A 115,343-nucleotide genomic window follows, 5' to 3' on the forward strand; every position below is an offset into this window, starting at 1 on the left:
TGGACATAGTCAGCCCTTGGCTTTCCTCCTGACGAAAGGAGAGGAGCTCATCGTTCCAGTCCTTGAGCGTGGAGAATTCAGCGGACACAGTGACGTTCCACTCCTGCAGCAATTCGCCGGCGATCCTGCGGGCAGCGTTGTGTCCAGCTTTGTCATTGTCCAGGCACAGGGTGACGTCCTGCAGCTGGGGTTGCGTTTCCAGCAGTCGGTGGATGGGGGCTGCGCTCACCCCGCACAGGGCCACATAGGTGTGGTTTAGCCACCCTTCCGGGTGCAGGGAGATGTAGGACAGCATATCTACCGGGGCCTCAAAGGCGTAGAGCTTTCCGCTGGTACCTGGCCAGTGGAAGCTGTACTCCTTCTCGCTGCCGGGGAGCGTCTGCCGAAAATGGGAGCCGGTGAGGGTTCCTCTGGCGTGTAGATGGCGCACCTTGCCCTGTTCATCCCGGCCCACAAACATGGCGTTGTGATGGTTGGCATCTTCAAAAATATGCCCTTTCCGGGCGAAGGCGGACACCACCTCCGGGGCGATGCCCCTGGTCTGGCACAGGTAAGCGAACAACCGCCGCATATCTTTATGGGCGGGTGGAATCTCTAAGTGTTTCGGTTCTTCTTGCTTGGAACGAGACAAACTGGGCGGAGAGCGGGCGGGCAGCTTCTCCAGGTCCGAGAGGGAGCAGTTCAGCAGCATGGCTGCCGCCTGTTCTTCCGATTCCCCGTAGAAGTAGTGGAAGAAGCCCACAGCGTCCCCACCTTTCTGGGTGTACTGGTCGAACCATAGATGGCCCCGGATGGTGACCCGTTCCTCGTGGAATTTCCATTCCCACTCGCTGCCCAAACGCTTGAGTGTTTCCCCACGGGAGCGGAGCAGGGCTACCAAATCGGTGCGGCCTGCCAGATAGCGTTGCTTTTTGGTGATAGGTATCCCTCCAATCACATCTCTAATTTCTGCCCGTGGGCCTGCTTTTTCTCGGCGATCTTCTGCCGCAGCTTTTTGTCCACCAGCCGGGCCACGGGCGGGTCGATCTGGAATTGCTGTCTAAAAATCTGCCCCACCTGCCGCAAGAGCCGGGTAGCCATGGGCAGGAGGGGCGGGGTGTCGTTCTGGTTTTGCGTCTGTCGCTGCTCCACGTCCAGCTCCACCGCCGCCCGTACCACTGCGTTGCGGATGGGCTTGAAGTCCGGGTTTTCCGAGAGGGGAACCCGCTGTAGGGGCCTCTCATCGTAGACATTCCGGGCGGCCTGCTTGTCTTGATACCACAGATCATACAGGGCAGTGATGCGCTCATCCCTGGCCAGCTCGTCTACGATTTTGTTCACCAGGTCCTTGAGCCCTGGCCGCAGGTAGCCGTACACCTTCTTGCCCCTGACGTGGGAAAGCCTCTTGGCAAGCTCCCGCAGGAGCTGCTCCACCTGGGAATTCTCACAGCCGCCCCGGTTGATCTGCTCCACCAGGCCGGCAACTTTCTCCCGGCTGGCCCGCCGCAGCTCATCCCGGTGGGCGGTCTGCCGCTGGTACACGCTGACCAAGTCCTGACGGAAAACCTCTTGGGCCAGCGCCGAGCGGATGATGTCCATGCCCTGTTTGGTGAGGAAACCCTCGCCGGGCTTGGTGGAGTAGGAGATCAAGTGGACGTGAGGGTGGTGCCCCTCGTTGTGGAATGCTGCGTACCATTTCAGATGGCTGGGAGCTATCTTCAGTCCTTCGGCCAGCTTCCCTGCCTGGGCACGGAGCAAATCCCGCCAACGGGCGGCGGTGTCGAAGCCCAATCGCTGGGCGTCCTCCCGGCGCAGAGAGAGGATGAGCGTCCACACCGGCCCCCCGTGAGTGTCCAACTCCTTGGCCACCTGGGAGAGGATGACCGGCTCCCCGGCGCTGGTGAACAGGCCATGGTTCCCCTGTTTTTCCACCCTAGGGCGGGTGGCCATGTACGCCATGTAGCCCTCTACTCCAGGGCATTCCGCCCCCTCCCGTGTGGCGATGTACTTGGCGTAGCCGCCACGGGAGCGGGTTTTGTTGTCTTTGAGGTAGCCGAATTTCGTGATAAGCAGGGCCATGCTTGTTTACTCTTTCTGCCACTGTAAGGCCTGCTCAAAGGAGATCATGCCGTTGGTCCTTTTGATTTCCTCTACGCACTGCCCCCGCAATCGTTTCAGCTCCTGCCGGTCCACCTCGCACACAGCGGCAAGGATGTTCTCGATCACCGCCAGCTCCACTGCCATCTTGAACAGCAGCCGTCCCATGCGGTTGGAGCTCTCGTCCACAATACCCTTCACCGTGGCGGGGATGACACGGGCGAGATAATCCTGGTTCTGTTGGCTGGAGACGTAGCCTGCGTAAAACTGGATTGCCTTCTCGATGAATTCACTTCTGCTGGCGCAGTTGTCGCTGCGGTAATATTGGTCAGCCAACTCCAATGTGGAGGGCATGACCCAAAGTTGGAAGCGGCGTTTGACCTCTTGATTCTCTTTTTCTGGTACTTCCATGTAAAAATGCTCCTTTCGTTCATGGCGCCTGGAACAGCACCGTGAAAACCTTGGTGTTTTCTAGGCGAAATTGAATCTACAGCACCGTAACCAGGCGCCCAGGCCCCAAAACCGGCACCGTTCCGATTTTGAGAGGAAATCTCTCAAAAAGCCCGAAGCGCCCGGCTCTGCCGGACGCTGTGAAAAGGGGACGGGCCGTTCCACGGCACCGTCCCTTTGTCCTGCTTCTTTTTCACACCCCTCCCGGTGCTCTTATCCGGGGATTTTTCAACCTTGCCTTTGTGGGGCCGAATTCGGCTTTTTGGGGCTTGGTGCGGGTCGCTTCCCCACCCTGGGGAGAAAACCGCCTCACCGGGCCACACGGGGGCCAACAGCGGCTCTCCCGGTCCCTGCTGCTGGGTACAAAAAAGCCGCTGTCCGGTTTTGTGGGACAGCAGCGCTGTGTTTCATGATTCGGTCTGCCGAAAATCTTCTGCTTCCTCCTCATCCTCCGGCTCGAAGAGATACTTGGCCCGCAGATAGTCCGCCTGCTCTTTGGAAATCTCCCAGCCCCACTGGCTGGCATTGATGGAACCATACAGCTCATCCCACAGGCAGTCCAAGTAGGTCACTTGGCTGCGGATGCCCTCCAGGTAGGCGTCTATGTCCTTTTGGATGGCGGCCGGCAAGTTGGTTTCCCACTCGGGGTGGCTGCCGGGTTTTGCCAGCTCGGCAGTTTCTTCCTCGGGGGTTAGTTCTCAATTTTTCCCGTCCATAGCGTTGCACATCCTTGTGTGTGGTTTTAGAAATTCTGAGGTGAATCGCCGTCCGTTCCTGTGTCCTCCAGGAATTCCCGGACGGTGGGCGGCACGGTCTTTTCGTAAAGCCGGGCCAGGGCGTAGCCCAGCTCGGTCTCGGTGGTGGTGTCTTTCTTCTTGAGAAAGTGAGAGAGGGCTTCCAGCTTCTTCTCCGGAAACTCCAGGGTGATGGTCTTGTTCATGGGGGACTCCTTTCCAAAAATAGGAAAGCCCCTGCCGTGAGAGTGGGCAAGGGCTTTCCTTACATATTCATCTGTGGGGCCTGTGTTTGTTCCTGCGCTAGAGTGATCCACTCGTCCAAGCGCTGTTCCTCCAGGTCGGCAATCATCTCAGCGAAGGGGTGAAGGTCGCCCTGCACAGCGTAAGCCTCCAGGTTTTCATAGTAGGAGAGACGTTCCTCTTTCTTGATGTCCACCGCCTGAAAACCGGAGAGCAGCAGTTGGTAGTTCATGATCATCCGGGAGGTTCTGCCGTTGCCGTCCTCAAAGGGATGGATACGAACAAACTCGGCGTGGGTCCAGGCAGCCAGCTCTATGGGATTCAAGTCCGTCTTGCAGGGCAGGTCCGCAAAGAAGTTCTTTACCTGAACATACATCTCCCTGGGGATGGGAGGTTTGAAGCCCGCGCCGGTGATCCGCACCTCCACATTGCGGTACACACCGCCGGTGAGGATGTTTTCCATGAGCAGCGCGTGGATGTCCTTGACCGTGGGTTCGTCCAGGGGGCGGCCTTCCGCGATACACTGCTTCACATAGTCGAACGCCTTGTTGTGGTTTGCCACCTCATAGATCTCCCGCAGGGTCTTGCCGCCTACCGAAAGACCGTCCTCCAGGATGGCCTTGGTCTGAATGAGAGTCAGGGTGTTCCCCTCGATGGCGGTTGAGTTGTGGGCATATTCAATATCGAAACTGCGCTCCAGCTTCTCCTTGGCCACTTGGGGGATGGTATCCCACATTTTCGCAAGCTGTTCTCTTTTCTGAAGAAGACGGTCAAAATCCATGGGTGTCACCTCGGTTCCTTTCTAAAAATATACCATGCGGGCGAACGGATGGCAAGAGGAATCACCACATAGTTTGCCCCTTCATCTCTGCTTTCTGTTCCATCTCTTGCCTGGTTTCCACCAGCGCCTGGTCCAGAATGGCCTGGTCAAACCCGGCGGCCTGGTACCCATCTCGAACAGTGTGCAGGTAGACCGAAGAAGGGTTGTTGCACGCAAATCCCGGCTGCATGACGTAGGCCATGGCGGAGACGGTCTTGCCGTCCAGCTCCACCGGAATTTGCACCTTGTCGTAGTAGTACGGGTACCCCTCGTACCGATCCAACAGTGCTTCGTCCCGAACACTCACCTTCCACAACAGGGCGGGAACAGTGTGCCCCTCGCTTTTCTCAATGGTGGCGTGGGCGTTGTGCTGTCCGCCCCGGAACAGCAGGCGGTAGCCAGGCAACTCTGCCTTGCCAGCCACCTTGGAGTCCGGGCAGCGGTGGGCCATCTGGCCCAGGTTCAAGTTGCTGCCGTAGGCTAAGTAGAGTTTTGTTTTCAAATTCATTCCTCCGTTTCACTTTACATTTGCATGGTAAAACCTTGATCTTCGTCCTGGTCATTTTCTTGAACATTCTCTGGCTCATCGCTCGGTTGATCCTCGAATTGGTCATGTTCATCGTGTGGATAACTATCAGGCTGGGGCAGGCGCTCCAGGGCAGCTTGGCGCATCCTCTCTCTTTGGCGCTCTGCCTGGGCCGGGTCACGCCAGGCCAGGTTGCCCTCCAAGTTTTCCAGGAGGTGCTTCCGGGCAGTGGCGAACTCATCCCCGATCATACCCAAGCGCAGCAGCCAGGTGCGAAAGGTGTAAGCCGGGTTGGTGGTCTGGGTCTTGGTGTGGCTGGCTGCTCGCTGATTTAAGGCCTGGGCGCAGATGGCAAGGCACAGCTGGATGTCCGCCTTGATCTTCCCAGCGTGCTCCACGGTGGAGTTGAAAAGGCGAAACTCCACGGTGCCGTGAGAGAACACGCTGTGGAGGTTTAGAGCGTGGTACCTGGAATCGTGATAGTGGGTATTACTGCCGTCCTCGCCGCCGTACCAGATCTTCTGGAAAGCCCGCATAGTCTGGGGCCGTTTGCGGTTGAGCTCTTGGAGGAAGCGCTCGTCCATGAGCTTGCAGTAACCCCAGCGTGACTCCCGCACCTGCAGGGCGGAGAACAGCAGATCTTCCTTGCTGTAAAAGATGTTTACCAAGTTGCGCAGGGTCCTGGCATTGAAAGCCGCCGCCTCCACATGGATATGGATGCCGCAGCTGTTGTTAGAAAAGGCCCCCTTGTGACGGAGCTGCCGCACCAATTCCTGAATGGTGGGGATGTCCTCGTAAGTGCAGATAGGGCTGACCATTTCGGTTTTGTAGGTCGCGTCGGCGTCTACTTTCTCGCCGTGCTCTCGCTTCTGCGGGTCAATGCTCCCGTCAAAGGTGAATTTCCACTCCCGGCCTTGGGCATCTGTGGCGGCGTAGGTTTTGTAGTAGGTACCAAGGTACCGGCTCTCCCCGCCCAGAAAATCCGCCGCCACTTGGGAGGCTCTTTCCCGGGTGATCCCGGTCATCTCCACCTCGATGCCGAAGCGCAGCTGGCGCAGGTCCGTGCTATCACCACCCTACATTGTCATCCCTTGGATGGGTTCTTCTTCCGGGAAAGGGAAAACGTCCTGAGCGGCCAGGGCGAACAGATTCAGCTCCTGGCTTTCCAGCACATCCCGTACTTTCACAGCGCAGGAACGGAAAGAATCCAGGTAACGGTCTGCCCGTTCATGGCGGCGCATGGTAACCAGGTCGTCCTCCTGGATGGCTGTTTCCAGGGCCTGTGCGTAGTTCAGCACAGGACGGATGAAGGTTTTCTTGAGGCCGGCGTCATCCAGTTTTTCCCGGTGGTGGAGCAGGTACTGGTAGTAAGGATCGGCCTTGTAGGATGCGAGAGCGTCTTTGGCATGGGCGCGGATTTCCTCTGCTCGGGCCATGTAGCTGTCCTCTACCTGGGGAGGCAGCTCCCGCTGGTACACTTCACTATTCTTGTACAGGGGCTGGGTTTCCTCGATTTGCCGTTTGAAGTAAAGGATGTGGTTCCGCACCAGGTTGAGGTTGACACCGTCCGGATAGAAAGGGTCGCTGCCGCCCTGCTTGTATAAGCTCTCCCACTGGGCGTAGGCTTTTTCCAGTTCTTCCAGTGGGTTTTCTTTTCTGGTCATGGGGACATCCCCATCTGTGGCGATTCGTCCTGGCTCTGCTTCTGCCCCAGCAGAAAGGGGAGGAACTCCGGGTCAGGCTCCACATACCCCTGGGACACGAACACGCCTTTTGTCTCCCGCTGCCACTGGTGCGCGCAGACGGTGAGAAGCTCGTTCTGATACTCGGAACCTGCCTTGGTCACATCCAGCAGCCGGGCGGCGCTCTCGGGCATGAGTTCTGTTTCATAGAGAAGATGTCCCAGGGCCAGGTGGTCCCAAATGTGGGTAGCCACCATGCACCGGTCGGTGTTGTCCGCCATGTGGAGGATATCCGAAACGGGGATCTCCTGGACGCCTGTTGCTTCCTGGCGGATCTTCAGCATCCCCTCCAGGGCGAACTCCTGGGTGTTATCCAGTTGGGAGAGGACAGCAGCCAGGGTGTTGAGTTCGGAAAAGGGAGTGCCGTCCACCATGTCAGTGGTAACCGGTCCTTGGTAGACCTGCAGCACCTCAGTTTCCATTTTTTCAGAGTTAGCGACCTTGGCTTGGATTTGGGCCTGGATGTACTCATTTTCGCTGGCCGGTAGGTCCAGAAAGGTGGCAGAAAGGTATCCGTTCGGCTCACCGTTGGTTATCTCCACTTTAAAGACTTTGTCCAAACCTCATCTCTCCTTTCTCTCTCTGCTCCGGCTCCGTGGTAGTCATTTCCCAATCCTGCCCGTCCCACAGGTGGACATAGAGCAGGCCCTGGCCCACGGGGATCTCCTGCTGCTCGAAGCCCTCGCCCCAGCCATCACTGGCTTGTCCCGCCAGATAGGTGGTGAGGCGGTTAAGTTCATCCCCCTCCAGGGATTCCAAGAGCTGGCAATCCGCCACGCCCCAAAGCTGTCCATCCTGTATCTCTACATCGAAGAAGGCGGACTTCACTTTCCAGGACAGGGTATCGGATTCTCTGTACCAGTGCATCAGCCCGCGCTCCTGCTCCTCTGGGAGCTGGTTCTCCTGGAGGGCCTCCCGAATGTCCCCAAGGTAAGGGGCAAGCTCGCTGCCCGCCAATTCTTCTGGGTCGTCTGCCAGGTCGCCCCACTCATTGCGGGTGTAAAGTTCCCCGTGGAGGGGGAAGTACAGCTTCAGCTCCATTGGGTCGGATTGGAAAATACGGAAGTGGTCGTCCTCCAGGTTGAGGGCTGTGCGCTTGCCGGTGTCCCAGTTCACCAGGAACCGGCCTGCCGAATCGATTTCCGTCAGTGTTCCCATGGTGCCGTCCGGCACAGGTTTGGGTTGGTCGTTGGATAATAAAAGAACGCGGCTCCCAGGTGGGAACTGCGTCCGCATGAAATACACGTATTTTTGAAAGGTCAGCATGGCTCGTCCCTTCTTTCTTTTCTGCCTGTCCGCAGCAGGGGCTGGTCGCCGGGCTGCTCATCCAGCACCTCCTGCTCCAGCAGGGTGTCAAAGGACAGAGGTCTGCCCGTCACTGAACGCACGGCCCCGTGCTTGCGAAGCTGGGTTTTGATTTCCTGTTTTGTCAGTGTGTAATAGCCAAATTCCGTGAGCAGCTCCACGCCCTGGTTGGGGTGGAGCCGCAAATAGTCCCGCAGTTTTATAGTCATCATCCTCTCTAATCTGTAATGGGTACCCCGTACCCTTTGATCTCCCCGTAGCCGATGGGGTAGCTGTTTTGCCACACTTGGTCATTGGAATTGCCCTCTATGGTGTAGACCCGGCCATTTTCCACCCGTTCCACAATTCCCACATGGTCGGCGATGAGAGAATCGCTGCCGTACCACTGGAAGAAAATGACCATTCCCGGCTCGGGGGTAGCGCTGCCGGGGAGCCACTGGCCCCGGTTTTGAAACCATTGCACGCCCACGCCGCAGCCGGCGAACTTGGGGACGATTCCCGCGTCGATGTAACCGCACTGGTTTGCGCACCAAGATACAAAAATGGCGCACCATTCAACTCGGCTGGAGAATCCATACCAGCTCCAATAGGGTTGCCCTCCAGTCTGCCCGATTTGGCTCTGTGCCACAGCTACCATGTCGCTGGCGGTGGTGGCCAGGATTTTCTCGAATTCCTCCGGGTCAATGTCCGTGCCAAAGGCGGCGTTGACATTGGCAACCAGTTCTTCATTGGTCTGGTCTGTGGCGAAGCAGCCCACCAGCTTCTCGATGAAACCTGCTTCCTCTGCGTAAGGCGACAGCGCCAACCAGTATAGCGCCTGGGCTTTGCGGAATTCGTCGAAACCAAAGCCCGCCTCTTTCAACGCGGTTTGCAGCTGGGTGAGAATGTCGTTGGAGCTCTCCAAGAAGCCCAGGCTGCCCACATCCAATTCCTCCAGCACAGCAGACACCAGTTCCGGGCTGTCCCAGTCTATGTCCGCCTGGAAGATGGCCTCCACGGAGAGGATAGGCAGCAGAAAGAGAAGAAGCACCGCGAACAGCGCCACAGCGAGCTTCTCCCAGTTGCGCCGGTCGGTGAGGAGGGCCACGGCAATCTTTTTCAGGGCCGCGCCTAGAGTCGCAGACATGGGCCATCCTCCTGTGTTTCATCCTCTGTTTGGCTCTGATGGAACACTTCAAACAAAGGGCTGTTTTCATAAAGCTGGCGGCAGGAACCTTTTTGGGGAAGTTCTTCTCCAGGCTCCGCCGTCCTCTGGACGAGAGAGGTTTCATGAAGGTGAAGACGGGCGCCATGCTCTCCGTAAGAAACAGAGTAGCGCACATCGAATTCCTTGCCGGTCACCTGGCTGTATTGCGCCGCCACCATTCCCACATAGGAGAGGGCAGCCCGCATCCCAGTGGCGTCGCCACCCTCGGAGACCTCTGCCACCGTCTTGGCGTAAGCCAGCGCCAAGCGAAAGATCGCTTCATAGCGGTTTTGGTGTTCCATCACCGTCCACCTGCCTTTCCAAACATTTTTTCTTTGAATTCGGGGAAGTGGACCTGCAGCAGATACCGCTCATTGCCGCACCTATAAAGGCAAGTGCCCCGTTCCGGGTAGCGGATGAGCTCGAACTCGGCCTGTTCCAGCTGGAGGGTGTCGCAGAACGCTTTTGGCTCCAACTGGCCCGGGTTGAACAGAAATTGGTGGGTAGGAATACTGAAAAGGGGCTTGGTCAGCTCCCGCACGCCGGGCTGCAGAAAATCCTCCAGATTCTGGCTGGCCAGTACCAACAGGGAGTCTTTCTTCCGGTCACGCTTCATGAGATTTCTTATATATTCTATGGCTGTCAGATTGGTGAGGAATAGGTACAACTCGTCCAGCGCGCCCACATAGTTGCCGGCGCCCAGCAGGGCGTTGGTCATGTAGGAGAGAATGGAGAAGAGCAGAGCATCCCGCAGGCTGCGGTTGAGCTCCATGATACCTTTCACGCCAAACACTAAGAACTTATCGTCCCTTATATTGGTATGCCCGTTGAAATACTTGCTCTCCGCCCCCTTGCACATAGAGTGGAGCCCCAGGCACACCTCCTGGATAGTTTCCTCGGAAAAGAGGTTTTTCTTCTTCGCATCGTACAAATCGTATTCTTCTTCCAGCAGGTCATAGAAGTCGGACATGGTGGGAAACTTCTCAGGGGCCACCTGGGAGAAGTCCGTGTAGTCGTCCATGTCGAAGCGCCGGTACAGCTTTTGGAGCATCAGCTCAATGGTGTCCAGCTGGGCAGTGGTGAAGTCCTTATAGGAGCGGAAAAAGTCTTTTAAGTAAGAGATGTGGCGGGAGAGCATGGTGGTTTTTTGAAAAGGGCCGGGGACGGGTACAACGGAAGTTTCCGGCGCGGGGGCGAGCTTCCCCGATTCGCTTATTGGGAAACGCGATATGGGTGCAGCGTCACGCTGCTCGGGGGTGCGCTCATCGTCCTCGTTGACCGGGTCTTCGTCCCAATTCTGGGGTTGAAGCGGATTGATAACGTACTCCCCGGACAGGTAATCCAAGTAGCACCCGCCCAGATTTTCGCAAAGCTCTTGGTACTCCTGCTCCGGGTCCAGGACGATGAGGGATTTCCCGGACTCGCGCAAATTGGCGAGGATGCCTTTGAGCAGATGGGACTTGCCCTGGCCGGAGTTGCCCAGAATCAGCACGTTGGCGTTGGTTTTGTCATCGGAGCGGCGGTCAAAGTCCGTGAGAATGTTGGTGCCAAACTTATCCCTCCCCAGGTAGAACCCATGGGGGTCGGTCTTGCCGGAATAGTTGAAAGGATAGAGGTTGGCCACCGAGCTGGCGGGGAGCACCCTCTCGTATTGGGAGCCAAAGTGGTTGTAACCGAAGGGCAGCACCGAGAGGAACCCATCCAGCTGGCGGAGGGTCAGCCTGTCCACGCTGATTTTGCACCGGGTCAGCTCCATCATGACGTCGGATTGCAGCTCCCGCAGTTTATCCATGTCCGCGGCTTTTAGCTCGATGAACACGGCAGTGTGCAGGAGAGTCTCACCGTTGGTCCGCAGATTGGTCAACAGCTGCTTCACGTCCTTTAAATTATGCTCTGCGTCCACCATCTCTTGGATGTCATCCCCGCCGAAGCGAAGCCGGTTGCGCCGGTTGGCGTTTTGAATGATCCGGTGCTGTTCCGCATGGTCCACCAGCCGGTTGTAGATCCGTAGGGTGACATGGGTGCGGTCTGCCAGCTGTCTGAGAATTGCCTGTTCCTCGGTTGAGGGCGGGTACTCCTTGATGGCCCACACACAGCGGTAAGAATCCCCGCAGATGTAGTGGTCAGAATAGAACTTGAGGACGCCGGGCAGGATGCGGTCGAAAAAGTCCTTGATAGCCATCTGCTCTCGTTTTTCTTCTTTCTTTTTCTTTCTGCTCACTGAGACACCTCCCCGGCAAGGGCCGCGATGACCAGCACCCGGCTGCTCCCGCCTCCATTGTTGCAGGTGGAGAGGGTGAGATAACCCTCAGTGTGGTGGATAACTTCCAGGTCGGCGGCGCCAAACAAGGCGGAGCGGAAGGCGGATTCCTTCTCCGGATCGCCCAACCCCGTATAGCGGTAGATGGAAGAATCCACGGAAGTTTCCACCACGGCCAACACCTTGTAGCGGTACTGTTTGCCGTTCAGCTCCAGGAAGATGTCCTTATGCGTCTCCCGGAAGTTAGGCTCCAGGTAGCTAATGAGCGGCTTAAACATACTGCCGTCCATCATGTTGTGGCCATACAAAATCAAATTCTGGCCCTCTGCCTGGGCAGCGTTGCGACCATCCAGGAAGGGTGTCCCTCCGCTGGCGGATTCACCGTAGAAATCCCGGCGCAGATAATGCTCCGGGGTATCCGGCGTGTGCATGACAGGGTAGTCGATTCCTGTGTCTGGGATGGTGAGCCAACCCACGCAATCGGGGTTTTCTGCTGCTAGGGCAGCCAGGTCGTGCCGGGGCGGGGCGTCCAGGTCGGCCACAGGGGAACCCACATCGCTCTCTCCGGTGTCAACAGAGGAAACCAGGGAGGAACTGCTGTCGGGCCGAACACTTGGGGCGCTTTCCAGCACAAATTCCTCCGCTAGAGTTTCATACGTCTGGCGCTGCTCCCGGCTGTCGATGAAGTAATGCACCAGCCAGAAGCCGCTGCCTGCCACGGCGATGACCAGGGTAAAAGTGATTAAAACTAACACGGTTTTCTTCATAAGGTAGCACCTCAGTTTTGTGAGGTCGAAGTTTTCTGCGCCCTCCACATCGGGGATCTGGTCGCCGGTCATAGAGGCTTCGAAGTACAGGGCCAGCATCCGTTTGACCTCCGATGGGCCCATGCGCCGCGCCTCGAAGCCCTCGTCATGCAAGGCTTTTCGCGCGTCGTTGATTCTGGAGAATATTTGGCTGTCTTTTTCATTCTTAAAGCGCAGGGCCAGCACAAACTGCCGGGCGGTGGACATCTCCAGCTGGATGGAGTCCAGAAACTCCCGGTCCTGCGCTAAGGCATAGCGCACCTTGGGGTTATCCTCCTGGCGGATGCGGCTCTCCATGAATTGCTGGTTGTCGTCGAAGCGCTGGGCGGAGTCCAGACAGGCCACCTCCAGGTGGGGCAGGGCTGTGAGCACCATGAGCAGGTGCTGGATTTTGATTTCAATGTTGACGTGGGACAGCACGGAAATATTGGTGGGCTGGATGGAGAAATACACCAGCTCCCCGCCGGTGGTCTTGAGGCCATAAGTGGTGAAGCCCTGGAGCCCCAGCAGGTTCTGCACCGATTTCTTCCCACGCTTTTTTCGTTTCTGCTTGTTCAAGATTGCCTCCTTTCAGTGCTCCGCCCAGCGGTACTCCTGCTGGGTGGAGATGGTAAATTTTGCCGCGAAACGGATATAGTCTAAGACCGTCAGATCCTCCATGCGGATGGAGAGGAAAGCAAAGGCACCCGTGAGCGCCAGGGGTAACAGCAGGCCCATCTGGGTCAGGGCCACCAGGGAAAGGAGCAGCCCTACGCAGATGAGGGCAAAATCCCGCAGGCTCCACAGCCACAGGTTGGCGGTGGCTTTCAGGTTTTGGGGGTAAATGTAGAGTTTCATAGTCAAACACCTCAAAGAGATTTTGCGATATTCTTTGTCATGTTGACGGCAGTGGATGTGGCGTGGACTACGCTCATCATGTTGACCTTGACAGAACTGTCCAAGCCAAACTGCTGGGCGATTCTGGGCACCTCCCCAGCCGCCAGCATGATGCCCAGTCCCAGCAAGAGATTGTCTTGGAACGTGAGCAGCCCTAGAAACAGCAGTGCCGTTTGGAGGAAGGCCGTCAGGCATAGAGCGAAGATCTGCTTGCACCACTGGGAAAAGCCGTCTGTGTAGCCCCGGGGGACGCTAAACAAATAGAGCGACCCCACCGCCATCTGGATGAGCAAAATCCCGCCCCTCTTGATATTGGCGAAGAACACTTTTAGAACGCAGTAGGCAAGAGCGATGAGGGTCAGTAAATTCAGCAGCCCCAGGGCTGGCCCCACGGTGGGCGGGCCGAACTTTGCCGCCAGCACCTTGAGAGCTACTTCCCCCAGGTTGAAACTTTGCGCGCCTACATAGTCCGCTGCCAAATCTTTGAGAAACACGTTTTGCAGGCTGATGCAGAAGGTATAAAGGTTTACCGGCACCACCGTCACCAGGTTAGCGGCGAAAAATCCTTTCAGCACATTGAGCATGGTGGACTTGATATTTGCCCGGCCATTCTGGTACTCCACCGCCAGGTCAAAGGCGGCCACAATGACGCCCACGCCAAACAACACCCAGCCGAAGAGGAAAAAAAGGTGGACGGCGGACTCGATCCAGCTTAAATCGAAAATCTCCGCGCCCATGTCGCCCATCTGGGAGAACACATCGGCGATGGAATCATAGAAGGCGTTGAAGAGCCACTTCACCAGGTTGTCCCAAATGGCGTTGACGATGGTGTCGCCGATGCCCTCGAACACCCCGCCTATGGAGGAGGCGATACTGCTGACTAAGCCCTCCAGCCAGCTGAACATAGGGGTTCACCCCTTTCCTTTTTTAGTTTTTTTACATAGTCATGGTAGGCCCCTGGGAATGTTTCTGAGATTGCGACAATTCCAGGATTCCCTGGAGGGTGTCTAGTGCCTGCTCTGCGTCCTCCTGCGTGGCCCGCTCAAAGGAGGGAAAACCGGAGGGCGTGGCAAACTGGGTGAGAAAATCACAGTCATCCTCCAGTTCCAGGTAACCGGCTTGAAAGCTAGCGCACAGTTGGCAAAGCTCTCTCAGGTCGTGAGTGTCCGGGACGGGACGCAGATGGTTTTGAAGCAAAAAGCCTTTCATGGAGCATTCCGCTGACAGAAAACTCAAGTAGCAGACGGTGTTATGCACAGGCGGAGTTTTCTCCATGAGAAAGCTGGCTGCCCTAGCATACATTTTTGCATAGCGGAACCACTCCGCCTTATTGTTTCTTGGGTTCATCGTTCACCAACCTTTCTAAGTGTCTCGCGATGTTTTGTGGTTTCGCGGAGCGAAATGGAGGTTTTTCAAACCTCCAAACAAAACTCGCTTGTGATGAAACCTGCGGTTTCCTCACATTCCCACCACGCCCCAGATATACAGGGGAGCGGTCAAAGTGAACAGCAAACAGGCGAACAAGATGGCTGGGCCGGCGAATTCGACCTGGGCATGCTTCCGATATTCAAAGTAGCTTGAGCCTACTTTAACGAAGAAAAGCACGGCCAGAATCACGTCCAAAACTGGAAAAACTACGTTATTTACCACCGTCTTAATTTGGCCTTGTGCGCTGGTCCAGGTTTGCTCCACGGCGCCCGCCACATCCCCGGAGGTAGCGAAAGCTGGGATGCTCAAGGTAAGCAGCAGGGCGGCGGTGAGCGCGCTCGCGAGAATTTTTCTTTTTCTGTTCAAAGCATTTCCTCCAATCAAAATGTTGGAGGGCCGCGTTTCCACGGCCCTCCACAATTTATTGTTTATTGATGTGCCGCAGCAGGGGAATGGTGATACACAATCCCAGCAGAGCGAGAATCAGCAGGCCGGATACCCATATCACGGCTCTACTGCCGCCGGTCTGCGGAACAGAGGGTGTAGGTTCGTCTGGCTCATCGGGGGTTTCAGGTTCTTCTGGCTCCTCCGGCTGGTCGGGCGTTTTCTCATCCTCCATGGTGATGGTCTGGATTTCGGTGGTGTCCTCCACGTTGAAGGTCACATTCTCGGCAACTTCGAATCCCTCCGGAGCGGTTACCTCTCGCAGAATATACCCCTCGCCCACAGGCAGTCCGGGGATGACATGGGGAATGTCGGTGGTTTCCCAGGTGTCCAGGAGGGAACCGTCCGGGGCGTACAGCTCCAGCACAGCGCCGGGCAGTTCCTCGCCGGTATCCTTGTCCACTTTGGAGAAATGCACCACGGTCTGGGAGTTTGCGATGTCCTCCAGGTCCACGTCGGTCTTGTCCAATTCCACAGCGATGGACTCTTTCATAGTGACGTAGCCAGGTGCGGTTTCCAGCTCCTTTATCTGATAGCCGCCGTAGGGAGCTTCAAAGAAAAACTCTCCGTTTTCGTCCGTCTCCGTTGTGGCAATAGCATTCTCCTCTGAAAATTCGGTTGTGTCAGCAGAGAACAGTCCAAAGGTGACGCCCTCCAAGGGAGCCTGCTCTGCTCCGGTCTTGTGGCCAGTGATCTTCCCCCGCAGTAGCCGATTGTAGAACTCCACGGTGGTAGCATCATCCGCCGTCACCGTGACGGTCTGGCCTGCGGGAATTTCGTACCGGGCGGTCAACTCAGACTCCTGCTCGGTGATGGTGTACTCGCCAGGGGCCAGGTCCTCGATGTAGATTTTCCCCGCGCCATCGGTAGTATAGGTCTGGCTGTAATTCTCACCCTCCACCAGGAAAGTGAACCCTTCCAGCACGCCATCTTCGGACGATTTCTTAATCAAGAGCCCGCCCTTGGGGTTGATGGTGATGGTCTGAGCCTCATCGTTGATATCGGCATGGGCGGCAATCTCCACCCCATCGGAATAGAGGGTTTCGAACACCACAATGGTGGTTCCCGCCAGGGTGCTAGCGTCCAGGGTATAGGTCAACTCCACGGTTCCGCTAGGTTCTTCGGGGGTGAACTCCACCTCAGCGGTAACTTCCGCACCATCCACCAGGAGAGGTTCCCCAGTGGCTTTATCCATAAGGATACCGGAAATGGTGTACGTTTCACCAGGAATTAGACCGGTGAACTCCACTACATCCACAATGGTGATTTCTCCGGTGGGATTAGCGGTGTGTTGGCCGTCTACTGTGGCGGTAGTACCCAAGGTGGGTTTTTCCGGCTCGGTGATCTCCACGGTCTGTGCTTCATCGTTAATATCCGCGTGTGCGGCAATTTCCACCCCATCAGAATATAGTGTTTCAAACACCACAATGGTGGTTCCCGCCAGGGTGCTGGCGTCCAGGGTATAGGTCAGCTCCACAGTGCCATCTGCGGATTCGGGGGTGAACTCCACCTCGGCAGTGACTTCCGCCCCGTCCACCAGGAGAGGCTCGCCGGTGGCCTTGTCCATAAGGACACCCGAAACGGTGTAGGTTTTGCCGGGGGTCAGGGAGGAGTAAGCAACCACGTCCACAATAGTGATTTCACCTACGGGGTCGGCAGTATGCTGGCCGTCCACGGTGGCGGTAGTGCCCAGGGTGGGTTTCTCCGGTTCCGTGATTTCCACAGTCTGGTTTTCATCGTTAATATCCGTATGGGCGGCGATTTCCACACCGTCAGAGTAGAGTGTTTCAAAGACCACAATGGAAGTGCCAGCCAAAGAGCTGGCATCCAAGGTGTAGGTAAGCTCCACGGTGCCATCGGCGGATTCGGGGGTGAACTCCACCTCAGCGGTGACTTCCGCGCCATCCACCAAGAGGGTGTTTCCAGTAGCTTTATCCATAAGGACGCCGGAAACGGTGTACGTTTCACCAGGGGTCAGGCCGGTGTACTCCACCACGTCCACGATGGTGATTTTGCCGTTGGGTTTAGCGGTGTGCTGGCCATCCACGGTAGCCGTGGTGCCAATGCTGGGTTGCTCGGTGAAAATGATGGTTTGTCCCTTGTCCTCGATGTCCTCATGGCTGGCGATTTCCGTTTCTCCCTGGAAGAGAGTTTCAAAAACTACTACCGATTTGCCCTCCAGGCCGGTGGCGTCAAAGGTGAACAGCACATCGATGGTGCCGTTCGGCTCGGCAGGGATGAACGTGGCCTCGGACGTCACTTGTTCCTCACCAACCAGCAGGGGTTCGCCGGTTTCCTTGTCCATCAGAACGCCAACCAGCTTGTACTCCTGGCCTGCCGTCAGCCCGCTGTACTCCACAGTGTCGGTAATGGTAATCTGCTCGGCAGGTTTGGCGGTCTTTTCTCCATCAATAGTTGCTGTTGTGCGAATCTCAGGCTGGCCGAAGGTGACAGTCTGGCCCTCATCATTGATATCGGCATGAGATGCCACCGCATTTTCGTCCTGGTACAAGTCCTCGAACACCACCACGGACCTGCCCGCCAGGGCGGAGGCATCGAAAGTATAGGTCAGTTCCACCGACCCTTCCGAACTGGTGGGGGTGAACTCCAACTCAGTGGTAACCGGTTGCTCGTTGACCAGCAAGGGCTCACCGGTAGACTTGTCCATCAGTACACCAGAGATTTTATAGGTTTCTCCAACCTTCAAATTCTTATAGGAAATAGTGTCGATGAGGGTAACTTCCCCGGCAGGCTCAGCAACGTGTTCTCCATCCACCGTAGCCGTGGTGCCAATCTCGGGGATGCCCTCAAACTGGTCGTCGATGGTGCCCAGGTAGATGGTGGTGTTATTCCGGGAGATGGTAATGTTGGGAACCTTCACCAGCTCGTACCCCTGATTTCCCTCGCAGGGCAGTTCCTCTAAGGTGTAGGTATCGAAAGGCAGAGCGCACAGCTCGTCCTGGACATCTACCGTCCAGCCCTCGGTGGTCAATCCGAACCAGGTGCCGTTGTGGTCATCCCACAAAGTTTCATCGGTGATTTCGTCGTTACCGTTAGTGTTCTGCGAATGCGGATTCCAGCTAGATTCCGTCCGCACTTCGCCATTCTCGTCAGTAATGAGAATGTGGCTTTCCCCAGTGGTCTGGCTAGTGAGCTTAAAGGCCACGTTGGCAAACCGGTGCATATTGGATTCTCCGCCCTCGCCCACCTTGACAAACTGCAAGTCGCCACGGATGACCTGGTTATAGGCTGCATCGCCATCCCGGAACTCGATGACTTCTCCATCCTTGCGGATTTGGAAAGAGCGCACGGTCTGATCGGTATGGAGGTAACCCTCCCCAGGCTTGCTCTCCACCATTTGGTAGGTGCCATAAGGCAAGGCCCGGGCATCGGTCTGAGCAATTCCATCCACCACCTCGATGGTGGCGCATACCTCGCCGGGGGCGTAGAGAGCGCCGTCCACATACACGGAATTCACGCTCTTATTCGTAATCTCGAACAGGGTGCCGTCCAAGCTGGCCCCGCCCAAGGGAGTGAGCAGCCCGGATTCCAGGTCGCGCTTTTCAATCAAGACGCCGCCCCTGACAACCTCATTGGCCATAGTGAACTCGTACATGACGCCGTCATCGGTGACGTTTACGGTCTGGTCGGGAGCCGTCAGCAGCGTGGACTCGTTGGTGGAGCTTTCATGGAGAATATATTCACCGTAGGGCAGTAAATCATCGGCAGTAGAAGCCTTGCCCTCGCTGTCCGTCACCAAAATCTTGACCACCTCGCCGGGTTGGTACTTCTGTCCCTCTACCATGACGGGATTCCTGGAATTGTTGATGATTTGGAAATTGATCCCCTCGAAGTTGGCATCGCCCTGGGGTGTGGAGCCGGTGATGCTATCCTGCTTCTCCACGCTGAGGCCGCCCCGTTCCACCTCATCCACGGCGGTGACCGCCACAGAATGTCCATTCTGCCGCACAGTGACCGTTTCCCCGGTCCAGGTAGGCAACATGGATTCATTAGTCTGGGACTCCCGAACCTCGTAGGTGCCGTAGGGAAGGGCATCGTTGCCAGTGCTTGCAGTACCGGATTCGTCGGTCGTGATGGTTATTACCACCTCGCCCACAGCGTAAGTCTGGCCGCCCACCACCACGGGGTTGGTGCTGCGGTTGATGATTTCAAAATCAATGCCCGCAAAAGAAGAGTTACCCTGGGGCGTTGCCCCCATCTCGCTGTCCTGCTTTTCCAGGTCGATGCCGCCCCGGACTACCTCATTCTCCGCCTCGTACTCTAGCATCTCTCCATCAGAGTCAATGGTGACGGAAATTTCTTCCGTAAAGGTCTGGAGCATAGAATCGTTGGTGGAAACCTCTCGAACGGTGTACTCACCATAGGGCAAAGCGTTCTCCCCAGTGGTTGCCACGCCCGCCGCGTTGGTGGTGATGGTCATGGCAACCTGGCCGGGGGCGGCAGTATTGCCGTTCACCACCACGGCGTTCTGGGAGTTGTTGACAATCTCAAAAACGATTCCCTCCAGGCTGGCATCGCCCTGGGGTGTCGTCCCTGTCTGAGAATCCAGCTTCTGGATGCTCAGCCCACCCCGCATTACATCCTCGGTAAGATCGTCTACCTCAAATGTGTAGGTGTCACCCACCAGTTGGGAACCGTCCACCGTGTAGGTATGCACCTCGGTGTCCAGGCGGTACCCCTCTGGGGCGGTAAGCTCCTTTACAGTAACGGTACCAAAGGGGATGCCCTCCAGAGTTCCCAAATTGCCGGAGGCATCGGAGGTCAGTTCTTCCGTCACGGTCTGGCCGCCTTTTTGATAACTCACCTGGTACACGGCTCCAGCCAAGGTCGCGTTGCCCTGGGGAGTGCTGCCGGTCTGGGAGTCCTTTTTCTTCAGCTTGAGGGTCAAAGTCCCAGGCTCGTCTTCCACCGACAAGCTGGTATCCGCCCCATTGATAGTGAATGTGTACACCTTGGTGTCCAGCTTGTAGCCCTTGGGCGGAGTCACTTCCTTGACGGAGTAAGTCCCATCCTCCAAAGGAGTGGACAGAGTGGCGTGGCCTGCCTCGTCCGTGGTGAACGTGGCCACCACGCTGCCAGTACCGCTGGTACCTTTGTAAACGTTGTAGGTGGCCCCTGCCAGGGAGTAAGCGCTGTTGCCCTGGGTGATGGATACGTCAGCGGAGGTCTTGGTCAAGGTCACTTGGTAGTCTTTGGGCTGCAAAGGCTCGATCTTGATGAGGATATAGAAGCTGCCCGGCGTCTTGGGGGTGATTTCGGAAATCTGGTTGCCGGAGCTGGGTTCTGTCCCGCTGTGCCACATGACGTCATCGTCACTGGCCTCGCCCCAGAAGAAACCGATGTGATTGTCGGCCCCGTCCGCGCCAGGGGAGTTGCTCCACCACATCAAGATGATGTCACCTTTCTCGGCCAAGCCACTGGAAAGCAGCTCCTGCTTGGTGCGGAAGGCGTAAGCGCTGATATTGCCGTTTTCAATGAGGTTTTTGTAGTTGGACGCCCCTGCCAGCCAGTCGTAAGGCAGGCCGGAGCCGAACTGACTCACGGGTGTTTGGTGCATGATCTCCATGGTGGTTTCGGCATCCAAGCCAGCTTTGCGAAGGACATAGGACACAAACCCGGCACAGTTTAGCCCAGCGTGGCCGTTGTAACTGGTGTCCCCGTTGGGGGACTGAGCGTCGCCGCCCTCGTAGGGGGTCCCCAGGTAGTAGTTGTCGTCCTCATGAGCTTCCAGCTCCCGGACGATGCTTTCCCGGGTGACGCCCACGGAAGTCATGTAGTTGGTGCCGCCCTCCACTTCGGATTTCACCGTGTTGAAGGGGTCCTGCGCGTAAAGCACGGGAACGTCCCCGGAGCTGTCCGAGATGATAATAGAGTTTTCTGTTTGAGAAGATTCTTCTTTCTCTGCCTGTGATTCCTTCGGCTGGCTTTCCACGGTGCTTTCCGTAGGAAGTTCACTGGATACCTCATCGGCGGAAACAGAAAAAGGCAGGGAACTGAACATCAGCACCACTGCCAATAGCATTGCGAGTATTGTCTTTTTGGTGTGTGTCATGGTATTTCCTTTCTGCTCGTAAGAGAGCGGCTCACATACTCATAACGGGGGCGTCCTCGTCCATAGGGGGAGGCGGCGCGTCATAGGATTCCTCAAAAGGGAGGTCGCCGTCCAGCAATTCTTCCAGCTCATCCTTCTGGTTGGGATGCTGGCGCTCCTGCTGCTCCATTACCATCTCGTAGGAGTTGAGAATTTGGCTGTACAGCGCGTCCCGGGCTTCCTTGGTGACGGGGAAGAATACGGAGGAGGTCATCTCCGTGCCGTTTTTGATGTAGCTGCGCTGAGGCTCCTTGACGAACAGGCCATTCTTGGAGTCATAGATCCGGAACCCCTGGACAGCGAAGCTCTTGGCAATATTGACGTTGGCGGTGGCCAGCAGCTTGGTCCTGGGCTTGGAGATGGGATAGATCCGCACGGTCATGGGCGGCACCCAGTCCGCGGGGTCTTGCGATTCGTAGGGGCCGTTTGACTCCGCTGTGCCCAGCGTGGCCTCCCGCTGGGGTTCATCGTACTCGATGTCGATATTCTCTTTTCTGGTTGCCATAGTGTCTCCTTTCTCACTGTAAGTGGAAGTCGGCCAGCAGGGCCGCCAAAAGCCGGTACTGCTGGCTCAGAGGTAGACGGCGGAACGCCTCGGTGAAGATGTCACCGGTGAGGTCAGGTTCCTCCGCTTCCTCCGGTTCGTACACCTCCATCCGGGTGATGACCACCCGGTCAGGCGGGTCGGCCTCAAACAGCAGCACGTCCCCGGCGCCGAAGTCCAGCTCCTTCCGGATGGGCCAGGGGATGGTGGTGCGCCCTCTCTTTCCCAAAATTCTCAATACAGTCCGTTCCATAGTATTTTCCTTTCCTCCGCCGCAGGCTCAAAAAGGTAGAGCTGGGCCTGGGCAGATTGCCTTGTGTCGTAGTTGGAGATGAGCACTTCCTGGTAAACGGCGCCGCCCTCGTACCGCTGGGCCATGTTGTTGATCCGGTCCACCTGCTCAATGAAGATGCCGGGCTGCTGGTACAGCTCCAACACCTCCGGGCACAGGTTGTAGGACAGCAGCCACAGCCCCTGGGCGCCCAGCAGGATGGCCGCCAGCCGGGCGTGGTCTTTCCGAAGAAAGATATTGCCTGGGTAGTAATCCTCTGTAAAAACGTAGGGCGGGTCAAGGTAGAAATAGGTATTGGGCGAATCGTACCTTTGGAAGATGACACCGAAATCTTCTTTTTCCAAGGTGACGCCCTGGAGCCTGCCAGCGACCCGGTCAATGGCTGGGAAGCCCGCCCACATACTCCGGGCCACAGGGCTGAACTGTTTTCCATTGCCGGCGTAGCTTTGGCGGACGACTTGGTAGAAATCCGCCGCCCGCAGGATATCATCTTTATAGGAGAATTGGGCCAGCCGCCGCTGGGCAATTTTGAAATCCTCCCGGCTGTGCATGACGTACAGGAGCCGGTCTTTCAGTTCGTCTGGGTGCTCCCGAACAACGCGATAGAGGTTAATCAGGTTGCCGTTGGCGTCGTTGAGTACCTCACGGACGGAGCGCTCCTTGTTGAGAAGAACGGACCCGCCGCCCCCGAACACTTCCACGTAAATCATATTTCGGAATCCAGGGGGAAATCTTTGAAGGATAGTTGGGTAAAGGGCTTGCTTGCCGCCCACCCAGGGAATAATGGATTGAATAGTTCATCACCACCTTTGTCAGTTGATTGCTAAGTAGGGTTAGTTCATCGTCATGCCCGGGGATTCCTCCTGCTGGGGCACCACCCGGAAGTGGTCTTTTCCGATTAAGAGGGAAAGGCTGCTGCCGTTGTCCCAGTTCACCAGGAGTGCGGGCTGGTCGTCCACACCCACCACCGTGCCTTTCATGCCGGGCTTCAAGTGTTCTTCCTCATTGCAAAGGGAGACAACTTCCACCCGGGTGCCGGGCGGGTATTGCTTTCTCATGCGCTCTACAAAATCTCTGTGGTACAACAAATATATCACTCCCATCTTGCTTCAAATTGAATCCGGCTGGCCCGCTCCACACCAAAGGCCCGCATGGCCAAGGCGGTGCAGAGAATCATGTAGGATTTCATGGAAAGCAGCGCCGGGTCCGTGATTTCCATGAGCTGGATGTTTCGAGTGCCGCTCATAATGTCCTTAGCAGCGGCAAAGTAGACGTAGCTGGTCCCCGTGAGATTCTTGGGCCGCATCTCGTCCACATACACCCGCCGGAGGCTGACCTGGTCCCGCACCTGGTTCCACAGGTTGCCGTCCGCCGTGAACAGGTACAGGGCGGCAAGCAGGGGCCGGCTGATGCTTTCGGGCCGCATGGCGGCCTCTTTCTCAAAGGTGTGCTGGTGGCGTTCATCTCGGTAAATCATGGCGTGTGTTTCCTTCCTTTCTTTTTCTGCGTCCAGTTCGACCTGGATGCGGTCGGCCTCTGGAGCGTCCGGCTTGAAATTTGGCTGGTGCTTCATGAAGCGCTCGAAGAACTGGTCTGTGGGTTTGGTGGTGAAGAGGGGCATGGGCTTTCTCCTTTCATCGGAAATAGAAAAAGGGCGACCTGATTTTCTTCAGATCGCCCTGGAAAAAATATTTTGTTGTGGGAAAAAGAAAAAGGCCGGAGTCGAAAGTTTTCTTTCGATTCCGGCCTTGGCCCGGCACATATTCTGTTAGGTGATGGTTTTACGTGGGTTCGAATCCCTTCGAAGGTTTTCCACATCATTCAAAAACGTCACGCTGTGACGGGCCTTTTTCGGCCCTGAAAACGCGAAAAAAGCCCGGAATTCCGGGCTTTTTTCGTACTTGCATCATTTTTGGCAAGTAAACCTGGCAGGGGCAGAAGGACTTGAACCCTCGGCACGCGGTTTTGGAGTGGATGTGGGAGGAGCGCACCAGAGAGCGGAGAAGAGGCAATGTTGCCCACTTTTTCTCGCAAGCTGGAAAACAAGCGATGCTGATTTGGTGCTGCGAGGAAATAGCTTTGATGACAAGTAGACCGTGATTACGTAAATAAGGAAAGAGAAGATTTGCTGTGCATTGCATCATCAATGAGAACATTCTATTGTGTGTTTATATAATGATTTACTATACCGTTTTAGAAAAGTGTAAGAGTATATAGGAACTTATGTTATTAAGAGACCTACTTATCTGTTTTTAATCTGAGAATGCCATCTGTGTGTTTATAGTTACCTTCATTTTTCTTGTGCTTCCAAGTGAGGGGGCGGAATATTGCCTTGCAAAATATGGAACAGCAGTGTGCGGAATGATGAATTTTTGCAGACTTTTATCTTAGCTTTAAAGTCTTTCGCTTTATGTGTTTGGTGCATTCACACTTTTGCGAATTTTGTTTCCTCTTTTTATAAGCTTCTCTTGTGAATCTAGAAACCGAGCATATTCCATGCCGCAGGTAGCCTGTGTTTTCAGCTCAGAATATAGACTGTCTGTATTTTTGTTTAGAAGCGCATGTATCACTTCATTTCGGTAGCTGCACCACTGCTCAATTTTATCTAAAATGCTTAAAAAGACAGCAATATCTAGACGTTCACATTGGTGTTTAAGCGCGCATAGATAGGGAGTTTCAAAGCGACTGCGCTCTGTGGTACTTGCCCATCGGAGAATACAACGAACTACTTTGAGTTTACTATTCATTTTAGCGGCACTTATTGTGAGCGCTTCTTCAGGATCTTTGTATTTTTCAACAATAGACGAAAAGTATGGTTTCGTTTTCTTCCAGATTTTTAAAGTTTTACGGTTTGCTATAAAAGCCATATGATATAGTATAGCATATAAACGGTCTTCCAGCATAGCATAATCGATAAGAAGTGCCTCCAAATAAAATTCTCCACGAATCGCTTTGTTGTAACGGGTCATTTGTTCTGAATACGTTCTTTGTTTGTCCTTGGCGCTAGAAACCGGTTTTATCATTCGCGTGTCCATATGGACCTCCTTGTTTCACGTATTGAGATGATTGGGGCTACAACATGATAAACCATGATAAACATAGAAAAGCGTATGTTCACAAGACTATCTTAGGTACTGGCAGCCATCATTCGCATCTGCTTAAAAATAGCTTCAAGGTCATCTTTGCTAGTGGGCATAGCTTCTAGAATCTTATGATCGATTGCTTTTAACATAGTTTCTTCTTTTTCATTAAGACGAGAATAAACTGCTCTATCTAGGGACCAAGGTCCGTCTTCTATCTGGTATTCCATTTGTAGAAAGGTATACTGTGTGTATTGCCCCTTTGGTAATCCAAGACGGTGAATACGATCTTTCGATTGAAGCAAGTGAACCAGATTATAACTGTATTCGTAATAAATTGCATCGTGACATACAGAGTGCAAGGAAACAGATTCAGCTAAGGTGTGGGGATTGGTAAGCAGAACTTGAATACGTCCTGAACGGAAGTCACTTAAAATCTGTTGTCTTTCCTCCAAGGGAATTGCACCGTAGATACAGCGAGTGTTGACGCCTTCTTGTTCTAGCGTAGTAGAAAGTTGTTCGATTGAATCAATAAAGATACACCAGATAATTACTGGTTTCCCTGCTTTTACTAGAGAGAGGGCTGTTTCTATACATTTGAGAAATTTTGCGGAAGGGGGGCACTGTGTAATAAGTTCTTGAACTTCGGCGCTATAATCGAAGAAGTCGATCTCATGCACAGGCTTGGTATCGTCCAGCAGATATTCAAAATCACGCAAGTCTAATTGGCTCAATAGCAATTTGGGATTACTTTCTAGCTGGAGAATACGAAGGAAAAGCGCCAATGCATTATTACGATATTTCATCTGTAAAAGAGATAAAAGACGTTCTGCTTCTTTACTTGCAGGACATACTACTAACTTGTCCGGATTGGCAGGTGGTACATCCAGTTGGAATTTTGTTGTGCGGCAAAAGAAAGGACGAAGATTGTTATTTATAACATCCACTTCGGCCGAAGAAGGTGCTTTCAGTACGGAAGTAGGAAACCCAAACATTTCCTCATATTCATCTGGAAAAAGAATGTGGAGCAGGTTGTAAATATCTATATACCCATTTGGAATCGGGGTACCAGTCATAGCGACCAAAGTGGAAGCGGACTTGGATAGCTCAAGTGCTGCACGAGCGTATTCGCCCCCCACTTTTTTTACCTTATGAACTTCGTCAAAGACAAGGAGAGTGTCTCTTTGTACTAGCTCACAAAGGTCTGCTAGCACACTGCCAGCTAGTTCGTAGTTGACCAAAATCAGATTCCTATTTCCGGCATCATAGCGCAAAGCTGTTTGACGAGCCGTTGCATTGGGATAACAGGAATCCTGCAGATTTAGAACTTTAAGAGGGTCACGGTTTCCGAAGGTGGCAGTAAATTCATCTATCCAAGAACCAAAAGCGTTTTTGGGGCAAACTACCATGATTCGTTGAACCAGGCCACTGTGTTTCAGATGTGCATACACTCCGAGTACAGAAGCGGTTTTGCCAGATCCAGGCACTGAAAAATTGGCTGAGCGACGCATAGAGCACATAAAAAAGGAGTCCCACATTTGCTGTTCCCGCAGTGGGCGAATCATGGAGGAGTTCACTATATCTTTATAGGCTTGGAAAGTTACTTCTAATTTAGATGAATGGTTTTGAATCTCAATACCTAGCTTAGCTCGCTGGGTCAAGAAATTTTCCCTATGATTTATGTACTGCTCCAGAGATGAGGAAATTTGAAGCGATACTTGGCGCTTCTCACATTCTTTTTTGCAGAGTGCAATGATACGTTTAAAATCGAGATAGGTAAGTGAAAGCTTGGCCACGAAGACATCATCTTCTTGACCAGAGAAATAACGGCGCAAAGATAATTTAAAAAAACTGCTAGTATACAGTTTTTGCGCTTCTCCTGCTGGCAGGACTAGCCGAAGTCGGTCTGTGTAGTCTAAAAACCAGTTGATCATGGGAGATTCTCCTTGACTTCAGCAAGAGTTTGTTCCAATAAGTCGAGTTGATGGTGCATCCGTTTTAGTTCACTATCATTAAGTTTTAAGAGAATATTGGTGTCAATGCTCTCAAGAAAATTTGTCGCTTTTTCTACAAGTTGAATGGGACGATTCCGAGTTTCGGTTTTCTTAGAGCGGGCAAGATACTTGTCCATAGAGCGTTCCAGACTATCGGTAAACTCTTCATTTGTCCGGATAGTATCACGAATGACATCAGTGTTCATCTTCTGTGCTGAAGGCAATGTATCGATAACTTGGGCGGCGATTTCATGTTGTTCATTTAGAAAATCAGATTGATAATCACTTCCAATAATATTTTTAAATCCGCGGATGAAACGAGCCATGTCGCCGGCGGGCCGAACAAGAATATTGGTGAAAACACTGTTTTTGAGTTCTTCTTTTTCATCCTCTGTGCGGCACTTGTGTAATAGTTTTTGAAGTTCCTCCAGTGTGGAGTAAATTGTCAATTCCCGAGCAATATAAAATTGTTCGGGAGCGTTGATAAACTCGAGAAATTCTACCATCAATTGCGCTAGTTCTACACGTTTTTTAACCTCGTTTTCCGTTTCGTTTGTACTTCTGGCATACTCGCTGACGGAAAGCAAATTAGTGCTAAGTATATCAGTATAGATACCGACTAATCTTTCAATTGGGTCGTAGTCTACTTTGCTTTCCTCACCATGTTGAATGCTTAATTCTAAGATTTTTATTTGTTTGGAATTGTTTTCGATGCTTCTATCGAGAATAACAGCTTCGAAGTAGCCAAAGCGTTCCTCAGTAGCAGCAAGCTGCCGTAGACAAGTAAAACGACGGTTTCCATCAATAATTCTGCCGTCAGAAAGTACTACGCCAGGTTCCCGTTGATCAGTCATTTTAATGTTATTTTTTGTTTTGCGAATCGCATCGGGATTGCTCTCTACAATAAATTGTTCAATGATATTGTTGTAATTTTCGCGGTCTGTTGGATCAGGTGCGCAGCCATTATGTTGAGATCGATATTGGCTTATCCAAGTGGCGATGCGGTCGTTTTGGTCATTGAAATAAAGTTGATCCAGCTTAATTTTGTAGACCGGATAGGTTTGGGTGATACCGTCAATGGTCAGTTTGCGCGTTAAGTTTGTTTCAAATATGATATGTTTTTCGAGCCCATCTTTTAAAAGGTGCATGTTTATACCTCCTCAAAATATGTGTCATAGTCAATATAGGCTGCTTCCATTATCTCATCATAGTAAAGAGTGGAGGAACGGACAATTGATATAAGATTATAAATATCTATATGAATATTGTAATGCTCTTCAAGTAACTCGCAAAGGTCAAAGATATCCATTTTTCCAGTTGGTTCTAACAACCACTGCAAAAAATCAATAAATAAAAATGCTTTTTTTCCACGACGAAATAATCTCGTTTTACCAATTTTATAGTGTGAAAAATGTTCTTTGTCTTTCGCTAGAATAGATGAGAAAAACCATTCATCAAATCCAGTTTCCTCCAGAAAATGTGAGAAACCATCCTGCTGGAGAGAGGTTATGGTAAAATAGTCTCCACTGGGGATTTTCTTTGCAACAGAAGCAGAATAGTCCTCTAAATCCAAGGCGGAAATACCGTTACGGTTAAGTCGCCGAATATGAATGTACTGCTGGGGAAGATATTCAATGAGTTCTCGCTTTGCTTCTAACTCGTAAATAGTATTGTGAATATTGTTATAAAAAGATTTGCCGCCTTTTTCAATAACTGGCCTTATATCAATTAAATCATTTGCAGCTAGTAAATGATAAAAAAAGTCAGAGGCATTGGAAAAACGATTTGATACAATGTAGTCTATATAGACATGAAACCCGAGATTTTTTAAGGTGAAAGAATTGATAAAGGCTAAATTTCCGTCTGGATATTCCCGGAGATAAATTTGCTTGACTTCTGACAGTGTATAGATATCCTCTGTAAGGAGCTGTGCAATCCGCTGATGCTGGTTTTCTGGTAAGGCCGGCAGGTCAATTCGGTAGATGCCATTGTAGAAGAAACAAGTGATACAGGTAAAGTAATTTGCTAAAGCAGTGTCCCAACGGACTCCGTAAAGTTCTTCGTACTTTTTTGCCAACTCGGTATTTGCAATGGGAGCGCATTGCATTAAAAGGTCGATCACTTGTTGATCTCTGTTGGGTGTGCCAATCACAATTGTGGGCATCCTCTTAAAGTGGATTTTTGACTCAGAAGCGGTAGATAAGATTTTCTTCAAGAGATTATGTAGCTCATATTCATCGTGAATATCGTATTCTTCCATCAACTCTGGATTGTCTCGAAACAACTTAAGTGAGGAAAACTCAATGTTTTCATACTGATCTAAAGCTAAGGTTTCTATTAAATTTCTGTAGTCATATTGGATAATAGGGTAGTAGCGGAAACGGTGACCTCGGCTCCAAAGAACATAATCATTTTGACTGAGCTTGTTTTCATAAGTTCGTTTGTCAATTGCAAGCTTGGGTTCATCTGCTGCACCAATGGTTTCTAAAAGCAAATAATACCACTGTAAAAACTCTTCCATTGTGGTCAATTCTTGGCAATATGTTTGCACAACATATTGTACTAACGAGAAAGTCTCTTTTTTGATGCGCACTCCATTTATTGTGACGTATTGTCGGTAGATTGCGCGCTCTGCCTTTCGACGAAAAGATTCAGGAATACTAGTGTCAGTTAAAATAGCATCGAGAGGCATTCGCTGGTTGTTTTTACTCGATCGCACTATTATCAGATAGTTATAAACCTCTGGAGGCTCATCAAAGGCTAAATGAAATTCTTCATAGGAGAACTCATATCGCTCGAATAATGGAAGATAGCAATCTTCGCGAAGTTTCGGCCGTCTAGACAGCATAGTATTTATTATTTGTCTTACACGTTCTTTGCTGATTTGAAGGAGCTCTCCAATTTGCTCCAGAGTTTCTCCGTGAAGCCTTGCCAGTAATGTTGCGCGTTTCTGGTTGTCCGAAAAGCTTTGTGCGTATTCTACTATCGTGGGAAAGCGCAACTGTATATATTCCCCTTGCAGTAAAATTTTTTTCTGACTCTCTAATTCCGACAGTAGACTATCCAGAACTTCTCTGGGGGTTTTAGAGGGCATAACTGATAAAAGCGTGGAGATATTGGTTCCGGATTCATGTACATCTAAAAGTCGAAGAATAGCCTGGATACTTCCCTGATGAATTTCTGGACATTCCCAAAGATAGGGGATCAATTCTTTTTCAGATAGTTCTGGATGCTCCCTTTGACAGATAACCATTTCTTTCAGAATTATGGCGTTACTTATAGCAGTAAAGCGGGAAAGTTCAGAAACAAAACCATCCAGCGGATGATCTTCCCTAGTTTCAAAGTCTAATTTTTGCAATAGTTCTTGACGCTTTTCAAGAATAACTTCGATTGTTTTTGCGCCTACATTACGTAGCCGCATAAGTTCCTCTGGAGTGGTGCTTACTAACTGCGCTCCAGTATTAATTCCCCCTTTAATCAGCGCGTTTACTGCACGTACATTAAGTCCCATTCGTTCTACATAGATTGTATTTAGTTTTGAGGAAGCATCTGAAAGGGTTCCGTCCAGCGAATCATCTTCCCTAGTTTCAAAGTCAAATTTTTGCAATAGTTCTTGACGCTTTTCAAGAATAACTTTAATTGTTTTTGCTCCTACATTACGTAGCCGCATAAGTTCTTCTGGAGTAGTGCTTACTAACTGCGCTCCAGTATAAATTTCCCCTTTAATCAGTGCGTTTACTGCACGTACATTAAGTCCCATTCGTTCTACATAGATTGTATTTAGTTTTGAGTAAGCATCTGAAAGGGTTCCGTCCAATGGTTGATGAAATCTATTCTTTGTGCGCTTTGAAAACTCTTCAAGATAATCTCCTGCTGCTGGAGCTGAAGAGAGATTGTTTTCTTTTGGGAGAATTGGACGTTGGTCTGAATCTACTAGAACGAAATCTCCCAAGCCGTTGCGCAAATGTTCCAATGTGCTAACTAGTTCATGAATAGATTTGTTGCCAAGGCTTGGGAAATTTTTCCATTCATCAGGAGAAACATCAAGAGCCTGTCCAACGGTTTCTATTCCGTTACGACGAAGACAATTGTAAATTCGAGCGGGCAAGGAGAGGACGGAAATGCTGTCCTCAGGTGTTACATACGTCATAATAGATGATTCCTTCCTTTTAAAATTAGCAATATCTACTAATTTTACTTTATTTTGTCTAAACTCCCTTGAAAAAACGAAGATGAAGTTGGAAAACTTGATAATGCAAAGCAAGAACTGCCTAATTGAAGAAAGCTGTATTTCAAGTATCTAAATTACAACAAAATTTGGTATATGTAACAAAAGTTTCCGTAGACAAGTCTTGAATTATTATATGATTTACAAAAATTGTCGGGTGTTTCCTTGCTTATGACAATTATATTGGAGAAGAAAAGCAGTGTCAAGTTCTTGTTAACAAACTCTTTGACCTAACTATATAGCCCGTGCGGATGTTTTGTTGGCAATCCATTCAGCTAGAATATCTTACCTCCAAATTTGCAGGAGGTAAACAAGGAAAAGGACTTTGGCAAGCAAACTTCTAAAACGGGAAAGAGAGACTGAAATAATATGGAAAGACTTGCAAACAAAAACACCGGAGGGGAAGATTTTTTCTTTTGCCCAATGCCATTTTCACACTGGGCCATTACTCAGGTGAGATGACGGTCTATGCCTACCTGATTTTCTGTGAGGACAGGAAAACGCACCAGTGCTGGCCCAGCATCGGACGCATAAGCCAGCACACCGGAATGAGCGCCAACACGGTTGCAAAGTACGTTCGACAGCTGGAGGAAAAATGCCTTATCGATGTAGAACCAACCAAGGTGCGCACTAAAACCGGCGAGGTGAGGAACGGGATACTGCGATTTACCATCCGTCCCATCCAAGAGGCGGTAAATTACAAGCTGGAGAAGGACTTGGCAGCTTTGCCAGACCCGAAGCGTACTAAGAAACGGCGGTGAACCCAAACTCGGTCCTGTGTGGCCCTGTGTGCGGTTTTGGAGGCCAGGTAGGGGAACGACACCACCGAAGCCCCAGACCGGCCCTGTTGAAGCCGTGTGAGCCAGTTGTGAGCAGCAGTTGCCAAAGGCAACTGCCTAGAGAAGCCCTCGGATACGAAGTATCCGTCTTTTCCTACGGAAAAGCACAGGGCTTCTCTCTGGTGAAAATTCAAACAAAAGGGGCAGAGAGCAGGCAGAAAAAGAAAATCAGACCCAGCAAGGCCCGCAAAGGCAGCGCATTGGAGCACGGGATAACTTCGATGGATGCAGAATCCTCCCCAACTAAAAAATGGGTTTGGAGAGGGCTGTGGGCAACGTACATTGTTGAAATATTAGGCAGTGAAAAGAGGGTGTGAAAAAGGAGCAGGTGAAAGGGTAGGCGCCTAAGAACGGCGCCTACCCGGGCTCACAGTGGCCGGCAGAGCCGACCACTCCGGGATTTTTGCAAGGCGTCAATTTTCCGATTTTTAGGGGTCGGTTTTGGGGCCTTGGCGTCAAACTGGGTGTCGTGAATGCCAGATTTTCCCAGTGTAGAGCCATTCTCTACGGTGTCAAGATAGGGGTTGTGACAGTTTCCTGCCTTCAGCAGGGCAAGCAGAGCGCCTGGCTGTCCGCCAGGCACATTTAAGCGGGGTTAAGCCCCGTGGCCCCCTTATTTAGCAACCAAATTGCTGAGTAAAAATGCAGCTTAATAATCCAACCAGGTTGCCTATTTTTTCTTCTGTCCAAAAACTGTGGCCACCTCAAAAATTGCGGTAGAGTAAACAAAGAATAGGCCCAAAGAAATCTCCCCGCCCAAAGAGGATGTAAAACCACCAAAAGGCGGAGAGTTTTTTCTCCGCCCGGTTTGGAACATTGAGCTGGACATAGGTCAGCCCTTTAGAGTAGTGTTGGTGGTTAAAGAAAGGGGGCAGCAAGATGCCGAAAAAGAGATTGACCACTAACGGTAACGTATTCCGTCGAACAGACGGAAGATGGCAAAGCGTCATCTGGTACTTCGATGAACACGGAGAGAAGAAACGAAAAGTGTTCTCCAGCAAAACCAAGACAGAAGCACAACAGAAAATCACCAACTACATTGCCCAGTTCAATGAGGAAGTGCGTAACTCGGACGAGTCACAGAAAACGCTCAAGGACAGCCTGACCCATTGGCTGCAGGTTTTCAAATTCCCCTCGGTGGAGCGCACCACATACGACAGGCTGGAATGTACCGCCCAGCACCAGGTGTTCCCGCTGATTGGGGACAAGATGGTGGGGGACATCACCGCCGCCGACCTAAAATCCGTGCTGAACCATTGGATGGAGCAGGGCTACGCCTACACCACCGTGAAGAAAGTGCATATCCTCTTGAACGAGTATTTCCGCTACCTTACAGAAGAGAGTTTCATCCAAAAGAACCCCATGCAGAGCGTCCCTATGATGAAGAAAGCAAACTTCTTAGCCGCCCAGGACAAGGAGTTTGTGCCAGAGCAGGAGGCCGTGACAGTGTTCACCTCAACCGAGATTGCCAAATTCAAGCGGGAAGCATTTGCTACATTCTCCAACGGCAAACGCAAATACCAACAGGCAGCGGCCTACATCCTCATGCTCAACACGGGCTTGCGGACGGGGGAACTGCTGGGCCTCCTCAACAGTGACATCGACTTAGAGCACCGAGTCCTCCATCTGGAGCGTGGAGTGAAAGAGGTCTGGCGCAGGGATGGCCTACAAGCCGAGCCAGGCCGGGATGTGAAAGTTGGCAAGCTGAAATCAGCCACCAGCAAACGTTCGGTACCACTGAACGACACAGCCATCGCCATGATAAAAGATTTACGGCAGGAAGCCTACTTCGGCGAGGACACACCGCTGGTGCCGGATGAGCACGGCAATTACACCCGACCCGTGAATTTCAGAAAGCGTTACTACCGCATTTTAACAGCGGCTGGCATAGAAAAAAAGGGCCTGCACAGTTTACGGCACACGTTTGCCTCCAGCTTGGTGAACGGCATCAAGCAAGAGGACGGCACAATAAAATCCTTGACCCCCAGACAAGTAGCAGATCTGCTGGGCCATAGCACCAGCCAAATCACAGAGTTGTACTACGTTAAAAAGGACACCTCTCGTTTACATGGTATCACGGACGGCTTTAACTTGTGAGCACTATGCGGCAGGTTGCACAAAAACCAGGACAAAAATTTTGCGGCAAGAAAACAGCGAAAAAGAGAAAAACGCACCCGATTCAGCCAGAAAAAGGCGAAACCGGGTGCGTTTTGGGTGCTGGAGGGGATGGGAACGGTTGCGAACAGGTGCGAACGGATAGAAAAGACCGGAAAGCTAGGAGGAAATCGTGGGACGGACTTGTCTCGCCACAGGCGACCAGCGCCCCACGACACGCACCGCAGGCGGGCCTGCGGGCGCACCTCGTTGCCAAATCCTACCGCACACTAACGAAAAAGTCAGGTACCGCACAAGCGATACCTGACTTTTTTGGCAGGGGCAGAAGGACTTGAACCCTCGGCACGCGGTTTTGGAGTGGATGTGGGGAAGCACACCAGAGAGCGGGGGAAGGGCAGTGTTGCCCGGTTCTCCCAGACAAGTCCCGAAACAGCGGTGCTGGTTTGGTGCTGGGAGGAAATTATCCGAGCCAAAACAGGCGAAAAAGAGCGGAAAATCCCCGCAAAAGCAGGAAACACATTGACTTAAATCGACAACGTCCGTATAATAAAAAATGCCGGGGAAACCCGGCGGGCGTCTGTTGCAGGCAGGCGGTTAGCCACTCCCTTCTACTCAACGCAGAGAGGGGGTGATGCTTATGGGAAACAACCGCGGGGCGAAAGCTCTGCGCTTTGCAATATGCTTGGTCATCGCCTTGGCGCTGGCCATAGTGTTTGCCCCAAAAGCGTGTTGACCGCTCGGCTGGCATCCGAACGGTCAACATAGATCCAAAAATCTTTGTCTGACCAGGGGCTAACCGCAAACTGCAACAGCGCCCTTTCTGTCTTTATTATACTCAGCAGGCAAGCCACTGTCAACCGGCAGCCGGACCAGAAATAAAAATTCCCCGCAGCTGTTTCCAAACAGTGTGGGCTGTGGTACAATGTAGGGGAAAGGCATTGCCCACCCCAAACAGTTGAAGCGAAAAGGCCATGGCCTTTTCTGTTGGTAGTTACCAACAGAATTTTAGCCGATTGAGAACGAACACACACCTACACCCCCACCGGGGTACCCAAAGGAGGCAATTCATGCGGCGATTTACCCACACATTCCCCCAGCGTATCAGCGCGTTCCTCTTGTGCCTGGCCCTGCTGGTGGCCCTGCTGCCCACCACCGCGTTTGCGTTGGACGGCGACAATACCATCATGCTGGGGACAAGCGGGATCAAAGACCCAACAGCAGAGGGAAATACATACTACACCCCAAACAGCTATATCTATTTTGGCGTGAACGAGTCAGAGCCAATTAAGTGGCGGGTGCTGGACGCGGACAAGGCAAATAATGGCACGACAAGCGGAATGTTCCTGCTGTCGGAGTATCTGTTAGGAGACACTCAATTTGATGACAGTTCAAATGTATGGCAGGGCAGCGACGCACAGAAATGGTGTACAGACTTTGCGTCCAATTCGTCCAACTTTTCCACAGCGGAGCAAAGCGCCATGCAGGGCATTGCAAAGGAGGACAGCAGCGAAACTCTATATTCCGTTCCTTGGGGCGCAAGCAGCTTGACGGAACAGGATAAGATGTTTTTCCTGTCTGCCCGGGAACTGACCGATTATGTAGGAGATTATGATGGCGCACCGGGACTAAGTGCAACAGACACCGAGCAGATCGCGGGCTATTGGTGGCTCCGCTCTCCCTACGCCTACCTTACGTCCTATGCGGGCCTCGTCATCGATATCGGCGACGTGTACTTCCGCAATGTGCCCTACGACTGGGCTGCGCGCCCCGCTTTTAACTTAAATCTGAACTCTGTCCTCTTCACATCTGCCGCCGAAGGCGGCAAATCTACCGCCGCTGCAAGCGGCGGTAATCAAGGCGGCGTAGGCGCCGACGCGATTTTTGAAATTAACGATACGGATACCAACGAGTGGAAATTGACCCTTTTGGACGACAACCACAAAAACTTTAGTATTTCTGACGCGAAAAAGGAAAACAATACCGTATCGTTTTCCTACAATAACGCACAGACCGGGACGAATGAATATATTTCCGTTGTAATCGAGGATAAGGGCGAAATCACCCATTACGGGCGCATTTTGAAGCTGGACGATACGACCAATGGCGCAAACGGAAGGGCAAGCCTTGCGCTGCCTGAAGGTGTGACCTTGGACGAGAACACAAAGCTGTATGTATTCAACGAGCAGTACAACGGCGATAAAATGACCGATTATGCCAGCCTGCTTTGGGAATTTGACACCACCGCACCGACGCTTTCCAACGGCTCGGCTACCCGCACCGGCGAAACCACCGCCACCGTGAAGTTTATCAGCGACGAGGCGGGCGAATATTTCTATGAAGTCGTGGAAAGCGGCACGACCGCCCCGACCATCAACACCGCCGGGACGGGAACTTCCTGCGCCAGCGGCGAGAATACCATTTCCCTTACAAGCCTTTCGGGTGCGGGCGCAAAAGATATTTACATCGTGGCAAAGGACGCGGTGGGGAATGTGAGCAGTTCGCTGAAAATCACAATACCCGCCATTTATACCCTCACCGTCAACTTGAACGGCGGCAGCGGCAGCACAGCCGACGGTGAATATACCGAGGGCACAGCTGTCCCGATCGACGCAGGCAGCCGCAGCAATTACCGCTTTGCTGGTTGGACTTCCTCAAATGGCGGCAGTTTTGCCAGCGCTTCCAGCGCAAGCACCACCTTTACCATGCCCGCAGCCGATACCACCATTACGGCGAACTGGCAGTACGACTCGCCCTACATCCCGCCCAGCAAGCCCAACTGGACCAGTGTGGCCCGGAAGCTGGCAAACGCCCAGCCGGGAGACACGGTGACCGTGAAAATGAACGGCGAGACGGAAGTTCCCGGCGAGGTGTGGGAGACCATCGCGGGCCGGGACGTGACCGTCATTCTGGATATGGGCGGCAATGTCTCCTGGACGGTGGAGGGCAATGACGTTCCCACCGCCACCCACTTTGCGGATATGGACTTCGGCGTGGATCGGAACACCACGGGCATTGACGTGGATGTGATCAACGCCATCACCGGCGAAGTGAGCAGCGTGCAAATCACCCTGGCCCACGACGGGGAGTTTGGCTTCGCCCTCACCCTCACCGCACCCTTGGGCCGTGAGAACGCGGGCCGCTGGGCCAACCTCTACCACTACAATGAGGACGCGGAAAGCCTGTCCTATGAGACTTCCGGGGAGATTCAGGAGGACGGCACCGCCAGCCTAAAAATGACCCACGCCAGCCAGTACGCCATCGTGATTGACGAAAAGAGCCACCAGCTGCCCTTCACGGACGTGACCAGCGGCACATGGTACGAAGGTGCCGTGCGCTACGCCTACCTCCACGACATTATGGAGGGGATGAGCGCCACCACTTTCCAGCCCAACGGCACCTTGAGCCGGGCCATGGCCGTGCAGATCTTCTATAACCTGGAGGGCCAGCCGGACATCTCGGATGAGAACCTGGGCTATCCCTACGAGGACGTAAACGCCGAGGAATGGTACGGCGATGCGGTGTACTGGGCCAGGCTCACCGGCGTGGCCACTGGGTATGGGGACGGGACTTTCCACCCCAGTGCCAGCATCACCCGGCAAGAGTTCGCCCAGATGCTTTATAACTACGCCAAGCACAAGGGCTATGACTTAACGGCAGCGGGTGACCTATCCACGTTCCCGGACAGCGGCAGCGTGGCAGATTGGGCGGAAGCAGCCATGTCCTGGGCCAACGGGAACCAGCTCATCAACGGCCACGACGATGGCACCATCGATGCCGCAGGCATTGGAACCAGAGCACAAGCCGCCAGCATCTTGATGCGGTTCGACCAGAACCTGGTGAAAAACTGAATGTTTATGCAAAGGCTGGGAGCAATCCCGGCCTTTTGCATATCAGGAAAAGAGGGTCACCCCCCACGCAAAAGTTGAGCCGCATAAAACAAAGAAAAGGACTTCGCAAAACGAAATTTGAAAAGCGGGAAGGAGGCCAGCTGAAAAAATATGAAAAGGACTTGCAAGAGAAAACCACGGCAGGGAGGATTTTTTCTTCTGCCAAACGAGATCTTTACTCTGGGATTGAGCGCCGGGGAGATCGCTGTGTACGCATACTTGATTTTTTGTGAGGACAGGGAGACACACGTTTGCTACCCTAGCTTCCGAAAAATTGGGGAACGAACCGGCATGAGCCCTAACACGGTGAGGAAGTACATAACCCAGCTGGAGGACAAACGCCTCATCGAAACCCTGCCGACAACGGTGTGGACATTGGACGGCACTGCGAGAAACGGGACGCTGCTTTACACGATTCTTCCCATTCAAGAAGCTGTCAACTACCACCTGGAACGCCAGTTGGCAGGACTGCCGCAAAAGAAGCGCACCAGGAAAAGACGGTGAAACCAAACACGCCCCTGTGTGGCCCTGTGTGCGGTTTTGGAGGCCGGGTAGGGGAACGACACCAGCGAAGCCCCAGACCGGCCCTGTTGGGCCAGCGTAGCCCGGTTGTGAGCGAGCAGGGCGAACCCAACCAAGATGATACCCAGCCCCTCCCCCTTTAGGGGGAGGGGTAAGTTCGTTCTGGGGAGAAATCAAACCCGGCCCTGTGCGGCCTTGTGTGCAGTTTTGGAGGCAGGGTAGGGGAACGACACCACCGAAGCTGCAGACCAGCTCTGTTGAGGCCGTGTGAGCAGCAGTTGCCACGGGCAACTGCCAAGAGAAGCCCTCGGATACGAAGTATCCGTCTTTTCCTGCGGAAAAGCATCGGGCTTCTCTGCATTAAAAACCCAACGAATCAAGTTGAGCGAGAGCCAGCCCTGGTAAAAAGCCACCGGAGGAAACTCTTGAAAGGATGAAAGCTGAAAAATAAAGACCTAGTACCCCAAGAGCATCGTCACAAAAATGTAAGAATAAAAAGCTGGACATATAGAGGTCAGTAGCGGTAGTGTAAAAAGCAGAAAATACCTGCCTTTAGGCAGGGCAAGCAGAGCGCTTGGCTGTCCAGCCTGGCGCAAAATGCGGGGCTAAGCCCCGCCCCCCTCAAAAACTCTTCTTTTCCTCTGTATAAAAAAGGGCGCCCCACCTCAAAATTTGCGCCGCATAAACAAAGAAAAGGACTTCGTAAAACTCCCCGCTCAAGGTAGGTGTAAAACCACCAAAAGGCAGGGAGTTTTTTCTCTATCTGAGTTGAAACATTGATCTGGACATAGGGCAACCCTCTAGAGTAGTGTTGGTGGTTGAACAAAGCACTCGGAAGGAGGAACCGCCAACCATGCCAAAGAAACGTCTCACAACGAACGGCAATGTTTTCAAGCGGACAGACGGAAGATGGCAAAGTGTCATCTGGTACTTTGACGAGCATGGAGAGAAGAAACGGAAAGTATTCTCCAGCAAGACAAAGACCGAAGCCCAACAGAAGATCACCAATTACATCGCCCAGTTCAACGAAGAGGTGCGTAACTCGGACGAATCTCAAAAGACCATTAAAGAAAGCCTAACCCATTGGCTGCAAGTTTTCAAATATCCCTCGGTGGAGCGGACAACATACGACCGCCTGGAATGCACGGCCCAGCACCAGGTGTTCCCTCTCATTGGGGGCAAAGTTGTGGGGGACATCACCGCAGCCGATCTGAAATCTGTTCTCAACCACTGGATGGAGCAGGGCTATGCTTACACCACGGTGAAGAAAGTGCATATCCTCTTGAACGGGTATTTCCGCTACTTAACCGAGGAAGGCTTCCTCCAGAAGAATCCCATGCAGAGCGTTCCCATGATGAAGCGTGCCAACTTCCTGGCGGCCCAAGACAGAGAGTGTGTGCCGGATCAGGAGGCTGTCACGGTGTTTACACCCGTGGAGATTGCCAAGTTTAAGCGGGAGGCCTTCGCCACTTTCGCCAATGGGAAACGCAAATACCAACAGGCGGCGGCCTACATCCTCATGCTGAACACCGGCCTGCGGACGGGAGAATTGCTAGGCCTGCTCAACAGCGATATTGACTTGGAACACCGAATCCTCCACCTGGAGCGTGGCGTGAAAGAAGTGTGGCGCAGGGATGGCTTGCAAGCCGAACCGGGGCGCGACGTGAAAGTCGGCAAGCTGAAATCGGCCACCAGCAAGCGAACCGTCCCGCTGAACAACGCCGCTATCTCCATGATACAAGACTTGCGAAAGGAAGCCTACTTTGGAGAGGACACACCCCTGGTACCTGACGAGTACGGCAACTACACAAGGCCCGTGAATTTCCGCAAACGCTATTACCGCATTTTAGCAGCAGCTGGCATAGAAAAGAAGGGCCTGCACTCACTCCGTCATACGTTCGCATCCAGCTTGGTGAATGGGATAAAGCAGGCGGACGGCTCCATAAAGTCTCTCACGCCTCGCCAGGTAGCGGACTTGCTAGGCCACAGCACTTCACAAATTACTGAGTTGTACTACGTCAAAAAGGACACCTCTCGTCTACATGGTATCACGGATGGATTCAATCTGTGAACGCTATGCGACAAAATGCACAAAAACCAGGACAAAAATTTTGCAGCCGAAAAACAACGAAAAAGAGAAAAACGCACCCGGAAAAGGCCAAAAAGGGCGAAACCGGGTGCGTTTCGGGTGCTGGAGGGGATGAGAACGGTTGCGAACAGGTGCGAACGGATAGAAAAGACCGGAAAGCTAGGAGGAATTCGTGGGACGGACTTGTCTCGGCTGCCGCCTCGGTCGGGCCTGGACGCAGCCCACCGGGCTGCAGGCCCCCACGACACGCACCGCAGGCGGGCCTGCGGGCGCACCTCGCTGCCAAATCCTACCGCACACTAACGAAAAAGTCAGGTATCGCAGAAGCGATACCTGACTTTTTGGCAGGGGCAGAAGGACTTGAACCCTCGGCACGCGGTTTTGGAGTGGATGTGGGAACAGACCACAGCGAGCAGGGGAGGGCCGATGTTGCCCAATTCTCCCAGCCAAGTCTCAAAAGAGCGGTGCTGATTTGGTGCTGTGAGAGAATTTTCGAAGGCAAAAACAGGAAAACGGGCGAAAAAATTTGACCCAGGCCCTTAAAATTCGCGGGATTAGGCCATTTGCAACTTGCGCCGTCATCTGCTACAATAGAGCGAGATTTGATAGGAGATGATTGCTGTGCCGGTTTACCGTGTGGCGCTCTGCGAGGACGAGGCCGTGGAGCGCCGTCAGATTGCCGCTCTGTGTCGGGACATTTTTGCCGCCCAGGGTGTGGAGGCGGAGATCGTGTCCTTTTCCTCGGCGGACGCGCTGCGGCAGGCGGCAGAGGAAAAGCGGGCTGCCTTTGACCTGTATCTTCTGGACATCCAAATGGAGGGCACCACTGGCTTAGAGCTGGCCCAGTGGCTTTACGGCCAAGGCGTCCGGGACCGGGTCATCTTCATCACCGGCAACCCGGAATACGCCCTGGCCGGGTACGAAGCCCACCCCCTTCACTACCTGCTCAAGCCGGTGAGCCGGGAACGTCTGGAGGCCGCCCTGGGCCGTGCGCTGGAGAGGCACGGGGCCCAGGCCATCCTGTTCCAGCGGGGCGGAAAAGCCGTCCCCCTCCCGATGGGGGAAATCCGCTATCTGGAGAGCCGGAACCACGGCGTCATTGTCCACCTCAGAGACGGTGAGCAGAGCTTTGCCATGCCGCTGGCGGAGGCCGAACGGTTATTGCCGGCCGGCGCCTTTCAGCGCTGCCACAAGAGTTACCTGGTCAATCTGACTTGGGTGGAGCGGGCCACCCACGCAGGGGTGCTGCTGAAAGACAGCAGCCGGTTACCCATGAGCCGCACTTTCTATTCCGACTTTCAAAACGCCATCGTGCGCAGGCTGAATACGTAAAAAAAGAGGGGGCTTGCGCCTCCTCTCTTTATTTTTCCGGGAATTGGAGGGCTGTCTGGACGGTGAACCACTCGTCCGTCCAGCTAACGCTCAGGACACTGTCGTACTTCTCCGCCACGGCCCGCATCTGCGCCAGACCGAAGCCGTGTGAGGCTGGGTCCGGTTTCGTGGTCTTCAGCCCTCCGCCCGCATCCGTGGCGACCTGGCCGTCAAAGGTGTTTTCACACAGGATGGGCAGGAACTTTCCCTCCACACGCATCCGGAAACGGATGATTTTCTCCCGGCCCTCCGGGGTGCGGGACGCCCCGTCCAAGGCGTTGTCCAGTATGTTGATCAGCAGGGCGCAGATGTCCTCGTCCGGGATGGGGATGGATTTCGGGATGATCGTCGTTGCCTCGAATCTGACGCCCGCTTCCCTGGCGCGGCCTGCGGCGTCCTGCAGAATGGCGTTGACGGCGGTGTGCTCTGTGAAGCGCGTCGTCTCCTGGCTGGTGTCCCGCTTCCAGGCGGCCACGCAGCGCTCCACGCTCTCCCAGTTCCGCTCCCGCACGGCGGCGTCCAGCACGGCCACCTGGGCGGAAAAACCATGGCGCAGGCTTGCGCTCTCACGCAGCTTGTCCTCCATAGAGCGGTAGTTCTCCATGACCAGCTGGTTTTTCAGCGCCAGCGCCTGGGCTGTCCCCTGGGCGCGGACGATGGACCGGGCCAGATCCCAGGCGGAGAGAGCGGCGCACACCAGCACCAGCCACCAGATCAGCCAGTAGAGGGTGCCGGTCAGGAACCCCCCTTGAAGCTGGGCTGCCAGGAATGAGAGGTATTGGGCCAGATACCCATCCCGCAGATGGGAGACCAGCGCCGCCACCGCCAGCGCCCCGGCGCTCCAGGCGGCAAGGAGCCCCAGGGTTTTCCAGAAGATCCGCTCCCGGTGGAAGAGCAGATACGCCAGCAGAGCCAGGGCGGTGAGCCCTTCCAGCCACGGGCTGGAGAGCGGCCCTTGGAGCGCCTGGGGCAGAAAGTAGGCCCCGTATCCCACCGCCAGCCGGTGAACCGTCAGCAAAACCGCCGCCAGAGTGGGAAGAAGCAGCGTCCAGTTCCGCTTGCCGTGGGCCAGCCCCAGCAGGAACAGCCCCCACAGCAGCACCGCTGCCAGGGCGGAGGCTCCGGCGGCCAGCCCGTAATAGTTGGCGTAGGCGATGGTGCCGGCCTGGTCGGTGGGATCATAGGAGAGCCGCAGTATGGGCGGCACCAGCGCCGTGTCTGACAGCGGGGACAGCTCCATGGCCAGCGTCTCGCCGCCTCCGGCGGGCAGGGCGATTTGCGCCTGGCTCTGGTTCGCGGTGTCTGGTGGCTGGACCGCGGCGGAGCGCCACAGCTCTTGGCCGTCGAGATAGGCGGAAATGGCAAGCCCGGCAGTCTCAAAAATGAGAAACTCCCCGTTCCTCCGGCCCTCCGGCAGGGTCAGGGCATAGCGGTAAGCCTCCCCCGGCTCCAGTTCCGGCGGGAGGGCGGCGGGGTCAAAGGCTGTCTCTGCCCCGTCGGGGGACACCACCGCCCCGGCCTCCCAGGCGGGGTAGGAAAAACCGCTTTCCGCCTGGGTGAACAGATGCAGAAAAACCATCGCTCCGGCGCACACCCCCAGAAAAGCCAGGGCATACAGCGCTTTGCTCAGCCGTTTCACAGGCAACACCTCTTTTTCACTGTCTTTACTTTACCAGATACTGCCGCCAAAGGCAATGCCCAGACCGCCGTCTCTTCCTAACTCGACAGGTTTTCTTCCTAACTGGCTATACCCCCGGTGGAAAGGACTCTGCTACAATAATAGTGGACACCAAGTGGCTGGCAAAGGAAAAAACCTTGCCTAACCGCAGGAAGGGGAGGTACCCATGAAAACAATCAGTCAATTTGGGGGCGTGCTTCTGGCCCTGTTCCTGTGCCTGTTCCTGCTGCCCGTCCTGGCGGGGGCGGAGGAGAGCGGAACAATTGGAGATTCAAACGTATCCTGGTCGCTGGATGATAACGGCACCCTCACCATCTCGGGCACAGGTCCCATGCCAGCGGACTATAGTGCCAGTGAGTGGCCATGGGACAACCGGAAAAATGAAATTAATGCGGTAATCATCGAGGAGGGCGTCACCTCCATCGGGGATGCCGCGTTTTCGGGCTGCAAAAGCCTTACTTCTATCAAAATCCCGGCCAGCGTTACCTCCATTGGGAATTACGCGTTTTATAACTGCACAAGCCTTAGGTTTTTATACAAGGGTATAATCATAAAACACAACAAAACCGAGCCAACCTACACTAAAACGTCGCTATTTCTTTGTGAAAAGCGACGTTTTTTTATGGGCCGGACAGAGAAAGGAGGGAAAGTTTTTTAGTTAGCCAGGCCGGGAGGTCTGGCTTTTTTCATTTCAAAATAAGGAGGTTAGCGAATGGCAGATGACAAACTGAAAACAGGCCCGGAGTCCCCTGTCCTGGATCACCCTGGCGGGGGCCATGCTGGGGACGCCCAGGCTGTAACAAAGCCCCCTGTCCCGGAAGAGGTAGAGGGGCCCGCTGCTGGCACCGGCCCGGCACCCCAGCCGGAGCAGTCTGTGATCCCCGGTATGGGCAAGGACGCTCCAGCCCAGCCTGCGCCGCAGGTCGAGGCTGAAAAGACGGGGAAATCCCTCAACCAGGATAAAAAAGTGGAGCCGGAGGAAAAAACGGCAAAGCGCCGGGGCCGTCCCCCAAAGGAACAGGATCACCCCCAGGGCGGCAAAGCGGAAAAGGGGCCGGAGCCCCGCAAGGGCCGCCCGGCCAAGGCTGACAAGGCGGCCCTTGGCAAGTCCCCGGCCCCCGGTGTTCTGGACAAAGTGTCCAGAGGTGGAAAAAAGGACAAGGAAACAGGTTCCGGGGGTGTTGGGCCCGGTGTGAAAGTCCCAAAGGGCAAGCCCGCCCCGGTCAAGGAGGCAGAGGCCCCTACCCCGGAGATCAAGCTGCCGCCCACGCCGGAGGTGCCTCCCCGCCCGGTGGAACAGGGCAAAATCGTCTATTTGAAGCTGTCGGAGCTTCACCCATTCCATACTTTACGGGATCACCCATTCAAGGTGCAGGACGAAAAGGCGATGGACGATCTGGTGGGGACGATCAGGGAACACGGCATTATGACCCCGGCCACCGTCCGCCCGGAAAAGGACGGCAAGGGCTATGAGATCATCGCGGGACATCGCCGCTGTCATGGCGGTGAGCGGGCTGGCCTGGACGAGATCCCCTGTATTGTCCGTGAGATGACCGACCTTGAGGCTGTCCGGGAAATGAAGAACAGCAACAAGCAGCGGGGCGACCCTCTCCCCAGCGAATTGGCAAAACTCCTGGATTTGGAGCTGGAGGCCATCAAGCGCCAGGGGGCCCGGCCCAAAAATGACCAGGAGGCGGAGGCCCTGGGTAAGCTCTCGGTGGAGATCGTGGGCAAGGAGCATGATATGAACTATAAAAAGGTGCTCCGTTATGTCCGGCTCAACCATCTTGTGCCGGAGCTTCTGGAAAAGGTAGACACAAAAAATATGGGCTTTATGCCCGCCGTGGAGCTGTCGTATATCAAGCCGGAAAACCAGCGGCTCATCGCCGTGTCTATTGATGGGGAGCAGTCCTCCCCCTCGGTCAAACAGGCAAAGCGGCTCCGGGAGCTCGACCAGGAGGGCCTGCTCAACGGAGATGTGATCGACGGCATTTTAAGCGAAGAAAAAAGGGAGGTTGACAACGTGATCATCAGTACCGACGAACTCAACAAGTATTTCGGCAAGGAAATCACTCCTGCCAAAATGAAAGAACAGATCATGGCCCTGCTGGACGAGTGGAAAGAGAAGCAGCCGCCCGAACTGGCAAAGCCGGAGAAGAAGAACGAGCTCGACAAGTGACCGGCCCCCTGCTTCTGGACACTTTGTCCAGAGGTATGCGCTCCGCGCTTGGGATGGGCTCTGCGGTGATATATCCCCCGTCGCCGGGTTTGACGCCGCACAGCCGGGAGTGGGCCGTCAAGGGGCGGAACGCCCGCCGCTTTTGCGGCGGCTTGCCCTTTACGGTCTGCCCCGGCTGTGCTATTCCCGGCGAGCGGCGGGGGTATATCCTCCAGAGCCGCCCCCTTTCCCTGGATAGGGAAAGGGCGGGGGATAGGGTTGACCCTACCTATATATAAGGAAAAGAAACGGAGGTTTGGATTATGAAACGACCCCTTGCGTATGTGACCGCCGCATGGCGCGGCGGCGAGTGCGAGGTTATGGAGCAGGCGGCTAAATATTGCCGTATTGTCTACGATGCGGGGTATTCCCCCATCTGCCCGATGCTCTATCTGCCGCTGTTCCTCAATGACGCGGTGCCGGAGGAGCATAAAAGCGGTATTGACATGGGGCGCGACCTGCTCCGGCGCTCCCGTGTGCTGGTAGTATGCGGGAGCCATGTCGATGAAGCGGTGAAAAATGACATCGCGGTGGCCCAGCGGCTTGGGATCACCGCCACCACCCTGGACGGCATCCTCACTGTCAAGGGCCAGAGGCGACGCTGATATGGCGGTGATCGAGGCGTATGTCACCAATCTTGGGAAATACAACGAGGGCGAACTGGCAAGCTCACTTCTGAAATTCCCCACCACCAGGGAGGAGGTACAGGAAGTCCTAAAACAAATCGGCATTGACAATATCCGCTATGAGGAGATTTTTATTGCCGACTATGGCGGCGACCTGCCGGAACTCAATGCCTGCCTGGGGAATACGAAAGCATTGACGAGCTCAACCATCTGGCCTGCCTGCTCTCCGAGCTGGACAAAAGCGATTTGGAGAAGTTTGAGGCGGCTGTCGCCAGCGGCGAGCACACCTCCGGCGCGGGCGACCTTATCAACCTTGCGGAAAACCTGGATTGCTACGATTTCTATATCGGCGTGTCCGATGATGAAACCCTGGGCCGTATTTACGCGGAGGACATGGAGATGATCGACATTCCCGAAAACCTGCGGGATTATTTCGATTATGAGGCGTATGGCCGGGATATGCGGATCAATGAGGATGGCAGCTTTGTCAAAGGTGGTTTTTTCCTCCCCAATGGCAGCCAGTTTATTGAATACTACCACGGGCGGGAGGACATTCCCGCCGAACACAAGGTTTTTGCTTACCCGCGGCTCTCCATCCGGGAGCAGATGGCGGCTTACAAAGAAGTCATTGGCCGTTTCCCCCAGGCGGCGGAGCGCCCCAACCCGGAGCAAGGCCATTCAGACCGATAGCGGCACTCCTGGACACTTTGTCCAGAGGTGCTTTTTTCATGGGAAGGAGGGATTTGGCTGGTAGATGAAGATATTTCCAGGCGAACCATAGCGGTATCTATCAAGGCAAGCAAGCTCACGGCGCGGGGGCTTGCCTGTGTGCTGGGAGCGATTGCCCGGAAGATCGCCAAACACCACCGGGCAAAACAGACGCCCCACGGCAGGCAGACGGTGGGGCAGCTCATGGGCCACGGGGCCGCCACCAACAGTATCGAGGTGGAGGCCCCGGCCCTCTTTGACCGGGTGGCCCGGAAATGGAATGTGGACTATGCCTTTTATCAAGTCGCGCCGGATAAACACTTACTGTTCTTCAAGGCGGGGCAGGCCGACGCGATCACAGCCTGTTTCTCCGAATATTCCAAACGGCTGCTAAAGCGCACCAAATCCGCAAAGGCCCCCATCCGGGAGCAGATCAAGGAGGCCGCCGCAGAAGCGGCCCGCCAGCCCGCCCAAAAGCTGGAACGCACAAAGGAGGCGGTGCATGAGGACAGATAGCGTAAAAAAATATGTGATACCAAACATCCCCTATTTGTTTGTGCTGTGGGCCTGCTTGAAGCTGGGGACGGCCTACCGGCTGGCCGCCGGCGCGGATTTACCCCATAAGCTCATGGGCCTGGGGCAGACGGTAGGCCCGGCCTTTGCCGATCTCGCGCCGGGGCTTGATCCCTTTGACTGGCTCATCGGCATTGTGGGCGCGGTGGGCTTCCGGCTGCTGATCTATGTAAAAAGCAAGAACGCCAAAAAATTTCGGCGGGATGAGGAGTACGGATCAGCCCGCTGGGGCTGTCCGAAAGATATAGCCCCTTTCGTCGATCCTGTCTTTGAAAACAATGTCATTCTCACCGGGACGGAGCTTCTCACCATGAACACTCGCCCCCAAAACCCGGCCAACGCCCGCAATCTTAACGCCTGTGTGATCGGTTCGTCCGGCTCCGGCAAAACACGGTTTTGGCTCACCCCGCAGCTTCTCCAGGCCAGCGCAAAGAAAAAGGGCGGGTGCAGCTTTGTGGTGGTCGATCCAAAAGGCGGGGTGCTCTCCCAGGTGGGGGCTTTCCTGCAACGGCGGGGCTATCGGATCAAGGTGTTCAATTCCATTGATTTTTCCCAAAGTATGCACTATAACCCTCTGTCGTATATCCGCAGCGAGGCCGACATCCTAAAGTTTGTCGATACCCTCATAGCCAATACCAAAGGCGAGGGCAAAGAGGGCGACCCATTTTGGACGAAGGCGGAAACGCTTTTGTATTGCGCCCTCATCGCCTATATCATTTTCGAGGGCCCCGCCGAGGATCGGAATATGAATACCCTGGTGGATATGATCTCCGGCATGGAGGTCAAAGAGGACAACGAAAACTTTATGAACGCGGTGGATTATATGTTCAAGGGGCTGGAAAAGCGCAAACCGGATTGCTTTGCGGTGAAGCAGTACAAAAAATACAAATTAGCCAGCGGCAAGACGGCCAAAAGCATTTTGATCTCCTGCGGCTCCCGGCTGGCCCCCTTTGACATCCCCCAGCTCCGGGAGATCATGAGCTATGACGAGCTGGCCCTTGACCGCATCGGGGATCGGAAAACGGCGGTTTTCTTCACCATTTCCGATACCACGCCAACCTACAACTTTCTTGTAGCTCTGGCCTTTTCGCAGATGTTCAATCTGCTGTGCGAGAGGGCGGACAATGTTCACGGGGGCCGCCTGCCCCATCATGTGCGGGTGCTGTGGGACGAGGCGGCCAATACAGGGCAGGTGCCCAATCTGGAAAAGCTGGTGGCCGTTATCCGCTCCCGTGAAATATCGCTGACGCTCTTTTACCAACAGATGGCACAGTGCAAGGCCATTTATGACAAACACGCGGAAACGATCATGGGAAATATGGACAGCGTTGTTTTCCTGGGCGGCAGGGAAAGTTCCACCATTAAGGAGATTTCGGAAAACTGGCTGGGGAAGTCCACGATCTATATGCAGACGGACGGGCGCTCCAAAGGCCAGTCGGAAAGCTACAACCTCAACACCCAGCGACTTGGCCGGGAGCTGATGACCCCCGCCGAGCTTGCTACCATGCCCGGCGACAGGTGCATTTTGCAGCTCCGGGGCCTGCCCCCGTTCTATTCCCCAAAGTACGATTTGAAGCAGCACCCGAACTACAAATATACGGCTGAGGCCGATCAAGTGAAAAACGCCTTTTCCCTTGATAAGCTCATCAACCGCCGCAGGCGGCCTGGGCTGAACGAGGCTTGTGAGGTGTACGAGGCAGACGGGACAGACACAGGGCCCATATCCCTATGTGTGGGGCGGCAGTTCCCCGGCCACTTCCTTTGACTGCTCCGGCTTCGTGTCCTGGGTGATCAATCACTCCGGCTGGGATGTGGGCCGCCTGGGGGCCCAGGGGCTTTACAACATCTGCACCCCCACCGGCGCACCCCGCCCCGGCGATCTGGTCTTTTTCGAGGGCACCTATGATACAACCGGCGTTTCCCATTGTGGCATCTATGTGGGGGACGGGATGATGATCCATTGTGGCGATCCCATCAGCTACGCGAATTTGAACACAAATTACTGGCAGTCCCATTTCTACGCCTACGGGCGTTTACCATGATTGGAGGTATCTATGGCGGCAAGCAAAAGCCAAAAAATCCAGGCTGAGATCGAAAAGGTCAAGGCCAAAATCAACGAGCAGCAGGCCCGGCTCAAGGAGCTGGAGAAAAATAAGCTGGAGGCCGAAAACAGCGAGATCGTGGACATCGTGCGGGGCCTGAGCATTTCTTTGGAGGAGCTGCCCCTGGTGCTTCAGCAGCTCCGGGAGGGCACCTCTGGACAAAGTGTCCAGAAGTCGGGGCCTGCGGAAAAGGAGGAAAACTGAATATGAAACGATGGAAGTCTTTGACGGCGGCGCTCTGCGCCGCTGTTCTTTTATGCGGATTTACCGCTGTCCCGGCCTATGCCTACGCGGACGGCGGGGCGGGCTCCAATCACGGCGATCCCACAATGGAAACCCCGGCCCCGGAGCCTACCATAGAGCCGGGCCAGGGCTTTTCGGAGGAGGGCGGCTTTGTGACCCGCGACCTGCTCTATGACGAGAACACCAATAAGCAGTTTATCACCGTCCAGACCAGCGGCGGGGCCACCTTCTATCTCGTCATTGACTACGACAAGCCCGTGGACGAGGAGGGCGAACAATATGAAACCTACTTCCTGAACCTGGTGGACGAGGCCGACCTGCTGGCCGCTGTGAAAGCTGCGGGGGTGGAGCTTCCGGCCTGCACCTGCGGGGAAAAGTGCGCTGTGGGCGCCATTGACACGGCCTGCCCGGTTTGCTCCATCAGTATGGCCGACTGCGCCGGGGTGGAGCCGGAGCCTGCGGAAACCGAGGAACCTGCGGAAGAGCCGGAAACAGGCGGCAGCATGGGGACGCTCCTGCTCATCCTGGCGGTGGCCGGGATCGGCGGCGGGGCCGCGTTCTATTTCAAGGTGATCCGGCCCAAACAGCAGCAGGCCGCCGAGCCGGAGGAGGACTACGGCGAGGACTATGAGGACGACGGCCCGCCCTGGGACGAGGACGAGGAAAACAGCGAGGAGGAGGAAAGATGAATTTTACCAATAGTCCCTACGAAAAAATGATGAAGCAGAGGCCCCGGCCCCTGGCCCCCTCCGTCCCCAAAGCGCCCAGGGGCTCCCGGTGCTCCGGGTGCCCCTACTGGCGGGGGATCGGCTGTGTGTCCTGCTACCGGGAACTTTTGAAAGCCCCTGCCGGGAGGTGATGGGGTGGCCCGCGAACTGACCCGCAAGGAAAAATCCGCTATCCGCGCCCTGGTGGTGAAGTGGTGCGCCAACTATGACAAGGAATATGGGTGCCTGCCGCTGGAGTGCGAATGTTATATGTTCGGCAAATGCTGGACGGGGGCCTATTGCCGCTACTTCCGGGAGGCCGTCCTGCCCCTTGACCCGGCGCTAGAGGCCGCCCTGCTGACTGAGGGGCCCAGGCCGGAGTTTAAGCCCTGCCCCATCTGCGGCGGGGCCGTCCCCGTGGATGGGCGCATGGCCTACTGCTCCGAGTCCTGCGCCCGGATCGCCCTGCGGCGGCAAAAGCGGGAGTATATGCGGAAAAGACGGAGGTGATGTGTGGAAAATTAGGCCCCGGAAAACCCGCTGATCACAAGGCTTTCCGGGGCCGGTTTTGGGGCGGGCCGTATGTTTCTATGTCCCGCCCCCGCTTTGTCAAAATGCTTTCCACATCTATCCCCGCTGCTTCTGGACACTTTGTCCAGAGGTGATGGCACATTTAAGAGGAGGTGTTATTCTGGAAGAAAATCAAGGCTATGTGATCCGCCGCACGATCCTGTTTGATAATAAATGCGGCTTTGTATTGGGGGAAGACCCCAAGGCCCCGAACCCCTATGTGACATGGCAATTTAACGAGCAGGACGGACACCGCGACTATTTTTGGGGCCACTACCATAACGAGCCGGACATGGCGGAGCGCGACTTGCACAACCGGGCTGAGGACTATCAGCGGCGCTATCATGTGTTTGAGGTGGAACAGGCCCCGGACAAGGAAACATACAAATACTACTCTACCCAGCGGCCTATCGACATGGGCACCTATCCCAAAAGCTATTTCAACCGGCCTGTCCACATGGACATCTATTTTAACCGCCAGCAGGTGCAGGGTGAGGCGTTCCAGGCGTGGGGGGCCATCACCTATGCCCAGCCGTTGACTGAGCAGGAAATGCGGGATTATGAGCTGCGGCCCTCCCGTGAAAATCTGGATATTCGGCGGCAGATGGATGCCCAGGCCCAGGTCGTGGGCAAATGGGAGGATGCCCACCACGCCCCGGAGCAAAAACGGCTGACATGGTTTTATCCCGACTTCGGCAGCTATGTGGTAAAAGAGTATGTCACCCCGGAGCAGTTGTCTATTCGCGCCCGTGGGGTGGAGCGTCAAGCAGCGGCTAAGGCCCACAAGCAGGAAAAGGGCAAACAACCGATTGCCGAACAGCTCAAGGCCGCCCAGCGGGAGGCCCAGGAGCACCAGGGGCCGGAGGCCCCAAAAAAGAAAGCCCCCGACAGGGGCGAGCGTTAGGAGGTGCGCGTATGGAAAAACAGAGGGAACAGGATCGGGCTGACCTGGAAGTGAAGCGGCTGTGCGGCGTGTTCGGCTCTCCCCAGCCCCCGGAGGAGGAAAAGCCGCTGGACAAGGTAAAGGAACCGCCCCGCCCCTATCGGAGCCGGGAGCGTGAGGAGCGGTGAGCCAGAAAAAGCGCCGCCGTCCTGTCCATCTTCATGTGATGGTGTCCGAGGAGGAGCTGGCGCTGATCCGGGAGCGCATGGCCGAGGCGGGCGTCCGCAACTTGGGGGCCTATGTGCGGAAAATGGCCCTCAATGGCTATGTGCTCCATGTTGACCTTTCGCCCGTCCGGGAACTGGTATCGCTCCAGCGTCGGTGCTCCAATAATCTAAACCAGGTGGCGATCCAGGCCAATACCTACGGCGGCATTTACCCGGAGGAGATCAAGGCCCTCCAGCGGGACTATGAAACCCTGTGGGAACCGTTGTCCGACCTGCTCAAAAAGCTGTCGGCGGTGGTAGAGCTTTGACCCTTGCCGGGGAGCGTTGCGCTCCCCGGCTGCCCCGGCTTCTGGACGCTTTGTCCAGAGGTGGGGGCAGCCGGAGCCATCCTTGTTTGCCCCCTCTTACGGAGTTATAATATACATATAGAGGCAAATATCAAACTTTTGTAGGAGGTATGAACCATGCGTACAATTTTGAAAATCATCGCGGCCCCCTTTGTTTTGGCGCTGATCCTCGCCGTGGCGGTGCTCTCGTTCCTCTCCTGCATCGCGGGCGCGTTCTGCTGGCTGGCGTGTACCGCCTTTGTCCTGCTGGCGGTCTGCGGGCTGTTTGCCGGATTGAAAACCGGGTGCATCGCCATGCTGGTGCTGGCGTTCCTGGTTTCTCCCTTTGGGCTCCCGGCCCTGGGCGGCTGGCTGGTGGAGCGCCTGTATGGTGTGAAGTATGCGGCGATGGATTTTATGGCAAGCTGATACTTCTGGACACTTTGTCCAGAAGTTCCGGGCGGCGGGTGGAACAGACCGCCGCCCGTTTTTTCTGCTGGGAAAGGAGGTGCGGCTATCGCTACAACCTACATCCGGCCCTACAAGGTAGCGGCTGGGAAAACGGCCATCCAGACAATGGAGGAGCGGTTTGCCTATGGGCTCAATCCGAAAAAGCTGGGGGCTGTGTCTGCCTATCTCTGTGATCCTGCATCCGCCCCCGCTGAGTTCCTACTGCTGAAAAGCCAGTACCAGGCGGAAACGGGCCGGGCCGTGGAGCGCGGGGCCCTGTTCTTTCAGATCCGGCAGGCGTTCCCGCCCGGCGAGGTCACGCCGGAGGAGGCAAACAAAATCGGCTATGAAACGGCCATGCGCTGGACAAAGGGCAAGTATCAGTTCTTTGTCTGTACCCACATTGACAAGGGCCACATTCACAATCACATTTATTACAACTCCACCGCCCAGGACTGTTCCCGGAAATTCCATAACTTCATCGGCTCCAGCTTTGCGGTGCGGCGGCTCTCTGACCGGGTGTGCATTGAGCACGAGCTGTCTGTCATTCAAAATCCAAAGCAGCACAGCAAGGGCCGCTTTCTTCACTATGGACAATGGATCGGAGAAAAGCCGCCCTCGGCCCAGCAGCGGGTGCGGCTGGGGATCGTAGCGGCTCTGGAGCAAAAGCCCACCGACTTCCCGGCGTTTCTGCGGCTCATGGAGGAGTCCGGCTTTCAAGTGAAGCATGGGCGGGGTGGCGCGATCTCGTTCCTGGCCCCTGGGCAGGATAAGTACACCCGTCTGCGGGCATCCACCCTGGGCCCCGGTTTTGATCCCGATGACATCCGGGCGGCGATTGCCGGGGAACGCCCGATCCCGGAGCTGCCCCAGGAGGGCCCGCCCCCGCCCAGGCGCGTTGATCTCATTATTGATATTCAGAACCGTCTGGCCCAGGGGAAAGGCCCGGCCTACGAGCGGTGGGCCAAGGTCTACAACCTAAAGCAGATGGCCGCCGCGCTCCTGTATCTCCGGGAGCATGGTCTGACCGACTATGACGCGCTGGCCGCCAGCACCGAGGCGGCGGTGGATCGCTTTCACGCCCTTGCCGGGGAGCTGCGGGACACGGAGGCCGCTCTCTCCCATACTTCCCAGCTTATGGGGGCGGTGGTGCAGTACGCAAAGACGCGGCCCATATTCGACGGTTACAAGGCGGCCCGGTACAGCAAAAAATATCTGGCCCAGCATGGGGCGGAGCTGGCTGACTACCGGGCGGCAAAGGCGGCGATCAATGAGCTGTTGGATGGGGCGAAGCTCCCAAAGATGGACGCGCTGAAAAAGCAGCGGCGGGAGCTGGCGGAAAAGAAAAAAGCCCTCTATGCGGAGTACCGCAAGGCCCAGGCGGATATGCGGGAGGCTGTGGCGGTCAAGGGGAACATCGACTGTCTGCTCGGCCACACGGACGAGCGGAACAAGGCCCAGGAGCGGTAGCGCCGGGGCCGCAGATAACAAGCACCTCTGGACACTTTGTCCAGAGGTGCAGCGGGTTTGGGGAGCTCCCCAACAAGCATTTTTGCGGGCCCCCGGCCACGCAAAAATAGCAGGTGTGGGCACACCTGCCCTGCTTGCCGAAACGTGCATCCCCGCAACATGGCATGAAAAAACGGAGGTACACGCTTTTCTTACGCATCCTCCGTTCTCCGGGCCCTTTTCAGTCCCTCCGCTGTGGCTTCAATAATGGTTAGCTCTTTTTCGTCCATTTCGTTAAGCAAGTGATCTATATGCTTTCGGCAATCACTTTGGCCGTTCTGCTTGTCTGGATAGAAAAAATCATCTACGGAAATATCCAACAGGGTGACGAGCTGATAAAAAGTATTGAGGCTGGGGTGTTGTCCTCTGTTTTCAAAATACATGATAGAGCGCGGGGTGCGGTCTACAAGCTGTGCGAGGTATTCCTGTGTCCAGCCTTTGGCTTCTCTTTTGCGCTTGATTTCCCGGCCCAGCGCGTGAAAATCAAGTTTTCGTTCATCTTGGTACATTTTCATCTCACCCCTATATTATTTTACATTTCGGGTGATATTATTTGAACGAAGTGTAATTTTATGTTTATGTAGTATTTTGTTTCGCCATATCAAAATGATAAAATTATGTATTTTGAAAGACAGCTACGAACAAATATTGAAAGACTATACTAAGTCGTTCCTCTTGACAAACATCCGTATTCGGACTACAATATAAGTGTCCGAGTACGGATGTTTGGAGGGATTAAGATGACAGAGATAAAAGAACAGCTATCTCAACTCAATAAAATGTCCAATAAAAGTGAAGCTCTTTATCACAAAGTTGCTTTTTCTATTGGTATCTCTGATAGCTCACTTGGGGTACTGTATACGCTGCTGGACGCAGAGGCGCCGTGCTCTCAGTATGACCTGTGCAGCGAGTGGTCTATTCCCAAGCAAACTATCAACACCGCCGTAGCTGCCCTGCAAAAGAAAGGGGTGGCGTTTCTTTCGCCCATCCCCGGAACAAGGAATAAGAAAAATATAGCGTTCACAGAGTTTGGTAGAGATTTTGCCGAAAAGACGGTTGGCATATTGCGCATGGCAGAGCTTGACGCTCTTGCGGAATTATCACCGGAAGAAAGAGAGCTTTATATTCGTTTGAATGAAAAATATAATTGTCGCTTGATCGAGAAACTTTATCGCATTATGGACGAGGTGAACCAAGACAGGAAAGATTGCGATTAAATAAGAAGGAGAAAATATAATTATGTCCAAGTATAAAAAAATGAAACAGCTCATAGCGGATATGCGCTTACCTGAGTATCGTTATAAGCAACTGCTTGATGCTGTGTTCCTACAAGGAATTATGCGTTTTGAAGATATGAAGTTGCTTCCAAAAACGCTGCGCGAAAAGTTGGTGGAGCAGTTTGGTGAAACTGTTGTGGAGATCAAGGCGATCCATCATGAGAAATCAATGCAAACTGACAAGGTGCTGTTTGAACTGTCGGACGGAAACCGTGTGGAAACGGTGGGTCTGTTTTATAAAAAGGGCTGGAACTCCTTTTGCATTTCATCTCAAAGCGGTTGCGGCTTCGGTTGTAAGTTTTGCGCAACAGGGACTTTGGGATTACGCAGAAACTTGACTGTGGATGAAATTACCGACCAAATCCTATATTTTATGCAACAAGGATGCAGTATCAACAGTATCTCTTTTATGGGAATGGGAGAGCCGTTCGCTAATCCACAAGTTTTTGAAGCCCTGCATGATCTGACCGCCCCGGAACTGTTCGGGCTGTCCCAGCGACGCATCACCATTTCGACTATCGGTATCGTGCCGGGTATTCAAAAATTGACAAGAGAATATCCGCAAGTCAATCTGGCCTATTCCCTCCACGCACCTACTGACCGTCTGAGGGAAACGCTCATGCCAATAACTAAAACATACCCCCTTGGTCAGGTACTGGATACATTAGATCAGCACATTCGGCAAACAAATCGCAAGGTGTTTTTGGCATACATCATGCTAAAGGATGTCAATGACAGCGACAGACACGCAGAGCAACTTACCAAGTTGTTATTCAAACACAAAAAGTATTTGCCACTATACCATTTAGATTTAATCCCATACAATCAAACGACAGTTACGGAAACTATGGTGCCCTCAAGCCACACACGAATAAAGGCCTTTTGCCGTATCATTCATAATGCAGGAATTAGCGTCAATATCCGAACGCAATTTGGCTCCGATATTAACGCTGCTTGTGGCCAGTTGGCGGGGGCCTACCGTGACGATCAAAAACAAGGAGAGAGAACAATGTCCGCTATACAAGAACAGTCTTTTGAATAGCTCTTGTGTCCTGTGTGCAAGAGCAAAACACGACTTAAAATCCGAAAGGACACGATACTTGACAATTTCCCACTCTTTTGTCCCAAATGCAAAAGTGAAATGCTTATCTGTGTCAAACAATTTCATATATCTATTATCAAAGAGCCAGACGCACAGACGCAGAGCCGATAATCCGTAGCCCTTGGGTGCGAGTTATCGGCTCTTTTGTTTTTTGGCGGGTATCAATCAAAGCTACCGCCTTATACGATGACTTTAGGAGGAACACGGCGGTTTCCATGGGGGGATCGTCGTGTTCATTTTGCTTTTTCACACTACCCATGATCTTCACCAGCTAAAAAAAGCGTAGTTCCCCCACCGGGGCAGTTTGGCTACGAACATGAAATATTTAAGTATGTAAAAAGAAATATATTTTCGTGCGTCCGTATAGCGTCATGCTGTACGGGCGCTTTTATATATCCTCACCTTGGGACAAGCTGTCCCAAAGCTGGCGGCCCCGGCTGTCGATCTCCGCCAGCCTCCGTTTGGATCTCCCACCCACAAAAATCTGAACGGAGGAAAATATAATGACTACTATCAATCTGAAAGACTATTACCCTTGGTACTTAACCAATGAGTATATCGAAGTCACCGATGAAGTGGCCGAGGCGCTCATGGCCAGCAAGCGGGCCGAGGCCGCCCATGCGGAGCGGGTGCGCTACAACAGGGCTTATTATTCCCTGGACTGTGATGACGGGATCGAATACTCCGCCTGTGTTCACGAGCCCAGCCCCCAGGAGCTCCTGGATCGCAAGGAGATGTTCTATCTGTTGTGGAACGCCCTTAACTCCCTGCCGGAAGTCCAGGGCCGCCGGGTGGACGCTTATCTGATCCTCGGCAAGACCTACCGCCAGATCGCCCGCGAGGAGGGCGTGGACAAGTGCGCTGTCCGCCGCTCTGTGAAAAGCGGCATTACGCACATGAAAAAATATTTGAGAAAAAATTTCTGATCTGCTATCTCCTTTTCGCCCTTTTTTCTGGAGGTATATGAGAGGAGGATTTCTCCCTCTCCGCAAAGAGGACGCGGGGGCCAACAGCCATAGCGCGGGGCCGGATCAATGTCCGGCTCTCCGAGCCGCCGCCCCTCTCTGCGGGGGAGCGCCGCCGCCGAGGATGCTGTCTTATGACGGGGCAAGAAAATGAGCGCGGCGCTCCCCTATATCTTTATGAAAAAGGGGAACGCTCTATGAACTACGATCCAGAATTGGCGGCCCTGCTCTCTCAGCCGTGGAGCGAGGGGGCCTGCCGGGGCTATGTGATCTCCGCGATGGAACGGTGCGGTTTCAAGCCCGCCGACATTCAGCAAGTGATGATGGAGCTCCACGAGATTTTCGACTATACCACACTGGAGGAGGCCCGCGCCTACTATGAGCGGAGCCCCTATTGACTTCTGGACAAAGTGTCCAGAGGCCATACCGTCAAGCGGCCAGCGCCCTATGTGGGTGCTGGCCGTTTCCTTTATCCATACTGTTTTCAGAGGGAGGTATTTTATGCAGGCACAGGTCAAATACGAAAGCGAGTTCAAAACTGCCGTTCTTGGTGATCGGACGATCACCGTCAAGAATGTTACCCCCATTTACCCGCCGCAGGAGCGGGACAAACGTGACCGTGAGATCGAGCGGCGGCTGTTTGATGTGTTTGTAAAGTATGCCGGGCGGCGGGGGTAGGCCGGAGTCATCCTTGTTGTATGGGGGCATCAGAGGTATAATATAGTTGTAGGTTGGCTCCCACTGATAGAAAGGGAGCTAATTATGGATAACAGAATTGACGCGATTTATGGGCGGCAGTCGATTGACAAAAAGGACAGTATCAGCATTGAAAGTCAGTTTGAATTTTGCCGTTACGAATTGAAAGGCGGTGAGGGCCGGGAGTACAAGGATAAAGGTTACTCCGGCAAGAACATTGAGCGCCCGGACTTCCAGAGGCTTTTGCAGGACATCAAGCTGGGGCTCATCAAGCGGGTGATCGTCTACAAGCTGGATCGGATCAGCCGCTCCATCGTGGACTTTGCAAAGCTCATGGAGCTGTTCAAGCAGTACAATGTGGAGTTTGTGTCCTGTACGGAAAAATTTGATACCTCTACCCCGATGGGCAGGGCGATGCTCAATATCTGTATCGTATTTGCCCAACTGGAACGGGAAAGCATCCAAATGCGTGTGCAGGACGCTTTTTATTCCCGGTGTACCAAAGGCTACTATATGCGGGGCCGAACGCCATACGGCTTTGATACCGAGCCCATCGTTATGGACGGGATCAAGACAAAGAAGCTGGTGGAAAACGCGGAAATGGATTTTGCCGAGCTGATGTTTCAAATGTACGCGGAGCCGGGCAATTCCTACGGCGATATAACCCGGTACTTTGTCAAACACTCCATTAAGGTCTATGACAAGGCGCTCCAGCGGGCCTTTATCTCCAAACTGCTGAGAAACCCCGTCTATGTCCAGGCAGATATGGACATCTACGAATACTTCAAGGCCCAGGGCGTGAAAATCGAAAGCACCCCGGAAATGTTCACAGGGGACAATAGCTGCTATCTCTACCAAGGGCGCGAGGGCGAGGAACAGATCCTTGTGATCGCCCCGCACCAGGGCCGCATTACTTCCCAGCTCTGGCTGACCGTCCAGCGCAAGCTGTCACAGAACACGTCTTTCCAGAATGGCCGCAAATGCCATAATACCTGGCTGGCCGGGAAAATCAAGTGTGGGCGCTGCGGTTATGCTTTGACTGCCCTGCGAGCTCAAAACGGTGTTACCTACCTGCGGTGCAAGCAGCGGGCGGATAACGGGAGCTGCGAGGGGGCCGGTACGCTGACGGCGCAAAGCATGGAGTCCTTTGTGTATGGCGAGATGGTGGAGAAAATGCGGAAGTATCACACGCTGAAAGGCGGCAAGGAACAGGGCTATAATCCAAAGCTGACCGCCGCCCGTGTTGCCCTGGCAAAGACGGAAAGCGAGATCGAGAAACTTCTGGACACTTTGTCCGGGGCCAATCCGCTGCTCCTGCAATACGCAAATAACCGGATCGAGGAGCTGGACACAGAACGACAAAAGCAGTTAAAGCTGGTAGCAGACCTTACCGCTAATTCCGTTTCGGACACGCAAATTGACTGTATCACGAATTACCTCAACGATTGGGAGTCCGTGAGTTTTGACGATAAGCGCAAGGTGGTGGATATTCTCATATCCCACATTGACGCGACCAGTGAGAGCGTTACAATCCACTGGAAAATCTAAAACCTTTTTCACTTGGCATTATGCCCTTGTAAAAAATAGTTTACTGATATCAATATCCCGGCCAGTGTCACCTCCATTGGGCGCTATGCGTTCCATTCTTGCTTCGGCCTCCAAATGGTTACCTTTGGCAAGGAATCCCAGCTGACAGCCATCGAGGCCTACGCGTTTGAGGGCTGCACAAGCCTTACTTCTATTGGCATCCCGGCCAGTGTCACCTTCATTGGGGACCACGCGTTTCTGAGCTGCACCGGTCTCCAAACGGTCACCTTTGACATAGATTCTAAACTGGAAACCATCGGGGCCTCCGCGTTTCAGGCCTGCACAATCCTTTCTTCTATCAACATCCCGGCCAATGTCACCTCCATTGGGGACCACGCGTTTCTGAGCTGCAACAGGCTCAAAACGGTTACCTTTAACGGGGTTTCCGAACGATTAACCATCGGGGATGGCGCGTTTGAGAGCTGCAACAGGCTCAAAACGGTTACCTTTAACGGGGTTTCCGAACGATTAACCATCGGGGATGGCGCGTTTGAGAGCTGCGTCTCCCTCAAAACGATCAACATCCCCACCGCCCAGGGCTACGGCGGGGGCAACTGGCCGACGGGGGTCAATTACGTTGTCCGCGGCACCGGGGGACAGACTACCACCTACCGGCATTTGATCGTGAAAAAAATCGGCGGCGATAAAAGTTGCACAGTAACTCCCGGCACTTCCCTGGTACAGGTGGAGACACAAGTCACACTCACCGCTGTGGCGGGGAGCGGCTATTATTTCACTGACTGGGAGGAGGTGAATGGGGTCAATGATTATGGCACCTTCGCTAATCAGCTGAGCTTCACCATGCCCGCCGCCGACGTGACGGTGACGGCCAACTTTGAGAAAACAACAGGAATCTACATCGGCAAGACCCCATTGAAGGTAAATACCTATTATGTTGTTCCAGAGTCCTCAGGCTGGTCCCAAACCGTTGTTGAGACCAGCACCACCCCCACCGACAGCTATGCTCTCCTCACAGGGGATGACACCACCGGCTACACCCTGACGCTCCGCAACTTTTCGTATACCGGACCGGGGTACGAATACCAGACGAAAAATAGCGGTGCATCTGGCACTTACTACTATTACGCAGCTATCTTCGCCAACAAAAACCTGACTATTGATCTGGAGGGGAAGAACAGCGTCACAGAGTCCGGCAATTATGATAATGATGGTTCTTACACCACCACCTACGGCATATATGTCGTTGGCGAAAATCTGACGGTCACCGGGGAAGGTTCCCTCACCGCCACCGGCGGAGCGATTAATTATAATGGCAGCAGCTACGGCGCTTGCGTTTTGAACGGCTCGCTCACGGTCTCCGGCGCCGAGCTGACCGGCCAAGGCGGGACGGGATACGACAGCCAGGGCGTTAGCGCCACCAGCGTCACCGTCCAGGAGGACGGCAAGCTGACCGGCATCGGAGGTAATTCGATTGGACAAAGTATGGGTCTGTACTCTGGATCATTGACTGTCAGCGGCGAGTTGGTGGCCAAAGGCGGAACGGCTATCTCCAGCTACGGTGTGCAAAATAGTGGCGCGATCACCATCAAGGTTACCAGTGGCCGCATCGTAGCTACGGGAGTTTCAGGCAAGAATTATAATAGCGCGGTTGCTTCAAACAATGATGTCATCGTCAAACAGGACAACCCCTACGCCTGGCGCACCCAGGAAAGCGGCCCGTACACCTACAGCGACAGCGACGAGGGGCAATATCAATACAACCGGAGTGACACATATCTGGAGATCGCGTCGGTCCACACCCTCACGGTGAAGCAGGCGGAGGGCGGCACTGTCAGCGTCTCGCCAGGTGGAAGCAACAACTGCTATCCCGCGGGGACCGACATCACCCTCACCGCCACCCCCAACAGCGGCTACCAGTTCTCCGGCTGGACGGTGACCGGGGCAGATGTATCGGACACCACCGCCAATCCCCTGACCTTCACCATGCCCGCCCATGAGGTAACCGTCACCGCCGGCTGGAGCCCCATCAGCTCCGGCGGCGGCGTGCCCAGCCGTCCCGACCCGAAGCCCGAGGGCCCCTCGACTGGCGGCAGCAAAGGCTGGGAGAACATCCAGCAGGAGCTGGAGAACGCCAAGGACGGCGAAACCATCACCATCGACATGAACGGTGAGACGGAGGTGCCCGCCGAGGTGTGGGAAACCATCGCTGGCCGGGACGTGACGGTGATTCTGGACATGGGAGAAAATGTCTCCTGGACGGTGGACGGTAACGATGTACCCGCAGGCGCCTCCTTTGGGGATATGGATTTTGGCGTGAACCTGAACACCACAGGAATCAATGTGGACGTGATCAACGCCATCACTGGAGAGGTGAGCAGCGTGCAGATCACCCTGGCCCACGACGGGGAGTTCGGCTTCATTTTGACGTTGACGGCTCCCCTGGGGGCGGAAAACGCAGGGTATTGGGCCAACCTCTACCACTATGACGAGGACGATGAGACTCTCAACTACGAGACCAGCGGCGAGATCAAAGAGGACGGCACCGCCCGCCTGCGGATGACCCACGCCAGCCAGTACGCCATCATCATCGACAAGCAGACCCACCAGCTGCCCTTCACCGATGTGGCCAGCGGCGCTTGGTATGAACAGGCCGTTCGATACGCCTACTTGAACGGCATTATGGAGGGCATGGGCGGCACTGCCTTCCAGCCCAACGGCACTTTGAGCCGGGCTATGGCGGTGCAGATCCTCTACAACCTGGAGGGCCAGCCGGATATCTCCGGCGAGAATCTGGGCTACCCCTACAGCGATGTGGACGCCAGTCAGTGGTACGGCAACGCCGTGTACTGGGCCAGAATCACTGGTGTGGCCACCGGCTACGGGGACGGAACGTTCCAACCCACGGACAGCATCACCCGCCAGGAGTTCGCCCAGATGCTATATAACTACGCCAAGTACAAGGATTACGACCTGTCCGCTCAGGGTGACCTTTCTACCTTCCCGGACGCTGGTTCCATTGCAGGTTGGGCAGAAACCGCCATGAGCTGGGCCAACGGTGAGGGGCTTATCAACGGCCACGAGAACGGCTTGATTGACCCCACTGGCACGGCCACCCGTGCCCAGGCGGCAAGCATCCTGACGCGGTTCGACCAGAACGTGGTGGAAAATTGAATTTTTATGCGGAGGCCGGGAGTGATCCCGGCCTTTTGCTTGCCCGAAAAAAGGGGGTTACCCCCCACGCAAAAAGTTGAGCCGCTTAAACAAAGAAAAGGACTTCGCGGACACAATTTCAAAAATGGGTGGAGAGGGGACTGAAAAAATATGAGAAGGACTTGCAAGAGGAAACACCATTGGGGAGGATTTTTTCTTTTGCCCAACGAGATCTTCACCCTGGGATTGAGCGCCGGCGAGATCGCTGTTTACGCGTACCTGCTGTTTTGTGAGGACAGGGAAACCCACCTGTGCTACCCTAGCTTTCGGAAAATTGGGGAACGCACAGGCATGAGCCCGAACACGGTACGGAAATACATAACCCGGCTGGAGGACAAACGTCTTATCGAAACCCTGCCGACCACCGTGTGGACGTTGGACGGCACCGCGAGAAACGGGACGCTGCTTTACACAATCCTGCCCATCCAAGAAGCGGTAAATTACCGCTTGGAGCGTCAGCTAACTGGGATGCCGGGGAGAAAGCCAGGGAGAAAAAGACGGTGAAATCCAAACTCGGCCCTGTGAGAGCGTGTGTGCGGTTTTAAGAGCCGGGTAGGGAAGCAACACCAGCGAAACGGGTTACCGGCCCCGTTGGAGTCGTGTGGGGCAGTTGTGGCCGAATCCAGGGGCACTGGGAAACCTGGGTGAGAGGAAAAACGTCTTCCCATAGGAGGGTGAGGTAAGGCTGACGGGCAAAGGGCAGGCAGAAAAAGAAAAAGCAGGCCCGGGCGAGCCTGCAATGGCAGCGCATTGAAGTCCGGGATGGGCTCGGTGGAAAAGAGAATCTTTCTTCGCTGAGAGGACAGGTTTGGAGAAGGCTGAGGGCAGCGCGCATAACTCCAACATTGAGCAGCAAAACGGAGGTGTGAAAAAAGAGCAGGTGAAAGGGTAGGCGCCTAAGAACGGCGCCTACCCGGGCTCACAGTGGCCGGCAGAGCCGGCCACTCCGGGAATTTTGCAAGGCGTCAATTTTCCGATTTTTAGGGGTCGGTTTTGGGGCCTTGGCGTCAAACTGGGTGTCGTGAATGCCAGATTTTCCCAGTGTAGAGCCTTTCCCTACGGTGTCAGGATAGGGGTTACAACAATTTCCTGCTATCAGCAGGGCAAGCAGAGCGCCTGGCTGTCCAGCCTGGCACAAAGTGCGGGGCTAAGCCCCGCACCCCCTCGAAAAATTCTCTTCTTTTCCTCTGCATTAAGGAGGGTGCCCCACCTCAAAAATTGCGGTAGAGTAAACAAAGAATAGGCCCAAAGAAATCTCCCCGCCCAAGGTGGGTGTAAAACCACCAAAAGGCAGGGAGTTTTTTCTCCACATGGTTCAGAACATACGGCTGGACATAGGAAGAACATATCGGGTAGTGTTGGGGGTTAAGAGAGGGGGACAGGAAGATGCCGAAAAAAAGATTGACCACCAACGGTAACGTATTCAAGAGAACCGATGGCCGCTGGCAAAGTGTCATCTGGTACTTCGATGAACACGGAGAGAAGAAACGAAAAGTGTTCTCCAGCAAGACAAAGACCGAGGCCCAGATGAAGATCACCAACTACATTGCCCAGTTCAACGAGGAAGTTCGCAACTCGGATGAATCTCAGAAAACCATAAAGGACAGCCTGACCCATTGGCTGCAAGTTTTCAAGTTTCCCTCGGTGGAGCGGACAACGTATGACCGTCTGGAATGTACCGCTAATCATCAGGTCTACCCACTGATCGGGGACAAGATCGTGGGGGACATAACAGCAGCGGATCTGAAATCTGTCCTCAACCATTGGATGGAGCAAGGCTATGCTTACACTACAGTAAAGAAGGTACATATTCTCCTCAACGAGTATTTCCGCTACTTGACAGAGGAAGGCTTCATACAAAAGAATCCAATGCAGAGCGTGCCCATGATGAAGAAATCCAACTTCTTGGCGGCCCAAGACAAGGAATGTTTACCAGAGCAAGAGCAGGTGACTGTGTTCAGACCCACAGAGATTGCCAAGTTCAAGCAAGAAGCGTTCTCCACCTTTGCCAATGGCAAACACAAATATCAGCAGGCGGCAGCCTACATCCTCATGCTAAACACCGGTCTTCGTACGGGAGAGTTACTTGGTTTGCTCAACAGTGATATCGATCTAGAGCACCGGGTTTTGCGCCTGGAGCGTGGTGTGAAAGAAGTCTGGCGGCGGGACGGCCTGCAAGTGGAACCGGGCAGAGATGTGAAAGTGGGTAAGCTGAAATCGGTCACCAGCAAGCGTACGGTTCCCTTGAACGAAACAGCTATCGCTATGATCCAGGAGTTGCGAAAGGAAGCATACTTCGGAGAGGATACACCCTTGGTACCAGATGAACATGGCAACTTCACCAGGCCCGTGAATTTCCGCAAGCGCTACTATAGAATCTTGGAAGCAGCGGGGATTGCAAAGAAGGGTTTGCACAGTTTGCGTCACACTTTCGCCTCCAACTTGGTGAATGGTATCAAACAAGCAGACGGCAGCATCAAATCCTTGACACCCAGACAGGTAGCTGACTTGTTGGGTCACAGCACTAGCCAAATCACCGAACTGTATTACGTCAAAAAGGATACTTCTCGTCTACATGGCATCACTAACGACTTCAACCTGTGAATGCTATGAGTCAGAGTGCACAAAAACCAGCCTGAAAATTTTGCGCGTCCAAAAGGGCAAAAAACACAAAAACGCACCCGGAAAAGCCGAAAATGGGCAAAACCGGGTGCGTTTTAGGTGCTGGAGAGGATGAGAACGGTTGTAGGCAGGGACAAACGGATGCGAAAAGCCGCTGTCTGAACCAGTGTGAACACCATAACCATACAACACATGTAAAAAGAAAACCGGCAGAAACGCAGTGTTTCTGCCGGTTTTGTGGCAGGGGCAGAAGGACTCGAACCCTCGGCACGCGGTTTTGGAGACCGCTGCTCTACCAACTGAGCTATACCCCTATCTCAAATTTTGCTTGTTTATTCTATCATCTCCTAGAGGAATTGTCAATTGCTTTTTTGAAAAAAAGATGCAATGTGTTCGCTTTTTTGACAGTTCATCCCCATATGCTATAATAAAAAAGAAAAAACTGAGAGGAAGGGTGCATTTTGCGGCAGGATATTGTGAGTTTGATCAAGCGGTATATCCTTTTGTTGGCTGGTTTGACCGTTATGGCCTTTGGAGTGGCCTTCTCCATTAAGGGAAACCTGGGGACCTCCCCGATTTCCAGCGTCCCTTATGCGGTCAGCCAGTTTACGCCGTTGACAGTGGGGACGGCGACGATTGTCATGCACTGTGTGTTTATTGTGATTCAAATTGCGGTTCTGCGGAAGAAGTACCAGCTCATTCAGCTGATGCAGCTGCCGGTTGCATTTTTCTTTGGATATCTCACAGATTTTGGCGTTTGGGCCGTGCAGGGGCTCCCCTGTGTCAATTACATGCAGCAATGGCTGGCGTGTCTGGTGGGAATTCTCTTGGTGGCGATTGGGGTCAGCATGGAGGTGAAAGCCGGTGTGGTGGTCCTGGCAGGGGAAGGCGTGGTTTTAGCCCTCTGCCAGGTGATCCCCAAGGCCAAGTTCGGCTATATGAAGGTGGGGTTCGATGTGACGCTGGTGGCAGCGGCCTGTGTGCTTTCCTTGCTCTTTACAGGGCAGGTGCAGGGCGTGCGCGAGGGGACAGTGGCCGCTGCTGTGTTTGTGGGCCTCCTGGCCAAGCAACTGGGAAAACTCTGGGATAAAATGAGCATATAGCTTGATGAAATCTGAAAATTTTAGCACTCAATTTTAACGAGTGCTAAAATTCACATTTTGTTCATCGAGTTAACATAATTTCTTCATATACCGCGCCTACAATAGATACCAGAAACAGAAAGAAAGGCGAGCACAATGAAGTAGAACCCCAGTGGTAAGATTACAAGTTCATCTTTCAGGATACAATTGACACAATCGGTTTTTCTAGGAGGTATGATGTATGAGTATGTTTGATATGATGCCCTTTGAACGCAGAAACCATTTGGCGTACAATCCCTTCCGGGAGCTGGAAAATTGGGAGAAGTCCTTCTTCGGCGATATGAGCAGTGGGTTTAACACGGATATCAAGGACAAAGGCGACCATTATGAGCTGGAGGCCGACCTGCCCGGCATGAAGAAGGAGGATATCGCTGTGGACATTGACGGCGACTATCTGACCATCTCCGCCCAGCGGAATACGGAGACCGAGGAAAAGGATGACAAAAACAGCTATGTGCGCCGGGAACGCTCCTATGGGTCTTTTAGCCGCAGCTTTAACATCTCCAACATCAAGAGCGAGGAGATCAGCGGCAGTTACGAAAACGGTGTGCTGAAGCTGACGCTGCCCAAGAAGAACCCCACCACCGTTCCTACCAGCCGGAGGCTGGACATTCAATAATATACCGTCCGGCTTTTGTGCCCTGTAACCAGAAAGGGGCGCTGTTCCCAAAGGGAATGGCGCCCCTTTTGCTGCCCAAGAGGCTGGCTTGCCCAGTCCCTTCCATTTGACAAAGCCTTGAGATGCTTTTATAATCAAAGGCAGAGTGCCCCTCTCCCAAATGGGTGGGAGAAGAAAAGGAGAATGCGTGAAATGAGAAGAAACCTGTGCAGGCGCGCCCTGTGCGCTTTTTTGTCCCTGGTTCTTTTGGTGGGGACCTGTGGGCTTGCCGTCCAGGCAAAGGGCCTTACAGGCATCAATTGGATGGCCTCGGCGGATAAGGGGGTTCAGCCCCAATTTACAGAGGTCCCCATTCTGATGTATCACCATTTGGTGGAGGAGCCGGACGATCCTGCCATTGGCCAGGATACCCTGTGGGTGGGGCAGTTCCGGCGGCAGCTGGAGCTTTTGCGCAAAGAGGGATACCACACGGTTTCCATTGAACAGCTCATTGCCTTTGCCACCAGGGGAGAGCCCCTGCCGGATAAGCCGGTGTGCTTGACTTTTGATGACGGGTACAGCAGCACCTATGAGCTGGCCTTTCCCCTGTTGAAGGAATTTGAGATGAAAGCCACGGTGTTTGTCATTGGGGTTTCGGTGGGCAAGAATACCTATAAAGATACCGGCCTTCCCATGACGCCTCACTTCACCTGGGAACAGGCTCGGGAGATGGCGGACTCCGGCCTGGTTTCTTTGCAGAGCCATACCTATGACATGCACCAGTGGTGCGCGTTTGAGACCGTGGGCGGCGGAAAATGCCTGCGGCCCAACATCCTGCGCCAGCCCTGGGAGACCGAGGAGGAGTATGCCCAGGCTTTGCTGGCGGACTTGGAGCGTTCCCGCTCCCAACTGCAGGAGGCCACCGGGCAGGTTGTGACCGCCCTGTCCTATCCTGGCGGAAGTTATGACGCCCGCAGCGAGAAGCTCCTTCAGTCCTACGGGGTACAGTGCACCCTCACCATCCACCCGGGGAAGGCGAGGCTTTTGCCCCGGGTGCCAGAGAGCTTGTACGCTTTGAACCGGTTTTACGTCAAGCCCTCCACTACGGACGCGGAGCTTTTGCAGTGGGTGGGGTAAGCTGAAAAGCCTCCGTTGGGCTGCCTGGAAAAATTTTGCCCTCCTTGGCGAAAAAAGGGTTGACAACCGGCTTTGGGTATTGTATAATAGCACACGTCGCTCGGAGATGTTCCGTGCACAAGGGAAAAGCTGGATGGGTCATCCGGTGGACGTCCCACAGATGGCCCGGTAGTTCAGCTGGTTAGAACGCTAGCCTGTCACGCTAGAGGTCGACGGTTCGAGCCCGTTCCGGGTCGCCATGTGCTGCTATGGCTCAGTCGGTAGAGCGCGTCCTTGGTAAGGACGAGGTCACCAGTTCAAATCTGGTTAGCAGCTCCAAAAATGCGGTAAGCGGAAAGCTTACCGCGTTTTTTGTTTGTGCAAAGTCCCGTTTCTCCGTCTGCTCCACATGCCTCCGTTTTCGCTATATGGGCCGCTGGTGCGCGGCCAAGGGCGAAAAGCCGTTTATTCACTGGCAATCCGGTTTAAAAAACTTTGCAGCTCCGCCTTTTTCTCAAATTGAAAAGGCGCCAAGGGGCGCCCTACAGCAGGGCGCCCCTTTTCTGTACCTGTCACCAAAAAGGGCTTTTGGGAATACAGTGGTGTAAGGGGAGGGGACGACATGAAATCACTGCTTGACCTGTCCCAGCTGGCTCCTGGCCAACGGGCCCGGGTGGTGGGAGCTGCCTCTCAAGGGGCCATGCGCCGGCGCATGCAAGAGTTGGGCCTGCTGGCCGGCGCCTGGGTGGAATGTCTAGGGAAAAGCCCCCTGGGCGACCCTGCCGCCTATCGGGTGCGGGGCGCTGTGATCGCACTGCGGCAGGATGACGCCCGGGCCGTGACGGTTCAGCCAGTCGAATAGCAAAGCGCCCGGGCCAAACACAGGGTGGGCGTTTTGCCCTGCATGGAAGGAGTGTGGTTGTGTGGGAGAGAGGGAGGAAGCTGCCCCAGCTGGAATCATTGCCCTGGCGGGCAACCCCAACGTGGGGAAAAGCACGGTCTTTAATGCCTTGACGGGCCTGCGGCAGCACACGGGCAACTGGGCGGGGAAGACTGTGGGCAGCGCCCAGGGCCGCTGCCTCTTTCAGGGGGAGGAGTACCGGCTTGTGGACCTGCCCGGCACTTGCTCCCTGCTGTCCCACACGGCAGAGGAGCGGGCGGCCCGGGAGTTTCTCTGCTCCGGCCAAGCGGACGCCGTTGTCCTGATCTGTGACGGCACCTGCCTGGAGCGCAGCCTTGTCCTGGTCCTGCAAGTGCTGGAGATCACCACTCAAGTGGTGGTCTGTGTCAATCTGCTGGACGAGGCGGGGAAAAAGGGAATTCAGGTGGATTTGGAAGGGCTTTCCCACCGGCTGGGGGTGCCAGTGGTGGGCTGCGCAGCCCGCCGGAACCAGGGGGTGGGAGAGCTCTTGGAGGCGGCGGTGCGGGTGGCCCGTCAAGAGCCACCCACCATTCCCTTTCCAGTACGGTATCCCCAGAAGGTGGAAGCCGCCGTGGACCGCCTTTGCCCCCTGGCGTGCCGCTGCTGGGGGCGGCAGGCCCGCCCCCGCTGGCTTTCCCTGCGGCTGTTAGAGGGGGAAGGGGAGGCGCTTGCTCAAAGCCTGGGATTTCCTCTTCGTGGGGATTCCCAAGCGGCCGCCCTCCTCCAGGAGGCTTGGTCTGAAACGACGGCCCAGGATTTTTCCGACGCCATTGCGGGGGCTCTTTCCCAGAGGGCGGAGGAGCTGGCCCGGCAGACGGTTACGGGCATGGGACGGGGCTACAGCCCCCGGGACCGGAAGTTGGACCGGCTGTTCACAGGCAAGTGGACGGCATTTCCCTTGATGGGCCTGCTCCTGCTCTTTCTGTTATGGCTGACAATTGCCGGGGCCAATGTGCCTTCCCAGCTGCTCAGCCAGGGTTTTGGAATCCTGGGGGACTGGCTGCGGCAGGGGTTTGTTCAGCTCCACGCGCCGGAATGGCTCACAGGCGTCCTGGTGGATGGCGCCTATACCACGCTCGCCTGGGTGGTGGCGGTGATGCTGCCCCCCATGGCCATCTTTTTCCCCCTGTTCACCCTGCTGGAGGATTTGGGCTACCTGCCCCGTATGGCCTATAATCTGGACCGTTGCTTTCGGGGGTGCGGGGCCTGTGGAAAGCAGGCTTTGACCATCTCCATGGGATTGGGCTGCAATGCCGCCGGGGTGGTGGGCTGCCGCATTATTAACTCTCCCCGGGAGCGGCTCATCGCCATTGTGACCAACAGCCTAACCCCCTGCAACGGGCGGCTGCCCCTGCTCATCACCCTGTCCGCTCTGTTCTTTGTGGGGAGCGCCGCGTCAGGAGCTGTTCTGAAAGCGCTCTTCCTGGCGGGACTGCTGGCCCTTTCCCTGGGAATGACCCTGGGAGCCTCCTTCCTGCTTTCCAAAACCGTACTGCGGGGAATGCCCTCTGCTTTTGCCCTGGAGCTGCCCCCCTACCGAATCCCCCGGGTGGGCCAGGTGCTGGCGCGGTCCGTGCTGGACCGTACCCTTCACGTGTTGGGGCGGGCGGCGGCAGTGGCAGCGCCCGCAGGGGTGCTGATCTGGTGCTTAGGGAATGTGGCGGTTTCCGGGCAGAACCTGCTTGGTTGGTGCGCCGGCTTTTTGGACCCCCTTGCCCGGCCCTTCGGCTTGGATGGGGCCATCCTGCTGGCTTTCCTGCTGGCCCTTCCCGCCAATGAGCTGGTGCTTCCCCTGTTGCTGATGATTTATCTCTCCCAGGGGGCCCTAACCCAGGCCGGGGACCTGGGCGCTCTGCACGGCCTGCTGTTGGAAAACGGCTGGACTTGGATGACGGCTTTGTGCGTGATGGTGTTTTCCATGTTTCACTGGCCCTGCTCCACCGCCTGCTGGACCATCTGGAAGGAGACCAGGAGCCTGAAATGGACAGGGGTGTCCTTCTTGCTGCCCACGGCCCTTGGGCTGGCCCTGTGTTATCTTCTGGCAGCGTTGGGCCGGGCGCTGGGAGTGTAAGAGGGAGGGGAGGCCCCTCTCTCTTTTTATTTCCCCGTTTCCCGGGAAATAAAATTGACAAAACGTCCTCTATGGGGTATGATAGGGCCCGTTGGGACTCCGGGTGTCCGCGGGCTGGCCCCGCGGCCGAACACAGGAACAGGGGTGAAACTCCCCGGCGGACCCGCCGCCGTGATGGCAGAGGGGCGCTTCCGGAAGCTGGGAACATGGCCGTCCAGCTTCTTTGCTGCCACTGGATACTGAAATCTGGGAAGGTGAAGCGTCCCGCCGGCCTGCCTTGCAGGCCAACATGCCTGAGCCGGAAGACTTGCCCGGACCGGCCGTACCAAAGCCACGGGTTCTTGGCGCATGGTACAGGAAGGGCTGGGGCTTTCCCCCGGCCGTTTTTTCCTGCCCGCTTTTTCCTGAAAACAGGTTTCAGCGGGCGCCGTCCCTCAAATCTAATCTTTTTAGAAATGAGGTAAACGCACATGAAACACACAAAACAAACCCTTGGCCGTCTCGGCGCGCTGCTGTTGAGCCTGGCCCTGGTCCTGTCCGTCTTTGCCGGCTGCTCCAGCGGGGGGGCTTCCTCTTCCTCCCAGGAGAGCGGCGTTTCCAGCGCGGTCTCCTCCCAGACGGAGGAAAGCTCTTCGGCCCTTTCCAGCGCGGCAGAGTCCTCCACTGTGGAGAGCGCGGCTTCCGGTGAAAGCGCCGTTTCTCAGGCGGCCGTAAAGGAGATCACTGTGAAGGTGGTCCACGGCGACGGCAGCGAGAAAGAGTTCCCCATCTCCACCGAGGCGGAGACCTTGGGCGACGCCCTGATGGCCGAGGGCCTGGTGGAAGGGGAAGAGAGCAGCTATGGGCTGTTCATCACCACTGTGGATGGCGAGACTGCTGATGACTCCAACCAGGAGTGGTGGTGCCTGACCAAGGGCGGCGAGATGTGGAATTACGGCGCTGACTCCACCGAGCTCAGCGACGGCGACACCTATGAGCTGACTCTGACGGTGGGCTATTGATGAAAAGCCGCCTGGTGGACCTGTGCCTGATGGCCATGATGGGCACAGTAATGGTGGTTTCCAAGGAAACGCTGGCGGCTCTGCCCAATGTGGAGCTGGTCAGCCTGTTGACCATCCTGTTCACGTTGGTGTTCCGCCGGCGGGTGCTGGGGGCCTTGGCGGTGTTTCTTATGCTGGAAGGGCTGCTCTATGGGGGATTTGGCCTGTGGTGGCTGATGTACTTGTACGTCTGGCCTCTGCTGGCCGGGCTTACCTGGCTGTTCCGCTGGATGAAGCATTCCTGGCAGTGGGCCGTTTTGTCCGGCCTGTACGGCTTGGCCTTTGGAACCCTGTGCTCTCTGGTGTATCTTCCTGTGGGCGGGCTTTCCATGATGATCGCCTGGATCATCAGCGGCCTGACCTTTGACGTGGGACATGCCGTGGGCAATTTCTTCCTTGCGCTGGTGCTGTATAGGCCCCTGCGCAGGGCCCTGCAAGAGATGGAGCGGCGGTTGCCCGGAACATGAGGCGAGGCCGCAAACCTTTGGAAAATGCCCAAAGATCCCATAATCCACAAATACATGCGGAAACGGGCACCGGAGCAAGCAGCGCTCCGGTGCCCGTTTTGCCGCCCTTCCATAGGGCTTTCTGGCCTTTGTCATCCTGCGTTCAGAAGCCAGACCCCCGCGTTGAGGTAACCCGCGAAAGCCACCCAAATCAGGTAGGGGACCATCAGCCAGCCGGCCGCGGGGGTCTCCTTGAAGAAACGCAGGGTGCACAGCAGGATCACCAGCCACAACAACAGCAGCCAGAAAAACGCCAAGGCGTGGTTCTGCAGGTTGAAGAAGATCAGTGTCCAGCAGAAATTCAGGGCCAGCTGCAGCCCGTAAAGGGCCAGGGCCCCATTGCGGCCTGTGCTGTCCCGCATCCACACCAGATAGGCCGCTACCCCCATCAGTACGAACAGCGCGCTCCACACCACGGGGAACACCCAGCCAGGCGGGGATAGGGGCGGTTGCTCCAATTCCCTGTACCGCTCCATGGCGCCCTGGGTCAGCAGGGCAGAAAGTCCCCCTGTTCCCAGGGCGATGAATAGGCTTACCGCCAGGGGTTTCAGTTTGATCATGGGCGCTCGCTCCCTTCCGCTGTCCCGCTTTACCACACAATATATGTCTCCCGCAGCGGGGAAATGCGTATCTCTATAAATAAGGGCGCACCTCCTGCCCCAACTGGTTTTCCAGCTGAATGAGCCTGTGGGCAAGGTCCTTGGCCTGCTCGCCTGCGGCTTGGTACTGGTTCAGGGAGCGGTTCAGGGATTTTACCCCCATAGCGCACCCGTCGGTGATCAAATCCGCCACGGCGTTGTCGCTGTCCTCTAAGGTCAGTTTTACGTTGGCCTTCATCCATGCCATACCCTTTGCCAAGGGGTTGGGTTCCTTGCCTTCGTCCCCATAGCGCGCCAGCATGGCATAGGTCTGGTCCCCCAGTTTTCCATGGGCAGAGCGGCTTTTTTCCAAGACCTGACGCAGCCCGCCGTCCTTTACCTTGGGCAGCACTTCGTCGATGGAACTTACCCCCATGCGGATGCCTGCGTTGCACTCCCGCAGCAGCTTTACAGTATCCTCTTCCACCATAGCAGTTCCCTCCTAAAATTTGGGTTCTCTTCTAGCATGTCCCGTCAGAGGCAGTTCATTCCCCGAAAAACGAAAAGGAATCCCCCTGGATTGGTTCCAGGGGGATTCCCCATAGCCAGCCCTTATTTGGCCAGCTCCTGCCCAATGTTCAAAATGTGGTCGCCGATGCGCTCAAAGTCGGTGAGCATTTCAGAATAGAGGGTGCAGGCCTCGTCCGAGCAGGAACCCTGCCGCAGCCGCACCATCTGGTTTTGCCGGTACGCAGCGGTCATGTCGTCGATCTGCTGCTCCAGCCCCGCAATCTCCGCCAGGGCCTCTTGGGAAAGCTGCCCCATTGAGCACAGCCTGCGCAGGGAGTCCAGGCTGGTTTGCCGCATGGCTTGGATTTCCTCGCGGGCCTGCGGGGAAAAGGAGATATGCTTTTGCTCTAGCTGCTGGGTGTACTGGCAAATGTTGACAGCGTGGTCGCCGATGCGCTCTAGGTTGCTGGAGATCTTAAAGAACCCGCTGATCCGCTCAGAGTCCCGTTCGTTTGTCTCATAGACGATAATATGGGAGATATAGCTGGAAATCTCCTGGTTTAAGTAGTCGATGTACTCTTCTGTTTCCTCCACCTGTTCCAGCTGGGAAGGGGTCCCCTCCAAAGCCGCCTGGAACCCTTTGTCCACGTTTTCCAGCACCATGTCCGCCATGCGGGAAAGCTCTTTCTGCACGCCGTTGAGCACAATGGCAGAGGTGCCCACATGGTGCTCCGCAGAAAGCTGGTCCACGGGTTTGATAAACAGCAGGGCATGGGCGCCGCTCTCCAAAGCCTCGGCAGGCTTTTCCGGCAGGATCTTTGTGGCCAGGTTGGCCAAATAGGTGCCAAAGGGCAGGAGCAGCAGCGTGGTGACCACGTTGAACAGGGTGTGCATATTGGCAATCTGCGCGGAGGGGCTCCCCGGAGTCCAGCCCTCCACAAAAGAGGTGAGAGGGAAGAACATGCACGCCAAGGTGAAAAGGATGGTTCCAATGATGTTGAACATCAGGTGGATAATGGTGGTGCGCTTGGCGTTGCGGCTGGTGCCGATAGAGGCCAGGACCGCGGTGATGCAGGTGCCGATGTTCTGGCCAAAGAGCACATACACAGCGCTGTTCAAGCCAATAAGCCCAGATCTGGCCAGGGTTTGAAGAATGCCCACCGAGGCCGATGAAGACTGAATAATGGCAGTGAACACGGCGCCCACCAAAATGCCAATCAACGGGTTCTGGAAGGTGGTCATCAGGTTGATAAAGACCTGGCTGTCCTGCAGGGGCTTCATGGAATCGCTCATCATATTCATGCCGATGAAGAGGATGCCGAGCCCTGCAACGATCTGTCCCCAATACCGGACAGACGGGCTCTTGATAAACACCACCAGGGCCACGCCCACAAAGGCCAGCAGCGGCGCAATGACCCCCACATCCAGGGCAATGAGCTGCCCTGTAATGGTGGTGCCAATGTTGGCCCCCATGATGATCCACACCGCCTGCCGCAGGGTCATCATGCCGGAATTTACAAACCCCACCACCATCACTGTGGTGGCGGAGGAGGACTGGATGACCGCCGTAATGCCCGCGCCCACCAGCACGCCTAAAATACGGTTAGAGGTCAGCCGCTCTAAGATCCGCTTCATCTGGTTGCCTGCGGCGGCTTCCAGGCCGGAGCTCATCATCTGCATGCCGTACAGAAAAAGCGCCAGGCCCCCTAGCAGCGAAAGTGCGTTTGTAATTGTCATGGTTTCATTTCCCCTTCCTTGTCTAGCCTGGAACAGCGGCAAAAAAGAAAGCACGGCTGGCACCGGCTGTAAAGAGACAGCGGTGCAAACCGTGCTTTTATTAGCTTTTTGTAAAATCCACTTTCCCGGTTTTTCCTGCAAACGCGCCTGCTCCGGCGTGCTCCATGGCTAATTTCCCCTCGTGGTTTCTCTGTTTTTCCCGACAGGATTATTATAAAGAAAGATCGAGGATATCACAAGCTCTTTTCTTTGATTTAACAAAGATTTAACGCAGCTGGTTTTACAGTACGTTTTACAGGACAGATAGCCTGGCGCTTAAAACAGGGCCCGCAGCGCCTGGTGTTCCAGCAAAAGCAGGAGAAGCATTCCGGCGTTGCTGGCGGTGAACCACAGCAGGTACTTGCCGCGCTGCTGGGGATATTCCCGTGAGACCTGCTTGTAGGAAATGAGGCTGGCCATAGAGGCGATCAGCGTACCCAGCCCGCCCAGGTTGCATCCGATGAGCAGGCCGGTCCAATCCTCTGTAAAGCCCGAGAGCAACAGGGCAGCGGGCACATTGCTGACGGCCTGGCTGACCAACACTGAAACCAGCACTTCCCTTCCTTGGAGAACGGAAGACAAAAGCTGCTGGAACCAAGGGATCGCCGAAAGGTTGCCGATAAAGAGGAAGAAGGCCGCAAAGGTCCCCAGCAGGGAGTAGTCCACTGCCCGCAGCACAGGCCGTTCCCGCAGGAAGAGAAAAATCAGCACCAGTGCCGCTACCGCCCAAGATGGCACTGCCCCGAAGAGGCCCAGCAGGCACAGGAGAAACCATGCCCCCCACATCCCAAGGCGCCGGGGGTTCGTGCGCCGGGTATTCACCCGAGGGGGAGCGTTGGGGTGAGAGGGCCGCAGCACCGACAGCCCCAACAGGCATATCCCGGACAGGAGAACATAGGGGAGCATCACTGCGCACAGTTCCCCAAACCCCATGCCCGAACGGGAGTAAAGGTACAGGTTTTGGGGGTTCCCCATGGGTGTGAGCATGCTTCCCAGATTGGCCGCAAGCGTCTGCAGGGCCACCAGGGGCACCGCCAGCTCCTCTTGTTGGGCCAGCTTCAGAACGGCCAGCCCGAAGGGTACAAAGGTGATGAGTGATACGTCGTTGGTGATGGCCATGCTGCAGAAAAAGGGGAGAAACACCAACACCAGCACCATGCGCCGGGTAGAGCCAGCCCGCCGCAGCAGGGCGCTGCCCATGGATTGAAAGAACCCCTCCTGCTGAAAGCCTTTCATCACCGCCATCAGGGAGAAGAGCAGGCAGAGAGTATCCCAGTCGATATAGGAGAGATAGGCCGGGCTGGGCGGCACAAAAAACGCAGAGAGAACCGCCAGCAGAATGGCGATGGTAAGCACCACGTCCCTTCGGGCAAAGGAAGCCAGCCCCCTGTATGCCTGGCGGATCACGAATGGCCCTCCAGGGCGGCCAGCTTGCGGAACAGGTCCTCAAAGAGTGCGTCCCGATGGATGTGGTACACATACCGCATAGGGGGGCGGCTCTTGTCAAAGCTGTAGTGGTGGTCGTACTGGAAGATGGGGGCGGGCTCCAGCCGGTCCTCCATGAAGGGGCCGTCCGGGCCCTCCAACAGCCAGGCCACGGCGGTCACGTCCCAGATAGGACGGCTCCAGCAGGGGCCTGCCCCTGCCTTTTCCTGGTCGCTGATGACCAGGCCCGCCAGGTAATCGCACAGCTGGTTTTTGCCCAGCAGGTGGCAGCGCAGTTCCGGCTCGCTGACCCGGAAGGAAGAGACCACCCCCATGCAGGGCAGCTGCACAATGGGGGCCCCGCTGCCAAAGACTACCCGGTCAGCCGCCACATCCTGAAAGGCATTGAACTCGTGGTTGTCAGGCCAATCCCAGGCGTTGCCCCCCAGCCACACCAGCACGATCTTCTCCGCAATGGCGGGCTCCAGCAGCAGGGCGGAGGCCACGTTGGTGATGGCCCCGATGGCGATGACATACAGGGGATTTTCCGGGGAGTACCCCATGGCCCGGCGGGCCAGGTCTTCGGCGGCGGGGGAGGCCACGGGGGTCTTTTCATCGGGCAGGTAGCCCCGAGACCCCTGGAACACCCGGTCCTCCAGCTCCTGGGCGTGGCAGAGCTTTAAAAGCCGCAGAATTTCCTCATAGCTTTTCAGCATGCCGTCCTCCGGGCTGGAAGATTTCTCATTGAAGAAGGGGGCGGCGTACAGCGCCTGGACCTTCAGCTTCTCCTGGGAGGCCAGCAGGTATGAAAGGGCGAACTGGTCGTCCACCTCGTTGAAGGTGTCCGTGTCCAGCACTACGTCTACGGGCCCAGAGGGCCTTTCCAGCCGCCGCAGCAGGGAAGCCAGCTCTGTGTTTTTCATAAGAATCAAACTCCTCTCCACAGTTTGTCCCAGGGCCGTGCCCCGGTGTGTTTGAAATATTTGAAAATAGTATAGCACACAGGACCGCCCGCGTCCATGGGGAAAGCCGCTAAAAAAGGGCCGGAAGCCTCCAGGCTCCCGGCCCCGCCGGCTGGTGGAAAGGCGGTTACGGATGGTTGACGGCGCCCACAAACAGGGGCAGGCCGTCGTCGCTGGTAATGGCGAACAGGAAGGGCCGGTCCAGCACAAAGTCCAGTTCCTCAGGCATTTCACCCGCACTGGTGGCCGAAAGGGAAAACACCGTGTAGGCGGCGGCCTCCACCCCTTCCTCGTCCGTGGTGACCCGCACCGCGTGCTGGGCTGAAGACAGGTAGAGGCCCTCTATCTCCGAGGTGAGGGGGGAGAAATCAGAGGCGGCAGGGTCCATCACGTCGGTGACGCCCAGGGCTTCCAGGCCGTCCAGCAGGTCGGTTTCACTGACCACGTCAAACTTGGGAAGGGAAAGGTGCACCGTCCGGGTTTCCCAGTCCTCCCAGTTGTACTCCGCAAGGAGCGGTTCCAGTGCATCCCCCTGTTCCAGCAGCTGCTCCGGGGTAGTTCCCTCGTCAGGCAAGATGAGCCACATGGCGCCGCTGTTCTGCAGTCCCTTGCGCACCACGCCGAAGTTCTCCCCCCGGTAGTAGCTCTCCTCCATGGTCTGGTGCATAAAGTCCACCTCCACGTCGCCGCTGGGAGCGTGGAAAGTTTGGGGGCTGGTGTTCTCTGGGGAGAACTCATCGGCCCATCTGGCCTTGTAGTACAGGGTGGTGGCCAAGGCCAGCACGTCCTCTGGCTTCAGTTCTACGCCCTCCGCCTGCTCCTCCAGCAGGCCCCCGGTCTGGTCGTTGAGCCACTCCTGCAGCAGCTGGGTGTATTCCTCGCTGCCCATCTGCCCCTGGTAGGAGGAAGCGTAATAGCTCTCCGCCAAGGTTTGCATGGTTTCTTGGTTGTAGGAGATGTCCTCGTCCAGCCACACCGAGCTGGCTAAAATGGTGGTGGTGGCCCCGTCGTTTTGATACTGAGCCCGCCACACCGCCTGGGCCTGTTGCCGCAGGGCCTCCAGGGAATCGCTGCCCAGCAAATCCAAAATCTGCTGGCGGCTGGCGCCGTCTGTCAGCTCTGCCAGCATGGCCAGGGCCATGTACACGTTCACGGGGGAATAGGCGGCGTTCTCCCCCTCCTTTCCCCCCAGGAACACAGGGATGCTCTCCTGGAAAAAGGAATCCAGCCCGTCGGCATAGCCTTCTTCCGGCAGCAGGGCCTGTTTCGATTCCCACCAGGCGTCATGGGCTTGGTTGAACCCCTCGTTGTCGTACTCTCCTGTGGCTTGGTCCACATAATCCGCTTCGTCAGGATAGGGGGCCATCTCCGGGTAAGCAGCCGTCTCAATGGCATGGGCCTCCACTCCAAGGGGGCTGCCTTTGGGCCAGAAAGCCGCCCCAAGAGCCACCACTGCCACCAGGGCTGCCGCCACGGCCCCCATCCACCAGGGACGGCGGCGGGGGGCCTTGGCGGTCTCGCTGCGCTCCAGCAGCTGTTCGTCCACAGAATTCAAATTCTCGTACAGAGTTTCTGGTTTCACAGGTATCCCTCCTTTTCCAGCAGTAACTTCAGCTTTTTCCGGGTCCGGCTCAGCAGCACGGACACATGGTTTTCCGTCAGGCCCCATCGCCGGGCAATCTCCCCCACCGGTTCGGTGAAGAAGTACCGCCGCAGGAAAATATTCCCCTCCCTGGCAGGCAGCTCCCGAATGAACTGGTCCAGCAGCCGGCGCAGCTCCCTGGCCTCCACGGTGCCCTCTACGTCTTCCTGGCCGGAGACGCACTCCGAGAGTTCCTCCAGCACCAGGGGAAGCTGGCCGCCGCCCCGCTTTTGGGCAGACGCTGCCTTCCACCGGTTCAATGCCACCCGCCGGGTGATCTTGGCCAGAAACATCCGCAGCGCGCTGGGCCGGTGGGGCGGCATGCCGTTCCAGGCGTGGAGCCAGGTGTCGTTGACGCACTCCTCCGCGTCCTCCCGGCTGTTTACAATGCGGTCTGCCAGGGAAAAGCAGTAAATTCCGTACTTTTCCCGAGAACGGGCAATGGCCTCTGGGTTCCGTTCCCAATAGAGTTTTACAATCTGTGCATCCTCCATGCTCCTCCACCTCCCACTGTGCAGGGCCTTCTACTCTAGAAGTCAACGTTCCGGACAGAATCTTACACCTTTAGTATATATTATTTTTGGAAGATTCGCTATTTTTTGTGAGGATTTTCTTTTTGACTTCCCCATAGCCCCGCCGTGTGCTATACTGTACCCATCAATTCTTTGTCAGGAGGCTTTTTCATGCGGTACAGAGAGCTGGGAAACACCGGCCTGCAGGTCAGCGAGATCGGCCTGGGGGCGGAGTGGCTGGAACGTCACACGGAAGAAGAGGTCAAGGCGGTCATACAGCGTTGTGAAAGCTATGGCATCAATATTTTGGACTGCTGGATGTCTAACCCAGAGGTGCGCACTAAGATCGGCAACGCTATCTGTGGACACCGGGAGAAGTGGGTCATCCAAGGGCATTTCGGCTCCACCTGGCAGGAAGGGCAGTATGTCCGTACCCGGGACCTGCCCAAGGTGAAAGAGGCTTTTCAGGATTTGCTCACCCGGCTGCAAACAGACTACATCGACCTGGGGATGATCCACTTTGTGGACAGCGAGGCAGAGTTCCGCCAGGTGATGGAGGGCGAGTTTTTGGCCTATGTGAAGGAGCAGAGGGAAAAGGGCGTGATCCGTCACATCGGCATGAGCACCCACAACCCCCAGGTGGCCAAGCTGGCCGCCCTCAGCGGGGAGATCGAAATGCTGCTGTTCAGCGTCAACCCCGCCTTCGACCTGCTGCCCCCCAGCGAGGACCTGAACGACTATTTTGTTGAGAGCTATGGCGAGGGTCTGGCCGGCATCGACCCCCTGCGGGAGGAGCTGTACAAGCTGTGCGAGCAGCGGGGCGTAGGCATCACCGTGATGAAGGGCTATGCCGGCGGCCGCCTGTTCGACGCCCGCACCTCTCCCTTTGGGGTGGCCTTGACGCCGGTGCAGTGCCTGCACTATGCCCTGACCCGCCCGGCGGTGGCCAGCGTGCTGGTGGGCTACGACACTCCCGCCCATGTGGACGCCGCCGTGGCCTATGAGGCCGCCACCGAGGAGGAGCGGGACTACGCCAGCGTGCTGGCCAAGGCACCCCGTCATGCCTACTCTGGCCAGTGCACCTATTGCGGTCACTGCGCTCCCTGCCCGGCGGGCATCGACATTGCCATGGTCAACAAGCTCTACGACCTGGCCGCCATGCAGCCGGAGGTCCCCGCCACGGTGCGGGCCCACTACCAGGCCCTTTCCGCCACGGCCGCGGACTGCATTGCCTGTGGCGGCTGCGAAACCCGCTGTCCCTTTGGGGTGCCCGTGGTGGAGCGCATGGAAAAGGCCAAGGCCCTGCTGGGCTGACACAGCCAAGAAAAGAGGACCGGCGGGGACAGTCCCTGCCGGTCCTTTTGTCATTCCGCGGCCTCCGGAAGGTGCAGGTCCACCATGCGGATGCCCAGGGGGCTTTCCAGCTGGCAGACCACGAACTCCGTGCCCTCCGCTTCCAGCCGGTACACCGTCTCTGAGACCTGCACCTGGGCCTGGGTGCCGTCATCCAATAGCAGCTCCAGATAATACTCCGTGTCGCCGTCGTCCTCCTGCTGAAAACGGTCCAGCACTTGCGCCGGATAGTGCCGGGCCGGCCCGCACAGGGCCAGATTGCCCCCATAGGCCAGGGCGTAGCCCTCGATGAGGCAGAACAGGGCCAGCAGGAACACCCCGTCTCCCCGCAGGCGCTTAGGTGTGCGCAGGAAGACCGCCGCCCCCAAGGCCACGCCCAACACGCCCCAAAGCACCAGGAAAGGGATCTCGTCCACGGTCTGCATCACCAGTTCGTTCCAGAAATAGAAGAATTGAGAGGCCAGAAGCAGCCCCGCTACCAAAAGCACCAGGCTGGGGGCTCGAACATGGTGGGCCTTCCATTCCGCGGTGGCTTTCGGAGGCTTGGTATCCAGGGAAATCACCGGGGCGCAGGCCAGGTACAGGGCCAGGAAGGGCAGGGGCGCAAAGGTGGAAAGGTACACCGCCTGCCGGAACTTCAGAAGGTCCAGGATGTAGAGGGCGAAGGGCAGCACACAGCCAGCCAGAAACAGGACCACCGTCACTGCCACCCCTGCCCGGACCGCGCCTAAATGGCGGTGCCACCAGGTGCTGTACTCCTCCCGCCATTGGGGGGCGGGATTTTCTTGTTCCACCTGCTTTTCCAAGAGGGGCGTCAGCACTTGGCGGATGCCCTGTTCCTCCGCCCAAACTGCCAGTAGAAGAGAACCCTCCATATTTCCCTCCACCGATACCAGCTTTTTGCCCTCCTGGTCCAGAAAGGCCAGGGAACCGTTGGCCCCCAGACGCAAAGAGGCGGCCTGCCCCGGGGTGATCTCCCTGCGGCGGCCCCAGCTGGAAACGTAAAGCATGGAGCCGTCCCGAAAGGCGTACAGTGTCCGGTTGCGCCGGGCCAGCAGGGCCCAGGCCCCAGTCAAGACAAGGAGCAGCCCTACAAGCGCCAGAAACAGGGCAAAGGGGAGGTCCAACACCGGGTCCAACAGGCCCCCCAGGGCCGGGATCATAAAGGCCAGGCCCAGGGGCAGCAGGCACAGCCCCAGCACCAGGGGAATCCAGCTTTCCCGCACAGCCAGCTGGGGCTGGGGGAACTCTGGCAGCTCCGGCCCTTTGCACAGCAGCAGGGCCAGGCCCAGCGCCAGCACCGGCACATGGAGGAGCAGCGCCAGGGCCACACCCAGGCCGGTGGCTTCTCCCAATCCGGTCAGGACCCCCGACAGGGTCAGCAGGCAGTAGGCCAGCGTCAGGACCCCATAGACCCGAGAGGGCCATTTGCTTGCGGGCTGGGGGAGGGGGAGCCCCTCCAAGGGGTCCTCTTCCTCGCCCTCCGTTTCCAGAGTGGCGGGGTCCTCCAGGGGATGGCCGCAGTGGGGGCATTGGGCGGCATAAATAGGTTTGGGGGAGAAGTGTTCCTCCGAGACGGGCAGGCTTTTCCCGCACTGGGGGCACACCCATAGGCGGTCCAAGGTCCGCTTTTTCAGAATCCCCAGCACGGCCCAAGACAGCACGGGGAATAGAAAGAAGGGTATGAGTACCCACAGGCCTGCTTCCAGATAGGTTCGAGACAACAAGAGCAAAAGCTCCGCGGCTGCGGTGAGGACCAGTGCCAGCCGCCCCCGCCGGCGGAGCCCCTTGGCCGCCGCCCGATAGGTGGCGTTGCAGGCCTCCCTTACTTCTTCTGAAGAGAGAAATTCGTCTCCATCCTCCTGCTGGTAGAGGAGGAAGGTCTCGATGGCCTCGTACAGGTCGTCATCGCTCACATCTTGCAGCTCCTGCGCCGGTTCCTCTTCCTCTGTAAAAACGGCCCGGCCCCCTTCCACCACCACCTGGGCCCTCTCTAGGCGGATGGAGAGCCGCTCCCCTTCCAGGGCGATTTCCCAGTCTCCTTCCGGGTAATTGGCCTGCAGCCGCTGGTAGATCTTTTTCAAATCGTTCATTCTCTCTTCCTCCCAAAGCCATCCGGCAGTCCGTGCTATAAGCATACCATGCTTTGGGGCGTTTTTCCATCCCCGGCCGGCAAAAAAGCCGTCCCGTGCCGCCGAAGAGGACGGGACGGCCTTTTCACTTGTTTACAAGAAGGCGCTCAACCCTTCTGCTCGTGCAGGCCCTGGATGCTGTGCTCCAGTTTGCTGTACACCTCCACGACCGGCTGGGTGTTGCCATAGACGGGGGTGGGCTGGTTGGCCGGCGCGGCCCACTTCACCGCGTTGATGATCACATGCTGGATCTCCGGCTGATGGTAGATGGGGAACACCTCGTGGCCGGGCCGGAAGTAGAAGATCTTCCCCTTGCCACGGTGGTAGCAGCACCCGCTGCGGAACACCTCGCCGCCCTCGAACCAGCTGATGAACACCAGCTCATCCGGCTGGGGGATGTTGAAGTGCTCGCCGTACATCTCCTCGTGGGGAATGATGATCTTCTCATCCAGGCCGTCCGCGATGGGATGGCTGGGGTCCACTACCCACAGGATCTCCTTCTCCCCGTCTTCCCGCCACTTCAGCATGCCGGAATTGGTGCCGCAGATCCGCTGGAAAATCTTAGAGGCGTGCCCGGAGTGGAGCACGATCAGGCCCATGCCCTCCTGGATGCGCTTGTGCACCCGGTCCACGATCTCGTCCGCCACCTGATGATGGGCCATGTGGCCCCACCAGATCAGCACGTCGGTGTTGTCCAGCACTTCCTGGGTCAGGCCGTGTTCCGGCTCCTTCAGGGTGGCGGTGCGCACCTCCATGCCCGCGTCCTTCAAAAAGTCCGCGATGCACCCGTGGATGCCTTTGGGGTACACCTCTGCCACTTCCGGGAACTGCACCTCGTGCAGGTACTCGTTCCACACTGTCACTCGAATTGCCATAACATTCAAACTCCTCTCAAAAAATCACGAGCCTGTTGGAATCACTGCAGCGTGATCCAGCGGCCTTCTTCGCTGGACTGCAGCACCGCGTCCACGGCGTGCTGGTTGATCTGGCCGTCAAAAATGGTGGCGGCCATGCCGTCCTCTTTGCCGTTGATGATGTCGGCAAAAGACTGCATCTGATCCACCTTGTACTTATCCGGAATGGGCAGCTTGGTGAACACATGGGCCTCTGCGTTGGCCTGGCCGATGCAGATGGAAATTTCATCGGTATCGGGGGCGGCGTGGTCCAGCTCATACTGGATGGCGCCCTCGCTGCCGTAAATCTCCATGGTTTGGTAGTTGCCCCGGCCATAGCCAAAGCGGGTGATGCGGAAGGTGGCCCGGATGCCGCCGTCCATCTCCGCCATGTAGTTGGAGAAGTCGTCCACATCCACCTGGCCCAGGCCAGAGCCGTCCAGCTTCTCCCGCTCCTGAATAAAGGTGCCCGTGTGGCTGACCAGGCGGGTGTACTCCTGCCCGGTGACAAACCGCACCAGGTCCAGGGCATGGCTGCCCAGGTCGCCCAGGGCGCCAGAGCCAGTCAGGTCCTTCTGGAACCGCCAAACCAGGGGCGTCTGGCAGAAGGGCAGGCCCCAAGCCTGATAGTACTGCATGTCCACATGATAGATTGTACCAAGCATTCCCCGCTGGATCAAGTCCTTAGCGTAGCGGGCCGCCGCCTTAAAGCGGTAGGAGAAGCACACCATGTTCTTCACGTTCTTCTCCCGGGTCACCTGAGCCAGGGCATCTGCCTGTTCAGAATTCAGGGTGATGGGCTTTTCCACGGCGTAGGGCTTGCCCGCCTGGGCCGCGGCCATGGCCACCTCGAAATGGACGTTGTTGGGGGTGGAGATGTCCACCGCGTCCACATCGGGGCAGTTGATCAGGTCGTGATAATCGGTAAAGCAGTGGGCCTCGTCGATGCCATAAGTTTCCCGGGCGTAGCGCAGGGCCTCGGGGTCGATGTCGCACACAGCTACCAGCTGCAGGTCGGGGCTTTTCGCAATGCCGGGCAGATGGACGCCGCGGGAGATCCCGCCAATGCCCACGCTGCCCACTCGAATAACCGCCATAACAAACTCCTCCAATATGTTGGAATAAAATGGTTTTGGGGGAATGCCCCCAGAGTTCCCTTAAATTTCCAGCGTCTTGGCCTCTACAGAGCCGCCCTCCCGCACGAACAGGGGAATGGTTTCCAAGGGCGCGGCGCATTCCACGGCCTGGCCGCCTTCCAGCACCTGGCCAGTGCCCACCTGGACCCACCGGGCCCCCTTGGGCAGATAGACGCTGCGGCTGGTCTGCCCTCCATGGGTGATGGGGGAGACCAGGATATCCGGCCCAAAGAGGAACTGGTCCTTCACGCTCCAGGCGGCTTCATCCTCGGGATAGTCCACGAACAGGGGCCGCATGGGCGGGATACCTTCCTGGTGGCACAGGTCCATCTGGGCCATCACATAGCCCCGAATGCGTTCCCGCAGGAACAGGTACTTGCACAGGATGCCGTAGGCCTCCTCGCCGTAGCTCCACACCTCGTTGGGCGCGCCGCTGGGAGCGCCGCCGTAGCCCATGCCCTCTTGAGCGTCGCTGGAGAACACCCGGGCCCCGTGAAGCCGGAACACCGGGCAGAACACCCCGTACTGGAACCAGCGCACCAGCAGCTCCCGGAAGGCCGGGTCGTCTGGGTTGCCAAAGTCGAAGCCGCCGATGTCGGTGGTCCACCAGGGAATGCCCGCCACCGCCATGTGCAGCCCGGCCACAATCTGCCGCCGCATGCTGTGGAAGCTGGAGACGATATCGCCAGACCACACCAGGGTGGCCAGCCGCTGGCTGCCGGCCCAGGCGCACCGCTCCAGGTTGATGATGTCGGTCTCGCCGGCGGCCTTCAGGCCATCATACACGGTTTTTTCATAGTAATAGGGGTAGACGTTGGCCACCTCCAGGCCGGATCCCATGTGGTAGCGGAAGTTGTCGTAATGATAGGGGATGGTCTCCGGTTCGGCGGCATCCAGCCAGAAGTGCTTGATGCCCCGGTCATAGTAGTGCTTTTTGATCTTGTCCCAGACGAACTCCCGGGCGCCGGGGTGGGTGGCATCGTAGAACACCTCATAGCCGCCGCACTCCAGCTGGGTGCGGTTGCCCCGGTCGGTGTGGACCAGGTAGCCCTGCTCCATCATGGTGGGATAATTGGGGCTCTTGGGGTCCACAGTGGGCCACACAGACACCATCAGCTTAATGCCCATTTCCTCCAGCTCTTTCACCATGGCTTCCGGATCAGGCCAGTACTCCGGGTCAAAGTCCCACACGCCCTGTTCCGGCCAGTGGAAGAAGTCGATGATGATGACGGAGATGGGCAGCCCCCGCCGTTTGTACTCCCGGGCCACGCTCAGCAGCTCCTCCTGGGTGCGGTACCGCATTTTGCACTGCCAGAACCCGGTGGCGAACTCCGGCATGGGGGAGGGCATCCCCGTGGCGCGGGCATACTGGGAGAGAATCTGCCGGGGGCTGTCCCCCGCGGTGATCCAATAGTCCATCTGGGGGGTGGAATAGGCTTCCCATTCCGTGTGGTTGGTGCCGAAAGTGGCCTTGCCCACGGCCGGGTTGTTCCACAAGAAGCCGTAATTCTTGCTGGAAAGCACAAAGGGCACGCTTACCTGAGAGTTGCGGTGGGCCAGTTCCAACACAGACCCCTTCAGATTAAAGGTTTCCTGCTGGTACTGTCCCATGCCATAGAGCTTTTCCTCCTCATCGGACTCAAAGCGGACCGTCAGGCTGTTGTCCGGCCCACGCATAGGGGAAAACTCCCGGCCCTTGATCATCATGGGGCTGTAGTTGGTGCCCCGCATGGTTCGGTCCCGCTGGTACTCCTGCAGGAGCACCTCCCCGTTTTTGTCCAGGAAGGAGGCCCGGCCGTTCTCTTCAATGACGGCGGAGATGGCCCCGTTGTCCAAGCGCACGGCTTGGTGGCCTTTATAGGTGACGCAGTAGGCCTGAGCCTGGACTTCCTCCTGGGGCAGCAGGGCCCAAGGCTGTTCCAGGTTCAGGGTCCGCATGTGGGAAGCCCTGGCCCGCAGGCTGTTTTTCCCCCAGGGCTCAATGACAAGCAGGTCTCCGTCATACTCCCATACAATCTTTTGCTGGTCGATTTTCAGCATGGATATAACTCCTCTCGAAGATATTTCAGGACTGCCCCAGCCATTCCCGCAGGGCGCCCCGGATGTTCGTGGCGCTGACCACAAATTGGGGCAGCTTGCGGTAGCCCCGGTTGATGCACTCGCAGGCGCCGCCCTCCCGGAAGTCCTCTAAAAGCTCCGAGAGCAGGCGGCCTGCTCCTTCTGGATCGGTTCGTTGCAGAACCTGCCACACCCAGCCGCTGGCCGTGGCCCAGTAGGCCCCGTTTTGATATTCCCCGGGCGCCACGTCGATGAGCAGCTTTTCCCAGGTGCCGCCGCCGGGCAGGTGGCACACCTGCCCCCGATACAGGTACTCCGGCTGGTGTTCTGTCAGCCACCGCTCCACGGCGGCCCTTACGGAAGCCTCCAAAGGAAACCCAATGGCCAGCATGTAAGCCATGCCCCAGATATCCGGCTGGCGGCAGAGGCCGTCCGCTGCGTAAAAAATGCCTTGATCCGGGCCGTACAGGCGGCAGAGCTCTTTCTCTACATGCTGGGCCCGCTGGGAAAAATCCGCCTGCAGGTCCTTCGGAGCGGAAGCAGCTTCTGCCAGAATAGCCAACTGGCGGCAGGCCCGCCAGTACAGCAAGGACTCCATATACAGCCTTCCGGTTTTGCAGACGGTGTCCGTGAACCCGTAGGGGGAGTGGGGCTTTGCCGGGTCATTGTAGACCAGCCCCTCCTCCGACAGGGGGATGCACCACAGGCCCCGGGCCATGGGGCCTATCCAGGATTTCACCTTTTCCAAAGCATGGCCCCTGTCCCTCTCCTGGCACAGCATCCAGTAGCTGTACGCAGCGAACAAAAAGAAGGGCGTGTTGTCCAAATTGGCTTCCCCCACCGGGGCGCCCTTGGCGCCGGCGGCATACACAGGCTCTCCGCTGGCCTCAATCCGGTCTGGCAGCCAGCCGTCCTCCCGCTGGCCTGTCAGGATGAAGTCCAGGCAGGCTTCCAGCGCAGGGGCGCCCATCAGGTCTCCGCAGTATTCGGCCATATAGCCGAAGTCTCGCACCCACAGGGCGTCATAGTTTCCCACGCCATCCGGCGTGTAGAGCACAGTGCCGTCACAAGCCGGCTTTTCACAGCCCCGGATCAGCTGTTTTGAAAGCCCGGTCATCTCGTGCAGGGCGCTCTGAATTGTTTCCATGGCGGCAAAATACCTCCCCTAGGCAGCCGAGACGGCCAAAAAGGCCGTCCCCGCTGGATTGTAGTATTCTGTTTGATGCAGCTTTCCCGATTGGAAAGTTATCCTTTTACGCCGCTGAAAGCAATGCCCTCCACAAAGTATTTCTGTGCGCAAAGATAAGCGACCAGAATGGGAATTACAGACAGCACGGAACCGGCCATCACCAGGTTCCATTGGGTGGTGTACACGCCCTTGAAGTAGGCGATGCCCAAGGTCATGGTGTACTTCTCCGGAGTGGTTAAATAGATCAGGGGCCCCATGTAGTCGTTCCAGGTGTTCATCAGGGTGAACACGCCCAGGGTGAGCATGGCCGGAACGATCAAGGGCAGCATAATGCGGTAGTAGGTGGTGAAGGGGTTGCACCCGTCTATCTCGGCGGCTTCCTCCAATTCCTTGGGAAGGGACATGAAGAATTGCCGGAGCAGGAACACGCCAAAGGCCGAGAAGAACGCGGGCAAGATCAACACGATATGGTTATCTACCAGACCCACCTTGGCGAACATCAAATAGGTGGGGATCATGGTCACCTGGCCGGGGACCATCAGCGTGGCAATGTAGAAGAAGAACATCACCGTGCGCCCCTTGAACTTGATGCGGGCGAAGGAATAAGCGGCCAGGCTGCTGAAGAACAGCTGGCCTAAAACCACAAAGAACACGATCTTGATGGTGTTGAGCATGAACTGGAGCATGGGCTGCTGGGTAAACAGGTCCACATAGTTCTGCCACCGGGGCGGATTGGGAATCCACACAGGGGGAATCTTCACCGTGTCATACTGCTCCTTCAGGGAGGTGGAGATCATCCACAGGAAGGGGACCACCATAATAATCCCGATGATAATGAGGAGCACGTAGAGCAGTACCTTCCGGACGATTGCGCTAGTGCTTTTTTTCTTTTTGATTGCGATTGCTTGGGTTGCCATTATTTCCACCTCCTCAGGTCAGGTCGGCCCATTTTTTGGAGCTGATGTTCTGAATGAGCGAAACGATGAACACCAGGATGAACAGCACATAGGCCGCAGCGCAGGCGTAGCCCATCTTGTAGAACTGGAACCCGTACTGGTAAAGGTAGAAGGCAACGGTCTTGGTTGCGTCCACAGGGCCGCCACCTGTCATAATGTTCACCTGGTCAAATACCTGCAGGGAACCGATTAAGGCCATCAAGGTGACGAAATAGGTGGTGGGTCCGATCATGGGTACGGTGATCTTAAAGAACTTTTGCACGGAGTTGGCGCCGTCGATGGTGGCGGCCTCGTACAGCTCGCCCGGCACGCCCTGCAGGCCCGCCAGGAAGATGGTCATGTTGTAGCCCAGGCCTTTCCACACGCTCATAATGGCAATGGAGATCATGGCCATGTTGGTGTCGGTCAGCCAGTGCACAGGCCCCAAGCCAAGGTAGCCCAGAAGGATGTTCAGCAGGCCGCTGTTGTCCTCATACAGCATGCTCCACACCAGAGAGACAGCCACCATAGAGGTGATGACGGGGATAAACACTAACGTGCGGAAGATTGCCATGCCCTTGAGCTGGCGGTTGAGCAGCACGGCCATCAGCAGGGCCAGCACCACGCCGCTGGGCACGGTCAGCACGCAGTACCACAGGGTGTTGCGCAGGGAAATCAGAAACTGGTCGTCGGTAAACAGGTCGATGTAGTTTTCAAAGCCGATGAAATCCATCGTGGAGATAACATCGTAGTTTGTAAAGCTGAACACCAGCGCCATGATGATGGGCACCAGCATAAACAGCACAAAGCCGATAAAGTTGGGGAGAATGAATAAATAACCCCAGAAATTCCATCTGCGCTGCAGACGGTTTTTGGTTTTCGCGCGTTCCATGCAGCTTCGCCTTCCTCTCTAGAAAATGCAGATCCCAGTTGATAAAAAAAGGGGTGGCGGTGTTCCCCAAACGGGAAGAGCCGCCGCCCGCTTTTTTCATACCGGTCAAATGGCAGCCATTTCAGATGGCGTGCCGTGGTTATTCGCCGTATTCCTTGGCTTCATCGGCCAGGATCTCGTTGACCTCCTCAGCGGCAGCGTCCAGAGAGGCCTGGGCGTCATCGCTCTTGTCGAACATGTAGCCCTGCAGGTTGATGCCCAGGGCGTTTTCGATCTGGGGCCAAGAGGGAGTGAAGGGACGGGTGCGGGAGTAATCCATCTGGTCGGAGAAGACCTGGATATAGTCGCCGTAGGTTTCGTCATCCGCATAGTAATCAGCAAAAGCGGACTGCGGAGGAACGGTCAGCCAGTTGTCCCAGAACACTTGAGTGAAGTCAGAGCAGCACAGGTGGGTCAGGTAATCGTAGGCTTCCTGAGGATACTCGGTGTCGCTGAAAATCACAACGCCTTCGCCGCCTACCACAGTGGCGCGTTCGCCGTCCTTTGAGGGCAGGGGAGCCACGCCGAAGGAATCCTTGAACTCAGGGTCTTCCAGGAAGGTGCGCAGGTTCCAGGGGCCGTCGATGACCATAGCGGTGATGCCGGAGGTGAACCGGTTCACGCCGGTGGGGGCAGCCTGCAGGGGAACGCTCTTATCGTCTTGCACCATAGCCTTCCAGAACTCCAGGGCCTCCACGCCCTCGGCAGAGTTGAAGACAGCCTCGGTGCGGTCCTCGTTGAGGAATTCGCCGCCGTTCTGCCACAGGAAGGGCAGCCAGTTCCAGGTGTAGCCGCCGTTCTTGTCATAGACAGGCAGGTCCAGGCCGTAAACGCCAGCTTCGGTATCGGTCAGGGTCTTGGCAGCGTTGCGCAGGTCATCCCACTCCCAGGTGTCATCGGGATACTCCAGACCAGCCGCGTCGAACAGGTCCTTGTTATAGAACAGGGCCAGGTTGTTGGAGGTGATGCGCAGGCCATAGACCTCATCCTTATAGACCATGGTGTCCCACACGGACTCATAGAAGTCATCTTTGTACTCGTCCACGCCATACTCCGTCAAGCCCAGCAGCTTGCCCTTGGCAGCCAGCTGCATGCTCTGCACACCGGCGTCCACAAAGGCCAGGTCGGGGTTGGTGCCACCGGCGATAGTGGCCTGGATCTTGGTGGAGTAAGAGTCGTTGGCGATGGGGGTCACGGTGACCTTCACGCCGGTCTCTTCCTCATAGGCGGTCACATCCTCGGCGATCTTGTCGGCGCTGGCCTTTTCCCAGCCATACACCCAGATCTCCAGGGTGGCGTCTGATTTGGCCGCGGTCCCGCTGGTCTCAGCAGAGCTTTCACCGGCCGCAGAAGAGGTCTCGCTGGTGGAGGAGGTGCCTCCCGTGCTGGAGGTACCGCTGGTGCTGGAGGTTCCGCCACCGCCGCCGCAGCCCGCCGCGGACAGAGCCAGAGCGCCCGCCAGCATAACAGCCAACAGTTTTTTTGCTTTCATGGTTGTCTTCATCCTTTCCTCAACAAAATTTTCGCTGTGGTTAAAACAGCATAATTTCTATATTTATCATAACAAAAGGTGTGCAAAATGACCACTGCCGCAAATTTGCGGTTTGGTGCCTCTTTTTTTACCTTTTTGTTCCTTGACATTTTTGCCGGTTAAGTATATGCTTTTGATATCATATTTGATGAATTTGCCCGGTGGAAGGTTTTGGGGAAATTAGCGGGAATTCCGCAGCGGAAAGGGAAGAGAGGTGCTGCTGGTGTCGAAAAAGCAAGTGGGCGCTCATATCTGGAGCCGCTTTATGAGTCGCTTTGCCATTCAAAAGAAACTGTTGATCACATTGGTCCCGGTGGTACTGGCGGCCTTTTTATTTTTTCTGCTGACCGTATATTGGGTCTCCTTTCGAGAAACCCAAAACATTGTCAACCGGCAAGCGGACACCAATGTCAACCAAAAGGTGCAGCTGGTGGACAGCTATCTTCAAAAGCTGCGGCAGGAAACGGAAATCTTCATGTTTGACACCAACCTGCAAAGCCGGATGCAGATTTCCCAAGCGCGCCTGAATGACGAGGCCAAGGAGGACCTGGAGACGGAGTTCCGCCGGGACATGTACAGCATGATTATCAGCTACGATATCTATGTGGAGAGCATTTCCCTAAAGACTGTCAATGGGGATTACTATGTTTGGAAGATGGACAGCAGCATCCCTCACGGGGCGTTCACTGCCCGCCTGGACGGCCATGAGGAGACTGCCAGCCGTTTGAAGGGGGCCATGTTTTTTACTTACGAGGAACTCTCTGACGGGTTGGTGACCCTGGTGCGCAGTGTGCGGGATCCGATCAAAGACGTGGAGCTGGGCACCTTGATGCTGGATGTGAACCTGGGCTTTTTGCAGGAGTTTTCCTCCCGCGCTTCCAACTGGGGCAGCGGCGAGGACCCTTTGCTGTTCATTGTCAACTCGCAGGACCAGGTGGTGTTCAATTCCACGCCTCTTTCCGAGGAGACCCTGCTGCAGGTGGGCGCGGATACAGAGCACCTGACAGTAGAGGGGGAATCCCTGCGCATCCATCACACCCAGTCTAGTGTCAGCGGCTGGGACCTCTACCTGGTCATTAACGAGAGCGTGCTCTACCGGAACATCTACCGCACCACCACGCTCCAGGGCGGGCTGGTGCTGGTGTCCATCATTTTGGTGGTGTTGGTCATCTGGGGGGTATCTCACACCATCTCCCGGCAGTTCCAGCGGTTCCAATGGCAAATCAGCCACACGGACGATCCGCAGAAGCAGCCCTTCATCCAAGTGGACAGCCAGGACGAGTTCCGGGACCTGGCCCTGGTCTACAATGACATGATGGCCCGCATTGACAACCTGATCGACACGGTGTACTCCAAGGAGCTTCTGGTCAAAAGCGCCGAACTGAAAGCCTTTCAGGCGCAGATCAACCCCCATTTTATTTATAATACGCTGGACTGCATTAACAGCCTGGTAGATCAAAACCGGCCAGAGGATGTGAAAAAGACCGTCACCGCCCTGGCCAACCTGATACGGGCCAACGTCAAAGGCAAGGAACTGCTTCCTGTGCGGGAAGAGCTTAAACATATCGACCAGTACATGTATATCAATAAAATGCGGTATGGGGACAAGCTGTTGTTTTTATGCGAGATCCCCGAGAGCATGATGGACTATTACCTTCCCAAGCTGATCCTGCAGCCCCTGCTGGAAAATTCCGTGGTCCACGGTGTCTCCCATTTGCTGGGCCGGGGGATGATCGGCCTCTTTGGGGAAGAAGGGGAAGATTGCATTTCCTTTACCGTGAAGGATAACGGCGCCGGAATCCCCCAGGAGGTCATCGACGCTCTTCTCGACCAAGAGGACACCTCCTTTTCAGAGATCCGCCAGTATGACGGCAAGGAAAGCATCGGCCTGAAAAATATCCAGGCCCGGGTGCGTCTGATGTACGGGGAGGCCTACGGCCTGAAGATCCAGAATTTGCAGGGGAAGGGGTCCAGTGTGACAGTGCGCCTTCCCAAGCTGACCACAGGGGCCCTGCCCGAAAAACAAACGAAAGGAGAACATTCTTGACCATATTGATTGTTGATGACGAGAAGCTGCTGCGGGAGAAAATCCGGGGTGTGCTGGAGAGCTCCAGGCTGTCCATTGACAAGCTCTACCTGGCGGAAAACGCCATAGAAGCTATCCGCATTATTGATGAGAAATGCCCGGATATTATCCTCAGCGACATCCGCATGCCCATAAAGAGCGGTCTGGATTTGGCGGCCTATGTCAATGAAAAGCGGCCCCATACCCCAGTAATCCTCATCACCGGCTATTCAGATTTCGAGTACGCCCAAACAGCCATTAAGAACCGGGTGTTTGACTATATCCTCAAGCCGGTGGAGCCGGACAAGCTGATTGCCTCGGTGCAGCGGGCCCAGAAGAATTTGGAGCTGGAGGAAAAGCATCAAAGGCTGTATACGGTGTTTCAGGAGTATTTTGCCAGCAACCTGGAGACGGTGCGCCGCCAGTTTATCGAGGGCCTTTTGTTTCGCCAGGGCCCCTATCTGGACGCGGACCAGCAGCGGGAGACGTTCCAGCTGGATTTCACCACTTACCGGCTGGTTGCGGTCAGCTGCAGCACGGCTATTGAGAGCGGGCGCATGGAGGGCCAGTATTACTGCACATACCTCACCGAGAAATATATCCAGGAGCTTCTTCCTGAAACCGTCACCTATGTTTTTGGCAACCGGGTGTTCTTCCTGTGGAGGGTTACAGAGGAGGACCCCTTTACCGACAGCGAGGCGGTTCTTGCCTTGCTTAAGCGGGTGCTGGCGTATGCCCGGGAAAACTTTTTGGGCATGCTTTCCGCAGGCATCAGCCAGGTGTCTCACACACTGGCCAACATCCAGAACCTGCGGCAGCAGACCTCCGAGTGCCTGGATTTGCTGGAGGACTCTGGCCGCAATGATTTTCTTTTTTATGAAGACATCGCGGAAAACGCCGGGGAGCGCTGGGAGACGGAGAACTCTATCCACACGCTGGTGGCCGCGATTCGTTCCGGAAACCGGGCCGCTGTTTTGCGCCAGTTCGAGCAAGTGGTCATCGGCCTGCAGGCTGATGCCCCGGGCTATGCTGCCAGCTCTTACCTGGTCATCGTTTCCAACGTATCCTTTTTGATGCATGAGATGAATGTGCCGGCAGGGCGCGTTACAGAGCTGACGAATCAGATCCTTCCCCTGCTGCGGGAAGAGGATATGGAAAGCTCCACCCGGGCTATCTCCCATTGGCTGGGCGAGGTGTGCCAGGAAGTGGCCAACCAGCAGCAAAGCCGCTGCAATGTGGTGGTGAACGCTGTGAGGGAGTTTATCAACGCCCATTACAGTGAACCGGTGGGCCTTGCGGAGGCCTCCCGCGCGGTGGGGAGGAACCCCTCCTATGTCAGCCGGCTGATCAAGGAGCACACGGGCAAGAGCTTTACCCAGCTGTTGACGGACAAACGCATTCAAGAGGCCAAGCGTTTGCTCAAGGAGACCAGCCTGAAGGTGGGGGATGTGGCCCAGCGGGTTGGCTATGTGAATGTGCGGTATTTCAACCGCGTGTTCAAAGCGGCGGTGAATATGTCCGCCCATGACTACCGCAGTTTTACAAGTGCCTTTGACTGAACGGGGCCTTCGGCGCGAGTAGAAAAGAGGCGCCCTTCCGCTGGGAAAGGAGCGCCGCCGCAGGGGAAATAAAGAAAGCGGCGAGCGCACGCTCGCCGCTTTTGTGGCACCCCCAACCGGAATCGAACCGATAACTAACCCTTAGGAGGGGTTTGTTATATCCGTTTAACTATAGGGGCAGATACTCTGGCAAAAGGGGAAGGCTGCCTCCTTTGCCGTCTTCCTATTTTACATCATTCCCGGGGAGATTGTCAATCCATCCACGAAAAAATGAAAAAAGAACTTGCTTTTTTCCCGTTCTCGTGGTATCATAATCTCTGCGTTCGAGAAGGAGGTGTGACTTATGCCGAATATCAAATCTGCTAAAAAGCGTGTAAAGGTGATCGCCACCAAGACCATGCAGAACAAGGCCATCAACTCCCAGCTGAAGACGGAGATCAAGAAGGCCAACGCTGCAATTGCTGCTGGCGCCGCCGACAAGGAGGCCGTGGTTCGCGTGGCCATCAAGAAGATCGACCAGGCCGCTTCCAAGGGGATCCTCCACAAGAATACCGCTGCCAGAAGAAAGTCCGCCCTCGCCAAGAAGCTCAACGCTGGCGCCTAAGGGACCTTCGGCATTTGCGGCTCTACAATGGAAAAACAGTGCGCAGGGTAGCAGGAAACGCAGGTTTCCTGAGAAATCACCTCTGCGCTGTTTTTTTTGCCCATTTTTTCAGTTGACATTTTCCTTAGAATTGGGTATCATAAACTGTATGAAGGATATCCTAAAAGCTGTTGGAGGTGCTCATATATGAAAAAAGGAAGCAAGCTGGCTTTGTTCATTGGCTTTGTGGCTGCGGTGGCCGCTGTAGTGGCGGCTCTTTCGGCCCTGCTGCTCTATTTGGACAAGAAAAAGGATGACGAGGAGTTGGAGCACTATCTGGATTGCTCCATTCAGTAATCGCGCAACATGAAAGAAAGGCGGCGGGCTTTCCTGCCGCTTTTTTTGCAGGAGGGCTTATGGAACGGGTCGGGATATTTTGCGCGGACGAGTCAGAGCTGGCGCCCTTTCTCCGCCGGCTGGAGAGGGAAGAGGTCCGGCAGGCGGTGATGCTGCCTTTCACGCTGGGAAGGCTGGAGGGGTGCCCAGCGGCCCTGGTAGCGGGCGGCGTGGGAAAAGTCAATGCGGCCATTGCCGCCCAGCAGCTTATTTCCCTGTGCGGCGCCAAAGCTGTCATTGATGCGGGAGCTGCAGGGGGGCTGCGGGATTCCCTGGCGCCATTTGACACGGTGGTGGCAGAACAGGTGGCCTATCACGATGTGGCAGAGGAGATCCTTACGGAAAGCCACCCCCATCTTCCCACCATCTGGATGCGGACGGACCCCCGTCTGCTGGAGGCGGCCCGCAGGGGCTTGGCTTCACAGCCGTTTCCAGGGAGGAAGGTGGTGTTTGGCCGCTGCATTACAGGGGAGGCCTTTATTGCAGGGCCGGAGCGCCTGGCCCTGCAGCGGGCCTTTGATCCGGATATTGTGGACATGGAGACCGCTGCCGTGGCCCATGTGTGCCTGGTGAACCAGGTGCCTTTCCTCTCTGTGCGCACTATCAGTGACGGGGCGGACGGGGAAGGCGCAGGGGACTTTGAGGAAAACTGTTCCCCTGCCGCGGAGGTCTGCTGCCAGGCTGTGTGTTGTGTGCTGGACCAGCTGAACAGGGAAAGCGAAAAATGAGAAAATCCCCGAGCGAGAGGCTCGGGGATTTTTTACCGCTTCCGGGCGTTGGTGAAGCTGACGCTCAAATCCGGGGAAACCGTGATGCCCCGGGTGTTGGGACTGGTGCCATAATGGGTTTGGTCTCGGAAAAGGGGGTAGAACACATATTGCTCCTGAAGCAGCTGTTCCGCCGCCTGGTAGGAGGCCAGATCAAAGGTCAGGGAGCGCAGGGCGCTGTCATACTCCTCGTTTTGCAGCAGGGTGGGGGAGGCGGTGCTTTCAAAGGACTTCAACACGTCATAGGGGGTGGTGCCCCCAGCCCGCAGGGTGTACAGCGCCGCTTCGTAATTTCCTGAGGCAATGCGCGCCTGAAATTGGCTGGCAGAGAGGGGTTCCAGGTTAAAGGCGTTGCCTAAAGCGCTGTTCCAGGCCACCAGCATCCCGTTGACCACATTGATGGATTCCTCGTCGTTCAGGCAGATGACGGTGATGCTGGGCATCTCGTCCAGCTCTAGGCTGCGCAGCAGAGAGGGAAGCTCTTGGGTGGCTTCCAGATCCTGGGGGGTGTAGGCCTGGGTGCCCTGGCTGTAATAGGGCTCGCCGTCCCACAGCACGCAGTCCGCCATAATGCCCTGGGCCTCCACTGCGCCTTCCCGGCGGGAGAGCAGGTCCGCCCGGTCCAGGGTCTTGAAGAACAGGGAACGGAGCTGGGTGTTTTCCAGCTTGTCCGACTGGGGGTTCAGCAGCAGGCCGGTTACGGCGTCGTCCACGGCCAGAACACCGCAGCCTGCTTCCTCTGCCGCCTGAGCCTGCACGGCTGTTAAGGCAGCAATGTCCACTTCCCCGCTGGAGAGGGCTGCCACGGGGTCCGTGTCATAGGCTTCGTCATAATCAATGAGGTAGGTGACGCTGGCGGCGGCCGCCTTTCTCTCTCCCCGGTAGGTCTCAGAACGGGTCACAGTGATCGAACGCTCTCCACTGTCCGTCTGCCAGGCGTAGGCACTGGCAAAGGTGAAGGGGCCATTGGTGATGAGATACTCTGAGGAGAGGCCGTAATGCCCTTGGCAGGACTGGAAATAGTCCTGGTTGCAGGGCATGTAATGGGCTCCTGCCGTGAGGGAGGGGAAGTCTGGGTTGCTCTTTTCCAGGCGGATGACCAGCGTGTGGTCGTCCTCGGCCACCACCCCTAAGGCAGAGGCGTCCACCTCTCCGGCGGCGTAGGCCCTGGCGTTGACAATGGCCAACATATCCTCGGCCATTGCGCCTGTGGAGGAGGAGAGAGCCCGTGTAATGCCGAACACGAAGTCCTGGGCAGTCAGGGGGGTGCCGTCGCTCCACTGGGCCCGGGGCCGCAGGTGAAAGGTGAACTCTGTGGCGTCCTCGTTGGATTCCCAACGGCGGGCCACCCCCGGCACAGTTTCCCCCTTTTCGTCAATGCGGCACAACCCCTCAAAGAGGGAGTCCAACACCATGCCGGAAGCCTCGCCTGTGGCGGTCTGTGGATCGAGAGAGAATATGTTCTGCGGCAAAAGGGCAGTGAAGCTCTGCCCCTCCTTATACCCCCCGCAGCCCGCGCACAGGCACAGCAGAAACACGCAGAGCAGCGCGGAAACAATTCGTTTTCCCATGACCATTCCCCATTTCCAGACGTGATAAAATTTAGTATACACAGCAAACAAGCTGCTATTGTTCTTAGAGAGAAAAAAGCCTTTGCGGTCCAAAGTTTTCCTTCCGGCCATTTGACGGGAAAACGGGCGGAGAAGGGCTTGGGACTGGATTTTTCCCCTTGCATGGGCTATACTGTTTCCAGCGCAGCAAAGGAGGAAACACAATGAGCAGTTTGGGAAACAGTTTATACAGCGCCAGGAAAAGCAGGGGCCTCACCCAGGAGGAGGTGGCGGAGAAGCTGGGGGTCAGCCGCCAGACTATCTCCGAGTGGGAGCTGGACGAAACCCTGCCGGATATCCGCCAAGCCAAAAGCCTGGCCCAGCTTTACCACACCACCTTGGATGATTTGATCCAATACGATGCCCAGGTGGAGGAAATCCAGCGTGTCATCCGGCACACCAGCGAGGAGACCCAGCAAAAGGTGGACTGGAGCAAGCTGTGGGGCGAAATGTACCCCATCCTCACCACCTATCCCCAGCAGGTGGATATTCCCCGCTACACAGCGCCCCTGGCGGCGCTGCTCCAGGATTTGGAATCCACCTACCACTACACGCCTTTGGACGCCTTTTTGGTGCTCAAGGACATTCTGGGCAAGATGTGGACCGGCCAGGGGAAAGACGCCTGAAAGAAATCTTACGAATTTCCTATACTTTTTCTTATTCTCTTGCGTTTTTTGTGGAATCCGCTATTCTATAAGGGGGAGAATCTGCGGAAAAAAGGAGGAGATTCTATGAAAAAGAAAGTGGCGGCGACCATGGCGGTGGCCTTTGTCACGGTGTTTTTGCTTGGGAGCGTGGTGCTGCTCCAGCTGCGGATGGGGGATAGGCAAGAGGCGTTAGCGTTTCAAATCACCAATAACTTCTCTGCTGTCCACAGCTCTATCAGCGAGAATGTGCCCCAGGAGCAAAAGCCTCAAAACGTTTTAGACTCGTACACCCAGAGGGCAATAGGCGCCCTGGAAGAAGAACTGGCGTTGTACAACCATTTCCATCGCCGCTCTCAAGGGAACCAGGTGTGGAATGATTTGTTGTATTATGTGGACCGTATGGCTACAAAAACACTGCCGGAGCAAAACGCTTCCGAGGAAAGCCGCCAAAAGGCCGAGGAATGCTTGGCTATGCTGGAGCCTTATGTGCGGGCGCTGCTCTACACAGAGGATGGCAAGCAGTATCCCAGCACGGCGGAGGGGCTGCAGGAGGGCCTGAAGGCGGCTTGCCAGATGATGGACACCCCAGAGTATGAGCAGCTGTATTTTGACATGATTGATATTCTCCACGAAGGTTGAGAGGCATGTAAAAAACCAGCCCGCGCTGGCCTGTTTTCAAGGCAACGCGGGCTGGCTGTTTATTTGTGGGGATAGAGCTTACAGGATAATGCTTTCGCCGGTCATCTCAGCGGGCTGCTCCAGGCCCAGAATCTTCAGCATGGTGGGGGCGATGTCCGCCAGGCGGCCGCCTTCCCGCAGCTGGCAGGGATGGTTAATCACGCAGAAGGGCACGGGGTTGGTGGTGTGGGCGGTAAAGGGGGTGCCGTCCTCGTCCACCATCTTGTCGGCGTTGCCGTGGTCGGCGGTGAGCAGCACGCAGCCGCCCATTTCCTTCACAGCCTCCACCACGCGGCCCACGCAGGTGTCCACAGCCTCCACGGCCTTCACAGCGGCCTCGAACACGCCGGTGTGGCCCACCATGTCGCAGTTGGCGTAGTTGAGGATGAGGGCGTCGTACTTGCCGGATTTCACGGCCTCCACCATCTTGTCGGTGACCTCATAGGCGCTCATCTCGGGCTGCAGGTCGTAGGTAGCCACAGCGGGGGACTTGACCAGAATGCGGTCCTCGCCGGGGTACTGCTTCTCCACGCCGCCGTTGAAGAAGAAGGTGACATGTGCGTACTTCTCCGTCTCGGCGATGCGCAGCTGGGTCAGGCCCTTGTTGGAGATGTACTCGCCAAAAGTGTTCACCAGGCTCTCGGGCTTGTAGGCCACCTCCACGTTGGGCATGGTGGCGTCGTACTGGGTCATGCACACATAGCAGAGGGGGAAGAAGCCCTTCTTCCGCTCAAAGCCGGTGAAATCCGGGTCCACCAGGGTGCGGGTGATTTCCCGGGCCCGGTCGGGGCGGAAGTTGTAGAAGATCACGCTGTCGCCCTCGGAAATGGGCTCGGCGCCCTTGACAACCGTGGGCACCACAAACTCGTCGGTGACTTCCTTGTCATAGGAGTTCTGCATGGCGCACAGGGGGCACTCGGCCTGCTCGCCTTCGCCGTAGACCATGGCGGCATAGGCCTTCTCCACACGCTCCCAGCGGTTGTCCCGGTCCATGGCGTAGTAGCGGCCCATGACGGTGGCAATCTTGCCCACGCCGATCTCCTCCAGCTTGTCCATCAATTCCTTGACGTAGTCCTTGCCGCTGGAGGGGGGCACGTCGCGGCCGTCCATAAAGCAGTGGACAAACACTTTCTCCACGCCCACACGCTTGGCCATTTCCAGCAGAGCGTACAGGTGGGTGTTGTGGCTGTGCACGCCGCCGTCGGACAGCAGGCCCATAAAGTGCAGCGCCTTGCCGTTGTTCTTGGCGTTGTTCATGGCCTTCAGCAGGGCCTCGTTCTTATCCATGTCGCCGTCCTGGGCGGACTTGGTGATGCGGGTCAGCTCCTGGTAGACAATGCGGCCCGCGCCGATGTTGGTGTGGCCCACTTCGCTGTTGCCCATCTGGCCGTCGGGCAGGCCCACGTCCATGCCGGAGGCGCCAATCTGGGTGTGGGGGTTCTCAGCAAAGATTTTGTCCATGTTGGGATGCTTTGCCGCGGCAATGGCGTTGCCCTCGGTGGGGGCGATGCCAAAGCCATCGAGAATCATCAAAACAAGAGGTTTTTTCATAGTAAAGACACATCCTTTCCCAGGCTTCCCAAGCGGGAAGCCTGATAAAGGTCGCACCTTGCGGTGCGCCTATTTCCCTTCTTTCTTGAAAGAAAGAAGCAAAGAACTTTTATTTCGCGCACGCCGCTTTAGGGCGGCGAAACGGGGTGAAAAACGCCAGCTTGCAGCCCGCGTTGGCAGCTTTCGGAGATGGGGAGATTTCTTAGGCGGCGGGGTCAGCCGTTTATGCGTGCCCACGACCTGAAAGAGGAAAAATCACCCCTCCTGGCTGGGCTTGCCGCCGTAATCCAGGACGATTTTCTTGCAGTCCCTGCAAAGCCAGCCGGGGAAGGAGCAGGAGCTGAACAGCTTGTTGTCCAGCAGGACTTCCCCCTCCTTGGGCATCAAGGTCAGGGGATGGGGCTTTTTCACCCAGGCGGCCCGCTGGTTGGTCTGCACAAAGCCGGGCTCCATTTCCTTTCCGCAAACAGGGCAGTTCATAGGGCTCAGCCTTCCGTGGCAGCCTTGACGATGGTGGCGAAGTCGTTGGGCTTCAGGGAGGCGCCGCCGATCAGGCCGCCGTCCACGTCGGGCTGGGCCAGCAGCTCGGCAGCGTTGCCAGCATTCATGGAGCCGCCGTACTGGATGGTGATGCCGTCGGCAGCGGCCTGGCTGTACACAGCGCCGATGACCTCACGGATGGTGTGGCACACCTCGTTGGCCTGCTGGGCCGTGGCGGTCTTGCCGGTGCCGATGGCCCACACAGGCTCGTAAGCGATAATAACGCGCTTCAGCTCCTCCTCAGAGACGCCGCCCAAGGCGATCTTGGTCTGCATGGCCACCAGCTCGCTGGTGATACCCTGCTCCCGCTGCTCCAGGGTCTCGCCCACGCAGAGGATCACGGTCAGGCCGGCGTCCAGAGCAGCCCGAACACGCTTCTGCACGGTCACGTCGGTCTCGCCAAAGTACTGGCGGCGCTCGCTGTGGCCGATAATGACGATATTCACACCCATGGAGCTGAGCATCTCCGCGCTGATCTCACCGGTGTAGGCGCCGCTCTTCTCCCAGTGGCAGTTCTCCGCGCCAATCTGGATGTTGGTGCCGGCAGCGGCCTCCTGGGCGGAAGCCAGGTCCACAAAGGGGGTGCAGGCCACCACGTCGCAGCCGGCGTCCTTCACCAGGGGGGCGATGGCGGAAATCAGCTCCTTGGCCTCCGCGGGGGTCTTGTTCATTTTCCAGTTGCCGGCGATAACCGCCTTGCGCAGTGCTTTATTCATGAGGGTTCTCTCCTTTATATAGTATGGGTAAATGGTTTATCAAAAATGCGGCGGCTTGGGGCCGCCGCATTCTGAGCGTAGGGATTTATTTGTCGGCAATGCAGGCAATGCCGGGCAGAACCTTGCCCTCCAGGTACTCCAGGGAGGCGCCGCCGCCGGTGGAGATGTGGGTGATCTTGTCGGCGTAGCCCAGCTGCATCACAGCCGCAGCGGAGTCGCCGCCGCCGATGATGGTGGTGGCGTCGGTCTCAGCCAGGGCCTTGGCCACAGCGCGGGTGCCCTCAGCCAGCACGGGGTTCTCAAACACGCCCATGGGGCCGTTCCAGACCACGGTCTTGGCGGACTTCACAGCCTCGCCAAACAGCTCGCGGGTCTTGGGGCCGATGTCCAGGCCCATCTTGTCCGCGGGGATCTTGTCGGAGTCCACAACCTCAGTGGCGATCTCGGCGTCGATGGGGTCGGGGAACGCGGGAGCGATGACGGTGTCCACAGGCAGAAGCAGCTTGACGCCCTTCTCCTCAGCCTTCTTCAGCATGTTCTGGCAGTACTCGATCTTCTCCTCGTCCACCAGAGAGGTGCCAACCTCTTTGCCCTGGGCCTTCAGGAAGGTGTAAGCCATGCCGCCGCCGATGATCAGGGTGTCCACCTTGGTCAGCAGGTTCTCGATGACGCTCAGCTTGTCAGCCACCTTGGCGCCGCCCAGAATGGCCACGAAGGGACGCACGGGGTTCTCCACGGCGTTGCCCAGGAACTCGATCTCCTTGCTCATCAGATAGCCCACAGCGGTGTCCTTGATGTGGTCGGTGACACCAGCAGTGGAGCAGTGGGCGCGGTGGGCAGAGCCGAAAGCGTCGTTGACATACACGTCAGCCAGGCTGGCCAGCTCGCTGGAGAAGGGCTCCAGGTTCTTGGTCTCCTCCTTGCGGAAGCGGGTGTTCTGCAGCACCACAACGTCGCCGTCCTTCATCGCGGCCACGGCGGCCTTGGCGTTGTCGCCCACCACGGTGTCGTCGTCGGCAAAGACCACGGGCTGCCCCAGCAGTTCAGAGAGGCGGACAGCGCAGGGGGCCAGGCTGAACTTGGCCTCAGGGCCGTTCTTCGGCTTGCCCAGATGGCTGCACAGGATCACCTTGCCGCCGTCGGCCACCAGCTTCTTAATGGTGGGCAGGGCCGCCACAATGCGGTTGTCATTGGTGATGACGCCGTCCTTCATGGGGACGTTGAAGTCAACACGGACCAGCACGCGCTTGCCTTTTACGTCGATGTCGTCGATTGTCTTTTTGCTGAGAAAGCTCATGTTCAGTGCACTCCTTTAAACGAAATGGTGGATTGTGAAAGTTTGCACAAATTACCATCTATCATTGTATAACAGAAACGTCCCCTTTTCAAGTCAAAAAGCGGTGAAATCCGCAAATTTCTTTCCAGGGCGCAAAAACCCCGTCCCCGTTGGGCTTCCGGGGGCGGGGCCGCGCAGGGAAGAGGGCTTTATTCTGGGGCTTTCATGCTCTCTACCATGCTGATGTTTTTCAGTTTCCGGTGCATTACCAGGTTGACGAAAACGCTGAACAGGATGGTCAGCAGCGCTGACCAAACGTAGCTCAGCCAGTAAACGGTGCGCCCGAACATCACCATGTCCACTTCTGCGGTGCGGATGACAAACTGATGCAGCGCCATGCCCAGCACCAGGCCCACCGCCGTTCCGATAAGCGTCAGCAGGATGGTCTCCCGGTAGATATAGGCGGAGACCTCCCCGTCGTAAAAGCCCAGCACCTTGATGGTGGCGATTTCCTTTTCCCGCTCTGTGATATTGATGTTGGTCAGGTTGTAAAGCACCACAAAGGCCAGCAGCCCGGCGCACACAATGAGCACCACAATGATGGAGTTGATGCTCTGGATGCTGCTGCCAAAGCTTTCAGACAACGTATTGGTAAATTGGGCGCTCACCACGTCCCGGCATTGGAGCAGCTCTGTGCTCAGCTGGGATTCCTCCTCCGGGGTGATATCTTCTGGCAGCTTGCACAGCAGGGAGTTGGCCTCCCAGTCCTTGCCAAAGGCAGCCTCATAGGTCTTGGGGGAAAGATAGATATAGTGGTATATATAATTTTCGCAGATGTCCGTAATGGTCAGCTGGGCTTGGTTGCCATCCCCATCCTCCAGGGTGATGGTGTCGCCCACCTTCCAGCCCTGGCGCTCGCACAGCTTCTCCGTCACCACCACTGCGTCCTCGTCAAAGGTGACGGGCTGGCCGTTGGTGCGGTGGCGGAACAGGAAGTAGTCCCCCATGGCCGCCGCATCCTCTGGCACAAAGACCACAAGGCTGTCAGAGGGCCTGCCTTCTTCGGACACCACATCCGCCTGCACCTGCATGGCGGCCAGATGGTCTGTAATGCGGGAGGTATCCTCCAGAATGGATTTTAGATCCCGGCCCTCCAGGGCGCTGGGGTCCCGCAGGCCCAGGGTCAGCTGGTATTGGTTCAGTTCATCGTACTGCAAGGCCACAATGTCCGAGACAGAGTCCCGCACGCCGAATCCCGTCACCAGCAGGGCCGTGCACCCGGCAATGCCCACCACCGTCATAAAGAAGCGCTTCTTGTAGCGGAAGAGGTTCCGGGCGGTGACCTTGTGAGTGAACTTCAGCCGGCTCCAGAGCGGGGTCACCCGCTCCAGCAGGATGCGCTTGCCAGCTTTGGGGGCCTTGGGCAGCATGAGGGAGGCGGGCACCTCCCGCAGCTCGGCCCAGCAGGCCCACAGGGTCACCAGCAGGGTGCAGGCAATCATGGAGAGGGCAGAGGCCAGCCCGAAGGGCAGGTTAAAGGGCGTTAAGGCCTGGGGAATGTCGTACATGATATTGTAGGCGTTGATGATAATGTAGGGGAACAGCCAACTGCCCACTGCCAGCCCAATCACGCTGCCTGCCACGCTGGCTATAGCTGCGTAGAGCAGGTACTTCCAGGCGATTTTGGCGGTGGAATAACCCAGGGCCTTCATGGTGCCAATCTGCTGGCGCTCCTCCTCCACCATGCGGGTCATGGTGGTCAGGGCCACCAAGGCGGCCACAAGGAAGAAGAACAGGGGGAACACGGTGGCAATAGCCGCGATTTTGTCGGCGTTGGAGTCGTAGCTGGAGTAGCTGGTGTTGTCGGCCCGGGTGTACAGGTACCACTGTCCCTCTTCAATGTCCCGGATCTGGCTCTCCGCGTCAGCCAGCTCCTCCTCGGCGTCGGCGAACTGCTGCTGGGCCTCCTCGTAGCCTTCGTTGTAGTCGGTCCAGCCGTCCTGGATCTCTTGTCGTCCCTCCTCCAGCTGGACCAGGCCGTCGTCATACTGGGCCTGGGCGTCGTTCAGCTGGGCCTCAGCGCTGGCAAATTCCGACTGGGCCGTTTGAATCCCCTGCTGCAGCTGGGCAGAGCTTTGATCCAACTGGGCTTTGGTGCTGTTCAGGGTGGCTTGCTGGCTCTCCAGGGACTGGCGCTGGGTGTCAAGCTCAGACTGGCTGGCGTCCAGCTCCGCCTTGGCGGCCTGGTATTGGCTCAGGCCCTCCTCATACTGGGCTAGGCCGGCCTCATATTGGGCATTGCTCTCCTCCCAGACGGCCAGGGCGGCGGTAGTGTCCGTGCCTTGGGCGGCCAAGGCGTTAAGCCCTTCTTTCAGGGCGGCGAACTGCTGCCCCAGCTCGGGAGAGGCCGCCTCCAGCTGGGCGATGAGGGCAAGCGCCCCGGCATCGCTGGTGTCAGACACCGGCAGGCCCGCTGCGGCCGCCGCCTGGAACAGCGCCTCTTTGCCCTGGGTCAGGCTGTCCAGCTGGGATTTTGTGGTGTCCAACTGAGCCTTAGAGGCGTCCAGCTGGGCTTTGGCCTCGCTCAGGGTCTGCTCGGTTTGGGAGAGCTGGGCATAGCCCTGGTCCAGCTGGGCCTGGGCGGAATCCAACTGAGCCTTGCCCGCATCCAGCTGGGCTTGGCCGCTCTGCACCTGGGCATAGCCGTTGTTGATCTGCTGCTGTGCCGCGGCGGTTTGGCTGTTAAAGCTCTCCTTCTGCTGGTTCAGCTCGGCCCAGCCGCTGTCAATCTCCGCCTTGGCATCCTCCAGCTGCTGCTGGCTGTCGGCCAGCTCGGCCTCGCCGTCCTCCAGTTTCTTTTTGGCGTCGGCCAGCTCCGCTTCCGCGTCGGCCTTTTCCTGTTCATACTCGGCGCGGGCGTCGTCCAGCTCGGCTTGGGCGTCCCCCACCAGCTGTTCATACCGGGCCTGGGACCGCTCTTCGCCGATGGGTTCAAGCTGGTCCATCACCGCCTGTACCGTGTCTTCATACTCCTGGGAGAAGGAGTCCATCCCGGTGGTGTTTTCCACAGTCAGATAGAAGGCGGTGTAATAGTCCATGTCAAAGGTGGCCGACACTGTGTAGGCGATCAGGTCCAGGGTGCCGCTGCCGGCGGTGGTGCTCTCCGATTCCATGGAGAGATAGGCGGCGCTTCTCACAGTGCCCACCACTGTAAACTCGTCCGGAAGCCCCTCTGCAGCCTCGCCGTCCGGGTCCTGCCGCAGGGTCTGGCCAATCCACTCTGTGTCCCCGGAAAAGGACTTGGTCAGAACAATGACGCACTCTCCCGCCTCCTCCGGCATGCGGCCCTCGATCAGAGTCAATTGGTTCAGATAGCCTTCCGAATCCGCCGAAGTGTCCTCCGGCAGGCTGTGCATCCGGGTGGTGTAGCTGGCGCTGTCCTCCTGGCTGGTGACCAGCACCAGGTCCGTGTCATAGGCGGGCATCACGGCCTCCACGCCGTCAACGGCTTTCACGGTTGCCAGGTCGTCTTCTGTCAGGCCCAGGGTGGAAATAATGCGGGCGTCGTACATCCTGGTCTGGTCATAATAGTGGTCTGCGGAGTGGCGCATGTCCACTGGGGAGGACAAAAGCCCCGCCAGAAAGCCCACCCCCAGGGCTACAATGGCCAGGATGGCCACAAAGCGGGAAAGGGAGCTTTTGATGGTGCGGAAGATAGATTTTCCATAGGTTTTATTCACGGCGCTCACCACTCGATCTCTTCCACCGGGGTGGGATGCTGGTTCACTTCATTGGAGATGGCCTTGCCGCTTTTGATGCGGATAACCCGGTCCGCCATGGCGGTCAGGGCGCTGTTGTGGGTAATGACAATCACCGTGCGGCCCGTTTTGCGGCAGGTGTCCTGCAAAAGCTGCAGCACGGCCTTGCCCGTGTTGTAGTCCAGGGCGCCGGTGGGCTCGTCGCACAGCAGGATCTTGGGGTTTTTGGCCAAAGCCCGGGCAATGGCCACCCGCTGTTGCTCGCCGCCGGAAAGCTGTGCCGGAAAGTTTTTCAGCCGTTCTCCCAGCCCCACTTCAACCAAGGTGTCCCGGGCGTCTAAGGGGTCCTTACAGATTTCGCTGGCAAGCTCCACATTTTCCAGGGCGGTCAGGTTTTGCACCAGATTGTAGAACTGGAACACAAAGCCCACGTCATACCGGCGGTAGGTGGTCAGCTGTTTCTGGTTGTACTCGCTGATCTTGTTCCCGTCCAGCAGGATTTCCCCTTCATCGCAGGTGTCCATCCCCCCCAGCATGTTCAGCACGGTGGTCTTTCCTGCGCCAGAGGGCCCCACAATCACGCAGAATTCCCCCTCGTCCACATAGAAGCTGATATGGTCCGCCGCGGCGATGCGGTTTTCCCCCATGGTGTAAAACTTACACACGTCATGGAATTCAATAAAATGCGTCATAGGCATCCCATTCCTCTCAAAGCGTATTGAAGACAAGGCGTTTTGCTACTTAGTATAAAGGCCCAGTGTGAAAGAGCTTCTAACGATTTGTGAACAATTTGTTGTCTATCACAAAAATTCAGAATCCGGGTGGGCGGCCTTGGCTGCGGCCCAGTCAAAGTTTCGCAGCTCTCCCGAGCAGGAAAGCTCTGGAAAATCCCACTGGCGCAGCACCTCAAAGGCGCCAATGGCCACGGAGTTTGCCAAGTTCAGGCTGCGGAAGCCCCCCAGCATGGGAATGCGCACGCACTGCTCCGGGTGTTGGAACAGAAGCTTCTCCGGCAGCCCGGCGGATTCCTTTCCGAACAGCAGGTAGCACCCGTCGGGATAGGCCACATCCGTGTGCCGGTGCTGGGCTTTGGTGGAGAAAAAGTAGAAGTCCCCTTGGTTTTTTTCAAAAAATTCGGACAGGCTATCGTATGTGAAAAGCGTCAGATAGGGCCAGTAGTCCAGGCCGGCGTGGCGGAGGCGCTTGTCCTCCAGCCGGAAGCCCATGGGCCCCACCAGGTGCAGGGCCGCGCCGGTGACGGCGCAGGTGCGGGCGATGTTCCCCGTGTTCTGGGGGATCTCCGGCTCGACTAAAACGATGTTCAGGCTTGGCAATGCAGATTCAACTCCCTTTCTTTGGGTGGCTTTTCAGAGAATAAACAAGGAGGGTGCAGGGCATGCTGGGAATGACGGCAGCATGGAAGCTGGTCAAATGCATATTCACAGTTTGGAGGTTCAAGCAAATGGTCAAACACACGATGAACGTGGCAAAGGGGATCGGCATGGGGGTGCTGGCAGGGGTGGCTGTGGCCGCAGTCAGCAGCAAAGTGATGAACGGCGGGCACAAAAAGGCCAGCCACATGCGCAAGAGCGCGGGTAAGGCCATGCACTCCATGGGCGCTCTCATCGGCGACGTGGAAAAAATGCTCCGCTGACCGCCTGCGGCGGGGCAAGACGCGCAGGCGGCCTCCAGCCGCCGGGCCCCAGGAAGGTCCCAAGCTGTGCGGCCCGCGCCCACGCCTTGAGGAAGCATCTCCCCAGAGGCGGCGGGGCAAGACGCGCAGGCGGCCTCCAGCCGCCGGGTCCCAGGAAGGTCCCAAGCCGTGCGGCCCGCGCCCACGCCTTGAGGAAGCATCTCCCCAGAGGCGGCGCTCCCATTCTTTTTAAAGCACGCCGGGCAGGCTCCACAGGGCAGGCCCGGCGATTTCTTTTCTACTTACAGTATACCACGGACGAGGGCAAAAGAAAACAGACAGGTGTCGGCCTGCCTGTTGGTTATTTGAAAATGAACGGTCCCCTCGTCCGGAGGGGGCCCATCCGGGCGAGGACGGTCACAGGTCGCACAAGCAGCCCCGCGCCCCCCGGGGCCCGATGACCTGGATGGCGCAGCCCGGCGCCTTGCTCGCTTTATATCCGGTGGCAGGGCACTTGATGGCCAGCCCCGGCCCGCCCTTCTGGTCATAACAGTAGGAGAGCCGGTTGCAGCATCCCTGTGAGGCCCGGAACCACTTGCAGGCGCCGGTGCCGGTGCAGTGGCGCACCGAGTCCTCCCGGTCGATATACTCCTGGGCAATGGCGCCCCCGGCGTGATATTCCCCGTTGCTGATGAGGATGTGGGCAAAGCTCATGTCCCCGAACAGAGGGCTGTACCCGCTGGCCGTGCCGTGGTGGGGCGCCTTTAAGATGTAATACCCGTCGTACAGTTGGTCCATCAGCTCCAGCAGGGTCTCCGGAGAGGCGTCGCCGGTCATGAGAAGGTCCTGCTCGCTGGGGCCGCCCTTGCGCCTGTTGTGGAACACCACAGAGGCCCTGTTGATCGAGCTGGTGTAGGCCCCGGCGTTCAGGGGGTCCTGAAGCAGCTCCCGCACGTCGTGGGCTTGATGGCAAAGGGCCAGTTCCTCCCGCAGGGAATCCAGCTCCTCCAGCACCGCTCTCAGGTGCTCCAGATAGGCCCGGCGTTTTTCCGGCAGGGCCCTGCCGGAGAGGGAGAAGGCCTCCCCGCACTTTTGGTACAGGGTCAGGAACTGCTCTTTCAGTTCTAAAAACCGCTGCACCCGTTCCGGCAGGAAAGGGGAGGAAAACAGCACGTTCATCTGTTCCAAGGCGGCTTCCAACTGGGGAGGGAAGGAATAGTCTTGGGTGCGGGGCCACAGCACCTCGTAGTCCACCCCGTCAAAGTGGAGCACATCCCCAGCCCCCAGGGTGAACACCCGGTCCATCCCCAGCTTGTCCTCCAGCGCCTGAAAAGCCTTTACGCACCAGGTGTTCACCTGGAAGGCGTCGCTCTGGGGCTGGGCGAATAAATAGGCGAACAGGGCAAACTCCAACAGCTGGGGCACGCCCCGGCTGTCCACCGGGGAGCGGGGCAGGAACACCCGGGTGAAGTACCCCTCCCGGCTGTCCAGCAGCTTTTGAAACCCCGAGAGGTGATCCCGGTGGTAATGGGTCAGCAGGAACCACCGCTCCATGGATCTTTCATACCGGCTGGCCAGGGTCTCCACCCAGGCGTCCAGGGGCACGTCCCCCTCCCGCAGCTTTTGGCTGACGCTGCCGCAGTCCACCATAAGGACGCTGCCGTCCCGCCCCAGCAGGGAGACGCACTCCCCATATTCCATGTTCCAAAGCTCCAACCGCTCCACAAGCCAGCCTCCTTTCTCTGTGCGGGCTTTAGTTCAGGCCGTCCAAGCCGGGCAAGTCCCCGCCGCTGGCCGCGGCCCCCTCTTCCAGGCCCTCTGGGCCCTTCTTTTGATAGAGGATGCCGTTGAAATACTTGCCATCTTTCCACTCGCCGTCAAAGATGATGGCGCCGGTGGGGTCGAACTCTGTGCCGTGGCCCTCCCGCTTGCCATCCTTCCAGCCGCCGTAATAGAGCAGGTTGCCTTCCCGGTCGAAAGCAGAGCCCACCCCTGTGGGCTGGCCGTCCCGCCATTTGCCCACAAAGACCGTGCCGTCGCCGCAGCTGTAGGAGACCCCGGCCCCCTGCTTTTGGCCTTCCTCAATGCGGCCGCCGTAGCGCAGGTTGCCCTCCTTGTCAAAGAGGGAGACAAACGCCTCTGGCGTCCCCTGTTTCCACTGGGAGATGTGCAGGGCGTGGTCGCTGTCCCGGAAGGAGACCCCCAACCCCTCCTTGAGCCCCTCTTTCCAGGAGCCCGCGTAGCAGGGATTGCCGTCCTTGTAATAGGAGACGCCAAAGCCCTCCCGCTTGCCGTCCCGGAACTCCCCCTCATAGGTGGTCAGCCCGTTGGGCTGCTGGCTGCGGCCCCGGCCCCAGGGCTTGCCTTCCCGCAGCTCTCCCTGATAGACCGGGCCGCCGTTCTGTCCCTCTTTCAGGACTCCTGCTGCCTGGCGGGCCGCCTGCAAAATGGCCCGGCTCTCCGGGTCCTCCGGCTCCCGGACGGGGGAGAGGGGCGCTTCCTCCTGGTGGGAGACCTGCTGGGCCTCTTCCAGAACAGCGGGGCCCTCCTGGACCTTCCCGTCCACCACCCGCTGGAAGGCGGGCTCTTCCGCCGCCACCGGGGCGGGGCTCTCCTCCTGTGCCTTTTTGAGCTGTTCTTCCCGGTCCTCCGGGACCTCTTTTTCCTGCGCCCCCTCCGTGGAGGTGTCCTCCGCAGAAGGATTCCCCTCCACGACCGGCGGGGCGGCTTCTTCCTTGGCGGCGGGCTCCGCCTCTGCGGATTCCTCTTCCTCCTGGGCAGGAGCCGGCTGGGGCTCCTCAACGTCCTCTCCAGCCTCAGTGGGAGTCTCCTCCATAGGAGCTGCTTTCCCGGCGGCCGGTTCTTCCACATGGGCGTATTCCTCCAGAGAGGAGAAGGTCACCCGGGGCCCCTTCTCCTCTTCCTCTCCGGCGATGGCGCCCTCCTTCACCTCCCAGGCGGGCAGCAGCACCAGGGTGCCGTCCTTCAGGTCCTCCAAAGCCTTCCTGCGGGCCTGGGCCTCCTGCTGGGGGCAGTAGCAGAACATTCCTTCCTTGGTGGAGACCAGCAGCTGGGGCTCCCCAAAGCGGGCGTTTATCAGGCTTTGCCGGGCAGTCCCCTCCCCATAGGGCACCGGGTGCAGCATGGTGGAGCGGTACCGTTTATTTTGGGCGTCCCAGTCAAAGCGCTCCACCAGGTCGTCAGAGTCCACGGGCTTGAACATCACCCGGGGGTTCTGGGCGTCCCATGGCTCATAGTATTCCGATTTCACCCACAGAAGGGATTTGTCAAAGAACATGCGGCTTACAATGGCGCCGCGAAAATCCCGGGTTACCAGCAGGTAGCCGCCTCGCTGCTGGAAGGACTCCTCCAGGGCCAAGCTCCCCGCGGACTTCTTCCAATAAAAGCCGTGGCGGGAGAGCTTCCCCCGCAGCTTTCCGTTAAAGCCCCGGACCACTTCGTTTTTCCCCACCCGCAGGGCACGGCGCCCCCCGGTGAAGAATTTCTCCCGGGCCTGGGCCAGCTCTCCCCGCAGCAGCTCCCGGCTGTCCCGCATTGTAAAGCAGACGCCGTACACGTTTCGCGCCAGAAGGCTCAAGCTCATGGCGTTGGCTGTTACTGTGCTTTCCATACCCACGCTCCCATTTTCAAAGCAATGTTTTCCCCATTATACCATAGTTTTCCCCCCGGGGGTATCCCTTTCCCAGGAAAAGGAAAAAATCCGCAAAGGTTTTCCTTTATCCTCCCTTTTGTGCTATACTGTATACTGTAGGACGATACGGAAAAACAGCGCAAGCGTTTGGAAAGGATGTGCCGCTCCATGAATTGGCAAACGATTTGGAATAGCTTTTTGCATGGCTTGGCGGGCTTTGCCGGGGACTTGGCCCTGGCGGCCCTGATCTTCTTTGGAGGATGGTTTTTGGCCCGTCTGGCGGCCCGGCTTACGAAAAAAGCCATTACCAAGGGCAAGGTGGACGCCCTGGCCGCCAGCTTTATCGGTTCCCTGGTGAAAGCGGTGGTTCTGGCGGTGGCCGGTGTCAGCGCCGTGGCCCAGCTGGGGGTGAACATCACCTCTCTGGTGGCGGCCCTGGGCGCTGCGGGCCTGACCGCCAGCTTCGCCCTGCAGGGCAGCCTGTCCAACCTGGTCAGCGGTATCCAGATCATCTTCACCAAACCCTTCAACATGGGAGATTACCTCTCCTTCGGCGCCTATGAGGGCACGGTGAAAAAGATCGAGATTCTGTCCACCACCTTGTCCACCTTTGACAATAAAGAGGTGGTCATTCCCAATTCTATGATCACCAGCGACGTGGTGGTCAACTTCACCCGCAGCGGGACCCGGCGGCTGGATCTGAGCTACGGGGTTTCCTACCAGGCGGACCTGAAGCGGGCCAAGG

General features: G+C 56.4%; 104 protein-coding genes, 4 tRNA genes, 2 pseudogenes and 1 riboswitch (2 of these 111 cut by a window edge). Of the genes and pseudogenes, 51 read left to right on the forward strand and 59 right to left on the reverse strand.

Annotation, left to right across the window (positions count from 1 at the left end; translation table 11 throughout):
* The 30 genes from ODJ80_RS02845 to ODJ80_RS02990 all read right to left on the reverse strand — a co-directional run.
* Positions 1-937, reverse strand: the 5' portion of a protein-coding gene (locus tag ODJ80_RS02845) for a DUF3991 and toprim domain-containing protein (RefSeq protein ID WP_263040838.1). It extends 5 nt beyond the left edge of the window; the window shows 937 of its 942 coding nt (coding positions 1-937); its start codon is at positions 935-937; its stop codon lies off the left edge, out of view.
* The gene (gene mobP3, locus ODJ80_RS02850; RefSeq protein WP_263040839.1) at positions 934-2,058 is read right to left on the reverse strand and encodes a MobP3 family relaxase; all 1,125 of its coding nucleotides are present in this window, start codon (positions 2,056-2,058) and stop codon (positions 934-936) included. The genes ODJ80_RS02845 and mobP3 overlap by 4 nt, the downstream gene beginning before the upstream one ends.
* A 6-nt stretch (positions 2,059-2,064) precedes the next feature.
* On the reverse strand, positions 2,065-2,487 hold the full coding sequence (locus ODJ80_RS02855; protein WP_263040840.1) for a hypothetical protein: 423 nt from the start codon (positions 2,485-2,487) through the stop codon (positions 2,065-2,067).
* 446 nt (positions 2,488-2,933) lie between these two features.
* Positions 2,934-3,155, reverse strand: coding sequence for a hypothetical protein (locus ODJ80_RS02860; protein ID WP_263040841.1), 222 nt, complete (start codon positions 3,153-3,155; stop codon positions 2,934-2,936).
* Between the two features lie 113 nt (positions 3,156-3,268).
* Positions 3,269-3,466, reverse strand: coding sequence for a DUF6103 family protein (locus tag ODJ80_RS02865; protein ID WP_263040842.1), 198 nt, complete (start codon positions 3,464-3,466; stop codon positions 3,269-3,271).
* A 59-nt stretch (positions 3,467-3,525) separates the two neighbouring features.
* Complete coding sequence (locus ODJ80_RS02870) at positions 3,526-4,284, reverse strand: Fic family protein (protein WP_263041024.1); 759 nt, start codon at positions 4,282-4,284, stop codon at positions 3,526-3,528.
* A 61-nt stretch (positions 4,285-4,345) separates the two neighbouring features.
* Positions 4,346-4,831, reverse strand: a complete 486-nt coding sequence (locus ODJ80_RS02875; protein ID WP_263040843.1) for a gamma-glutamylcyclotransferase family protein — start codon at positions 4,829-4,831, stop codon at positions 4,346-4,348.
* A 14-nt stretch (positions 4,832-4,845) separates the two neighbouring features.
* Positions 4,846-5,907, reverse strand: coding sequence for an amidoligase family protein (locus tag ODJ80_RS02880; RefSeq protein ID WP_263041025.1), 1,062 nt, complete (start codon positions 5,905-5,907; stop codon positions 4,846-4,848).
* An 18-nt stretch (positions 5,908-5,925) separates the two neighbouring features.
* On the reverse strand, positions 5,926-6,513 hold the full coding sequence (locus ODJ80_RS02885) for a hypothetical protein (protein WP_263040844.1): 588 nt from the start codon (positions 6,511-6,513) through the stop codon (positions 5,926-5,928).
* A complete protein-coding gene (locus ODJ80_RS02890; RefSeq protein WP_263040845.1) occupies positions 6,510-7,151 on the reverse strand; it encodes a hypothetical protein in 642 nt (213 codons plus the stop codon). Before ODJ80_RS02890 ends, ODJ80_RS02885 begins: the two co-directional genes overlap by 4 nt.
* The gene (locus ODJ80_RS02895) at positions 7,135-7,857 is read right to left on the reverse strand and encodes a DUF4314 domain-containing protein (protein ID WP_263040846.1); all 723 of its coding nucleotides are present in this window, start codon (positions 7,855-7,857) and stop codon (positions 7,135-7,137) included. The genes ODJ80_RS02890 and ODJ80_RS02895 overlap by 17 nt, the downstream gene beginning before the upstream one ends.
* A complete protein-coding gene (locus tag ODJ80_RS02900) occupies positions 7,851-8,108 on the reverse strand; it encodes a hypothetical protein (protein WP_263040847.1) in 258 nt (85 codons plus the stop codon). Before ODJ80_RS02900 ends, ODJ80_RS02895 begins: the two co-directional genes overlap by 7 nt.
* 5 nt (positions 8,109-8,113) lie before the next feature.
* On the reverse strand, positions 8,114-9,022 hold the full coding sequence (locus ODJ80_RS02905; RefSeq protein WP_263040848.1) for a CHAP domain-containing protein: 909 nt from the start codon (positions 9,020-9,022) through the stop codon (positions 8,114-8,116).
* Positions 9,007-9,384: a hypothetical protein gene (locus ODJ80_RS02910; RefSeq protein ID WP_263040849.1), complete on the reverse strand. Its 378-nt coding sequence runs from the start codon at positions 9,382-9,384 to the stop codon at positions 9,007-9,009. Before ODJ80_RS02910 ends, ODJ80_RS02905 begins: the two co-directional genes overlap by 16 nt.
* Positions 9,384-11,264: a VirB4 family type IV secretion system protein gene (locus ODJ80_RS02915; RefSeq protein WP_263041026.1), complete on the reverse strand. Its 1,881-nt coding sequence runs from the start codon at positions 11,262-11,264 to the stop codon at positions 9,384-9,386. The genes ODJ80_RS02910 and ODJ80_RS02915 overlap by 1 nt, the downstream gene beginning before the upstream one ends.
* Positions 11,265-11,299: 35 nt before the next feature.
* Entirely contained in the window at positions 11,300-12,706 is a 1,407-nt protein-coding gene (locus ODJ80_RS02920) for a class B sortase (protein ID WP_263040850.1), read from the reverse strand.
* 12 nt (positions 12,707-12,718) lie between these two features.
* A complete protein-coding gene (locus tag ODJ80_RS02925; RefSeq protein ID WP_263040851.1) occupies positions 12,719-12,985 on the reverse strand; it encodes a hypothetical protein in 267 nt (88 codons plus the stop codon).
* An 11-nt stretch (positions 12,986-12,996) separates the two neighbouring features.
* Positions 12,997-13,929 carry a conjugal transfer protein TrbL family protein gene (locus tag ODJ80_RS02930; RefSeq protein ID WP_263040852.1) on the reverse strand — a complete coding sequence of 311 codons (933 nt, stop codon included), beginning with the start codon at positions 13,927-13,929 and terminating at the stop codon, positions 12,997-12,999.
* A gap of 31 nt (positions 13,930-13,960) precedes the next feature.
* Complete coding sequence (locus ODJ80_RS02935) at positions 13,961-14,371, reverse strand: HEPN domain-containing protein (RefSeq protein WP_263040853.1); 411 nt, start codon at positions 14,369-14,371, stop codon at positions 13,961-13,963.
* Between the two features lie 111 nt (positions 14,372-14,482).
* Positions 14,483-14,818 carry a DUF3852 domain-containing protein gene (locus tag ODJ80_RS02940; RefSeq protein WP_263040854.1) on the reverse strand — a complete coding sequence of 112 codons (336 nt, stop codon included), beginning with the start codon at positions 14,816-14,818 and terminating at the stop codon, positions 14,483-14,485.
* 55 nt (positions 14,819-14,873) lie between these two features.
* Complete coding sequence (locus ODJ80_RS02945) at positions 14,874-20,969, reverse strand: VaFE repeat-containing surface-anchored protein (RefSeq protein WP_263040855.1); 6,096 nt, start codon at positions 20,967-20,969, stop codon at positions 14,874-14,876.
* A 31-nt stretch (positions 20,970-21,000) separates the two neighbouring features.
* On the reverse strand, positions 21,001-21,513 hold the full coding sequence (locus ODJ80_RS02950) for a SpoVG family protein (protein WP_263040856.1): 513 nt from the start codon (positions 21,511-21,513) through the stop codon (positions 21,001-21,003).
* Positions 21,514-21,526: 13 nt separating this feature from the next.
* Positions 21,527-21,805 (reverse strand): type II toxin-antitoxin system PrlF family antitoxin, encoded by a 279-nt coding sequence (locus ODJ80_RS02955; RefSeq protein ID WP_263040857.1) that lies wholly within the window; start codon positions 21,803-21,805, stop codon positions 21,527-21,529.
* Complete coding sequence (locus tag ODJ80_RS02960; protein ID WP_263040858.1) at positions 21,787-22,617, reverse strand: DNA adenine methylase; 831 nt, start codon at positions 22,615-22,617, stop codon at positions 21,787-21,789. Before ODJ80_RS02960 ends, ODJ80_RS02955 begins: the two co-directional genes overlap by 19 nt.
* A 60-nt stretch (positions 22,618-22,677) precedes the next feature.
* On the reverse strand, positions 22,678-22,947 hold the full coding sequence (locus ODJ80_RS02965) for a DUF4314 domain-containing protein (protein WP_263040859.1): 270 nt from the start codon (positions 22,945-22,947) through the stop codon (positions 22,678-22,680).
* On the reverse strand, positions 22,938-23,465 hold the full coding sequence (locus ODJ80_RS02970; RefSeq protein ID WP_263040860.1) for a hypothetical protein: 528 nt from the start codon (positions 23,463-23,465) through the stop codon (positions 22,938-22,940). The genes ODJ80_RS02965 and ODJ80_RS02970 overlap by 10 nt, the downstream gene beginning before the upstream one ends.
* Before the next feature lie 787 nt (positions 23,466-24,252).
* Positions 24,253-24,879, reverse strand: a complete 627-nt coding sequence (locus ODJ80_RS02975) for a hypothetical protein (protein ID WP_263040861.1) — start codon at positions 24,877-24,879, stop codon at positions 24,253-24,255.
* Between the two features lie 92 nt (positions 24,880-24,971).
* Positions 24,972-26,858 carry a DEAD/DEAH box helicase gene (locus ODJ80_RS02980; protein ID WP_263040862.1) on the reverse strand — a complete coding sequence of 629 codons (1,887 nt, stop codon included), beginning with the start codon at positions 26,856-26,858 and terminating at the stop codon, positions 24,972-24,974.
* Positions 26,855-28,066: a hypothetical protein gene (locus ODJ80_RS02985; protein WP_263040863.1), complete on the reverse strand. Its 1,212-nt coding sequence runs from the start codon at positions 28,064-28,066 to the stop codon at positions 26,855-26,857. The genes ODJ80_RS02980 and ODJ80_RS02985 overlap by 4 nt, the downstream gene beginning before the upstream one ends.
* Before the next feature lie 2 nt (positions 28,067-28,068).
* Positions 28,069-31,068, reverse strand: a complete 3,000-nt coding sequence (locus tag ODJ80_RS02990; RefSeq protein ID WP_263040864.1) for a DNA-directed RNA polymerase subunit alpha C-terminal domain-containing protein — start codon at positions 31,066-31,068, stop codon at positions 28,069-28,071.
* 494 nt (positions 31,069-31,562) lie between these two features.
* On the opposite strand from ODJ80_RS02990, the gene ODJ80_RS02995 reads away from it, so the two are divergent.
* From ODJ80_RS02995 to ODJ80_RS03020, 6 genes are all read left to right on the forward strand, one after another.
* Positions 31,563-31,907 (forward strand): helix-turn-helix domain-containing protein, encoded by a 345-nt coding sequence (locus tag ODJ80_RS02995; RefSeq protein WP_263040865.1) that lies wholly within the window; start codon positions 31,563-31,565, stop codon positions 31,905-31,907.
* 957 nt (positions 31,908-32,864) lie between these two features.
* Positions 32,865-34,082 carry a tyrosine-type recombinase/integrase gene (locus ODJ80_RS03000; RefSeq protein ID WP_263040866.1) on the forward strand — a complete coding sequence of 406 codons (1,218 nt, stop codon included), beginning with the start codon at positions 32,865-32,867 and terminating at the stop codon, positions 34,080-34,082.
* 1,085 nt (positions 34,083-35,167) lie between these two features.
* The gene (locus ODJ80_RS03005; RefSeq protein WP_263040867.1) at positions 35,168-37,948 is read left to right on the forward strand and encodes an S-layer homology domain-containing protein; all 2,781 of its coding nucleotides are present in this window, start codon (positions 35,168-35,170) and stop codon (positions 37,946-37,948) included.
* A 150-nt stretch (positions 37,949-38,098) separates the two neighbouring features.
* Positions 38,099-38,491, forward strand: coding sequence for a helix-turn-helix domain-containing protein (locus tag ODJ80_RS03010; protein WP_263040868.1), 393 nt, complete (start codon positions 38,099-38,101; stop codon positions 38,489-38,491).
* Positions 38,492-39,362: 871 nt separating this feature from the next.
* On the forward strand, positions 39,363-40,580 hold the full coding sequence (locus ODJ80_RS03015) for a tyrosine-type recombinase/integrase (protein WP_263040869.1): 1,218 nt from the start codon (positions 39,363-39,365) through the stop codon (positions 40,578-40,580).
* A 639-nt stretch (positions 40,581-41,219) separates the two neighbouring features.
* Positions 41,220-41,930, forward strand: coding sequence for a LytR/AlgR family response regulator transcription factor (locus ODJ80_RS03020; protein WP_263040870.1), 711 nt, complete (start codon positions 41,220-41,222; stop codon positions 41,928-41,930).
* Between the two features lie 28 nt (positions 41,931-41,958).
* Here ODJ80_RS03020 and ODJ80_RS03025 read toward each other — a convergent pair whose 3' ends face one another.
* Positions 41,959-43,608: an ATP-binding protein gene (locus ODJ80_RS03025; RefSeq protein ID WP_263040871.1), complete on the reverse strand. Its 1,650-nt coding sequence runs from the start codon at positions 43,606-43,608 to the stop codon at positions 41,959-41,961.
* A gap of 205 nt (positions 43,609-43,813) precedes the next feature.
* Here ODJ80_RS03025 and ODJ80_RS03030 point away from each other — a divergent pair, with 205 nt between their 5' ends.
* The 16 genes and pseudogenes from ODJ80_RS03030 (at position 43,814) to ODJ80_RS03100 (ending at position 54,750) form a co-directional block, all read left to right on the forward strand.
* The gene (locus ODJ80_RS03030) at positions 43,814-44,305 is read left to right on the forward strand and encodes a leucine-rich repeat domain-containing protein (RefSeq protein ID WP_263040872.1); all 492 of its coding nucleotides are present in this window, start codon (positions 43,814-43,816) and stop codon (positions 44,303-44,305) included.
* A 54-nt stretch (positions 44,306-44,359) separates the two neighbouring features.
* The gene (locus ODJ80_RS03035; protein ID WP_263040873.1) at positions 44,360-45,826 is read left to right on the forward strand and encodes a ParB/RepB/Spo0J family partition protein; all 1,467 of its coding nucleotides are present in this window, start codon (positions 44,360-44,362) and stop codon (positions 45,824-45,826) included.
* A gap of 302 nt (positions 45,827-46,128) precedes the next feature.
* Complete coding sequence (locus tag ODJ80_RS03040) at positions 46,129-46,470, forward strand: DUF7768 domain-containing protein (protein WP_002578748.1); 342 nt, start codon at positions 46,129-46,131, stop codon at positions 46,468-46,470.
* Position 46,471: 1 nt separating this feature from the next.
* Positions 46,472-46,585: pseudogene (locus tag ODJ80_RS14145) on the forward strand (antirestriction protein ArdA); the annotation flags it as partial.
* A gap of 137 nt (positions 46,586-46,722) precedes the next feature.
* Positions 46,723-47,181: an antirestriction protein ArdA gene (locus ODJ80_RS14150; protein ID WP_257376154.1), complete on the forward strand. Its 459-nt coding sequence runs from the start codon at positions 46,723-46,725 to the stop codon at positions 47,179-47,181.
* Positions 47,182-47,319: 138 nt separating this feature from the next.
* Entirely contained in the window at positions 47,320-47,715 is a 396-nt protein-coding gene (locus ODJ80_RS03050; RefSeq protein WP_002578750.1) for a PcfB family protein, read from the forward strand.
* Entirely contained in the window at positions 47,702-49,537 is a 1,836-nt protein-coding gene (locus ODJ80_RS03055; RefSeq protein WP_263040874.1) for a VirD4-like conjugal transfer protein, CD1115 family, read from the forward strand. Before ODJ80_RS03050 ends, ODJ80_RS03055 begins: the two co-directional genes overlap by 14 nt.
* Positions 49,494-49,814: pseudogene (locus ODJ80_RS03060) on the forward strand (C40 family peptidase); the annotation flags it as partial. The gene ODJ80_RS03055 and the pseudogene ODJ80_RS03060, both read left to right, overlap by 44 nt.
* 12 nt (positions 49,815-49,826) lie before the next feature.
* Entirely contained in the window at positions 49,827-50,078 is a 252-nt protein-coding gene (locus ODJ80_RS03065; protein WP_002578760.1) for a DUF4315 family protein, read from the forward strand.
* A 2-nt stretch (positions 50,079-50,080) separates the two neighbouring features.
* Positions 50,081-50,806 carry a DUF4366 domain-containing protein gene (locus ODJ80_RS03070; RefSeq protein WP_002578761.1) on the forward strand — a complete coding sequence of 242 codons (726 nt, stop codon included), beginning with the start codon at positions 50,081-50,083 and terminating at the stop codon, positions 50,804-50,806.
* Between the two features lie 174 nt (positions 50,807-50,980).
* Positions 50,981-51,334, forward strand: coding sequence for a cysteine-rich VLP domain-containing protein (locus tag ODJ80_RS03075; RefSeq protein WP_002578763.1), 354 nt, complete (start codon positions 50,981-50,983; stop codon positions 51,332-51,334).
* Positions 51,335-51,488: 154 nt separating this feature from the next.
* The gene (locus tag ODJ80_RS03080; RefSeq protein WP_002578764.1) at positions 51,489-52,298 is read left to right on the forward strand and encodes a hypothetical protein; all 810 of its coding nucleotides are present in this window, start codon (positions 51,489-51,491) and stop codon (positions 52,296-52,298) included.
* 11 nt (positions 52,299-52,309) lie between these two features.
* The gene (locus tag ODJ80_RS03085; protein ID WP_002578765.1) at positions 52,310-52,465 is read left to right on the forward strand and encodes a hypothetical protein; all 156 of its coding nucleotides are present in this window, start codon (positions 52,310-52,312) and stop codon (positions 52,463-52,465) included.
* Positions 52,462-52,812 (forward strand): plasmid mobilization protein, encoded by a 351-nt coding sequence (locus ODJ80_RS03090; protein WP_002578766.1) that lies wholly within the window; start codon positions 52,462-52,464, stop codon positions 52,810-52,812. The genes ODJ80_RS03085 and ODJ80_RS03090 overlap by 4 nt, the downstream gene beginning before the upstream one ends.
* Positions 52,813-52,968: 156 nt before the next feature.
* Positions 52,969-53,259, forward strand: coding sequence for a CD1845 family protein (locus ODJ80_RS03095; protein WP_263040875.1), 291 nt, complete (start codon positions 52,969-52,971; stop codon positions 53,257-53,259).
* A 147-nt stretch (positions 53,260-53,406) separates the two neighbouring features.
* Positions 53,407-54,750 carry a relaxase/mobilization nuclease domain-containing protein gene (locus tag ODJ80_RS03100; protein ID WP_263040876.1) on the forward strand — a complete coding sequence of 448 codons (1,344 nt, stop codon included), beginning with the start codon at positions 53,407-53,409 and terminating at the stop codon, positions 54,748-54,750.
* Between the two features lie 191 nt (positions 54,751-54,941).
* Here the strand turns inward: ODJ80_RS03100 and ODJ80_RS03105 are convergent, their stop codons facing one another.
* Positions 54,942-55,304 (reverse strand): helix-turn-helix transcriptional regulator, encoded by a 363-nt coding sequence (locus tag ODJ80_RS03105; RefSeq protein ID WP_118637930.1) that lies wholly within the window; start codon positions 55,302-55,304, stop codon positions 54,942-54,944.
* Between the two features lie 225 nt (positions 55,305-55,529).
* On the opposite strand from ODJ80_RS03105, the gene ODJ80_RS03110 reads away from it, so the two are divergent.
* From ODJ80_RS03110 to ODJ80_RS03155, 10 genes are all read left to right on the forward strand, one after another.
* Positions 55,530-56,006 carry a MarR family winged helix-turn-helix transcriptional regulator gene (locus ODJ80_RS03110; protein WP_002578770.1) on the forward strand — a complete coding sequence of 159 codons (477 nt, stop codon included), beginning with the start codon at positions 55,530-55,532 and terminating at the stop codon, positions 56,004-56,006.
* Positions 56,007-56,028: 22 nt separating this feature from the next.
* Complete coding sequence (gene cfr(C), locus ODJ80_RS03115; RefSeq protein WP_263040877.1) at positions 56,029-57,108, forward strand: 23S rRNA (adenine(2503)-C(8))-methyltransferase Cfr(C); 1,080 nt, start codon at positions 56,029-56,031, stop codon at positions 57,106-57,108.
* A 3-nt stretch (positions 57,109-57,111) separates the two neighbouring features.
* A complete protein-coding gene (locus ODJ80_RS03120) occupies positions 57,112-57,279 on the forward strand; it encodes a cysteine-rich KTR domain-containing protein (RefSeq protein ID WP_124987983.1) in 168 nt (55 codons plus the stop codon).
* A gap of 392 nt (positions 57,280-57,671) precedes the next feature.
* Positions 57,672-58,094 (forward strand): sigma-70 family RNA polymerase sigma factor, encoded by a 423-nt coding sequence (locus tag ODJ80_RS03125; RefSeq protein ID WP_002578772.1) that lies wholly within the window; start codon positions 57,672-57,674, stop codon positions 58,092-58,094.
* Positions 58,095-58,330: 236 nt separating this feature from the next.
* Positions 58,331-58,531 carry a hypothetical protein gene (locus ODJ80_RS03130; RefSeq protein WP_002578773.1) on the forward strand — a complete coding sequence of 67 codons (201 nt, stop codon included), beginning with the start codon at positions 58,331-58,333 and terminating at the stop codon, positions 58,529-58,531.
* A gap of 103 nt (positions 58,532-58,634) precedes the next feature.
* Positions 58,635-58,811, forward strand: a complete 177-nt coding sequence (locus tag ODJ80_RS03135; RefSeq protein WP_173655274.1) for a hypothetical protein — start codon at positions 58,635-58,637, stop codon at positions 58,809-58,811.
* Positions 58,812-58,895: 84 nt separating this feature from the next.
* Positions 58,896-60,377 carry a recombinase family protein gene (locus ODJ80_RS03140; RefSeq protein ID WP_002578775.1) on the forward strand — a complete coding sequence of 494 codons (1,482 nt, stop codon included), beginning with the start codon at positions 58,896-58,898 and terminating at the stop codon, positions 60,375-60,377.
* Between the two features lie 54 nt (positions 60,378-60,431).
* Positions 60,432-63,548: a leucine-rich repeat protein gene (locus ODJ80_RS03145; protein ID WP_263041027.1), complete on the forward strand. Its 3,117-nt coding sequence runs from the start codon at positions 60,432-60,434 to the stop codon at positions 63,546-63,548.
* 198 nt (positions 63,549-63,746) lie between these two features.
* On the forward strand, positions 63,747-64,091 hold the full coding sequence (locus ODJ80_RS03150) for a helix-turn-helix domain-containing protein (protein WP_263040878.1): 345 nt from the start codon (positions 63,747-63,749) through the stop codon (positions 64,089-64,091).
* An 882-nt stretch (positions 64,092-64,973) separates the two neighbouring features.
* Complete coding sequence (locus ODJ80_RS03155) at positions 64,974-66,191, forward strand: tyrosine-type recombinase/integrase (protein ID WP_263040879.1); 1,218 nt, start codon at positions 64,974-64,976, stop codon at positions 66,189-66,191.
* A 256-nt stretch (positions 66,192-66,447) separates the two neighbouring features.
* On the opposite strand, the gene ODJ80_RS03160 is transcribed toward ODJ80_RS03155, so the two are convergent.
* Positions 66,448-66,523 (reverse strand) — tRNA-Trp (locus tag ODJ80_RS03160).
* A 147-nt stretch (positions 66,524-66,670) separates the two neighbouring features.
* On the opposite strand from ODJ80_RS03160, the gene ODJ80_RS03165 reads away from it, so the two are divergent.
* The 9 genes from ODJ80_RS03165 to ODJ80_RS03205 all read left to right on the forward strand — a co-directional run bounded on the left by ODJ80_RS03165 (position 66,671) and on the right by ODJ80_RS03205 (position 73,565).
* Positions 66,671-67,312, forward strand: coding sequence for a YczE/YyaS/YitT family protein (locus ODJ80_RS03165; RefSeq protein ID WP_263040880.1), 642 nt, complete (start codon positions 66,671-66,673; stop codon positions 67,310-67,312).
* 220 nt (positions 67,313-67,532) lie between these two features.
* Positions 67,533-67,970 (forward strand): Hsp20/alpha crystallin family protein, encoded by a 438-nt coding sequence (locus ODJ80_RS03170; RefSeq protein ID WP_263040881.1) that lies wholly within the window; start codon positions 67,533-67,535, stop codon positions 67,968-67,970.
* 192 nt (positions 67,971-68,162) lie between these two features.
* A complete protein-coding gene (locus tag ODJ80_RS03175) occupies positions 68,163-69,086 on the forward strand; it encodes a polysaccharide deacetylase family protein (RefSeq protein WP_263040882.1) in 924 nt (307 codons plus the stop codon).
* Between the two features lie 162 nt (positions 69,087-69,248).
* A tRNA-Asp gene (locus ODJ80_RS03180) sits at positions 69,249-69,325 on the forward strand.
* Positions 69,326-69,328: 3 nt separating this feature from the next.
* Positions 69,329-69,404, forward strand: a tRNA-Thr gene (locus tag ODJ80_RS03185).
* 283 nt (positions 69,405-69,687) lie between these two features.
* Positions 69,688-69,927, forward strand: a complete 240-nt coding sequence (locus ODJ80_RS03190) for a FeoA family protein (RefSeq protein WP_263040883.1) — start codon at positions 69,688-69,690, stop codon at positions 69,925-69,927.
* Between the two features lie 61 nt (positions 69,928-69,988).
* Complete coding sequence (gene feoB / locus ODJ80_RS03195; protein WP_263040884.1) at positions 69,989-72,058, forward strand: ferrous iron transport protein B; 2,070 nt, start codon at positions 69,989-69,991, stop codon at positions 72,056-72,058.
* A gap of 86 nt (positions 72,059-72,144) precedes the next feature.
* Positions 72,145-72,387, forward strand: a riboswitch (cobalamin riboswitch).
* A 141-nt stretch (positions 72,388-72,528) separates the two neighbouring features.
* Positions 72,529-73,059: a DUF4430 domain-containing protein gene (locus ODJ80_RS03200; protein ID WP_263040885.1), complete on the forward strand. Its 531-nt coding sequence runs from the start codon at positions 72,529-72,531 to the stop codon at positions 73,057-73,059.
* Entirely contained in the window at positions 73,059-73,565 is a 507-nt protein-coding gene (locus ODJ80_RS03205) for a hypothetical protein (protein WP_178864693.1), read from the forward strand. The genes ODJ80_RS03200 and ODJ80_RS03205 overlap by 1 nt, the downstream gene beginning before the upstream one ends.
* Positions 73,566-73,696: 131 nt before the next feature.
* Here ODJ80_RS03205 and ODJ80_RS03210 read toward each other — a convergent pair whose 3' ends face one another.
* The 7 genes from ODJ80_RS03210 to ODJ80_RS03240 form a co-directional block, all read right to left on the reverse strand.
* A complete protein-coding gene (locus tag ODJ80_RS03210) occupies positions 73,697-74,164 on the reverse strand; it encodes a TspO/MBR family protein (protein WP_263040886.1) in 468 nt (155 codons plus the stop codon).
* A 73-nt stretch (positions 74,165-74,237) separates the two neighbouring features.
* Complete coding sequence (locus tag ODJ80_RS03215) at positions 74,238-74,672, reverse strand: hypothetical protein (RefSeq protein ID WP_178864691.1); 435 nt, start codon at positions 74,670-74,672, stop codon at positions 74,238-74,240.
* Between the two features lie 122 nt (positions 74,673-74,794).
* Positions 74,795-76,429, reverse strand: coding sequence for a Na/Pi cotransporter family protein (locus ODJ80_RS03220; protein ID WP_263040887.1), 1,635 nt, complete (start codon positions 76,427-76,429; stop codon positions 74,795-74,797).
* Between the two features lie 315 nt (positions 76,430-76,744).
* Positions 76,745-77,875 carry an SLC13 family permease gene (locus tag ODJ80_RS03225; protein WP_263040888.1) on the reverse strand — a complete coding sequence of 377 codons (1,131 nt, stop codon included), beginning with the start codon at positions 77,873-77,875 and terminating at the stop codon, positions 76,745-76,747.
* A complete protein-coding gene (locus ODJ80_RS03230) occupies positions 77,872-78,816 on the reverse strand; it encodes a nucleoside hydrolase (protein ID WP_263040889.1) in 945 nt (314 codons plus the stop codon). The genes ODJ80_RS03225 and ODJ80_RS03230 overlap by 4 nt, the downstream gene beginning before the upstream one ends.
* 166 nt (positions 78,817-78,982) lie before the next feature.
* Positions 78,983-80,437 (reverse strand): serpin family protein, encoded by a 1,455-nt coding sequence (locus ODJ80_RS03235; protein ID WP_263040890.1) that lies wholly within the window; start codon positions 80,435-80,437, stop codon positions 78,983-78,985.
* Complete coding sequence (locus ODJ80_RS03240) at positions 80,434-80,991, reverse strand: RNA polymerase sigma factor (protein ID WP_263040891.1); 558 nt, start codon at positions 80,989-80,991, stop codon at positions 80,434-80,436. Before ODJ80_RS03240 ends, ODJ80_RS03235 begins: the two co-directional genes overlap by 4 nt.
* A gap of 189 nt (positions 80,992-81,180) precedes the next feature.
* Between ODJ80_RS03240 and ODJ80_RS03245 the strand changes: the two genes are divergently transcribed.
* On the forward strand, positions 81,181-82,323 hold the full coding sequence (locus ODJ80_RS03245) for an aldo/keto reductase (RefSeq protein WP_263040892.1): 1,143 nt from the start codon (positions 81,181-81,183) through the stop codon (positions 82,321-82,323).
* A gap of 50 nt (positions 82,324-82,373) precedes the next feature.
* Here ODJ80_RS03245 and ODJ80_RS03250 read toward each other — a convergent pair whose 3' ends face one another.
* The 8 genes from ODJ80_RS03250 to ODJ80_RS03285 all read right to left on the reverse strand — a co-directional run bounded on the left by ODJ80_RS03250 (position 82,374) and on the right by ODJ80_RS03285 (position 93,128).
* Entirely contained in the window at positions 82,374-84,455 is a 2,082-nt protein-coding gene (locus ODJ80_RS03250) for a zinc-ribbon domain-containing protein (RefSeq protein ID WP_263040893.1), read from the reverse strand.
* Positions 84,456-84,601: 146 nt separating this feature from the next.
* Positions 84,602-85,369, reverse strand: a complete 768-nt coding sequence (locus tag ODJ80_RS03255) for a ThuA domain-containing protein (protein ID WP_263040894.1) — start codon at positions 85,367-85,369, stop codon at positions 84,602-84,604.
* A gap of 41 nt (positions 85,370-85,410) precedes the next feature.
* Complete coding sequence (locus ODJ80_RS03260; RefSeq protein ID WP_263040895.1) at positions 85,411-86,484, reverse strand: Gfo/Idh/MocA family protein; 1,074 nt, start codon at positions 86,482-86,484, stop codon at positions 85,411-85,413.
* Between the two features lie 60 nt (positions 86,485-86,544).
* Complete coding sequence (locus ODJ80_RS03265; protein WP_263040896.1) at positions 86,545-88,563, reverse strand: glycoside hydrolase family 31 protein; 2,019 nt, start codon at positions 88,561-88,563, stop codon at positions 86,545-86,547.
* Positions 88,564-88,588: 25 nt separating this feature from the next.
* Positions 88,589-89,728 carry a hypothetical protein gene (locus ODJ80_RS03270; protein WP_263040897.1) on the reverse strand — a complete coding sequence of 380 codons (1,140 nt, stop codon included), beginning with the start codon at positions 89,726-89,728 and terminating at the stop codon, positions 88,589-88,591.
* 98 nt (positions 89,729-89,826) lie between these two features.
* Positions 89,827-90,687 carry a carbohydrate ABC transporter permease gene (locus ODJ80_RS03275; RefSeq protein ID WP_263040898.1) on the reverse strand — a complete coding sequence of 287 codons (861 nt, stop codon included), beginning with the start codon at positions 90,685-90,687 and terminating at the stop codon, positions 89,827-89,829.
* 13 nt (positions 90,688-90,700) lie between these two features.
* Entirely contained in the window at positions 90,701-91,597 is an 897-nt protein-coding gene (locus ODJ80_RS03280; protein WP_263040899.1) for a carbohydrate ABC transporter permease, read from the reverse strand.
* A gap of 139 nt (positions 91,598-91,736) precedes the next feature.
* Complete coding sequence (locus ODJ80_RS03285; protein ID WP_263040900.1) at positions 91,737-93,128, reverse strand: ABC transporter substrate-binding protein; 1,392 nt, start codon at positions 93,126-93,128, stop codon at positions 91,737-91,739.
* A 262-nt stretch (positions 93,129-93,390) separates the two neighbouring features.
* Here ODJ80_RS03285 and ODJ80_RS03290 point away from each other — a divergent pair, with 262 nt between their 5' ends.
* Together ODJ80_RS03290 and ODJ80_RS03295 are read left to right on the forward strand one after the other, a co-directional pair.
* The gene (locus ODJ80_RS03290) at positions 93,391-95,214 is read left to right on the forward strand and encodes a cache domain-containing sensor histidine kinase (protein WP_263040901.1); all 1,824 of its coding nucleotides are present in this window, start codon (positions 93,391-93,393) and stop codon (positions 95,212-95,214) included.
* On the forward strand, positions 95,211-96,791 hold the full coding sequence (locus ODJ80_RS03295; RefSeq protein WP_263040902.1) for a response regulator: 1,581 nt from the start codon (positions 95,211-95,213) through the stop codon (positions 96,789-96,791). Before ODJ80_RS03290 ends, ODJ80_RS03295 begins: the two co-directional genes overlap by 4 nt.
* Positions 96,792-96,895: 104 nt before the next feature.
* Here ODJ80_RS03295 and ODJ80_RS03300 read toward each other — a convergent pair.
* A tRNA-Arg gene (locus ODJ80_RS03300) sits at positions 96,896-96,970 on the reverse strand.
* A gap of 164 nt (positions 96,971-97,134) precedes the next feature.
* Between ODJ80_RS03300 and rpsT the strand changes: the two genes are divergently transcribed.
* The 3 genes from rpsT to mtnN all read left to right on the forward strand — a co-directional run bounded on the left by rpsT (position 97,135) and on the right by mtnN (position 98,498).
* Entirely contained in the window at positions 97,135-97,395 is a 261-nt protein-coding gene (gene rpsT, locus ODJ80_RS03305) for a 30S ribosomal protein S20 (protein WP_263040903.1), read from the forward strand.
* Between the two features lie 186 nt (positions 97,396-97,581).
* Complete coding sequence (locus tag ODJ80_RS03310; protein ID WP_263040904.1) at positions 97,582-97,731, forward strand: hypothetical protein; 150 nt, start codon at positions 97,582-97,584, stop codon at positions 97,729-97,731.
* Positions 97,732-97,790: 59 nt separating this feature from the next.
* Positions 97,791-98,498: a 5'-methylthioadenosine/S-adenosylhomocysteine nucleosidase gene (gene mtnN, locus ODJ80_RS03315; RefSeq protein WP_263040905.1), complete on the forward strand. Its 708-nt coding sequence runs from the start codon at positions 97,791-97,793 to the stop codon at positions 98,496-98,498.
* 32 nt (positions 98,499-98,530) lie between these two features.
* Here mtnN and ODJ80_RS03320 read toward each other — a convergent pair whose 3' ends face one another.
* The gene (locus ODJ80_RS03320) at positions 98,531-100,108 is read right to left on the reverse strand and encodes a peptide ABC transporter substrate-binding protein (RefSeq protein WP_263040906.1); all 1,578 of its coding nucleotides are present in this window, start codon (positions 100,106-100,108) and stop codon (positions 98,531-98,533) included.
* A gap of 203 nt (positions 100,109-100,311) precedes the next feature.
* Between ODJ80_RS03320 and ODJ80_RS03325 the strand changes: the two genes are divergently transcribed.
* Positions 100,312-100,773 (forward strand): helix-turn-helix transcriptional regulator, encoded by a 462-nt coding sequence (locus ODJ80_RS03325; protein ID WP_263040907.1) that lies wholly within the window; start codon positions 100,312-100,314, stop codon positions 100,771-100,773.
* A gap of 105 nt (positions 100,774-100,878) precedes the next feature.
* Positions 100,879-101,433 carry a hypothetical protein gene (locus tag ODJ80_RS03330; RefSeq protein ID WP_263040908.1) on the forward strand — a complete coding sequence of 185 codons (555 nt, stop codon included), beginning with the start codon at positions 100,879-100,881 and terminating at the stop codon, positions 101,431-101,433.
* Positions 101,434-101,511: 78 nt separating this feature from the next.
* Here the strand turns inward: ODJ80_RS03330 and gpmI are convergent, their stop codons facing one another.
* The 7 genes from gpmI to ODJ80_RS03365 all read right to left on the reverse strand — a co-directional run bounded on the left by gpmI (position 101,512) and on the right by ODJ80_RS03365 (position 110,647).
* Positions 101,512-103,023, reverse strand: a complete 1,512-nt coding sequence (gene gpmI, locus ODJ80_RS03335) for a 2,3-bisphosphoglycerate-independent phosphoglycerate mutase (protein ID WP_263040909.1) — start codon at positions 103,021-103,023, stop codon at positions 101,512-101,514.
* Positions 103,024-103,278: 255 nt separating this feature from the next.
* Positions 103,279-103,503 carry a PF20097 family protein gene (locus ODJ80_RS03340; protein WP_263040910.1) on the reverse strand — a complete coding sequence of 75 codons (225 nt, stop codon included), beginning with the start codon at positions 103,501-103,503 and terminating at the stop codon, positions 103,279-103,281.
* A gap of 5 nt (positions 103,504-103,508) precedes the next feature.
* Positions 103,509-104,279: a triose-phosphate isomerase gene (gene tpiA / locus ODJ80_RS03345; protein WP_263040911.1), complete on the reverse strand. Its 771-nt coding sequence runs from the start codon at positions 104,277-104,279 to the stop codon at positions 103,509-103,511.
* Between the two features lie 85 nt (positions 104,280-104,364).
* Positions 104,365-105,576: a phosphoglycerate kinase gene (locus ODJ80_RS03350; protein WP_263040912.1), complete on the reverse strand. Its 1,212-nt coding sequence runs from the start codon at positions 105,574-105,576 to the stop codon at positions 104,365-104,367.
* 188 nt (positions 105,577-105,764) lie between these two features.
* Positions 105,765-109,295 carry an FtsX-like permease family protein gene (locus ODJ80_RS03355; RefSeq protein ID WP_263040913.1) on the reverse strand — a complete coding sequence of 1,177 codons (3,531 nt, stop codon included), beginning with the start codon at positions 109,293-109,295 and terminating at the stop codon, positions 105,765-105,767.
* A gap of 5 nt (positions 109,296-109,300) precedes the next feature.
* Positions 109,301-110,005, reverse strand: a complete 705-nt coding sequence (locus tag ODJ80_RS03360; RefSeq protein WP_263040914.1) for an ABC transporter ATP-binding protein — start codon at positions 110,003-110,005, stop codon at positions 109,301-109,303.
* A 108-nt stretch (positions 110,006-110,113) separates the two neighbouring features.
* Positions 110,114-110,647: a tRNA (cytidine(34)-2'-O)-methyltransferase gene (locus ODJ80_RS03365; protein ID WP_263040915.1), complete on the reverse strand. Its 534-nt coding sequence runs from the start codon at positions 110,645-110,647 to the stop codon at positions 110,114-110,116.
* A gap of 128 nt (positions 110,648-110,775) precedes the next feature.
* Between ODJ80_RS03365 and ODJ80_RS03370 the strand changes: the two genes are divergently transcribed.
* Positions 110,776-110,967 carry a hypothetical protein gene (locus ODJ80_RS03370; RefSeq protein WP_263040916.1) on the forward strand — a complete coding sequence of 64 codons (192 nt, stop codon included), beginning with the start codon at positions 110,776-110,778 and terminating at the stop codon, positions 110,965-110,967.
* A 396-nt stretch (positions 110,968-111,363) separates the two neighbouring features.
* On the opposite strand, the gene ODJ80_RS03375 is transcribed toward ODJ80_RS03370, so the two are convergent.
* Entirely contained in the window at positions 111,364-112,671 is a 1,308-nt protein-coding gene (locus ODJ80_RS03375; RefSeq protein ID WP_263040917.1) for a hypothetical protein, read from the reverse strand.
* Between the two features lie 28 nt (positions 112,672-112,699).
* Positions 112,700-114,577 carry a hypothetical protein gene (locus ODJ80_RS03380; RefSeq protein WP_263040918.1) on the reverse strand — a complete coding sequence of 626 codons (1,878 nt, stop codon included), beginning with the start codon at positions 114,575-114,577 and terminating at the stop codon, positions 112,700-112,702.
* A 189-nt stretch (positions 114,578-114,766) separates the two neighbouring features.
* Here ODJ80_RS03380 and ODJ80_RS03385 point away from each other — a divergent pair, with 189 nt between their 5' ends.
* A protein-coding gene (locus ODJ80_RS03385; RefSeq protein ID WP_263040919.1) for a mechanosensitive ion channel family protein crosses the window boundary here: on the forward strand, positions 114,767-115,343 show its 5' portion. It continues 236 nt past the right edge of the window; the window shows 577 of its 813 coding nt (coding positions 1-577); the start codon lies at positions 114,767-114,769; its stop codon lies beyond the right edge, outside the window.

Origin of the sequence: Acutalibacter sp. LFL-21 (assembly GCF_025630755.1) — a bacterium.
Lineage (GTDB): Bacteria > Bacillota > Clostridia > Oscillospirales > Acutalibacteraceae > Acutalibacter > Acutalibacter stercoravium.

Coding starts and splice junctions, on each gene's coding strand:
- ODJ80_RS03175 (WP_263040882.1), top strand. CDS start 68,163: ATGAGAAGAAACCTGTGCAGGCGCGCCCTGTGCGCTTTTTTGTCCCTG.
- ODJ80_RS02990 (WP_263040864.1), bottom strand. CDS start 31,068: ATGACGTATGTAACACCTGAGGACAGCATTTCCGTCCTCTCCTTGCCC.
- ODJ80_RS03230 (WP_263040889.1), bottom strand. CDS start 78,816: ATGAAAAACACAGAGCTGGCTTCCCTGCTGCGGCGGCTGGAAAGGCCC.
- ODJ80_RS02980 (WP_263040862.1), bottom strand. CDS start 26,858: ATGATCAACTGGTTTTTAGACTACACAGACCGACTTCGGCTAGTCCTG.
- ODJ80_RS03285 (WP_263040900.1), bottom strand. CDS start 93,128: ATGAAAGCAAAAAAACTGTTGGCTGTTATGCTGGCGGGCGCTCTGGCT.
- ODJ80_RS03110 (WP_002578770.1), top strand. CDS start 55,530: ATGACAGAGATAAAAGAACAGCTATCTCAACTCAATAAAATGTCCAAT.
- gpmI (WP_263040909.1), bottom strand. CDS start 103,023: ATGAAAAAACCTCTTGTTTTGATGATTCTCGATGGCTTTGGCATCGCC.
- ODJ80_RS03320 (WP_263040906.1), bottom strand. CDS start 100,108: ATGGGAAAACGAATTGTTTCCGCGCTGCTCTGCGTGTTTCTGCTGTGC.
- ODJ80_RS03130 (WP_002578773.1), top strand. CDS start 58,331: ATGAACTACGATCCAGAATTGGCGGCCCTGCTCTCTCAGCCGTGGAGC.
- mobP3 (WP_263040839.1), bottom strand. CDS start 2,058: ATGGCCCTGCTTATCACGAAATTCGGCTACCTCAAAGACAACAAAACC.
- ODJ80_RS03255 (WP_263040894.1), bottom strand. CDS start 85,369: ATGGCAATTCGAGTGACAGTGTGGAACGAGTACCTGCACGAGGTGCAG.
- ODJ80_RS03135 (WP_173655274.1), top strand. CDS start 58,635: ATGCAGGCACAGGTCAAATACGAAAGCGAGTTCAAAACTGCCGTTCTT.
- ODJ80_RS03070 (WP_002578761.1), top strand. CDS start 50,081: ATGAAACGATGGAAGTCTTTGACGGCGGCGCTCTGCGCCGCTGTTCTT.
- tpiA (WP_263040911.1), bottom strand. CDS start 104,279: ATGAATAAAGCACTGCGCAAGGCGGTTATCGCCGGCAACTGGAAAATG.
- ODJ80_RS02895 (WP_263040846.1), bottom strand. CDS start 7,857: ATGCTGACCTTTCAAAAATACGTGTATTTCATGCGGACGCAGTTCCCA.
- ODJ80_RS03330 (WP_263040908.1), top strand. CDS start 100,879: ATGAAAAAGAAAGTGGCGGCGACCATGGCGGTGGCCTTTGTCACGGTG.
- mtnN (WP_263040905.1), top strand. CDS start 97,791: ATGGAACGGGTCGGGATATTTTGCGCGGACGAGTCAGAGCTGGCGCCC.
- ODJ80_RS03155 (WP_263040879.1), top strand. CDS start 64,974: ATGCCGAAAAAAAGATTGACCACCAACGGTAACGTATTCAAGAGAACC.
- ODJ80_RS02935 (WP_263040853.1), bottom strand. CDS start 14,371: ATGAACCCAAGAAACAATAAGGCGGAGTGGTTCCGCTATGCAAAAATG.
- ODJ80_RS03240 (WP_263040891.1), bottom strand. CDS start 80,991: ATGGAGGATGCACAGATTGTAAAACTCTATTGGGAACGGAACCCAGAG.
- ODJ80_RS03340 (WP_263040910.1), bottom strand. CDS start 103,503: ATGAACTGCCCTGTTTGCGGAAAGGAAATGGAGCCCGGCTTTGTGCAG.
- ODJ80_RS03100 (WP_263040876.1), top strand. CDS start 53,407: ATGGAGGAGCGGTTTGCCTATGGGCTCAATCCGAAAAAGCTGGGGGCT.
- ODJ80_RS02900 (WP_263040847.1), bottom strand. CDS start 8,108: ATGATGACTATAAAACTGCGGGACTATTTGCGGCTCCACCCCAACCAG.
- ODJ80_RS03325 (WP_263040907.1), top strand. CDS start 100,312: ATGAGCAGTTTGGGAAACAGTTTATACAGCGCCAGGAAAAGCAGGGGC.
- ODJ80_RS03170 (WP_263040881.1), top strand. CDS start 67,533: ATGAGTATGTTTGATATGATGCCCTTTGAACGCAGAAACCATTTGGCG.
- ODJ80_RS03275 (WP_263040898.1), bottom strand. CDS start 90,687: ATGGCAACCCAAGCAATCGCAATCAAAAAGAAAAAAAGCACTAGCGCA.
- ODJ80_RS03310 (WP_263040904.1), top strand. CDS start 97,582: ATGAAAAAAGGAAGCAAGCTGGCTTTGTTCATTGGCTTTGTGGCTGCG.
- ODJ80_RS02970 (WP_263040860.1), bottom strand. CDS start 23,465: ATGCCCCTCTTCACCACCAAACCCACAGACCAGTTCTTCGAGCGCTTC.
- ODJ80_RS03040 (WP_002578748.1), top strand. CDS start 46,129: ATGAAACGACCCCTTGCGTATGTGACCGCCGCATGGCGCGGCGGCGAG.
- ODJ80_RS02870 (WP_263041024.1), bottom strand. CDS start 4,284: ATGGATTTTGACCGTCTTCTTCAGAAAAGAGAACAGCTTGCGAAAATG.
- ODJ80_RS03280 (WP_263040899.1), bottom strand. CDS start 91,597: ATGGAACGCGCGAAAACCAAAAACCGTCTGCAGCGCAGATGGAATTTC.
- ODJ80_RS02925 (WP_263040851.1), bottom strand. CDS start 12,985: ATGAAACTCTACATTTACCCCCAAAACCTGAAAGCCACCGCCAACCTG.
- ODJ80_RS02885 (WP_263040844.1), bottom strand. CDS start 6,513: ATGACCAGAAAAGAAAACCCACTGGAAGAACTGGAAAAAGCCTACGCC.
- ODJ80_RS03250 (WP_263040893.1), bottom strand. CDS start 84,455: ATGAACGATTTGAAAAAGATCTACCAGCGGCTGCAGGCCAATTACCCG.
- ODJ80_RS03105 (WP_118637930.1), bottom strand. CDS start 55,304: ATGAAAATGTACCAAGATGAACGAAAACTTGATTTTCACGCGCTGGGC.
- ODJ80_RS02965 (WP_263040859.1), bottom strand. CDS start 22,947: ATGGGAGTGATATATTTGTTGTACCACAGAGATTTTGTAGAGCGCATG.
- ODJ80_RS03190 (WP_263040883.1), top strand. CDS start 69,688: ATGAAATCACTGCTTGACCTGTCCCAGCTGGCTCCTGGCCAACGGGCC.
- ODJ80_RS03200 (WP_263040885.1), top strand. CDS start 72,529: ATGAAACACACAAAACAAACCCTTGGCCGTCTCGGCGCGCTGCTGTTG.
- ODJ80_RS03260 (WP_263040895.1), bottom strand. CDS start 86,484: ATGGCGGTTATTCGAGTGGGCAGCGTGGGCATTGGCGGGATCTCCCGC.
- ODJ80_RS03080 (WP_002578764.1), top strand. CDS start 51,489: ATGGCACATTTAAGAGGAGGTGTTATTCTGGAAGAAAATCAAGGCTAT.
- ODJ80_RS02875 (WP_263040843.1), bottom strand. CDS start 4,831: ATGAATTTGAAAACAAAACTCTACTTAGCCTACGGCAGCAACTTGAAC.
- ODJ80_RS03245 (WP_263040892.1), top strand. CDS start 81,181: ATGCGGTACAGAGAGCTGGGAAACACCGGCCTGCAGGTCAGCGAGATC.
- ODJ80_RS03380 (WP_263040918.1), bottom strand. CDS start 114,577: ATGGAAAGCACAGTAACAGCCAACGCCATGAGCTTGAGCCTTCTGGCG.
- ODJ80_RS03140 (WP_002578775.1), top strand. CDS start 58,896: ATGGATAACAGAATTGACGCGATTTATGGGCGGCAGTCGATTGACAAA.
- ODJ80_RS03220 (WP_263040887.1), bottom strand. CDS start 76,429: ATGACAATTACAAACGCACTTTCGCTGCTAGGGGGCCTGGCGCTTTTT.
- ODJ80_RS02950 (WP_263040856.1), bottom strand. CDS start 21,513: ATGGCAACCAGAAAAGAGAATATCGACATCGAGTACGATGAACCCCAG.
- ODJ80_RS02915 (WP_263041026.1), bottom strand. CDS start 11,264: ATGGCTATCAAGGACTTTTTCGACCGCATCCTGCCCGGCGTCCTCAAG.
- ODJ80_RS03095 (WP_263040875.1), top strand. CDS start 52,969: ATGCGTACAATTTTGAAAATCATCGCGGCCCCCTTTGTTTTGGCGCTG.
- ODJ80_RS02945 (WP_263040855.1), bottom strand. CDS start 20,969: ATGACACACACCAAAAAGACAATACTCGCAATGCTATTGGCAGTGGTG.
- ODJ80_RS02930 (WP_263040852.1), bottom strand. CDS start 13,929: ATGTTCAGCTGGCTGGAGGGCTTAGTCAGCAGTATCGCCTCCTCCATA.
- ODJ80_RS03125 (WP_002578772.1), top strand. CDS start 57,672: ATGACTACTATCAATCTGAAAGACTATTACCCTTGGTACTTAACCAAT.
- ODJ80_RS02865 (WP_263040842.1), bottom strand. CDS start 3,466: ATGAACAAGACCATCACCCTGGAGTTTCCGGAGAAGAAGCTGGAAGCC.
- ODJ80_RS03030 (WP_263040872.1), top strand. CDS start 43,814: ATGAAAACAATCAGTCAATTTGGGGGCGTGCTTCTGGCCCTGTTCCTG.
- ODJ80_RS03265 (WP_263040896.1), bottom strand. CDS start 88,563: ATGCTGAAAATCGACCAGCAAAAGATTGTATGGGAGTATGACGGAGAC.
- rpsT (WP_263040903.1), top strand. CDS start 97,135: ATGCCGAATATCAAATCTGCTAAAAAGCGTGTAAAGGTGATCGCCACC.
- ODJ80_RS02985 (WP_263040863.1), bottom strand. CDS start 28,066: ATGCACCTTTTAAAAGATGGGCTCGAAAAACATATCATATTTGAAACA.
- ODJ80_RS03005 (WP_263040867.1), top strand. CDS start 35,168: ATGCGGCGATTTACCCACACATTCCCCCAGCGTATCAGCGCGTTCCTC.
- ODJ80_RS03065 (WP_002578760.1), top strand. CDS start 49,827: ATGGCGGCAAGCAAAAGCCAAAAAATCCAGGCTGAGATCGAAAAGGTC.
- ODJ80_RS03215 (WP_178864691.1), bottom strand. CDS start 74,672: ATGGTGGAAGAGGATACTGTAAAGCTGCTGCGGGAGTGCAACGCAGGC.
- ODJ80_RS03205 (WP_178864693.1), top strand. CDS start 73,059: ATGAAAAGCCGCCTGGTGGACCTGTGCCTGATGGCCATGATGGGCACA.
- ODJ80_RS02910 (WP_263040849.1), bottom strand. CDS start 9,384: ATGGAACACCAAAACCGCTATGAAGCGATCTTTCGCTTGGCGCTGGCT.
- ODJ80_RS03015 (WP_263040869.1), top strand. CDS start 39,363: ATGCCAAAGAAACGTCTCACAACGAACGGCAATGTTTTCAAGCGGACA.
- ODJ80_RS03350 (WP_263040912.1), bottom strand. CDS start 105,576: ATGAGCTTTCTCAGCAAAAAGACAATCGACGACATCGACGTAAAAGGC.
- ODJ80_RS02905 (WP_263040848.1), bottom strand. CDS start 9,022: ATGTCTGCGACTCTAGGCGCGGCCCTGAAAAAGATTGCCGTGGCCCTC.
- ODJ80_RS03055 (WP_263040874.1), top strand. CDS start 47,702: ATGAGGACAGATAGCGTAAAAAAATATGTGATACCAAACATCCCCTAT.
- ODJ80_RS02955 (WP_263040857.1), bottom strand. CDS start 21,805: ATGGAACGGACTGTATTGAGAATTTTGGGAAAGAGAGGGCGCACCACC.
- ODJ80_RS03370 (WP_263040916.1), top strand. CDS start 110,776: ATGGTCAAACACACGATGAACGTGGCAAAGGGGATCGGCATGGGGGTG.
- ODJ80_RS03360 (WP_263040914.1), bottom strand. CDS start 110,005: ATGACGCATTTTATTGAATTCCATGACGTGTGTAAGTTTTACACCATG.
- ODJ80_RS03035 (WP_263040873.1), top strand. CDS start 44,360: ATGGCAGATGACAAACTGAAAACAGGCCCGGAGTCCCCTGTCCTGGAT.
- ODJ80_RS02855 (WP_263040840.1), bottom strand. CDS start 2,487: ATGGAAGTACCAGAAAAAGAGAATCAAGAGGTCAAACGCCGCTTCCAA.
- ODJ80_RS03270 (WP_263040897.1), bottom strand. CDS start 89,728: ATGGAAACAATTCAGAGCGCCCTGCACGAGATGACCGGGCTTTCAAAA.
- ODJ80_RS03085 (WP_002578765.1), top strand. CDS start 52,310: ATGGAAAAACAGAGGGAACAGGATCGGGCTGACCTGGAAGTGAAGCGG.
- ODJ80_RS03210 (WP_263040886.1), bottom strand. CDS start 74,164: ATGATCAAACTGAAACCCCTGGCGGTAAGCCTATTCATCGCCCTGGGA.
- ODJ80_RS03010 (WP_263040868.1), top strand. CDS start 38,099: ATGAAAAGGACTTGCAAGAGAAAACCACGGCAGGGAGGATTTTTTCTT.
- ODJ80_RS03000 (WP_263040866.1), top strand. CDS start 32,865: ATGCCGAAAAAGAGATTGACCACTAACGGTAACGTATTCCGTCGAACA.
- ODJ80_RS02975 (WP_263040861.1), bottom strand. CDS start 24,879: ATGGACACGCGAATGATAAAACCGGTTTCTAGCGCCAAGGACAAACAA.